Source organism: Psychrobacter pacificensis, from assembly GCF_018336615.1.
In the GTDB taxonomy this organism is placed as follows: domain Bacteria; phylum Pseudomonadota; class Gammaproteobacteria; order Pseudomonadales; family Moraxellaceae; genus Psychrobacter; species Psychrobacter pacificensis.
This window is the reverse complement of the sequence record NZ_CP048752.1, coordinates 807401-922743: the sequence shown is the minus strand read 5'-3', so window position 1 is coordinate 922743 and position 115343 is coordinate 807401. Positions and strand designations below refer to the sequence as shown.

At 42.6% G+C, this 115343-nt stretch carries 95 protein-coding genes, 2 tRNA genes and 7 pseudogenes (1 of these 104 cut by a window edge); 60 read left to right on the top strand and 44 right to left on the bottom strand.

From position 1 onward, the window contains the following. Positions 1-468: 468 nt before the first annotated feature. Positions 469-831: a hypothetical protein gene (locus tag GYK50_RS04010; RefSeq protein WP_212564311.1), complete on the bottom strand. Its 363-nt coding sequence runs from the start codon at positions 829-831 to the stop codon at positions 469-471. Positions 832-1231: 400 nt separating this feature from the next. On the opposite strand from GYK50_RS04010, the gene GYK50_RS04005 reads away from it, so the two are divergent. After that, a complete protein-coding gene (locus tag GYK50_RS04005) occupies positions 1232-1480 on the top strand; it encodes an HAD hydrolase family protein (RefSeq protein WP_212564310.1) in 249 nt (82 codons plus the stop codon). A gap of 142 nt (positions 1481-1622) precedes the next feature. Here the strand turns inward: GYK50_RS04005 and GYK50_RS04000 are convergent, their stop codons facing one another. From GYK50_RS04000 to GYK50_RS03985, 4 genes are read right to left on the bottom strand one after another with little or no spacing between them, the layout of a single operon-like run. Continuing rightward, complete coding sequence (locus GYK50_RS04000; RefSeq protein WP_212564309.1) at positions 1623-4466, bottom strand: TrlF family AAA-like ATPase; 2844 nt, start codon at positions 4464-4466, stop codon at positions 1623-1625. Positions 4467-4469: 3 nt separating this feature from the next. Further along, on the bottom strand, positions 4470-7169 hold the full coding sequence (locus GYK50_RS03995) for a DEAD/DEAH box helicase (RefSeq protein WP_212564308.1): 2700 nt from the start codon (positions 7167-7169) through the stop codon (positions 4470-4472). Positions 7170-7172: 3 nt separating this feature from the next. Beyond that, entirely contained in the window at positions 7173-8807 is a 1635-nt protein-coding gene (locus GYK50_RS03990; RefSeq protein WP_212564307.1) for a site-specific DNA-methyltransferase, read from the bottom strand. Positions 8808-8860: 53 nt separating this feature from the next. Then, positions 8861-9832, bottom strand: a complete 972-nt coding sequence (locus tag GYK50_RS03985; RefSeq protein ID WP_212564306.1) for an Arc family DNA-binding protein — start codon at positions 9830-9832, stop codon at positions 8861-8863. Between the two features lie 533 nt (positions 9833-10365). Between GYK50_RS03985 and istA the strand changes: the two genes are divergently transcribed. The 8 genes from istA (at position 10366) to GYK50_RS03945 (ending at position 18405) form a co-directional block, all read left to right on the top strand. Then, positions 10366-11931, top strand: a complete 1566-nt coding sequence (istA, locus tag GYK50_RS03980; protein WP_212564305.1) for an IS21 family transposase — start codon at positions 10366-10368, stop codon at positions 11929-11931. Further along, positions 11924-12661 (top strand): IS21-like element helper ATPase IstB, encoded by a 738-nt coding sequence (istB, locus tag GYK50_RS03975; protein WP_212564304.1) that lies wholly within the window; start codon positions 11924-11926, stop codon positions 12659-12661. The genes istA and istB overlap by 8 nt, the downstream gene beginning before the upstream one ends. An 86-nt stretch (positions 12662-12747) precedes the next feature. Then, positions 12748-13440 carry a trehalose-phosphatase gene (gene otsB / locus GYK50_RS03970; RefSeq protein ID WP_212564498.1) on the top strand — a complete coding sequence of 231 codons (693 nt, stop codon included), beginning with the start codon at positions 12748-12750 and terminating at the stop codon, positions 13438-13440. A 21-nt stretch (positions 13441-13461) separates the two neighbouring features. Then, positions 13462-15024 carry an alpha,alpha-trehalose-phosphate synthase (UDP-forming) gene (locus tag GYK50_RS03965; RefSeq protein ID WP_212564303.1) on the top strand — a complete coding sequence of 521 codons (1563 nt, stop codon included), beginning with the start codon at positions 13462-13464 and terminating at the stop codon, positions 15022-15024. A gap of 19 nt (positions 15025-15043) precedes the next feature. Next, positions 15044-16129 carry an acyl-CoA dehydrogenase family protein gene (locus GYK50_RS03960; protein ID WP_201587513.1) on the top strand — a complete coding sequence of 362 codons (1086 nt, stop codon included), beginning with the start codon at positions 15044-15046 and terminating at the stop codon, positions 16127-16129. Continuing rightward, on the top strand, positions 16117-16977 hold the full coding sequence (locus tag GYK50_RS03955; RefSeq protein WP_093068633.1) for a PIG-L deacetylase family protein: 861 nt from the start codon (positions 16117-16119) through the stop codon (positions 16975-16977). The genes GYK50_RS03960 and GYK50_RS03955 overlap by 13 nt, the downstream gene beginning before the upstream one ends. Then, the gene (locus GYK50_RS03950; RefSeq protein WP_093068631.1) at positions 16961-17686 is read left to right on the top strand and encodes a class I SAM-dependent DNA methyltransferase; all 726 of its coding nucleotides are present in this window, start codon (positions 16961-16963) and stop codon (positions 17684-17686) included. Before GYK50_RS03955 ends, GYK50_RS03950 begins: the two co-directional genes overlap by 17 nt. A 44-nt stretch (positions 17687-17730) precedes the next feature. Then, a complete protein-coding gene (locus GYK50_RS03945) occupies positions 17731-18405 on the top strand; it encodes a glycosyltransferase family 2 protein (protein ID WP_093068628.1) in 675 nt (224 codons plus the stop codon). A gap of 43 nt (positions 18406-18448) precedes the next feature. On the opposite strand, the gene GYK50_RS03940 is transcribed toward GYK50_RS03945, so the two are convergent. Then, on the bottom strand, positions 18449-18889 hold the full coding sequence (locus GYK50_RS03940) for a hypothetical protein (RefSeq protein ID WP_143007407.1): 441 nt from the start codon (positions 18887-18889) through the stop codon (positions 18449-18451). Between the two features lie 318 nt (positions 18890-19207). Further along, a complete protein-coding gene (locus GYK50_RS03935; protein ID WP_227674147.1) occupies positions 19208-19843 on the bottom strand; it encodes a TetR family transcriptional regulator C-terminal domain-containing protein in 636 nt (211 codons plus the stop codon). 469 nt (positions 19844-20312) lie between these two features. Between GYK50_RS03935 and rutA the strand changes: the two genes are divergently transcribed. From rutA to GYK50_RS03890, 9 genes and pseudogenes are all read left to right on the top strand, one after another. After that, complete coding sequence (gene rutA / locus GYK50_RS03930) at positions 20313-21416, top strand: pyrimidine utilization protein A (RefSeq protein WP_093068623.1); 1104 nt, start codon at positions 20313-20315, stop codon at positions 21414-21416. A gap of 14 nt (positions 21417-21430) precedes the next feature. Then, complete coding sequence (gene rutB, locus GYK50_RS03925) at positions 21431-22150, top strand: pyrimidine utilization protein B (protein ID WP_093068621.1); 720 nt, start codon at positions 21431-21433, stop codon at positions 22148-22150. Positions 22151-22221: 71 nt separating this feature from the next. Further along, positions 22222-22605 carry a pyrimidine utilization protein C gene (gene rutC / locus GYK50_RS03920; protein WP_093068619.1) on the top strand — a complete coding sequence of 128 codons (384 nt, stop codon included), beginning with the start codon at positions 22222-22224 and terminating at the stop codon, positions 22603-22605. Positions 22606-22736: 131 nt separating this feature from the next. Then, entirely contained in the window at positions 22737-23318 is a 582-nt protein-coding gene (gene rutF, locus GYK50_RS03915; protein ID WP_093068616.1) for an NADH-dependent FMN reductase RutF, read from the top strand. Between the two features lie 33 nt (positions 23319-23351). Beyond that, entirely contained in the window at positions 23352-24710 is a 1359-nt protein-coding gene (locus GYK50_RS03910; RefSeq protein WP_093068614.1) for a solute carrier family 23 protein, read from the top strand. 40 nt (positions 24711-24750) lie between these two features. Further along, complete coding sequence (locus tag GYK50_RS03905; RefSeq protein WP_093068611.1) at positions 24751-26250, top strand: CoA-acylating methylmalonate-semialdehyde dehydrogenase; 1500 nt, start codon at positions 24751-24753, stop codon at positions 26248-26250. Between the two features lie 109 nt (positions 26251-26359). Then, positions 26360-27007, top strand: a pseudogene (gene ribB / locus GYK50_RS03900) (3,4-dihydroxy-2-butanone-4-phosphate synthase); the annotation flags it as partial. Positions 27008-27124: 117 nt separating this feature from the next. After that, positions 27125-27901 (top strand): pyrimidine utilization protein D, encoded by a 777-nt coding sequence (gene rutD, locus GYK50_RS03895; RefSeq protein WP_093068606.1) that lies wholly within the window; start codon positions 27125-27127, stop codon positions 27899-27901. Between the two features lie 18 nt (positions 27902-27919). Then, on the top strand, positions 27920-28516 hold the full coding sequence (locus tag GYK50_RS03890; protein ID WP_093068603.1) for a malonic semialdehyde reductase: 597 nt from the start codon (positions 27920-27922) through the stop codon (positions 28514-28516). Positions 28517-28633: 117 nt separating this feature from the next. Here the strand turns inward: GYK50_RS03890 and GYK50_RS03885 are convergent, their stop codons facing one another. The 6 genes from GYK50_RS03885 to GYK50_RS03860 form a co-directional block, all read right to left on the bottom strand. Next, a complete protein-coding gene (locus GYK50_RS03885) occupies positions 28634-28816 on the bottom strand; it encodes a DUF4172 domain-containing protein (RefSeq protein ID WP_223333121.1) in 183 nt (60 codons plus the stop codon). 559 nt (positions 28817-29375) lie between these two features. Further along, the gene (gene cobA, locus GYK50_RS03880) at positions 29376-30308 is read right to left on the bottom strand and encodes a uroporphyrinogen-III C-methyltransferase (protein ID WP_186474053.1); all 933 of its coding nucleotides are present in this window, start codon (positions 30306-30308) and stop codon (positions 29376-29378) included. Between the two features lie 137 nt (positions 30309-30445). Then, positions 30446-33625 (bottom strand): nitrate reductase, encoded by a 3180-nt coding sequence (locus tag GYK50_RS03875; protein ID WP_186474051.1) that lies wholly within the window; start codon positions 33623-33625, stop codon positions 30446-30448. Continuing rightward, positions 33622-35067: an NAD(P)/FAD-dependent oxidoreductase gene (locus tag GYK50_RS03870; protein ID WP_212564302.1), complete on the bottom strand. Its 1446-nt coding sequence runs from the start codon at positions 35065-35067 to the stop codon at positions 33622-33624. The genes GYK50_RS03875 and GYK50_RS03870 overlap by 4 nt, the downstream gene beginning before the upstream one ends. A gap of 76 nt (positions 35068-35143) precedes the next feature. After that, entirely contained in the window at positions 35144-37258 is a 2115-nt protein-coding gene (locus tag GYK50_RS03865) for a bifunctional protein-serine/threonine kinase/phosphatase (protein WP_223333122.1), read from the bottom strand. 3 nt (positions 37259-37261) lie between these two features. After that, positions 37262-38764 (bottom strand): NarK family nitrate/nitrite MFS transporter, encoded by a 1503-nt coding sequence (locus GYK50_RS03860; RefSeq protein WP_212564301.1) that lies wholly within the window; start codon positions 38762-38764, stop codon positions 37262-37264. Between the two features lie 610 nt (positions 38765-39374). Between GYK50_RS03860 and nirB the strand changes: the two genes are divergently transcribed. Beyond that, complete coding sequence (gene nirB / locus GYK50_RS03855; protein ID WP_286708430.1) at positions 39375-41960, top strand: nitrite reductase large subunit NirB; 2586 nt, start codon at positions 39375-39377, stop codon at positions 41958-41960. Positions 41961-42050: 90 nt separating this feature from the next. Further along, the gene (gene nirD / locus GYK50_RS03850) at positions 42051-42401 is read left to right on the top strand and encodes a nitrite reductase small subunit NirD (protein WP_186474045.1); all 351 of its coding nucleotides are present in this window, start codon (positions 42051-42053) and stop codon (positions 42399-42401) included. Between the two features lie 522 nt (positions 42402-42923). On the opposite strand, the gene GYK50_RS12840 is transcribed toward nirD, so the two are convergent. From GYK50_RS12840 to GYK50_RS03835, 4 genes and pseudogenes are all read right to left on the bottom strand, one after another. Further along, positions 42924-43316: a Fic family protein gene (locus GYK50_RS12840; RefSeq protein ID WP_286708432.1), complete on the bottom strand. Its 393-nt coding sequence runs from the start codon at positions 43314-43316 to the stop codon at positions 42924-42926. A gap of 82 nt (positions 43317-43398) precedes the next feature. After that, a complete protein-coding gene (locus tag GYK50_RS12835) occupies positions 43399-44028 on the bottom strand; it encodes a DUF4172 domain-containing protein (RefSeq protein WP_267448023.1) in 630 nt (209 codons plus the stop codon). A 487-nt stretch (positions 44029-44515) separates the two neighbouring features. Further along, positions 44516-44830, bottom strand: coding sequence for a putative quinol monooxygenase (locus GYK50_RS03840; RefSeq protein ID WP_058024906.1), 315 nt, complete (start codon positions 44828-44830; stop codon positions 44516-44518). Positions 44831-44972: 142 nt separating this feature from the next. Beyond that, positions 44973-45094, bottom strand: a pseudogene (locus GYK50_RS03835) (metal-sensing transcriptional repressor); the annotation flags it as partial. Positions 45095-45454: 360 nt separating this feature from the next. Between GYK50_RS03835 and GYK50_RS03830 the strand changes: the two are divergent. The 4 genes from GYK50_RS03830 to GYK50_RS03815 all read left to right on the top strand — a co-directional run bounded on the left by GYK50_RS03830 (position 45455) and on the right by GYK50_RS03815 (position 50640). Continuing rightward, positions 45455-46620 (top strand): IS3 family transposase gene (locus GYK50_RS03830; protein WP_093068646.1). Its coding sequence is split into 2 segments (ribosomal slippage): positions 45455-45713 and positions 45713-46620, totalling 1167 coding nucleotides; the frame shifts between segments, so codons are not numbered across the junction. A 30-nt stretch (positions 46621-46650) separates the two neighbouring features. Then, a complete protein-coding gene (locus GYK50_RS03825; protein WP_212564300.1) occupies positions 46651-48435 on the top strand; it encodes a monovalent cation:proton antiporter-2 (CPA2) family protein in 1785 nt (594 codons plus the stop codon). Positions 48436-48638: 203 nt separating this feature from the next. Next, entirely contained in the window at positions 48639-49634 is a 996-nt protein-coding gene (locus tag GYK50_RS03820; RefSeq protein ID WP_212564299.1) for a zinc-dependent alcohol dehydrogenase family protein, read from the top strand. Further along, positions 49624-50640 carry a zinc-dependent alcohol dehydrogenase family protein gene (locus tag GYK50_RS03815; protein ID WP_212564298.1) on the top strand — a complete coding sequence of 339 codons (1017 nt, stop codon included), beginning with the start codon at positions 49624-49626 and terminating at the stop codon, positions 50638-50640. Before GYK50_RS03820 ends, GYK50_RS03815 begins: the two co-directional genes overlap by 11 nt. Before the next feature lie 97 nt (positions 50641-50737). Here GYK50_RS03815 and GYK50_RS03810 read toward each other — a convergent pair whose 3' ends face one another. Then, complete coding sequence (locus tag GYK50_RS03810; RefSeq protein WP_212564297.1) at positions 50738-51637, bottom strand: LysR family transcriptional regulator; 900 nt, start codon at positions 51635-51637, stop codon at positions 50738-50740. Between the two features lie 133 nt (positions 51638-51770). Between GYK50_RS03810 and GYK50_RS03805 the strand changes: the two genes are divergently transcribed. The 8 genes and pseudogenes from GYK50_RS03805 (at position 51771) to rluF (ending at position 57405) form a co-directional block, all read left to right on the top strand. Continuing rightward, positions 51771-52511: an SDR family oxidoreductase gene (locus GYK50_RS03805; RefSeq protein WP_212564296.1), complete on the top strand. Its 741-nt coding sequence runs from the start codon at positions 51771-51773 to the stop codon at positions 52509-52511. 73 nt (positions 52512-52584) lie between these two features. Further along, positions 52585-53583 (top strand): zinc-binding alcohol dehydrogenase family protein, encoded by a 999-nt coding sequence (locus GYK50_RS03800; RefSeq protein WP_212564295.1) that lies wholly within the window; start codon positions 52585-52587, stop codon positions 53581-53583. 192 nt (positions 53584-53775) lie between these two features. Further along, positions 53776-54060, top strand: a complete 285-nt coding sequence (locus GYK50_RS03795; protein ID WP_075107531.1) for a putative quinol monooxygenase — start codon at positions 53776-53778, stop codon at positions 54058-54060. A 110-nt stretch (positions 54061-54170) separates the two neighbouring features. Further along, positions 54171-54498 (top strand): annotated as a pseudogene (locus tag GYK50_RS12830) (transposase); the annotation flags it as partial. Positions 54499-54569: 71 nt separating this feature from the next. Next, positions 54570-54710, top strand: a pseudogene (locus tag GYK50_RS12825) (transposase); the annotation flags it as partial. Between the two features lie 288 nt (positions 54711-54998). After that, positions 54999-55853 carry a patatin-like phospholipase family protein gene (locus GYK50_RS03785; protein WP_212564294.1) on the top strand — a complete coding sequence of 285 codons (855 nt, stop codon included), beginning with the start codon at positions 54999-55001 and terminating at the stop codon, positions 55851-55853. A 175-nt stretch (positions 55854-56028) separates the two neighbouring features. Then, positions 56029-56307, top strand: a complete 279-nt coding sequence (locus GYK50_RS03780; RefSeq protein ID WP_093068572.1) for a peptidylprolyl isomerase — start codon at positions 56029-56031, stop codon at positions 56305-56307. A 111-nt stretch (positions 56308-56418) separates the two neighbouring features. Then, a complete protein-coding gene (gene rluF / locus GYK50_RS03775; RefSeq protein WP_071002034.1) occupies positions 56419-57405 on the top strand; it encodes a 23S rRNA pseudouridine(2604) synthase RluF in 987 nt (328 codons plus the stop codon). Positions 57406-57541: 136 nt separating this feature from the next. On the opposite strand, the gene GYK50_RS03770 is transcribed toward rluF, so the two are convergent. Next, positions 57542-58945, bottom strand: coding sequence for an aspartate ammonia-lyase (locus tag GYK50_RS03770; protein WP_420070483.1), 1404 nt, complete (start codon positions 58943-58945; stop codon positions 57542-57544). 403 nt (positions 58946-59348) lie between these two features. Then, on the bottom strand, positions 59349-60212 hold the full coding sequence (locus GYK50_RS03765) for a LysR substrate-binding domain-containing protein (protein ID WP_186474027.1): 864 nt from the start codon (positions 60210-60212) through the stop codon (positions 59349-59351). Between the two features lie 688 nt (positions 60213-60900). Here GYK50_RS03765 and GYK50_RS03760 point away from each other — a divergent pair. Together GYK50_RS03760 and GYK50_RS03755 are read left to right on the top strand one after the other, a co-directional pair. Next, a pseudogene (locus GYK50_RS03760) lies at positions 60901-61122 on the top strand (GntP family permease); the annotation flags it as partial. Positions 61123-61398: 276 nt separating this feature from the next. Beyond that, a complete protein-coding gene (locus GYK50_RS03755; protein ID WP_071002038.1) occupies positions 61399-62094 on the top strand; it encodes a hypothetical protein in 696 nt (231 codons plus the stop codon). A 153-nt stretch (positions 62095-62247) separates the two neighbouring features. On the opposite strand, the pseudogene GYK50_RS03750 reads toward GYK50_RS03755, so the two are convergent. After that, positions 62248-62463 (bottom strand): annotated as a pseudogene (locus tag GYK50_RS03750) (GntR family transcriptional regulator); the annotation flags it as partial. 5 nt (positions 62464-62468) lie between these two features. Here GYK50_RS03750 and GYK50_RS03745 point away from each other — a divergent pair. Then, complete coding sequence (locus GYK50_RS03745; RefSeq protein ID WP_237182789.1) at positions 62469-62819, top strand: TSUP family transporter; 351 nt, start codon at positions 62469-62471, stop codon at positions 62817-62819. Between the two features lie 123 nt (positions 62820-62942). Here GYK50_RS03745 and GYK50_RS03740 read toward each other — a convergent pair whose 3' ends face one another. The 3 genes from GYK50_RS03740 to GYK50_RS03730 form a co-directional block, all read right to left on the bottom strand. Continuing rightward, entirely contained in the window at positions 62943-63875 is a 933-nt protein-coding gene (locus GYK50_RS03740) for a response regulator (RefSeq protein ID WP_071002039.1), read from the bottom strand. 33 nt (positions 63876-63908) lie between these two features. Next, positions 63909-66266, bottom strand: a complete 2358-nt coding sequence (locus tag GYK50_RS03735; protein WP_071002040.1) for a sensor histidine kinase — start codon at positions 66264-66266, stop codon at positions 63909-63911. Positions 66267-66682: 416 nt separating this feature from the next. Then, positions 66683-67474 (bottom strand): class II aldolase/adducin family protein, encoded by a 792-nt coding sequence (locus tag GYK50_RS03730; RefSeq protein ID WP_071002041.1) that lies wholly within the window; start codon positions 67472-67474, stop codon positions 66683-66685. Between the two features lie 85 nt (positions 67475-67559). Here GYK50_RS03730 and GYK50_RS03725 point away from each other — a divergent pair, with 85 nt between their 5' ends. The 9 genes and pseudogenes from GYK50_RS03725 to GYK50_RS03690 all read left to right on the top strand — a co-directional run. Further along, positions 67560-68249, top strand: a complete 690-nt coding sequence (locus GYK50_RS03725; RefSeq protein WP_212564292.1) for a Crp/Fnr family transcriptional regulator — start codon at positions 67560-67562, stop codon at positions 68247-68249. Between the two features lie 160 nt (positions 68250-68409). Further along, positions 68410-70113, top strand: a complete 1704-nt coding sequence (locus GYK50_RS03720) for a phosphoethanolamine transferase (protein ID WP_420070470.1) — start codon at positions 68410-68412, stop codon at positions 70111-70113. A 56-nt stretch (positions 70114-70169) separates the two neighbouring features. Beyond that, positions 70170-70871, top strand: a complete 702-nt coding sequence (locus GYK50_RS03715) for a response regulator transcription factor (RefSeq protein WP_212564290.1) — start codon at positions 70170-70172, stop codon at positions 70869-70871. Positions 70872-70948: 77 nt separating this feature from the next. Further along, complete coding sequence (locus tag GYK50_RS03710; protein WP_212564289.1) at positions 70949-72295, top strand: sensor histidine kinase; 1347 nt, start codon at positions 70949-70951, stop codon at positions 72293-72295. 239 nt (positions 72296-72534) lie between these two features. Then, entirely contained in the window at positions 72535-73005 is a 471-nt protein-coding gene (locus GYK50_RS03705) for a diacylglycerol kinase (RefSeq protein ID WP_083328856.1), read from the top strand. Between the two features lie 92 nt (positions 73006-73097). Further along, positions 73098-73892, top strand: coding sequence for a PAP2 family lipid A phosphatase (locus tag GYK50_RS03700; RefSeq protein ID WP_071002045.1), 795 nt, complete (start codon positions 73098-73100; stop codon positions 73890-73892). Positions 73893-73996: 104 nt separating this feature from the next. Then, positions 73997-74188, top strand: a complete 192-nt coding sequence (locus GYK50_RS12820; RefSeq protein ID WP_227517183.1) for a hypothetical protein — start codon at positions 73997-73999, stop codon at positions 74186-74188. Next, positions 74157-74504 carry a c-type cytochrome gene (locus GYK50_RS12815; RefSeq protein ID WP_227517184.1) on the top strand — a complete coding sequence of 116 codons (348 nt, stop codon included), beginning with the start codon at positions 74157-74159 and terminating at the stop codon, positions 74502-74504. Before GYK50_RS12820 ends, GYK50_RS12815 begins: the two co-directional genes overlap by 32 nt. A gap of 58 nt (positions 74505-74562) precedes the next feature. Continuing rightward, a pseudogene (locus tag GYK50_RS03690) lies at positions 74563-74874 on the top strand (c-type cytochrome); the annotation flags it as partial. Between the two features lie 102 nt (positions 74875-74976). On the opposite strand, the gene GYK50_RS03685 reads toward GYK50_RS03690, so the two are convergent. The 11 genes from GYK50_RS03685 to GYK50_RS03635 all read right to left on the bottom strand — a co-directional run bounded on the left by GYK50_RS03685 (position 74977) and on the right by GYK50_RS03635 (position 87530). Then, positions 74977-75390 (bottom strand): PaaI family thioesterase, encoded by a 414-nt coding sequence (locus GYK50_RS03685; RefSeq protein ID WP_058023760.1) that lies wholly within the window; start codon positions 75388-75390, stop codon positions 74977-74979. A gap of 62 nt (positions 75391-75452) precedes the next feature. Further along, on the bottom strand, positions 75453-75995 hold the full coding sequence (locus GYK50_RS03680; RefSeq protein ID WP_071002047.1) for a DUF3124 domain-containing protein: 543 nt from the start codon (positions 75993-75995) through the stop codon (positions 75453-75455). 43 nt (positions 75996-76038) lie between these two features. Next, the gene (locus tag GYK50_RS03675) at positions 76039-76740 is read right to left on the bottom strand and encodes a potassium channel family protein (RefSeq protein WP_058023762.1); all 702 of its coding nucleotides are present in this window, start codon (positions 76738-76740) and stop codon (positions 76039-76041) included. 78 nt (positions 76741-76818) lie between these two features. Continuing rightward, entirely contained in the window at positions 76819-78579 is a 1761-nt protein-coding gene (locus GYK50_RS03670; RefSeq protein ID WP_071002048.1) for a TrkH family potassium uptake protein, read from the bottom strand. A gap of 217 nt (positions 78580-78796) precedes the next feature. Further along, the gene (locus GYK50_RS03665; RefSeq protein WP_071002049.1) at positions 78797-79735 is read right to left on the bottom strand and encodes a DMT family transporter; all 939 of its coding nucleotides are present in this window, start codon (positions 79733-79735) and stop codon (positions 78797-78799) included. A gap of 387 nt (positions 79736-80122) precedes the next feature. After that, entirely contained in the window at positions 80123-80611 is a 489-nt protein-coding gene (locus tag GYK50_RS03660; protein ID WP_058023766.1) for a M48 family metallopeptidase, read from the bottom strand. Between the two features lie 242 nt (positions 80612-80853). After that, positions 80854-82899, bottom strand: a complete 2046-nt coding sequence (gene betT / locus GYK50_RS03655) for a choline BCCT transporter BetT (protein ID WP_071002050.1) — start codon at positions 82897-82899, stop codon at positions 80854-80856. Positions 82900-83176: 277 nt separating this feature from the next. Continuing rightward, positions 83177-84877 carry a choline dehydrogenase gene (betA, locus tag GYK50_RS03650; RefSeq protein ID WP_212564288.1) on the bottom strand — a complete coding sequence of 567 codons (1701 nt, stop codon included), beginning with the start codon at positions 84875-84877 and terminating at the stop codon, positions 83177-83179. Between the two features lie 104 nt (positions 84878-84981). Further along, the gene (betB, locus tag GYK50_RS03645) at positions 84982-86484 is read right to left on the bottom strand and encodes a betaine-aldehyde dehydrogenase (protein ID WP_212564287.1); all 1503 of its coding nucleotides are present in this window, start codon (positions 86482-86484) and stop codon (positions 84982-84984) included. Positions 86485-86590: 106 nt separating this feature from the next. Continuing rightward, entirely contained in the window at positions 86591-87184 is a 594-nt protein-coding gene (locus GYK50_RS03640; RefSeq protein ID WP_058023770.1) for a TetR/AcrR family transcriptional regulator, read from the bottom strand. A 1-nt stretch (position 87185) separates the two neighbouring features. Then, positions 87186-87530, bottom strand: a complete 345-nt coding sequence (locus GYK50_RS03635; RefSeq protein WP_071002053.1) for a DMT family transporter — start codon at positions 87528-87530, stop codon at positions 87186-87188. Positions 87531-88022: 492 nt separating this feature from the next. On the opposite strand from GYK50_RS03635, the gene GYK50_RS03630 reads away from it, so the two are divergent. The 3 genes from GYK50_RS03630 (at position 88023) to GYK50_RS03620 (ending at position 89705) form a co-directional block, all read left to right on the top strand. Beyond that, positions 88023-88098 (top strand) — tRNA-Asn (locus tag GYK50_RS03630). Positions 88099-88288: 190 nt separating this feature from the next. Next, positions 88289-88621 (top strand): CopG family transcriptional regulator, encoded by a 333-nt coding sequence (locus GYK50_RS03625; protein ID WP_212564286.1) that lies wholly within the window; start codon positions 88289-88291, stop codon positions 88619-88621. Positions 88622-88973: 352 nt separating this feature from the next. Continuing rightward, positions 88974-89705 carry a hypothetical protein gene (locus GYK50_RS03620; protein WP_227517185.1) on the top strand — a complete coding sequence of 244 codons (732 nt, stop codon included), beginning with the start codon at positions 88974-88976 and terminating at the stop codon, positions 89703-89705. Between the two features lie 114 nt (positions 89706-89819). On the opposite strand, the gene GYK50_RS03615 is transcribed toward GYK50_RS03620, so the two are convergent. The 3 genes from GYK50_RS03615 to GYK50_RS03605 all read right to left on the bottom strand — a co-directional run bounded on the left by GYK50_RS03615 (position 89820) and on the right by GYK50_RS03605 (position 93233). Then, a tRNA-Ser gene (locus GYK50_RS03615) sits at positions 89820-89910 on the bottom strand. A gap of 92 nt (positions 89911-90002) precedes the next feature. Continuing rightward, positions 90003-91151, bottom strand: a complete 1149-nt coding sequence (locus tag GYK50_RS03610; RefSeq protein ID WP_340050197.1) for a type I glyceraldehyde-3-phosphate dehydrogenase — start codon at positions 91149-91151, stop codon at positions 90003-90005. A 144-nt stretch (positions 91152-91295) separates the two neighbouring features. Beyond that, a complete protein-coding gene (locus GYK50_RS03605) occupies positions 91296-93233 on the bottom strand; it encodes an AAA family ATPase (RefSeq protein WP_212564285.1) in 1938 nt (645 codons plus the stop codon). 341 nt (positions 93234-93574) lie between these two features. On the opposite strand from GYK50_RS03605, the gene exaC reads away from it, so the two are divergent. The 8 genes from exaC to GYK50_RS03565 all read left to right on the top strand — a co-directional run bounded on the left by exaC (position 93575) and on the right by GYK50_RS03565 (position 103517). Next, entirely contained in the window at positions 93575-95101 is a 1527-nt protein-coding gene (gene exaC / locus GYK50_RS03600; RefSeq protein ID WP_212564284.1) for an acetaldehyde dehydrogenase ExaC, read from the top strand. A 237-nt stretch (positions 95102-95338) separates the two neighbouring features. Beyond that, on the top strand, positions 95339-96367 hold the full coding sequence (gene adhP, locus GYK50_RS03595; protein ID WP_186473932.1) for an alcohol dehydrogenase AdhP: 1029 nt from the start codon (positions 95339-95341) through the stop codon (positions 96365-96367). 200 nt (positions 96368-96567) lie between these two features. After that, positions 96568-96894: a DUF779 domain-containing protein gene (locus GYK50_RS03590; protein ID WP_058023776.1), complete on the top strand. Its 327-nt coding sequence runs from the start codon at positions 96568-96570 to the stop codon at positions 96892-96894. A gap of 624 nt (positions 96895-97518) precedes the next feature. Then, a complete protein-coding gene (locus GYK50_RS03585) occupies positions 97519-99159 on the top strand; it encodes an ABC transporter substrate-binding protein (RefSeq protein ID WP_212564283.1) in 1641 nt (546 codons plus the stop codon). Positions 99160-99401: 242 nt separating this feature from the next. Further along, positions 99402-100418 carry an ABC transporter permease gene (locus GYK50_RS03580; protein WP_058023778.1) on the top strand — a complete coding sequence of 339 codons (1017 nt, stop codon included), beginning with the start codon at positions 99402-99404 and terminating at the stop codon, positions 100416-100418. A gap of 141 nt (positions 100419-100559) precedes the next feature. Further along, positions 100560-101474, top strand: coding sequence for an ABC transporter permease (locus GYK50_RS03575; protein WP_058023779.1), 915 nt, complete (start codon positions 100560-100562; stop codon positions 101472-101474). Position 101475: 1 nt separating this feature from the next. Beyond that, positions 101476-102549 (top strand): ABC transporter ATP-binding protein, encoded by a 1074-nt coding sequence (locus tag GYK50_RS03570; RefSeq protein ID WP_212564282.1) that lies wholly within the window; start codon positions 101476-101478, stop codon positions 102547-102549. Then, a complete protein-coding gene (locus tag GYK50_RS03565) occupies positions 102546-103517 on the top strand; it encodes a peptide ABC transporter ATP-binding protein (protein WP_058023780.1) in 972 nt (323 codons plus the stop codon). The genes GYK50_RS03570 and GYK50_RS03565 overlap by 4 nt, the downstream gene beginning before the upstream one ends. Positions 103518-103529: 12 nt before the next feature. Here the strand turns inward: GYK50_RS03565 and GYK50_RS03560 are convergent, their stop codons facing one another. Continuing rightward, positions 103530-104087 carry a topoisomerase DNA-binding C4 zinc finger domain-containing protein gene (locus GYK50_RS03560; RefSeq protein WP_212564281.1) on the bottom strand — a complete coding sequence of 186 codons (558 nt, stop codon included), beginning with the start codon at positions 104085-104087 and terminating at the stop codon, positions 103530-103532. A gap of 183 nt (positions 104088-104270) precedes the next feature. Between GYK50_RS03560 and GYK50_RS03555 the strand changes: the two genes are divergently transcribed. Both GYK50_RS03555 and GYK50_RS03550 read left to right on the top strand, forming a co-directional pair. Beyond that, entirely contained in the window at positions 104271-104843 is a 573-nt protein-coding gene (locus GYK50_RS03555) for a ComF family protein (RefSeq protein ID WP_212564280.1), read from the top strand. Beyond that, complete coding sequence (locus GYK50_RS03550) at positions 104840-105583, top strand: hypothetical protein (RefSeq protein WP_212564279.1); 744 nt, start codon at positions 104840-104842, stop codon at positions 105581-105583. The genes GYK50_RS03555 and GYK50_RS03550 overlap by 4 nt, the downstream gene beginning before the upstream one ends. Positions 105584-105676: 93 nt before the next feature. On the opposite strand, the gene tkt is transcribed toward GYK50_RS03550, so the two are convergent. Both tkt and serS read right to left on the bottom strand, forming a co-directional pair. Continuing rightward, entirely contained in the window at positions 105677-107674 is a 1998-nt protein-coding gene (gene tkt / locus GYK50_RS03545; RefSeq protein WP_212564278.1) for a transketolase, read from the bottom strand. A 295-nt stretch (positions 107675-107969) separates the two neighbouring features. Further along, positions 107970-109256 carry a serine--tRNA ligase gene (gene serS / locus GYK50_RS03540; RefSeq protein WP_071002109.1) on the bottom strand — a complete coding sequence of 429 codons (1287 nt, stop codon included), beginning with the start codon at positions 109254-109256 and terminating at the stop codon, positions 107970-107972. Positions 109257-109742: 486 nt separating this feature from the next. Here serS and GYK50_RS03535 point away from each other — a divergent pair, with 486 nt between their 5' ends. Both GYK50_RS03535 and GYK50_RS03530 read left to right on the top strand, forming a co-directional pair. Beyond that, positions 109743-110402, top strand: a complete 660-nt coding sequence (locus GYK50_RS03535; protein WP_071002110.1) for a YcxB family protein — start codon at positions 109743-109745, stop codon at positions 110400-110402. A gap of 256 nt (positions 110403-110658) precedes the next feature. Then, entirely contained in the window at positions 110659-111144 is a 486-nt protein-coding gene (locus GYK50_RS03530; protein WP_071002111.1) for a Dps family protein, read from the top strand. Between the two features lie 119 nt (positions 111145-111263). On the opposite strand, the gene GYK50_RS03525 is transcribed toward GYK50_RS03530, so the two are convergent. The 3 genes from GYK50_RS03525 to GYK50_RS03515 form a co-directional block, all read right to left on the bottom strand. After that, complete coding sequence (locus GYK50_RS03525; protein ID WP_212564277.1) at positions 111264-111965, bottom strand: DUF2057 family protein; 702 nt, start codon at positions 111963-111965, stop codon at positions 111264-111266. Between the two features lie 72 nt (positions 111966-112037). Continuing rightward, a complete protein-coding gene (gene hda / locus GYK50_RS03520) occupies positions 112038-112841 on the bottom strand; it encodes a DnaA regulatory inactivator Hda (RefSeq protein WP_186473918.1) in 804 nt (267 codons plus the stop codon). Positions 112842-113157: 316 nt separating this feature from the next. Beyond that, entirely contained in the window at positions 113158-114264 is a 1107-nt protein-coding gene (locus GYK50_RS03515) for an AI-2E family transporter (protein WP_093071322.1), read from the bottom strand. A gap of 323 nt (positions 114265-114587) precedes the next feature. Here GYK50_RS03515 and purM point away from each other — a divergent pair, with 323 nt between their 5' ends. Continuing rightward, positions 114588-115343: the 5' portion of a phosphoribosylformylglycinamidine cyclo-ligase gene (purM, locus tag GYK50_RS03510; protein WP_186473916.1), read on the top strand. It continues 294 nt past the right edge of the window; the window shows 756 of its 1050 coding nt (coding positions 1-756); its start codon is at positions 114588-114590; the stop codon falls past the right edge of the window.

Below are 115343 nucleotides of genomic sequence, written 5' to 3'. Positions count from 1 at the left end.
CCAAAAACCTATTAACAGACTACTTAAAACAGACTGATATAATGGAACCATCTATAACAGACTTTTGAACTATGAGACTAGTCGCTATGCTTTTTTCTATCAATAGCCTATAGCTATAGTTGAGTTTGATAGTTTCTTTTAGCACATTGTAAAAGATTGAGCTTACCCTGATATATTACGCTTTTTATCGGATAGACTTTTTAATACTCATCAGAATTTTTTGATATCTCTATAAAAAGTTAATGAGTAAGTCATGCTCTTCAATTATCAAAGCTATTTGAACCTAACTCTCAATAAAAAGACAGCTTTACTATAATAAGAAAATTACTTTTCTCGTTATAGTAAAGCCGTCGATATTTCTAAGTATTCAGCACACAACTTATTAGTTTTTGTGAGCTTAAGAGAAGTTGTTATCCCTATTTTAAGTTTAATCCAAATATAGGTCGATTCTACTCTGACATCTACGATTTATTGAGCACTTTCTACTGGGTCTTGATTGAAACTCGTATTGTCTTCGTCTACCATTGTTGTATCACTAGTGACTGAGCCATCCATCATTTCATCGGTAGTGGTACTATCCATCATTGTGTCGGTAGTGGCTGTACCAGCTGGATCCATAGGACTGTTTGTATCGGCCATGTCCATATTCGTGGTTGTTTCACCCATAGTAGAGTCCGTCCCTACTTCAGCAGCAGTAGCTTCAGTCGTGTCCATCGTACTATCTGGCGTCTCTTCCACTTCATTACTACAAGCACTAAGTCCTACAACGCTGACCAGTAATGCCATCCATAGTTTACTTTGAAGTGAATGGCTAGAGATTGTTGTCTTCATTTTAATATCCTTAATAAAGTTAAGATAAACCATTAATTATGGTATTGAATATTTCTACTTAACTATTACTTTAAATGAATTCCAATATTAATACATATGCCGACTAAGATGTTTTTGTTAAATTTTAATAGCTTTTTTAAGTAATATAGTTATATCAGGCTATTAAAATAAAATTTATTACAGTATTTTAAATAAGCCTTAACTTAAAAATAAAACTGTGTAATAAATTTAATTAATTACAAAAGTCTAGTAATTTTACTATAAAAGCTGACAATGTTTGGCTTTTTTTATGACTATATTATTAAAAAACTTACTGATTATCAATTTTTATCTATAAGCGTTTGGAATCTATAAGCTAAAAAACATATAAGGAAGTATTACTTCAGGAACTATTTCTAGTATGGAAAGTCACCCTATATATATGCAACCGAATTTACTAGTAGATTATCTAAAACATCAGAAAAATTGCTATTTATTTTTAGATATAGACGGTACGCTTTCAGATTTTACACTAAACCCTAAAGATAGCATCGTACCATATTCAACTTTAAGTATATTACGGGAACTACAAAAACATGGCATTGTAGTCGCTATTGTAACGGGTCGCAGTCTTGTTGAAGCTAGAAGTTTACTGGCTGGATATTCCTAATCAAATGATCACCAAGTATTAAGTCATTAGTAGCACTCATTCTCATAGTAAATGGACAGATAATCAATTCCTTTAAATGAAGAATAGATTAAATTGATATTCACAACTAACCTATTAGATTCAAGTTAATAAATTGAATATTCTAAAAACTATACTTTTCACGTCTTCTTCTAAAAGCTTCTTCAGACCCTTCCATAATATCTAAGATTGCTGAAGTTACTTTAGAATTGTCTAAGCCACCACACGCTTTCATAACACCTCTACCATTTTCAACATCAAATGCATAAACCAATTCAGCATCTCCGTTAACTGGAAGATTGGCATTATGTGTTGCTATGATTAGTTGTCGCTTATGTTTAGTATCCCTAAGAAGAGGGATTAATTCATTATAGACAAAATTGGAATCTAACTCATCTTCAGGTTGGTCGATAACTAATGGGTTTCCTGCTTCAGATAACAATAATGCCAACACTGCTGTGTTTCTTTGTCCATCTGATAGGTCATTTTTAGAAATACTACCAGCTCGACTACCATCTTTCCTAAAAAGCTCAATATCCACACTATCGGATACTCGCTTACAACGTAAGTTTAACCATTGTTCTGACTTATCTATAATGTACTGATATAGCTCTTTTTTAATATCAGGTTTAAACTCTACATTCGCTTCATTGACCTCATGATCTAACAAGCTGTTCAACATTTCCCAAGGTGAAGAAGCATGCTCCTTTCCAGAAGTTACATAGTCATTATAAATTTTTTGACCTATATCCTCCCAATTACCCCCTAAACGTGTGCGTTTATCTGAGGGTGAAAAATCGTTCCAGTGTTGCCTAAAGCTAACATAATTTTCTTGCTCAGCAACGGTAATCTTAATTATAGATTTCTGTACTGTTGGAAAACTTTTTCTCGTTGCAAGATTATCACGAAGAATAAATTGCTGATGCCACAAGTTATGCAACTCACTAATAAGACCTTCTGAATCTTCAGTCTCGGATTTAACTGTCTCAATTTGATGATTTTTGCGATTTAGTTCGTCCTGTTTGGCGGCACCTTCTATTTGCAGATTACTTAAATTATTTAAATCCTGAATAGACATTCCTCGTCCCAGACAAGCTTTCTCGAACGCCTCATTTGCACTTTCTAATTGATAAAGAACCTGTTTTGACTGCTCATTTCTAACATAGTTGTTCAGTCTTGAGCTAAAGTTTTCGATATCTCTGCTTATATTTTCCTTTAGTTCTTGAATCGCTAAAATTACTTCATTATCAAAACTTTTGATCCAATTGTAATTTGGTGTCTCAGGATTAGAAAAACATGGCTGGTAATTTGCAAGTAAATTTATTTGCTCATTGAAAACTTCTTTATAAGACCTAATAGTCTGTTTTACGCTATCAATATGATTTTTCTCAAAACTAAGAGCTTCATGTTTTTTTGCTTCTTCTTGCATTACTTCGCTTGCTAAACGCTTACGATTAATTTCATTAATATCATGTTCAAGCTTTCTACAAGCCACTAATAATTCATCAATCCTTTGTTGATCCGCAAAAGCCTGTTTTATTTTTAGTACGGTATCCCGCTCTTGCTGTTGTAAAGAGGATAATTCGTCTTTGATAAAGCTATCAATAAGTGATAGCAAGCCTGTGGCTTGTCTATTACTATCAATAACAACTACTGATTCTGAAAGGTCATTAAGCTGTTGCTGACTGTAAAAGCTAATGGGCAAATCATCGAAGTATTTTTCCTCATCAATCACATCTCGATTGGTTAATGTAGACTCTCCTTTATCTTTCTTCCACACTATAGTATCTATAGATTTCTGGTCACTTTGCCACTGGACTTCAATTTCTGCATCTTGAGGACTAAGTGTATCCTTAACACGTTTAGTTTTTTCTAGATTTATCTGCTCTTCTAAATCACTATCTTTTTTAAAAGCAATCCTCAGATACTCTATAAGTGTAGATTTTCCACTACCTCTACCACCGATAATGCAGTTGAAATACGGTGAAAAGTGTATTTCCTGATCTCTTAAAAAGCTTACATTTTTGATTGAAATGGATTTGATTACATTTTTTTCGGATTGTATATGGGGGTGCACATCATTGTTGACATCTTCAGGTAACTTGATACGAGATGAATGATCTAGAAAAGCTTGTCTCAATGACTCAATTGAAGGACTGGACATTTTTATCGAAGTATAACGGTATCCTAAACTATTTGGATTAGGATTACCGTTTTGATCAGTCTTAAGAGACTTAGCATCAGATGACATTATAAATGCAGGTTGTTTAACCTGTCTTTTCCAATTTCGATCAGCACCATTAAGAATATTATTAATTTTATTAGAGGGAGGGTTCTGTGTTATTTCTACACAATAAAGAGATTCATTTTTAAAATCATCTTTATGACCTTTGTCGATAATTCCATTATCAGTATCTGCATGAGCACCTATTACTATACCGCCACACTCATTCTGTACGGTTTCAATCAATAGTTTTAGTGAAACGTCTTGATCATTTCGCCTAAGTCTAACTGGTTCACCTGACTTAAACCTCTCATCTTCAGCTAATCCGAGCTTCGTTAAAACCTTATTACATTTTTCAAGATCTGATTGCTTTTTAGCAGGCTCAAACAGACAAAGCACATGATAACCAATGTCAACTTCAAATCCCGGCAAAATAGTTATCGGATTTCTACTAAACTCTTTAGCAACTGATTTATTTTGTTGTAAGAGATGAAGAGAAAACCACTCTCTCGGATTCTTCTTAGAACTAAAGTTGTGGTCAGTTAACCCAATAACATCCAACTCTAGCTCATGACATCGCCTCAGAAACTTTCTTGCTTTTTCCTGAATATCATTTTCATCTTCTTTGTTTATCCTTGGATTACCTAACTGTAAATCACTATCTAACCAGTGCTTTGCATCTTCAGGTGTTTGAACCTGAAGATCACACTTTAACCATCTCATTCCTTGATAATTATTATTCATAGTCTATCCAATAGCTTGATTTATCTGTTCTTCTAAACTTCGACCTACTTTATCTTGTGCTTTCGCCATCAAGAAAATGCGCTTACCGTCACTGTCTTTAGCCCATTGTTTACCCACATCGTTTTTAATACGAGCATCATCGGCTGTATCTATATGTCCGCCTTTATACTCAAGCACGAATATAGATCCGTCAGTAAGTTCAGCGATGAAATCAGGATAGAAGTAATCCTTATGAGTTGGCAGCCAAAAAGAAGACTGGGGCTTTTTCGGAATATTTCTAACCCAATGCTTTACTTTTGGGTGAAAGTCTAACAATTGCGCACATTTAAACTCCTCAGTAATAGTACCTGAATCAGTTTTCTCTCTTAAGTCATCTATTTGAGCATAAAAATGCTTATTGAATTTATAGCTACCACGATAAGGCTTTCTGACAGGATAGATCCCAGCTTTAAACTCAAAAGTATTCTCTAGAGTGAGTTCATCACTCACAATTAAATTATCGAACAAATCACCTTGGAAAGCTTTAGTTCGAGCCAAGCTAAATAGTCTGTTCAATTCGCTATTAATGGCTTGAACTAATTGGAACTGTGCTCTATGAAGGCTAGTTAAGCTAAATTTACGTTCATTAATTAAATGAGATAAAAGCCTCACTAAGTAAGCTCTCAGCTGAACTTGTGTTAAGCCAGTTCGTCTCGTTTTTCTATCCAACCAATTTATTAAATCATCTTCTGAAATTGGTGTTGGCATATCCTCAAAATGAAGCTGTTGGGTATCAACATGAGTATAATTAAGTGCTTTTTCTTTTATGTTGACATCAATCTCAAAACTGGATGCAGTCTCACGGATACTGAATTGTTCTAAACTGACTGGAAAGTCTAAGAGATTCCATTCCACGCTGTCTTCAATTGCTTCTTTATCTGCTAATTGCCAGTCACCATCAAAGATTAATCCTAATTGAGGTATGGGGGCAAAAGTAGCATTCCAATTTTCGGGCGCATTAGCGGCTTGCCTTTGAGATCTAGCTTCTTCAAAAGAGGTTTGAGTACGTTCTTGTTGTTTAGGTGTTGCTTGATTTAGAACAGCATCTTGAATACGATCAAACTCTTCATCACTAGTACCACTTAGGATTACTAATGATGACCCTTGACTAGTTTCATATCTCTTTATAGATGATTGTAGGTCAGTAGGAATCTTATCTACTTCGAAATTGAAAGGTAAAGGTACAGCAACCTCTGGTTCTTTGGGTTTGGTAGAACTACTATCACCATTATTTAAGTTTAAATCACCTTGAGTTGGGGGTGTTATTGCAGCATCTGCCTCCCATTTATTAAAGCCCATATTTTCGACCATACGGTCTTTTAGGTTTGATGTGGCGATAGATATGCTATCTGAAATTACATGAGCATATGCCTTATTTAAATCACTCTGAGAGCGCTTTTTGGCATAGGGCATTCTTAGCACTCTACCTAAAAGCTGTTCAACATCCGTTGCAGAATTAATGTTTTGTAAACTTGCCAATATATAAGCAAACGAACAGTCCCAACCCTCTTTTAATGCTTCGACCGTTATGACAATACGGATGGGGCATGTTTCACTAAACAAGTTGATGTCATCTAACTCTTTAGTTGAGCCTGTAGAAATCGCTATCCAGTTTTCATCAATGCTGCCATCTGACAATAAATATTCTTTAACGGCATCCACATTCGCTTCGCCGTTCTTATCTTGAGCTTGAATCAACAAAATAGGACGAATATAGTCCTGTTCTTTTTGAGCCAATAGCTCTAAATTTTGACGATGAATCAAAGCATCTCGGATACAAGCTTGCCACGCCTGATTAGGATGTTCAGTTAATACGATAGGTAACTTAATCATATTCTCTGCTTTGAGTTCAGCAGCTGAAACTGAATATAAAACATTATTGTCTTTAGGCGTAGCGGTGAACTCAACTAAACATTTTGGGTTAAGACGTTTGAGTGTGGGGAAGAAGCTCTTACCGCCTCGATTTTTATGTGCCTCGTCCACTATAACGATAGGTCTATAAATATTAAACAGGTTTACTAATGAGTGTTTAACTCTGCCAATATCTTTATCCGTTAGGAAAGGCTGATGCTTCAAAGTGTCCTCAGTGACCGTATCAAGCGTTTCTATTTGTTTGGATGTTAGGTTTCTAAAGAACTCACTTAAGTTTTCATCAAAAGCATAAGCATTACGCTGAAAGGTTTTTTCCTTATCAATATTAAAAGCTTGAATGGTCGTGACGACGATTACGCAAGAGCCCTCAATATCATGCTTGTTAAGAGTCTGTAGTGTTTCAATATCACATATTTTTAAACGATCGCCATAATAGCCTTGTAGTGCTTTACGGTAGGGATGATTAAGATTAGATAGTGCTGCCAATGTTTGGCTTCTAATCATGTCAGTCGGAACTAACCATAAAACAATAGGAGTATCTGTATTAGCGTAATGCTCAGCAGCAATAGGTATGCTATGCGCTGCCATTAAAGTTTTCCCACCTCCTGTAGGTACACGCAAACAAACACTTGGAATGCCATCAAGGCGATCATTATATGGAATTGATTCCAAGCTATATTCTGAAATACATTCTTCAAAAGCAGTTTTAGCACCAGCGGTGGCAGATGAGATGAAGAATTCTTTTAGTGCTTCAAGCGATTGCTTTTGGTAGTTTTTTAATCTTAATGTCATTTTTTAGTCCTTACTCGCTTGAGTCCCATAAAGTGCATAGGGAATTTGTTTGAATTCAATATTCAGAGCTTCTAGTCTGGGTTCACCGATTCTTGAGGCTTCACCAATAATGACTCGTTTACCTTCATGTTGATGTAAGTCGTTTATTAAGCTTAATACTTTATGCGTTAGTATATTGCCACTATTTGGTCTTCTATCACCTAATATGCCGTTATAAAGCAAGTAATAAGCGATATTATTGTAAGTTCCTATATATGGTGAATCGGCTTTAGAAGTTTGCAAGGAAGAACCTGTCTCTAGCCACCAGACATAACTGGCTAAATCTGAAAATTTGACATCTGTGTTAAGGAAACCTTGTTCATCAAATACTGGTGAACCTAAGGTGTAGAAACTAAATCCTCCTCCACCCTTCCAATTCACACTATCTGAAATACCTGTGGTATCCCCTTGAATTACTGCATTTAACCGTGGTAAAACAAGCGTTTTTGCATGCTCACCAATCTCTACACCAATATACTTACGTTTCATCTTATGGGCAGTTGCAGCGGTACTCCCTGATCCTAAAAAAGAATCTAGAATATAATCATTTTCATTAGAAAATACTTCAAGAATAGTTTTGATATAATCTTCAGGCTTTTTACCTCCTCTAAATGCTGCTCCTCCTTCGTTCCTGCAATTACCAAAACGGTCAGCAAAGTCATAAAAATTAGGTATAGGAACATACTTATGCGTTTGTTCCAATTTATCTAATGGCACGCCTTGATAGTATTTTCCCTTAGTAGCTCCAGATCTTTTAGGTCCAGTAAAGTACCTATAGTCATAAATATCATCACCAATATTAGGTACTTTATATAAAGCACCAAGGCCATCCTCAGACACTCTTTCCGTCAAATAATCTCTGAAAAAGCGACCTGATGAGTTCCCATCTAAAATAGTTCCACTTGCCCAAATTTCCTTTAAACCCTCGTTAAATCCTTTATCGTGTTTTAATATTTTATAGTCACCTTTTTTAAATACTTCTACCTGCTTCCCCCCCATTGAAACCACTTTTGATGGTTCTGATTTAGTTTCGATGGAATAACAAAATTTATCATTATTAGAACTTAACTGAGGCCTATTAGGTTTAGCTAGATGTGACTTCCTATAAACCAGGAGATACTCTATTTGCTTATGATATGCCATATCTTCTTTCAAGGTCTTATCAGCATATCTAACTTGTAAGTAAATTGTATTTTGGTAGTTCTGTCTGCCAAATATCTCATCAAGCATTACCTTTAAATATGACCCTTCTTTATCATCAATGTGAACACAAAGGAACCCATCCTGAGATAGTAATTCATGTAACAGCACGAGTCTGGGATATAATAAAGACAACCACTGAGAATGCTCTAATTTATCATCGTAGTGCTCAAAAGCGTTCTGTGTATTATAAGGCGGGTCAATAAATATACATTTCACTTGGCCACCATATAAGGGAAGTAACGCCTTTAAAGCTTGTAAATTATCACCTTGGATAATAAGGTTGTCCTTTGATTGCTCACTATCACCATAAGACTCTTCAAATTTAAGTAAGTGGTATGGTACTTGATCAGCTGTCTCTTCAGCTTGATTACGGTTCACCCAGTCTAGTAATGGCATAATATTCCTAACTCGTATATTTATATTTAAATGGTTTATTAGTAAGTAGCTTCTTAAATCGAATTTGAGATATTAGAGCTTATATCTGATAATTTGGGAGAGTAATCGTCATGTTCAATAAAGGTAGCGTTTGACCGACACATATCTATCCACCCCTCCCAGTAGCTATTCTCTTCTTTCATATACATTGATTTGTCCCAAATATCCTCAATCCAAGTACTACGCCTGAAGTTCTGAATAACTTTAATAGGGTTTTCTTTTTCCCATAGTAATCTGTCATAATCGGCTTCAGACACAATAGTACCGTAAGTTTTCAGTAGATGCTTTCTACATAAATATTTTAAAGTTAAAGACATCAATGCTCTATCTTCTGCACCACCAAAACCAACTGTATTACTAACGTGGACACGAGTATCTAATACTTGACCATGCCAACTATTAAAGTGTTTAACTATAATCAGCTCTCCATTCTTTGATTGGTTTCTAACAAACCAAATGGCTTGAGCCTCAGAACCATCGGTACAACCTGATAAGAGCTGTTCAGCATTACGTTCAATATCACGGCTAAACTCAAAGTCAATCTTTTCAAATGGCTTACCTTCATTGTGAATCAGCCACTTTTCTTGAGCACCAAAATATTTAGCTATCTTTGTCAGTACTTCAAAATCAGGTTCTTTACGTCCTTCAAACCAATCTTCCGTTAAGCCTACTGTCTTATAACCTAACGCCTCAGCTACCCTAGAAATGCTGGGTGAATCCGTACCTGTGACAGCTCTAGCTTCTTCTAATAGGAAGTTCAATTTTTGAGATATTTCTTCTAAACGGTTTTTACGCAAATGAGAATCAAAAAACTCTCTTAGCTCTACAATAGCTTCTTTATAGCTTCCATTCTGGCTATTAAACGATTTTTCTAAACGATACTGAGCTTCAGCATTGATAGATCTGCCGCTAGCTTGAGACGCTACTGCTATTCGTTCTTTTAGTTCAGTCGGAATCCGAAGGTTAAATTGAACATTTTTGGTCATGTAGTAAGTTCCTGAGAGCTAGCATAATGATAGGTCAAATTTTAACACAAAAATATAGTAATAAAGCCTTGTAAGGTTGTTAGCACAATGCTACCATTATTTGTAACAGAAGCTCTAAGAGGTATAAGTCATGAATGACTCAGTCCAAATGAACGTACGAATATCCAAAGAACTAAAAAGCTTTGCAGTTAAAGACGCAAAATTAAAATTTCAATCATTATCTAAATATATAGAGAAACTCATCTATCAGGAGCAACAAAAAAATAATGAGCTTTTAAAGAGAAGGAGGTGTGACATGAACTGAGTATAGATTGGAATATAAAGGAAGGATTGCACAGCAATTTAGCTCGAACTAAACTGCTGTACAGAGTGTCTTGGGAAGACTCCTCTATTATGTGTCACATTTATAGTGCTGTCAAATGTGGTCATATCGCAATCCTCTACTTAAATGTAATCAAAGGCGATAGTTATTCTCTTAACGTGAGTAACTATAAGTAGTGTTTTACTTTTACGAAAAAAAAGAGGATGTAATAATGAAATTATGTATGCGAAAAATTCGTCAAATTTTAAACTGTATCAGCAAAAAAATGAGTAATCGTAAAATTGCTAGAACAGTTACAGTGTCGCCAACAACAGTCGGCAAGATCAAACGATTGGTTGAAGATTCCTCATTTGATATCAGTCAGCTTAATGAACTTGATGATATTGAGCTTAAAGAAAGATTGGGTATTAATAAAGAGTTTATTCCTCAGAATAAGAAACCCCAACCTGATTGGGTATACGTCTATACAGAACTCCAAAAACGTGATATCACGCTCGAGTTGCTATGGCAGGAGTATTGTGAAGCTCACAAAGAAGAATCACTATCTTATTCTCGTTTTTGTGCGCTTTTTAAAGAATATACTAACTCTTTAGCTATTTCTAAACGTATGATTCATAAAGCAGGAGAGTCAATTCAGGTCGACTTTGGCGGACGCACCGTTGAAATATATCAAGACAATAAAGAAGTATTAAAAGCGCAAATTTTTGTTGCTGTGCTACCCGCATCGGGCTATATTTTTGCTTACGCAGTTCCTTCTCAGCAAATAAGACACTGGCTTGAATGTCATGTTGAAATGTTTAAATTTTACAGAGGTGTACCTAATCAAATTATTACAGATAATCTTAAATCTGCTGTCATTAAAAATACAAAAAATGATCTGGTCTTAAATGCCTCCTATAAAGAGTTATGTGAGTATTATGACTGCATTATTATGCCAGCACGACCTAAAAAACCTCAAGATAAAGGGCTTGTAGAATCATGTGTGAAAGTCGTTCAAAATAAAATATTAGCTAAATTCAGGAATCGAAAGTTTTTTTCTATTCGAGAGTTAAATGAGGCTATACGACCAGAGTTAAAGGAGTTGAACGACAGCATAACTGATTCTTATCCAAATAGTCGTTATGCGGACTATATTGAAATAGACTATCCAGCACTTCGCCCCTTACCCGAACGCGATTTCGAAATATGTAACTGGCGATACGATGTAACAGTCAATAAATTTTATGTGATAAAAATAGATGACTGTGAGTATAGTGTACCTTATACCTATATTGGTCAAAAAGTCGATGTGCGTCATACAGATAATTTAGTCGAAGTTTATTTTGAACGTAAGTGTATTGCAATACATACTAAGAACAAGGCTAGTAACTATAGCATCAAACAGGAACATATGCCGCCTGAACACAGAATGCTAGGTGAGCTGGATTCAGACGGACTATTAAGATGGGCAAAGGGAGTCGACGAAAGCGTAGCGATAGTATTTGAGGAGAACTTATCAAATAGAAGCGGTCGTGCAAACGCTATTAGAAGACTGCAAGCATTCAAGAGGTGGTTAATAGAAAATAGCGACAATTTTGATATAACTTCTGGATTTGAATACGCAGTCTGTCTCAATATTTATTCAATCGAGCGCATTAAATCCATTTTAAAACGTAGGACGTATCAACGGATGGATACACATAAAGCCTCTAAGTTTGTAAACAATCATTCTAATATTCGAGGTTCAGAATATTTTAAATCTTCTTTTGAAAACGCTCAGGAGTCATCTCATGCTTAGGAACATAACTCGTGATCAGTTATTGCAATTGAATTTGAAGGCGTTTGCCCAGTCTCTTGAAGATAGCCCATCTGCATATATTGATAATGACTTGAGCTTTCAGGAGCAGCTTAGCGTTTTTCTTGATATTGAAATTAATGAAAGAAAAAATAAGAAAATTGAACGGTTACTTAAATCTGCTAAGTTAAGATATTCGAATGCTGTGATTGAAAGTATTGACTACAAAGCCAGTCGTAAACTTAAAAAATCTGATATTAGTCACTTATTTAGATGTGAATGGATTGAACAACATCAGAATGTCATAGTAACAGGTGCTACAGGGTGTGGTAAAACTTGGTTAGGTTGCGCTTTAGCTAATCAAGCTTGTCGGCTCGGGATAAGTACACTATATATCCATGCAAATCAATTGTTTGAAGACATCTCATTATCGATACTTGATGGTTCATTGGCTAAGTACCGCCAAAAACTCATTAAGACTCGGCTTCTTATGATTGACGATATAGGAATAGGTGGTATTGATGCTAGTGTATCGCCTACGCTGCTGGAAATTATAGATCGACAATCCATGAATGGTGCCCTAATTCTAACTAGTCAATTTCCAACTGAGAGATGGTATGATTTTTTTGAGGATAAAACTGTTGCAGATGCAATACTTGATAGAGTTGTCCACAATTCTCATAAAATTGAGTTGTTCGGAGAATCTATGAGAAAGTTACAATCCTTAAAATAAATTTTTAATATTATAGTATCTTTATTAGGTGTCCATTTGATGCAAGAATCAGGTGGACACTTTGTTTATGAAAGTGTCCATCTTTTATAGGAATAGGTGTTCACGATAGGCAGTATTTTCCACTGGCACCTATAGAGTTACCGATTGCAGCAACTCACGGTCTAGAAATAGCATTAAATAGTAGTTTTAGTAAATTCGAAGACGAAGATCTGAATGAGGTAAATACGCTTTTTATTGATACCTTAGAACTAGATAAAATAAAGCAAGATATCCTCCGCTCTTGTGCCCTCTATGACGACTTCTTCGTAGAAAGTAAACCTTATTCCGTCGCTTTACACTTCAGAAAGAATCCCGTTTTGGCTGATGAGGCTTATCGCCTGATGAAGGAAGTATTAAAACCCTATCCTGATTGGGTGTTAAAACCTGGAAAATATGTTTGGGAAGCGGTACCAAAAGGTGTAAATAAAGGGACTGCCATTCTATACCTACTAGGCAAAATAATGAACAAAGCTAGCAATGATACTTGTGCAATTTTTATTGGTGATGATATTACTGATGAAGCCGGTTTCAGAGCCATACAAGATTCAAAAAAGATAGTAGAAGGCTTAGAACAACCACCAAAAGGGCTAGGCATTAAAGTAGGAAGGGAGTCGACCTGTGCTCATTATTATGTCAACGATATTAAGGAAGTAACAAACTTACTCCGTAACCTTCTAAGTTTTTGCCAAACACGTGATAGCTCACTATCTGGAGTAATAAAAGTCAATTCTCACTATTAAGGAAAAGTTGAGGTCAATTTTATGAGTCGTTTAATTGCCTTATCAAATCGGGTTAAGGTGCTCGACAACAAACCGATGGCTGGCGGACTGGCAGTAGCTCTACAAAACGTATTGATAGGGAACTCAGTGGTTTGGATGGGTTGGAACGGTAAAGTCGTAGAGAGCCGTAATAATGCTAGTGGTTCTACTGACTTATTTACTAGCCAGCCAGCCAGTTTGACGAGTGAAGGCACTTGTATTACTTATATGACCACAGCTCTTACCACTGAGCAATATAATCAATTTTACTGTGGTTTCGCTAACAATGTCTTATGGCCACTATTGCACGAACGAATCGACTTAATCAGTCAAAAATCCCAAGATTACGCAGGCTATCAAGACGTAAATCGGCTTTTTGCCAAACAATTAAAGAAAATCATTGAGCCTGACGATGTGATTTGGGTACATGATTATCACTTTTTAAGCGTGGCATATCATTGTAGACAGCTAGGTATCGCCAATCGTATCGGATTTTTCTTACATATTCCATTTGCTTCATTACGTTTTTGGCAATCGCTTTCACAAAGTTCTGAGGTCATTCATCACTTGGCCCATTATGATTTGTTGGGTACGCAGACTCAGCAAAACAGGACTCATTGCTTGAATGTCTTGCAGTATTACTTAAAAGACTATTTTATACACGACCAGCTTGTAGCAAGCGCACCGATAAATGTGTTAGACATGAAGCGAAATTTTGCTCAGCCCTATACCTATACTAGAGCAAAAATGACGCTCGATTTAGCGCTAAAACCTCAGCACGCTTTAATGGTTGATGCTTATCCAATAGGCGTCAATGTGACACAAATTCAGCAGCAGGTTAAACACTTATCTTCCGCTATCCCCTTGCACTCCACCCCACTTTATAAAAGTAAAAACCTTACTTTTCAACAGATTATTGCAGTTGATAGGATTGATTATTCAAAAGGGCTGTTAAAACGCTTTGCAGCATATCGTGATTTTTTAGCGCAAAATCCATCGTATCAAAATCACCTGCAGTTATTACAAGTCGCCTGCCCTAGTCGTTTAGATTTGCCGACGTATCAAAGTCTTTACGATGATGTCAAAAAAGAGGTCTATGACATCAATCAGCAATATCTGTCTGAGAATAGCAATTGGCAAGCCATTAACTATAGCGAAACCGCATTGAGCCATGAGAAATTGATGACGATGTTTTGGCAAAGTAACGTCGGTTGGGTGAACTCGCTTAAAGACGGTATGAACCTGGTGGCCAAAGAGTATATCGCTGCCCAAAATCCTGATAATCCTGGTGTTTTATTACTGTCCCGTTATGCTGGAGCCGCTGAACAAATGCAGGCTGCCGTCATCATAGATTCCCATCAGCCGCAAAGCATGATAGAGGGCTTAAAAACGGCCCTCAAGATGCCGTTGGAAGAGCGTCAGTCTCGTTATCGGTCATTATTGCAAGGACTACAGAAAGACAATTTGCAGATTTGGCAGCAGAGTTTTTTGGATGATTTATACAATGAAAGCAGCAGTCAAATAAGTAGCATGGAGCCCGCCAATGTTCAAATGTCTGACTCATAAGTATAACTAGGAGACTCTGATGCGATCGACAAATATAAAAAACGATTTATTAAAAGATATTAAAGTCGCTGTCGATAAAATAATAGCTACTGACACCCAAGCAATGAGTACGCTTAATCTTACCGCTGCATTACGCCATAAAATTTTAGATATATTAGTGTCTTATAGCAAAGATATCCCTCATCCCGCAAGCGGTATGGCTGAGCATAGCGGGCTTTCAAATACTTTAATACGCTGGCAAGTTTTGGCGTATGTTGCAAGTATTGATCTAACGATTGTCAAATGGTTTGAATCGCATTTAGACGCTTTAAGTATTTTGAATGAAATTGGGTATGGCAAGGTAGCCAAAGGTTTATGGGCCGTTTGGGCAGCAGAAGGCCATCCCGACCCTCTACGTTATGAGCAAGGAAAGGCCATTGGTCACAAAGCATGGTGTTCAGGAGCTGGCATGGTAGATTACGCCCTTGTTAATTATCGCAATAGCAATAATCAATCACAACTAATGATTATAGACATGCATCAGGCAGGTATTGAAATTAACAATAGTGAATGGCAGGCAGTAGGAATGCAAGCCACAGATACAGCTACTGTGAAATTTTGTGGCGTATCAGCGAGTTTGGTTGGAAAAGAGAATGCCTATCTAGATCGTGCGGGGTTTTGGCACGGGGCTGCAGGGGTTGCTGCGTGTTGGTATGGCGCATCAGCTTGCCTAGCAAGCTATTTGACCACTGCTTATCAGCAAAAACCGAATGACTACAAGGCCATGTATTTAGGTGAAATTGGTACTGCATTGGCAATTACTCAACAATATCTCTATTACGCCGCCGATCTGATAGACACAGAACCGTCACTTTGCCATGAGCTTGCTATACGTCAATTGAGAGCCCAAATTGAAAAAGTCGCTCGCCATACAGTAGAGATAGTGGGTCAAGCATTGGGAGCCGCACCATTTTGCCGTAATGCTCATTTTGCAAGACTATCAGCAGATCTTCCCGTGTTTATTCGACAAAGTCATGGTGCTTTCGACTTACAAAAAATTGGTGAGTTGACCAACCTTTTACACAGCAATTCAACTCATGGACAGGCAAACGTATGGCAGCTATAGAATTAGATAAGAACATACAGCTTATCTTTAAAGATAATAACGTTAAGTCTACTACCCTGCTTCGATATCCTCATCCAATCGTAGGAGACCGTATTATTGAAGGATCTGGTACTAGTCCAGACACATGGCAAAACTGGATGGGATTACGAAAACTGCCTCAATTAAATATTCAGACAAGCTTTAACTCCCATCAACGCGTCTGTATCTTTGCACCGCATCCTGATGATGAGATATTAGGCTGTGGTGGATTATTGCAGCAACTAGCAGATAACGGCAATCCCATAGTTCTCATCCACGTAACTAATGGTACCCAAAGTCATCCCGACTCGAAGATTTATTCTCCAGAACAGCTTAACACCCTCCGTCCAAAAGAAAGTGTTGAAGCTCTAAAAACGTTGGATGTGAGCCATCAGGTTACGACACTTGCTTTAGATTTAACAGATGGGGATGTATTCGCGCAACAAGCTCTCTTTCGTCAGAAATTAGTGACTATCCTCCAGCCTAACGATATTTTAGTCACCACCTTCGCACGAGACGGGCATCCTGACCACGAAGCCACAGGGCGCGTGGTCACCTCATTTGCCAAACAAAATCGCCTGCCCTGCTATCAAGTACTGATATGGGCATGGCATTGGGCAACGCCTGATGACAGTCGTATCCCTTGGCAATATGCCGTGAGAATGGATTTAACGCCTGAACATTTACAGAAAAAAATCGATGCTATCCATTGCTTCAAAAGCCAAACTACTGAAGATGTAAGTACAGGCAACTCGCCCATTCTAACTAAGCAAACGATTACTCGAATCAGCCAACCTTGGGAAGTTTATATATATGAACCATACCTCTAAAGAAAGCTTGGCTAATTCTAGTCAGTACAGCGCCTATTCGGATTCATATTTTGACGAATTATATAATGACAATACCGACCCATGGCAATATCAAACTCGTTGGTATGAAGAGCGAAAACGTAATACTTGCTTGGCGCTACTACCCCAACCACACTATGAACGTGCGATTGAATTGGGCTGCGGTAATGGCGTACTAAGTGAGTTATTGGCTCATCGTTGTCAGGATTTAATCAGTATCGATGGCAACCATCAAGCAGTGAAACTTGCTAAAGAGCGTTTAGCAGCACTACCTCATGCTAGAGTCATACAAGGTATTGTTCCCGATAAACTATTTTCTTTAAAAGAGTTATTGGAACAGAGGAAACCTCTATCAGAAAATACTTCGATCAATCAACCACCCTTTGATTTAATCGTTATTAGTGAGATTTTATACTATTTGTCATCCAGTGATATTGATGTGGTCATCAACTGGGCACTACACAATCTTGCCCTAAATGGTACTCTGCTGTGCTGCCACTGGCGCTATGCTATTGATGGTTTTGCAATGACAGGTGAAAGCGTACATCAGCGTTTACATCAGGTATTTACTAACAACAACAAAAATCAGCACTCATTTAACCACCAGAGCCAAATGATAGATAGCGATTTTTTACTAGATATTTGGCAACGTTCTTCCACGTCAGTTGCTATGCAAGAAAACTTAATATAGAAAACCAAAAATAATCTTAAATTATATCGGGATTGGTAGATATTATGAAAATTAGTATTGTGATTCCTGCTCATGATGAAGCAGAGACTATCGCCCAGTGCCTGGCGTCTATACAGATTGCAATCGAGCAGTTACCTTCAACTTTCACTGCTTCTGTACTGGTAGTACTAGATAGCTGTACTGATGACACATTGAAAATTGTCCAAGCGACAGGGTTTGATTACTTATGCTGTTATTATCAGTGCGTGGGACAAGTGAGAGATCTTGGCATTCGTCATGCAATTGCTCATGGGGCAACATGGCTTGCCTGTACCGATGCTGACTCAACAGTGCCTATGGATTGGTTAGTGCAGCAAATGGAACATCTTGACCAGCAGAGGGCCGATATGATTTGCGGCGTGGTGTCTATCAATAACTGGGGGCATTTGTCATCACAAACACAACAAGCTTATATTACGCATTATCAAGACAAGATGGGGCACCGACATATTCATGGGGCAAATCTGAGTTTCAGCAGTGACGCTTATTTAGCCACTGGTGGCTTTGCGCCTTTGACTTGTCATGAAGATGTGGACCTGGTCAATAGATTTAGAGCACGGCGCTATACGATTACTTGGAGCAATCGCGTCCGTGTATTGACCAGTAGTCGATTGCAAGCTCGAGCAAAAGAGGGTTTTGGTGCATTTTTAGCAAACCTTGAAAAAGTCAGCTGGTCATAGTCATATTAAACCTATTATGATTCAGAGCTACTAAAAACTGAAATTAAAAAATATCTCTTTCGGTTTCACTAGGTTTATCTACCCTCTCTATAACAGGTAACACCTTATAAGTACTACTGTTGCTTCTCTTTTCTATTGTCTTTCCCTTGTCATTATTCTCGACATGAATGAGATCAGAGGCAAATGCATACTCATTCGATATTTCTGTATTGTCACTATCGCTAAGCAAGATACTCTCCGTAGACTTGTCAAAGTTTAAGAGCAAAATATTATTTTTTTGAATATCATTTGTATGAAACATATCAAATAAAAAATATAAAAAAAATGGAATAAGAAAGAGTGCTATTAATAATCTTTTAGTCAGTGACTTAGAAGGTTGGTATTTCCATGAAAATAATGGCGCTAACAACATTAAGATGCAAACACCTAAAAGTAAAAAAACACACAAGTTTTTTATGTTTGAATCGAGTGCGCTTATCAACATAATAGACCAGTCCCAAATTTTTTAAAGTGAGGATCTAAAGTTCTGAATAGTAATCAAAAGCTACGATGCGTTATGTATCGTAGCTTTTTTCGTATCTCAAAATAAGACATCGCTACCTACGATAGCAAGCAGAAGATCCTGGGCTTTAATGCTGATCTTGATCTAAAAGACGCAGGCTCTAGCCTCTCCGTCAATGGTGGCAAAACCACACTCATAGGCGGAGCAATTACCAAGATTGACTATACGTTACAAACGGGATTCAATAACTATGTCAGCAAAGGCGGTATAGAAATGCAAGATATCGACACCAATATCAAATTATATAATCAAACTATCTACAAGAAGTTGAATGCTAGTGTTTAACGCATCATTAGCGAATTTCTTATTTCTTAAACTATGATTACAAATAGCTTCAGTTTGCGTAGAAAAGTCAGAGTAGTGCTGAGTGACTGCCCAAATATGGAAAATTAAATGGATCGCAGAAACGGACTTAATCTTATTGTCCGCAATCCACCCGTCAATCACTGCCACCTTTTCTCGCACCAAATATCTTAAAGGCCCCTTCAGCACCCCCATTAAGTGAGGCGCTCCTTGCATAATCTCTAATGCATATAGTCTCGATGCTGCAGGTGATTTCTTTGAAATCTTATATTTTTCTTCGATATAAGTTTTGAGCGCATTTCTTGGATCTTGGTTGACGTTAATATTGCTCAAAGGGGACAACCATTCACTCAGCACCGCTTCCAAAGCAGCAATATACAGAACCTCTTTACTGTCGAAGTAATAAAATATATTTGATTTAGAAATATCAGCCTCTTCCGCAATCCTCTCCATTCGTGCCCCATTTAGTCCTTCTTGTGAAAAGACGATCAATGCAGCTTTGATGATATGTGCTTTTTTCTTTAGTACTTTTGAACTCGTTTCTGCCTCTTCTCTTAGCACGCTGTCTTTCACTGTCATGTCCTTCATTATAAAGTCGTGTAAACCTAATTTTAGATGATCATTGATTCAATTTAAAAATGGTCAAGATAATTAATTACAAGCGCCATTTATTGACCAATATTGATCGCTCAGCAGCGATCAACACCTTATTGTCTATGGATTACTAATCGTAGCGACAATCCTCACCAGCGTCCTTTTTACCACTGATTTCACTCACTCTGTTCAGATTACCATCAAAATTCCTTACTCAAGTGTTTCTGCACTATTTTATAACAAACCGCACCGTTTTATAACAGTCCGCACTATTTTTATACATTTTTTTAAACCATATGGTCTAAAAAATTTAGGGTAAAAAAAATATAAGTTATTGATAAATATAAATAAAATTACATGGCATGAGTTTTGCTTTAATAAAAACATAAAAGAATTTTCATCTCTTTTATATTTTTCTTCTTTTTTCTCGAAATCTATAGGTGACCTCATGGAAATAGGAATTTTTTGTCCGATTGGTAACAATGGCTGGTTAATCTCAAAAAACGCGCCGCAGTACAAGCCAACATTTGAGCTTAATAAGCAAATTGTGCAACGTGCCGAGCATTACGGTTTTGATTTTGCGCTCTCAATGATTAAGCTGCGCGGTTTCGGCGGTGAGACTGAGTTCTGGGATTATAACCTTGAGAGCTTTACTTTAATGGCAGGACTCGCAGCAGTCACGTCCAAAATAAAAATATATGCCACGTCAGCAACGTTAGTGATGCCGCCCGCAATCGTAGCCAGAATGGCATCGACGCTTGATAGTATCTCGAACGGACGCTTTGGATTGAATGTCGTGACTGGCTGGCAAGAAGCAGAATACGGACAGATGGGCATGTGGCCAGGCGACGATTATTTTGGTAAGCGCTATGAGTATTTATCTGAATATGTCCAAATCCTAAGAGACCTTTGGGCGACAGGCCAATCTGATTTGAAGGGTGAGTTCTTTCAGATGAATGATTGTCAGGTGAAGCCTATTCCACAAGCGGATATGAAGATTATTTGTGCGGGTCAATCAGATACAGGTTTGGCGTTCTCTGCAAAATACGCTGACTATAACTTTGTCTTTGGTAAAGGGCTAAACACGCCAACTGCCTACGCTGGTATTAATGACCGCTTAAAAGTACATACAGATCAGACAGGCCGCAATGTTCCCACTTATGTCCTCTTTATGGTCATTGCAGATGAGACTGATGAAAAAGCGCAGGAAAAATGGCAATCATACAATGATGGTGCGGACTTTGAAGCCATTGATTGGTTGCAGTCGCAAGGTGGTAAGGACAAAACCTCAGGCAAAGATACCAATATTCGTCATATGGCCTCAAGCGTTTCACCAGTCAATATCAATATGGGTACGCTGGTCGGTTCCTTTGAAAATGTTGCCAGCATGTTAGACGAAATCGCTGAAGTACAAGGTACGGATGGCGTCTTATTGACCTTTGATGATTTCGTGCAAGGCGTAGAAGATTTTGGCAGCAAAATTCAACCTTTGATGAAAAGCCGTATCAATGTTGATACCCCAGTGGCCAGCCAAGCCATGAGCGAAGCCTAATAAAAGGAGCAGATATGAATTCGGTTAATACTATTTGTGCAGACTTTACCAAACAATCCTCTCCCGTTTTAGAGTCGTTGCCTGAACCTATCAAATTAGATCCATCGCAAACCGCATTGATCGTCGTGGATATGCAAAACGCGTATGCCAGTCAAGGTGGTTATCTGGATTTGGCTGGGTTTGATGTGACGTCAACCAAACCTGTTATTGATAAAATCAAGCAAGCCGTAGATATTGCACATCAATCTGGCATACAAGTCATCTATTTCAGAAATGGCTGGGACAACAAATATGTAGAGGCTGGTGGTAGCGGATCGCCTAATTATCACAAATCAAATGCCCTAAAAACCATGCGTAAAAACCCTGAACTTGAGGGAACTTTATTAGCAAAAGGGGGCTGGGATTATGAGTTGGTCGACGAGCTTACCCCTGCGCCGCAAGACATCGTTATAGACAAACCTCGATATAGCGGCTTTGCGAATACCAACTTCGATAGCGTATTGCGGTCACGAGGCATACGCAATCTACTGTTCACTGGTATCGCGACCAACGTCTGTGTTGAAACGACGCTTCGAGATGGGTTCTTCCTTGAGTATTTTGGAGTTTTGTTAGATGACGCGTGTTATCAAGCAGGACCAGTAGAAGCTCATGAGGCCACACTCTATAACGTAAAAACCTTTTTTGGTTGGGTGTCTGATGTTGCCAGCATGCAGCAGTGTTTTTTAGATACTTAATCTTTTCGATATCTGGCTTTTTAGGAGCCTAAACCAAGCGCTTCGTACTTAAATCAAATAGGAATGTAGATATGTCTAAACAAGTGATTATACCTGAAGGTACCAGCAAGCCATTGGCACCCTATGTCCCAGCAACTAAGGCCGATAACATCGTTTATGTATCAGGCACTTTGCCCTTTGATGAAAACAACAATGTCGTACATGTGGGTGATGCCGCCGCGCAAACTCGCCATGTATTAACAACGATTCAAAACGTTATTCAAACCGCTGGTGGCGATATGGATGATGTGACGTTTAATTCAATATTTGTCAAAGATTGGGCAGATTATGACGCGGTCAATCAAGTCTATGCAGAGTTTTTCCCCAATGAAAAACCAGCAAGATTTTGTATCCAATGTGGATTGGTAAAACCAGACGCTTTAGTTGAAATCGCGTCCATAGCACACGTTGGATAAGACAGCCTATTTAAAAACTGCAGTTAGTGAATTTAAAGTTACCTGACATTGAACCCCCTAGCATTGGACTGTAGTAAGGCGTTTTAGTTGACTACACATGTGGCGGAATATTGTTTAAAAGGAAATGACAGATGAATACAGTAATTAAAGAAAGCCAAGCAACGCAATCCTCATTAATGAAACATAAGTCTAAAGAATCATTCACTTCTACGGCAGGAAACTTGACCGACATACAGCAGTCTTTTAGAGATGCGATGAGTAAGTTAGCTGCTGCCGTGAACATTATTACCACTGAAGGTCCAGCAGGGCGGGCAGGGTTTACCGCCTCAGCGGTGTGCAGTGTCACTGACGAACCGCCAACCCTATTAGTGTGTTTAAACCGAAGCGCGTCTGTATACAAATTTTTCAAAGAAAATATGGTGCTATGCGTCAACACACTTGGTCTTGAACACCAAGATTTAAGCGGTGTGTTCGGCGGCAAAAAGGCATTAGAAGAAAGGTTTGAGCAAGGCAGCTGGTCTACGCTGTCAACAGGATCGCCTGTATTAGAGGATGCCAGTATCTCTTTTGATTGCAAGATTAAGCTTATTAGCTCGGTAGGAACTCACGATATTCTCATTTGTGAGGTATTGGATATCAAACACAAGCCTGATTGTGAAAGTCTCATCTATTTCAATCGAGGCTACCATCAATTGAGTAAGTGCACGAACTAAGTATCATCCCTCTACTTTTTAAGGATATTTAAAATGGATAAATGGTTTGTTAAATGGCGTCCCTACACTGGAAACCTAGAAACGACACCGGTAGGTATCAATGAGTATTTGCCGATGGGTAAGAGTGTGGTATTAGGCGCACAGCACTCATTCGCCATGTTCGGTGCGACAATCTTAGCTCCCTTGCTGATGGGCTTTGATCCTAGCTTAACGATGCTTATTACTGGTATAGGTACGATACTTTTCTTTCTTATCACGGGCGGTCACGTACCCAGTTATTTGGGCTCAAGCTTTGCATTTATCGGAGCGGTCGCAGCAGTAACAGGCTATAGCGGCACGGGTATCAATCCAAATATTGGTATTGCGCTGGGAGGTACCGTCGTCTGCGGGATTTTATACGCATTGATGGGTCTGCTAGTGATGAAAACAGGGACAGAGTGGATTGAGAATTTGATGCCACCTGTAGTTACTGGATCCATTGTGATGATTATCGGGTTGAACTTAGCGCCGGTCACCATACAAAGCGTCATCGGCAATAGCTTTGACTCGTGGATGGCATTAGTTACCGTATTATGTATTTGTTCAGTCGCCGTATTTACTAAAGGTATGGTCAGACGCTTGTTACTGTTAATAGGACTGGTCGCTGCATATTTGATTTATTTCCTATTAACGAATGTCTTAGGCATGGGCAAGCCTATTGATTTTAGCCCAATTGCAAATGCCGCGTGGTTCGGTATTCCAACCCTTTATTCTCCTGTCTTTGAGACCAGTGCCATATTAGTCATTGCCCCTGTTTTTATCATCTTGATCGCTGAGAACCTTGGACATTTTAAAGCAGTAGAAGCCATGACTGGCAAAAGCATCTCACCTTATATGGGTAGAGCATTCTTCGCTGACGGCCTTTGTACCACGCTTTCAGCCTCGGTAGGCGGTACTGGTATGACGACCTATGCAGAAAACATCGGCGTGATGGCCGCGACCAAAATTTACTCTACAGTCGTCTTTGTCATAGCAGGTGTCTTTGCAATCTTATTGGGCTTATCTCCTAAGTTTGGCACCTTGGTCAGCACCATCCCAGTACCTCTTTTGACCGGTGCCTCAATCGTTGTCTTCGGGTTAATCACGATCGCTGGTGCGCGTATCTGGATGAATGCAAAAATTGATTTCAGTAAGAATGGCAATATGTTAGTAGCCGCTGTTCCAGTAATCCTAGGTACTGGCAACTATTCACTAAACATTGCAGGCTTTGATTTAGGCGGTATTGGTACTGCTACTTTTTTAGCCATTCTTATGAACCTCGTTTTCAATTTTAAAAACAAACAAAAAGAGATGAGCGTGACCACTGAGAGAGAAATCGCTACATCAGAGCCGCTCTTAAAACTTAGTCCATAAATTTAAATCCCTACTTGATATTACCTTAAGGAACCGTGTCATGAATACAGAACCACGCAGCGTACAGCAATTAATCAATGGCGAATTTACCGAATCAAATACCACAGAGTGGATTGATATTACTAATCCAGCCACACAAGAAGTGATCGCCAAGGTACCACAATCAACACCTGAGGAAATCGAGCAAGCGATCAAAACGGCAACTGAGGCCTTTCAGAGTTGGCGTGTCACACCCATCAGCAAACGGGCCCGTGTTTTTCTAAAGTATCAACAACTGATACGTGAAAATATGGATGAGTTGGCAGCGCTACTGACTGAAGAACAAGGTAAGACACTGGCAGATGCTAGAGGTGATGTATTTAGAGGTCTTGAGGTCGTAGAGCACGCATCAGGTATCGGTAACTTGCAACAAGGTGGCTACATTGAAAACGTCGCCAGTAGTGTTGATATGTACACCGTTCAGCAGCCAATAGGTGTCTGTGCAGGTATTACTCCCTTTAACTTTCCTGCCATGATACCGCTATGGATGTTTCCAATGGCCATCGCCACAGGCAACACGTTCATCTTAAAGCCATCTGAACAAAATCCAATCGTTACCATGAGATTGGTCGAGTTGGCGCTTGAGGCAGGTATACCAAAAGGGGTGTTAAATGTGGTTCATGGTGGTAAAGATACAGTGGATGCGCTGTGCGATCACCCTGATATAAAAGCGATATCTTTTGTAGGTTCAACAGCAGTGGGTAAGCACGTATATGATCGAGCCGGTCAGGCTGGCAAACGTGTGCAATGTATGATGGGTGCAAAAAACCATGCCGTTATTATGCCTGACGCTAATAAAGAGCAGAGTTTAAACCAGTTAGCAGGCGCAGCATTTGGTGCAGCAGGGCAGCGATGCATGGCACTGTCTGTCGTGGTATTGGTTGGAGAGTCTAAACAGTGGGTCGATGAGATTGTAGAAAAATCAGCACAGCTGGTAGTGTCTGCTGGAAAGGATGATAAAGACTTAGGTCCGCTAATATCTAAGCAAGCCAAAGCCCGTGTCGAGCGCTTAATTCAAGCAGGGATAGACGAAGGGGCAACTATCAAACTAGATGGTCGTGGTTGTCAGGTAGAAGGTTATGAAGAAGGTAACTTTGTTGGACCAACTATTTTGGACAATGTAACCACTGATATGAGCTGCTATACCGAAGAGATTTTTGGCCCTGTATTATGCATTATGTATGCCGACACGCTTGAGGAAGCCATTAAGATTATCAATACCAATCCAAATGGTAATGGCACTGCAATTTTCACCCAGTCTGGCGCCCATGCACACAAGTTCCAACAAGATATCGATGTCGGACAAGTAGGTATCAACCTACCGATTCCAGTACCGCTACCGATGTTTTCGTTTACAGGGTCTAGAGCGAGTAAGCTCGGTGACTTAGGTCCTTATGGTAAGCAAGCGGTACAGTTTTATACGCAGACGAAAACGGTGATATCACGCTGGTTTGATGAGGATGCTAGTGAAGGCGTAAATACCACTATTTCTATGAAGTAGCTATGCAGCCGTATCAAAAGTAGGAGGTTATGTAGAGCATGTGATTAATTGACAATAGGCTCTACATAACAACATACAAAAGCAAATACAAGTACAAATGGTGGATTTTATGAATATCAATACAATACCAGAAATCATTGAAGATATTAAAGCTGGCAAGATGGTCATAATCATGGATGATGAGGATCGGGAAAATGAAGGTGACCTGATTATGGCAGCCACTTTAGCCAAGCCTGATGATATCAATTTTATGATTACACATGCCAAAGGCTTGGTTTGTTTGACCTTGACCTCCGAGCGTTGCAAAAAATTAAAACTACCTCTCATGTGCAAAGACAACCAAGCACCTTATAGTACAAATTTCACTGTTTCCATTGATGCGGCAAAAGGCGTAAGTACCGGAATATCAACGGCAGACAGAGCTCATACTATTAGAACTGCGGTGTCTCAAGACGTTACTTTTGATGATGTCGTAACCCCAGGTCATATTTTTCCATTAGTGGCTAAAGAAGGCGGTGTTTTAGAACGCGCCGGTCACACTGAGGCAGGTTGCGATTTAACGAGACTGGCTGGCTTGGAGCCTGCTGCGGTTATTGTAGAAATCATCAACCAAGATGGTGAAATGGCTCGGAGAAATGATCTGATGAAATTCTCCGATACTCACAACCTAAAGGTCGGCACCATAGACGCGTTAATTAAATATATTAAGTCTCAAGAAACTGTCGAAAATTTCGAAGAAACCGTAGCATATGACTATGATGAAAGCGATGAGCGTACTGTTGAATTGATTTAGTAGATTTAATTTAACTTGATTTTATAAGCTACTAGATATTTTTACCGCAATTTGAATTTTACTAAAATTGGATGAAACCCTATGTTAGTTGAAAAATATCCTTGTAAGAACGACACGTCAGAAACGGTCGTATTTAGTTCAGGTTTAGGCGGGCATGCTGATTTTTGGTCACCTCAAATTGAGAGTTTTACCGAGCATTACAATGTGATTTGCTATGAACAAGAGGGGGTATCACCTGATAGTGATCTCTTACCCGATGACTATTCTATGCAAGATTTAGCGGATCAATTAATTGAAATCTTAAAACAAGAAGGGCTTTCTAACTGTCATTTCGTCGGTCACGCACTTGGCGGATTTATCGGTATGGAAATCGCTTATAAAGCGCCAGAGTTGTTAAATAAACTGGTCATCTTAAATGGTTGGGAAAGCCTAGATCCTCACACTATTAAATGTTTTCGTATGCGAACCAGTTTACTACAAGATACAGGTGTAGAGGCATTTGTACGTGCTCAAGCGATATTTTTATACCCGCCTATATGGATCTCAGACAACATAGAGGCACTCACGCAAAAAGAAGATAAAGCTATTGCTAATTTTACTCCCATTGAAAACGTCTCAACGAGATTAAAAGCCTTGCAGTCTTATCAGCCCCTGATAAACGCTAAACATATCAAAAATAAAACGTTAGTTTTAAGCAATCTTGATGATGTGTTGGTGCCCTGGCAACGCGGTCTGGCTTTGGCCAATAATATGCAAAATGCACAGTTTGAGTTAATGGTGACGGGTGGCCATGCCAGCACAATCACAGAGACCTGCCCAACCAATAGCAAAATTCTTCAATTCTTATCCAAAATTTAATATCAATAAGGAAATGTTATGACTAACTCCCTATCGTTATCTTCAGCAGATCTCGATCAGCTGTTTGGTAAAGCCAGATCCTTTAATGCTTGGCAAAAAAAAGACGTACCAGATGCACTACTTGAAGAGATCTATCACCTGGTCAAAATGGCGCCTACCTCGGCTAACTGTTCACCTGCACGGTTTGTATTTCTGAAGTCTGATGATGCTAAAGCGCGCTTAGAACCAGCACTATCTTCAGGTAATATCGAAAAAACAATGACAGCACCTATCACCGTTATTGTCGCTTATGATAATGAGTTTTATGAAGAGCTTCCTAAATTATTTCCACATACGGATGCCCGATCATGGTTTAACTCTAGTCCTGAACTGATAAAAGAAACGGCGTTTAGAAACAGTTCTATGCAAGCGGCTTATCTAATCTTGGCTTGTAGAGCCTTGGGTTTAGACACCGGCCCTATGTCTGGATTTAATAATGAACTGGTAGATAAAATTTTTCTTAAAGACAGTAATTGGACTTCAAACCTGCTCATCAATATAGGTTATGGTCAAGAGGACCAGTTATACAGCCGTCTGCCAAGATTAGACTTTGATGAGGCTTGTCAGATCTTATAAGGACAAGTATTCATCTACTGTGTCATTTTATTTTAGGAGTAATGGACTGAATTAAGGCTATGTGGAGGGGTGGTTGTTTTTGGCTCCTTCACTTAATAACCAAGTAAATGATAAGAATTATTGACCCCTGCCGTCAAATAATTGCGCCTCAACATTCAGATCGAACCCTAGTGTTAGTAGCTTTCCTAATAAACGGCCTTGTAATATCCGCACACGACTGACGAGTGGCAATAGCTTCTTGTCCGACCATTGCCATTCAGTCCAATTTGAGTGCTCATGAATATAAGTAGTATGCTTCATACGTTCCCCAGAGATATGCAGAGATTAGAACAGTAACCTCCTTATGTTATGCAGAGAATAAGCAGTAGGAACAATACGTAGAAATTCAAAAACGACAATAGCTGACGTAATAAGAATAGATTCTCAACGAACAAACATAGTTTTTTTGTTCTGAGAAGGGCTTGAGTAGAGGTAAAAACACTATAAAAATACAGTGCCCAAATACGAGTTAAATTTTATTGCATTATAATTTACATTGTGATTATTCAATTGAATAATATTTACAGGCTAACAATATCAACGTGTGTAAGATATTGTCAGGATATGCACTTTGGTCGACCTACCTTGACATGGTAGAGGTTAATAGACTACTTAAAATAGACTGGTATAATGGAACCACTTATACCAGTCTGCTGAACTAACTCTTAATGTATCCAGAGTCATCGTACCTTGCATCATACTCTTTTTATTACATCGTCTACTTTTTACATGCGTTTTAGTATTTTGTAGTAGTCATTACCCTGTTTAAGTGTTTGCGCTGACATACTATAAAAGTGCTAAGCACTAGTATGCTTCTATCCTACGTGACAACCTCCAAATTACTGACTAAATCATGACTGCTAACAACGTTTTGAACGTCAATAAAGGTACTTTTGCCTAACGCACCAAGGTTGTAGTTTGCAAACTCATGATATAAATTAACCACATCACCCATAATCAATAGCGCAGGTGTTGGTAATTTTGCCTCAGCTTGCTGCTCGGCAATACTGCCAAGTGTACCGATAAGAAGCTGCTGCGTTGGCAAACTGGCATGACTAATCACAGCAAAAGGTGTATTACTGTCGCGCCCTGCGGCAATTAGCCCTTGAGTCATCTCATCTAGTCGATTCAACCCCATATAAAAGACAACCGTTTGCGTACTGTCTAAGAGTTCATCGTAGTCATTATTAGGTGCGCCCAACTTTTTGCAAGCGGTCACAAATTTGACGGCTTGCGCATGATCACGGTGTGTCAAGGGAATACCTGCTCTACTTGCGGCCGCACTAGCAGCAGTGATACCAGGAATAGATTCAAAATGAATACCATGACGCACCACTTCTTGCAGCTCCTCTCCGCCGCGTCCAAATATAAAGGGGTCGCCACCTTTGAGCCTAACGACCGTTTTGCCTGCTAGCGCGTGTTTGACCAGTAGCTCATTGATACCTTCTTGTGGTAGTGCGTGATTGGCACGGCGCTTACCGACAAATATCTTCTCTGCCGTCAGCGCACACATATCTAAGATATCCTCTGAAACTAAACTATCATAGAGCACGACCTCTGCTTTTTGCATTACTCGTAATGCTTTTAACGTGAGTAGCTCAGGATCGCCAGAACCTGCACCAACCAAATGTACCGTGCCCGTTTTCACATTTTTTTCTATAACTGATGGCTCATCGCTCACTCTAATATAACAATTTATATTGGGTAAATTTTGTGAAGTTAATGCGGCAATAAAGGTAGATGAATCAGTCATGGTAATAACTCCTAATAACACTGTTAATAACGCGCAACTCTGCACCTAACAATGGCATACCTAAGAAAAGAAGAGCATATAAAATACGCTGCAAGCCCTATGCCATATTAACGATCAAACTTTGCAACAAGCACTACTTAAGACGCATACCTATCGATCAAGGCATTAATTTGACTCACACATGAACCGCAGTTAGTCCCTGCTCGACATGCCTTTCCAACCGCGTGGGCACTCATACACTGCTGCTTGGTAATTGTTTCGATAATAATATTCTCTCCAACAGCCATACATGAACATACTAATGCACCTGGATCAACATACCCTGTCGCTGGACGACCTGCCAGCAACCACTTATAGCGTTGATTCTCTGGTATCGCATCAGTACTGGCAAAGCAATTGTTAAGCCAATGCATACTGGGTAGCTGCGCCACTTGCGGCGCAAAACAAATGCTGAGCAGTAGCTGATCGCTTGGTATGTCAGACTTTGACGTACTAATCGATGCCCGATCTATCACTTTAGTATTTGCCTCTACCTGCGTCGAGACGAAGCGAAGCTGCTTTGCTTGCTTGCTGCAAGTAAAGGCACTATTGATCGATTTATCGGTGAGAGATGCTTGATAGGTATTGATAAAGTTTTGCCAGTACTTAGGGTCAAGCAGTTTACTGATGACTTTGTCTACAGGACTGGCTAAAGTAATCAAGACGCTATTGGTTTGACGACTTAAACTCCATGTCAATGCGGGTAATGAGTTTGATCTTTCAGAAATTGTATTTGTATCAGAAGAAGGTATCAGCACTCCTTGATCCTCAGGCTCTTTCTCAAAATCCAATAAAGTTTCACGCAGATGCACTATCATGGTGTCTTGTAGATCAGGATGCACCAAAATCTTGCCATAAGTTTTCATCGGTACAGGCATCACGCTGATTGCAGAATTTTTTAATTCAGGCTGTCCTGAATGTGGATCAACGACTGTTGGGATCAGCGTACCTACGCGAGCAAAACGAGCAAAGGCGTTGCTCCAATGCATCGGCATAAAGGCATCGCCTGCACTCATACTGTCGCTGATGGCAACTTGGGCGAGCACCTGACTGTCTGTAGTGGTGCTCGCGACCGTACGCGGCGGCTGGCTATTTATTGATAAGTTTTTCTCATAGCAGGGACGTAGCTGTACATAATCGCCTTGGTCAACACCGAGCTGCTTGGCATCATTTGGATGTACGGTGAGTGTTGGTACAGACTCGTGTTGGTTGAGCTGCGGTGCAAGTCCTGTGCGCGTCATCGTATGCCATTGATCGCGAAGCCTACCTGTAATCAGCCGTAGGTCTAATGCTCCTGAGCTATTCTGATGAAACGTATGACTGCCGTTATTTTTTTTACTATGAGCGCTTTTCAAGCTCAATCGTTGCGTATGCCTATTGGGTATACTGGCGTGACTGGGAGGCGTAATGGCAATAAATTTCGTTTTGCTAGGTGTAATACGTGCGCCGCCCCACTGAAACGGTGTCATGACATCATATGCGTCATGACTGAAAGAGAATACGTTTTTATTTTGCTGCTTAAGATGGTTTGGGCTTTCCTCTATCGATGCTATCGCCCCTACTACCATTGGCGAAAGATCTTTTGCTAAATTAAGATGGCGCGGTTGATTGTTTTCTGATACATCTTGGCTGGTATCATTTCTATAAGCTGTCAGAGCGATATGCTCATTAAATATATCCCTAGGATGCTGATAATCAAACCCTGTCAAACCCATGCGTTTAGCGACTTGCGATAGTATCCACCAGTCAGGCTTTGCTTGTCCGAGTGCAGGCATTAACGCCCGCTGGCGCGAGATGCGGCGCTCCGAATTGGTCACTGTGCCTGATTTCTCCCCCCAACCCTGTGCAGGCAAAACAATATCTGCACACTTAACCGTATCGCTGTCGACGGAGCAGTCAGATACAATCACCAAATCACAGGTAGCCAATGCGCGGCGAAACTTATCAGCCTCAGGCAAGCTGACGACAGGGTTGGTCGCCATAATCCAGATGGCTTTGATACGGCCATCTAGTATGGCATCAGCAGCATCGCAAGCTTTTACCCCAACTTCTGCGGCAAGCGGTTGCGGCGCTTGCCAAAAATCAGCCACCAAATGACGATGCTGCTCGTTGTCTAGGTCTAGATGCGCGGCAAGCAGGTTAGCTAATGCACCGACTTCGCGCCCACCCATCGCATTTGGCTGACCGGTGAGTGAAAACGGACTTGCACCTACTCGGCCCACTCGCCCAGTATACAAGTGAGTATTGATAATGGCATTGACCTTGTCGGTACCACTTGCAGATTGGTTGACACCCATGCTAAATGCCGTGACGGTTTTATCATTTGCAGCGACCAGCGCATAAAACTCCTGTACCAGATCCGCACTGATACCACATGCCGTCGCCACTTTATCAATCGTCCATGTTTTTGCGGCCTCTAAGGCGGGCTTAACATCATGACACTGCTTAAGATAGTCTTTATCACCACAGCCTTCTTGCTCAAGATAATGCAGCAGTCCGTTATATAAGTGCGTATCCGTGCCAACAGCAACGGGCACGTGCAAATCGGCAAATTCACAAGAATCAGTACGACGCGGATCAATCACGATCAGCTTTTTATTAGGATCACGCTTTTTGGCGGCTAAAAACCGTCCGAATAAGATAGGATGACACCACGCCATATTGGAGCCCACCAGCACCAATAAATCACAAGACTCTAAATCTTCATAATTACTAGGCACTAAGTCTGCACCAAAAGCACGCTTATGCCCTGCAACCGCTGAGGACATACAAAGACGCGAATTGGAATCGATATTATTATTACCAATAAAGCCTTTAATGAACTTATTGGCAACGTAGTAATCCTCAGTAAGCAGCTGCCCTGACACATAAAACATTACGCTGTCACGCCCGTGTATCGCGATAGTGTTATTCAAACGACTGGCAATATCATCCAATACTGCCTCCCACGCGGCAGGCTGCGTATCTGTCGGTTGTCCTTTTGCTATTGTTCGCTGTTTGTCTTGATAATAAGGCTGAGTCAACCTGCGTTCAGTGCCCAATGTTTGTGCCAATGCACTGCCTTTTGAGCAGAGTTTGCCGAAGTTTGCTGGATGATCAGGATCACCTGTCACGCTGACTACACCTGCCTCATCGATGTTTGCTAGTACGCCGCAGCCTACGCCGCAGTAAGGACAAGTGGTACGAATAGGACTGATCAAATCCTCAGTGTAAGTTGTAATGCGAGAGGACGGTACGACACTGAGGGCTTGATCGTCATTTAAGATGGTGCTGCTCATGAGGCCTCTCCTATTAGGTGTGCGTCACTTGGCACGGCAGATTCGGGCTCAGCTGCTTCTATTTTCCCTACATCGCAATAGGCTTCGCCAAAGATAAGGTCTTCTTTTATCGAGGATATGTCACTGCCATCAGTGATCAGCTGACTATAAAACCCGCTTTCACTCACATCACCGTATAGTACCGTGCCAATCAGTTTGCTTTCTTTAATGTAGAGACAAAGATAATGATCGAGGCTCGTTTGCTGATAAACCACGCGCTCTATCTGTGCCATTTCACTATCATCAAAAGCAATCTGACCTGCTGAAAAAGCGGCGATGCCAGATACTTTTAATTTTAAAGATAAAGGCTTGCTGATAAAGGGACGCCAGTGGTTTTTGTATTCGGTTATTCGTGAGTCACTACTAAGTCTCCTACTACTTGAGATGTGTGGCGCTTTTAGGACAGAAACCAAAGTATCCACCTGTTGGTTGACAGGGGCTACCATACCGAACAGCTCACCATCCAGTTCTATACACTCACCAATCGCATAGACATGAGGACAGCTTGTATGCATAAAGTTATCTACGAGGATACCTCGGTTAACCTCAAGACCGCTTTGCTGGGCCAGTGTCGTATTGGGGATGACACCAACGGCCATGACAATAAAGTCTGCTGGCAGTGTGCGGCCATCCTTTAACAACAGACCATTAACCTCGTGTTGATCATTGACCGTAATACATTCTGTGTTGGCTAACACCTCCAGCTTGACACTTCGACTGAAGAGCTCTGCTTGTAGCAGATGAGCGGCGGGCATATCAAGCTGTCGGTTGAGAACATGACTATCGACATGAACCACTGTCATATCTGCCCCTTGAGACGCCAAAGCACAAGCGGCTTCCAGACCCAGCACCCCGCCACCAATGACAAGACCCTTTTTTGCTTGGCGCGCGTACTCCGTCAATACCTGCACATCAGCAATCTCTCGAAATACATGAACCCCCTTAGCATCATGATTGGCAAAAGGGATGACGCGAGCTTGTGAGCCAGTAGCAAGCACCAGCTCGGTATAATCCAGGGTTTGTCCATCACTCAATTTGACACGCTGCTTATTGGTTTCGATTGCATCTACCGACGTGCCAGCTAATACCGTGATACCCAATTGCTCATACTCTGCTAGCTCGTATAAATATGTCTCTTCAAAAACCGACTCTCCTGAGAGTACGGGTGACAGCATGATACGGTTGTAGCCCACTTGCGGTTCTTTGCTAATCAGCGTGATGGGTAAATGAGCTGCGCCTTTTTCTTGGCTGCTTTGCTGCTGGGCACGTGCCAGCTCAATGGCAAAACGACTGCCTGCCATCCCAGCGCCTATAATAACGATGCCCGCAGTAGTCTGACGTCTAGAAGAAGAAGCATTGGTAGAGAAAGCAGTATGGTTTGGTTCTGGTGAATCAAGTGACATAGGAAAATCATTCCTTAGCCGCAACACGCAGCGTTGAGTAAAATGGCTTGTCGTACTATTTACGTTTAACAAGGTTTTATGAAAAATAAATCAGCAACGATATGATAATGACAAATTGAATAAAGCAAATGCTGTGCCAAACCAATAAGGGATGACGTATGATCAGCGGTTCAGGGTCTCTGGTATTGTTACTATTATCGGGATTAAAGTCTTGTAAGAACTCGCCAATCGCTTGATACCTTGCCTGCGTACTAGAGTGTAGTGCACGCATCAACGCTTGCTGGCTGGTAGCGGGCACTCGGTTTTGACGCAGGCGCTCGGCAGGTACGATCAGTGAGGCGGATGGGTTCATCAACTCTTGCGAGCTAAATGGTAGCTCACCTGTAAGTAACTCATAACCAATCACGGCAATGGAAAACAAATCAGAATGCACGCCTTTTGGGGCATCGGTGTAATATTCTGGTGCAGCGTAGTGCAAATCGCCATTAGGAGGACGCGTACTGTCTTTTAGTATGGAGGAGCTAGCAGAGCCAAAGTCGATTAACTTGACCGCACCTGATTGAGTTAATAATATATTTTCAGGCTTGATATCTTGATGCAGTAGATAATTCCGATGCATCACACGGACTGCCATGCCGATCTTAGTGAGTAAATCGTAAGTTTGCCAAATATCACAAGGGGCTTGACGATCCATAAAAACTCGTAGGCTCTCCCCTTCGATATATTCCGTTAAATGATATAAATAAGTACTACTGGCAGGCACTGGGTAGTAGCGCAAAAGCCCCGACGCATTAGACGCATTGAAAGTAGTATTCAGTTTTTTAGAGACATCACTGGTTAAAAGAGCGTCATGGGAGGATACGCTATTGGGGTTCACTTGATTGTAAGCGGGTTCACCAATACGTTTGTGCTTGGACAGGCTCAAACCGATTTTACGTTCCTTTAAAAACTCACGTAGATAATGCCCATCAGCAATGACATTGAGACTTGGCGATTTCAAAACAAATGCATGCTGATCGTTATCCTCTACTAAATACACCTCACTGCGAGCCGTACGCGCGATGATTTTTTTGACCACAAAACTATCAATCTGTGCCCCTACTGCCAAGCCCGTTGGTAAGCGATAGTGATTGATATCCTGAGCGTGACTACTGTCGCTATCCACACCCTGATCAAGCGCAATGCCGTTATCTGTTTCTCGGTGCGTTTTACTCTTTATGATTTCATCGTTCATACCGAGCATGATTACACTGAGATTATCGTGGCTACCCTCGCTAAAGGCGTGCTCACATAAACGCTGGCTCATCTGAAGATGGTCGATGATTTGATTGGGACATGCCACTGATTGGTGCATGGCCTGTACCGCAGCACACAGCTCAAACTGTAGCTCTGCTGGCGTAATTGACTCATAAACCCCATCGGTCATGAGCGCCAAACACTCGTTTTGGTGCAAAGTGAACACAGATTGTTGCAGCTCCACTCGTGTGTCAGCACCGATAGCAGCAGACAGGGCTCCTTTATCCCGTCCGTGGTGGATATGATGGTCTTTGGTCAATAGCACCATACTGTCGATACCGATACGATAGATACGAGAATCGCCCGTATGAAACAGATGAATACGGTCGCCTATGCATAGCAATCCTGATAAAGTCGATAATAAAGCTGGCAGGCGCTCATACGCTTGCGGGAAATAAAGCGCATCATTGGCTTGGTGCACCGCCTCCTTAATCACGATGGCAACTTGATCGTCATCAAAGCGGTGTAGTAGATTTGGCGATTGCTCTTGCGCTTTGCTTGCAGAGTTTCTTTGCGATTCGCTTGATGCCTCATTTGCTTGCACCCTATCTGTCTGTACCATCTCTGCAAGTTTTGAGGTGATATAGTGTGTCACTGTGTTTATCACTGACTGACTGGCTTGTTTGGGAAACTGGCAAGCACTGACCCCATCAGCCATTAGCACCAATAAAGGCGCTGTAAAAGAGGGATGATCGCCACTATGCGCTGACGATGATGAAAAGGATGATAACGATGGGAACCCATAAGGCAAGCAGGTCGTTATGAGTAGGCTATCTTGGTTCTCAGCTTTGCGTCCTGCCATCGTAAAAAAATCAGGCAGCCACAATGCAACGTCCGCATCATGGCTGCTTACTTGATTTGTTTGTTTAGGCGCTTGTTTGACGCTCTCATGCATAATTTAGCTCACTTGTATTTGAGCAAAGCTGCCATCTGGCATCTCTTCAATGATGACGCCTTCAGGCTCTTTTAATAAAAACAGCGCCAAGAAGCCAACCACAGCCGTTGCAGCAATCACAAAGAAAAACACCTGATACGATACCAGACTCAGTACGGTCAAATAGATCACTGACCCGACGTTACCGTAGGCGCCTGTCATCCCTGCAAACTGCCCGGTCATACTACGTTTAATCAAAGGAATCACAGCAAACACCGCACCCTCACCCGCCTGTACAAAGAAAGAGCAGAACATAGTAATCAACAGCGCAAGCGCGATCGGCCATGAAGAGTCAACGATACCCATCAACAGATAACCAACAGCCAAACCTGCGGTGAGAATCAAAAGAGTGATTTTACGACCGAATTTATCACTCAACCAGCCACCGCCAGGACGCGACATCAGATTCATAAAGGCGTAGCTTGATGCCAAGACACCTGCCATGACAATCGATAAGTTAAAAGTCTCTTGATAAAAAAGCGGCAACATAGATACCACGGCCAACTCTGAGCCAAAAGTCGCAAAGTATAAAATATTCAAAATACCGACTTGCTTAAAGTCATATCGGTGAGCTTTTGGCACAGGTGTGGTAAATACTTCCTTATTAAAACGATAACTACTGATAAATTCATAAACATATAACACCACCAACGCAATATAGACAATGTTGACACTTGCCTGACTCAGCAAACTCACACCAGCTGGTGATAATTTCCACGCCAATAAGCCCAATGCCAAATACATAGGCAGTTTAAATACCATCATGAGCCAGAAGTCACCTGATGAAGTCACCATCATGGCACCCGATTTTTTAGGTTTGAAATATGTGGCGCCCTTAGGGGTATCACGTACCATCTTATAAAAAATCACACTATAGAGCAGCATAACCATCCCTGAGGTAGCCGTTGCATAACGCCAACCTTCCTCACCGCCAAAGACGGCAGCGGCCGCAATAGCGACTGTCGGTAGTAGCAGTGCCGCGGCGGCAGAGCCGAAATTTCCCCAGCCCCCATAGATACCTTCAGCTGTACCCAGCTCATTGGCAGGGAACCAGTCACTCATGAGACGAATGCCAACCACAAACCCTGCACCAACAAAACCCAATAAAAAGCGTGATAGGGCTAGCGTATTGTAGTCTTGTGCAAAAGCGAAGGTGAAACAGGGAATTGCCCCAATGGCTAAAATTGCAGTGTAAACAAGCCGAGGACCAAAGCGATCGGTCAACATGCCAATGATGACCCGAGCTGGGATAGTCAAGGCAACATTTAATATCAATAAAGTTTTTACCTGGTCTTTGGTGAGGTTCAAACTCTCTCCAATCGCAGATAAGAATGGTGCATGGTTAAACCACACAAAAAAGGTGAAAAAAAACGCCATCCACCCAAGATGGAGAATTTTGTTTTTACCGCTAAAAGAAAAGATATTCAGGTTGTTTTTATTTGGCACATCAGGTTTCGATAAAGGCATAGACGATTTCCTCAAATGGCTAACATTAAAGTTATAAAAACACGTTATGAGTCAGAAACTTATCAGTTGCGACCATTAAGAGAGTGCAATGGATGTGCCAGCTGCAAATATAAAATTGACATAGATATAAAACATCATCTTTTTTAATAGGGCTACGCTTTGTACCAGATGGCTCTAAAGGCATCCCAATTAAATAATATTGCTTAGATAAAACTAAGTTACCTCTCGATTAAGTAAAGTAAGCGATGCACCTTTAAAGTGACAATCAAAACCAATTTGGTGCATTTTCGCAACTATTTTGGTGCATAGAATATAAATGATAGTTGCTAAAAAGATTATGTTAAGCAACTACTTATAACAGAAAATAGTATCGCCAAAAGTACTGGCATGACCTTATAAACTGGTAAGGCTACATATTTTTTAACTATATAAGGGTTCGATAATTGAATGTCATTAATTGTGTTTGGCACGATTATTGAGGGCTTAATAGTTATAGGCATCTAAGTATTAACGACTATCTATCATTGAACCATCTAAAAATTAACTTGCGACTTTTGGATGGGACATTAGATGAAAGTATTTAAGCAAACCCATTACTGAGGATAGGCATATGAGTAGCACTATAGTAAGTACGATGAATAAAGCTAAATTAGTGGTGATTGGTAACGGTATGGTGGGACATCACTTTATCGAGCGAGCCATAGAGCAAGGCTTACACGATCAGTTTGAGATTCACGTATTTGCTGAAGAGGATCGCCCAGCTTATGACCGGGTGTATCTATCGAGCTATTTTGAACATAAAGATGTGAGTAAACTAAACTTAGTGGACTTGAGCAGGTATGAGGATGCGCAGATTCAGTTGCATCTCAATCAGCGAATCACAAACATCGATGCCGCCAATCAATGTATCAGCACGGAAGACGGTACCCAGATAGACTATGCTGAATTGGTATTAGCAACAGGCTCCTATCCGTTTGTGCCGCCAATTCCAGGGCGCGAGCATCCGCACTGTCATGTCTATCGTACGATTAAAGATTTGGATGATATTCTCAGTACTGCTGAGAAGCCAAAAGTCAAAAAAGGTGTTGTGGTCGGGGGTGGCCTGCTTGGCCTTGAGGCAGCCAAGGCCCTAGTCACACTAGGATTAGAGACTTACGTAGTCGAGTTTGCGCCTCAGCTGATGGGTGTACAGCTCGATGCTGCTGGCGGTGATATTTTAAAGCGTAAAATTGAAGGCCTTGGCGTCAAAGTACTAACAGGTAAAAATACTAAGGCCATTATCGACAATACCCTATCGGATGAAGCATCGTGTCATTTAACCATGCAGTTCGCTGATGATACCTCATTAGATACCGACATGATCGTCTTTAGTGCGGGTATTCGTCCGCAAGATGGCATTATCAAAAGCAACCCTGAATGCGGTATTGAAATCGGCACCCGTGGCGGTATTCTGATTGATGAAGCCTGCCGTACCAATGCCCCGAATGTATATGCCATTGGAGAGTGCGCCGTATGGGACAACACCGTTTTTGGCTTGGTCGCGCCAGGTTATAGCATGGCCAGTATTTGCGCCGCTCAAATTGCAGGCGATCACGCTCAGACCTTTACAGGCGCTGACATGAGCACCAAGCTCAAATTGATGGGTGTAGATGTGGGCAGTATCGGCGATGCGCACGGTGCAACAGAAAACAGTTTGAGCTATTTATACCAAAACCCTGCTGAGGGTATCTATAAAAAACTGGTAACCACAGCGGATAATAAGCGGCTACTGGGCGCTGTATTGGTAGGTGACACTGAGGATTACAACAATCTCTTGCAGCTATTTCTAAACGATATTGACCTGCCTACCCATCCTGAAAGCCTGATCCTACCCAACGTAGAAAAACCCACCATGGGTATCGAGAACCTGCCCGATAGCGCCACGATTTGCTCTTGTTACAACGTCACCAAAGGTGCTATTTGTGCCGCCGTTGAAGACGGTGCCTATACCATGGCAGAGGTAAAATCATGTACCAGTGCCGGTACAGGCTGTGGTGGCTGTGCGCCCATGGTGAAAGACACATTAGGTTATCAACTAACCGCGCTTGGTTTTGAAGTCAATAATGATCTGTGTGAGCATTTTGCTTACTCGCGTCAGGAGTTGTATAGTTTGATTCGAGTACAAGGCATTAAGACATTTGATGCGCTATTAGATGAGCACGGTAGTGGTCATGGCTGCGAGATTTGCAAACCAACTGTCGCCTCTATTTTGGCGTCTTGCTGGAATGATTATGTACTCAAACCCGAACTCACGCCACTGCAAGACAGCAACGATTACTATCTAGGCAATATTCAAAAAGATGGCACTTATTCGGTCGTGCCGCGCGTGCCTGGCGGTGAAATCACTGCGGATAAACTCATCATACTCGGACAAGTCGCCAAAGAGTTCAATCTGTATACCAAAATCACTGGCGGTCAGCGCGTCGACTTATTTGGCGCACGTTTAGACCAACTGCCCGATATCTGGACCCAACTGGTAGATGCTGGGTTTGAGACAGGGCATGCTTATGGTAAATCTCTGCGTACAGTGAAATCTTGTGTGGGCAACAACTGGTGTCGCTACGGTGTCGATGACAGTGTGGGTTTAGCACTTAGACTAGAAGACCGCTACAAAGGAGTACGCTCACCACACAAAATAAAAATGGGCGTATCTGGATGTACCCGTGAGTGCGCTGAAGCGCAAAGCAAAGATTTTGGAATTATTGCCACTGAAAAAGGCTGGAATCTCTTTGTCTGCGGTAATGGTGGCATGACCCCGCGTCATGGCGAGCTATTCGCAACGGATCTTGATACGGATACAGTTGTCAAATATATCGACCGTATTATCATGTTTTATATCAAGACCGCAGATAAGCTTCAACGTACCTCTAAATGGCGCGAGAGCCTTGACGGTGGACTTGAGTATCTACAGGCCGTTATTATTGAGGACAGTTTAGGTATCGCTGAGGAGCTAGAGTCACAGATGCAACTCCTCATCGACAACTATGTTTGTGAATGGAAAGCCACCATTACTGATAGTGAAAAGCTCAAACGTTTCCGTCATTTTGTTAATAGTGAACAAGGCGATGACAATGTGGTATTCGTCACTGAGCGAGAGCAGATTCGCCCTGCAACCGATATGGAAAAGACGCAAATAAAAGTGACCGAATTGGCGTAATCTTAACGTGTCGGCGTCTATTAATATTAGACGCTAAATAATATTTTTTGTTATTGGTCTCATTTATATTTTACTATTAAGGATCTTCTGATGGCTCAGCTCACTGTGTGCAAAATCAATGATATTATTCCCGAAACAGGTGTCTGTGCGCTCGTAAACGGAAAACAAGTGGCTATTTTTTGTACCAAGCAGACACAGTTATTTGCGCTTGATAATTATGATCCGTTCAGTCAAGCCAACGTCTTGTCTAGAGGTCTGATTGGCGGCACGACTATTACCAACGAGGATGGCTCTGCTGAAAATGTGCTATATGTCGCCTCACCTATTTATAAGCAGCGCTTTAATCTTGTCACAGGTCAATGCTTAGATGATGAAAACATTATACTCGACACGTATAAAGTCGAGCTTGAGGGGAGCGATGTCATCGTAAAATATAACTAGGTATTTGTGTGTCTAGCACATACTACCTTCTAGACTATTTAAGCAGCCTTCGGCTTTAAGAGTCGAAGGCCGTTTTATTCTTCATCAAACCTTTTGTCATTCCCTAATAAATTAATAAAACTGATATCTGCTAGGAAGTTATCGATATTAAACAAGACTAGAAAAGCTATTTGTGACCATTTATAAATAAACACTAAAATGATAATGCACATTTATCACATAGGAGTAAGATATCTTGCTTTATTTTCTACAACCAATAACTGCACAGTAGATGTATAACAAAGTCTAAGCGCTTTTATCATCTTGAGCAATCAGCTTGAGCTCTATGTTGGTCCCCTGTACATACAAAGAAGATCTTGTAGATGCAACCCTCTCATAAAGTTAAGACTTCCTTATCGTATCGAATATTTTAGACCTTCATAATGGAACCACTCATATTATGTCACTGAATGGGTTGTCTCTATTACCGCTTATTTGTATACTTTATTGCTGCCATAGCAGACTTGAACAATATAGTTTTTATCATAAAACCAATTCATAACTCGTACTGCGCCCTGATGCTACGGATTTTTGCATCATATCCTTCTCTATTAAATCATTAATATCTCTTAGTGCCGTGTCTATAGAACACTTAGTCATGGTCGCCCATTTTTTAGTGGTAAGTTTGCCATAAAAATCAGTCAGCAAAATATTTAACATCTTCACTTGCCTATCATTTAAAGCATGCTGTCGATGCGTCTGCCAAAAGCCTGCCTTATTGATAATTTTATCCGTGGTTTCTTGAGCTATAATGAGGGATTGCTCTAGCGTTTGCAAAAACCACACCAGCCAATCCGTGATATCTTTATCACCTTTTTGCGTACGTTCTAGTATTTTGTAATAGTCGTTGCGCTGTTTAAGAATTTGCGCTGACATACTATAAAAGCGTTGGGCACTGTTATCGCTTTTTGCCAGCATTCGTTCTGTGAGTGCTCGTGTTAGTCGTCCGTTTCCATCATCAAATGGATGCAGAGTCACAAACCATAAATTGAGCAACACCTGCTTTTATGACCAAATCTATATCGTCTTGCTTATTTGACGAAGTATTAAACCATAATAGAAACTTGTCTAGCTCATCTGGCAACCTATCTGCACTGGGGGCAGCAAAATGAACCTGCTCACGACCATACCCACCAGACACTACTTGCATTGGTCCTTTACTATCATCACGGATACTGCCTGCTTGAATACGATAAAGCCCACTATATCCATTTGGAAATAATGCTCGATGCCATCCGAGTAGATCATCTAATAATAACAGTTGTTGATAACGATAGGTGGCACTTAGCATCATCTCTACCATTGCATCGATCTCACGAGTAGTGGTTGGCATACTGGCATTATCCAGCCCTAAGTGCCGCGCAACTGAAGAACGAACCTGCTCATCATTTAGCGTCTCACCTTCTATCTCAGAAGTTTTGATAATCTCTAAGGTCACCGCATCTAATTGTGCCTCAACATTCAGATCGAACCCTAGTGTTAGTAGCTTTCCTAATAAACGGCCTTGTAATATCCGCACACGACTGACGAGTGGCAATAGCTTCTTTCTTGTCCGACCATTGCCATTCAGTCCAATTTGAGTGCTCATGAATATAAGTAGTATGCTTCATACGTTCCCCAGAGATATGCAGAGATTAGAACAGTAATCTCCTTATGTTATGCAGAGAATAAGCAGTAGAAACAATACGTAGAAATTCAAAAACGACAATAGCAGACGTAATAAGAATAGATTCTCAACGAACAAACATAGTTTTTTTGTTCTGAGAATGGCTTGAGTAGAGGTAAAAACACTATGAAAATACAGTGCCCAAATACGAGTTAAATTTTATATAATAGTAATTTACTTCCTATTTTTTTACTAGTTTAATAGACTTCTTGCATAAGTCATCGTCAGCCCTTGTAACTCTGTCAGTGGAAGTCAATGAACTGGTACTTTTGCAACAGATCTAATAACTATAGGTCAGTAAAATCAGTGTATGTAAGATAACGTCACTTCTTACATTTTCGTCGATCTACCTTGACATGGTAGAGGGTACTGCCTTTCATTCAAAATTTCAGGCAGCACCCTCATACATTTAAGCGTCGGTATGACCTGGTAGTTTACTAGCCAAAACATCTACTTTTTCAATAGACGGTGGCTCTGAAAATAGCTCATCGGCCTGATCCATCAAAGCAGCTGCAACCTTGCCAGATAAATGTGCTTGGCGACCCGCCTCATCAGGAAATGCATCAAAAATACCAAATGTTGTAGGTCCAAGACGTAGGCCAAACCACGCAACTGTCGCAGGTTCTTCCATTACAATAGGTAAACCGCCTTTAAGGAAAGCTTCCACTTCGTCTTCTTTACCCGGTTTAGCTTCAAGACGGACATATAAAGCTGTTTTAAGCATGACTAAAACTCCATAATTATTAGAATGAAAACTGATTCTGACATTCCTAATATATGCATGTCAGAAAGTTTTGTTGTATAAAAGTTAAAAAAAATTCCCCTAGCTGAGCCAAAATCTGGGTTTTTATTTCGACATAATGCTATTGTTGCAGAATTGCACCACATTCCACATTGTCTTCTAACGCTTTCTCAATCGCTTGCGGCTGACCTTTGATCTTTCTGACGCGTAGAAGAATCTTTTTTTGTCTTCAACCTCATTAGGCATCAGACCTCCTTATTTGCTAGCACTATTACTACAGTACCCATAGTATAAAAAAGCAATATTTTTTATAAACCTTAAAAATTTAGGTAGTGTTTCAAATGCAGTGATAAAATTATCCCATTGATTACTTGAAATTCGGGTAGAGTAAATACTTAACTGTTTCAACTAGCTACAAACCTGTTACACTTATGTTTTGAATCTACTTTCTATACTTGAAGTGTTAACAGACTCTATACAAAATCCGAGAAATATATGAGTGCAGAAGCCACATCTATCAACCTTTTATCCCCTGTCATACTGAGCTATGCTGAAGAAACCGTACAACTAAACTTGGTAAACTAAGCGTATTAACTGGAGTTTACCATGACCAAGAAAGTAAGAACCTACAGTGACGAATTTAAAGCAGAAGCCGTTAAGAAGATAGCAGACAATAACGGTAATGTTTCAGCCACAGCCAAGCAACTTGGCATAGCGATGCAAACGTTATCGAACTGGCAGAACAAAGCCAATCAAGGCAAGCTTATTGGCACAGAGCAATATGATCCTGATCTTATGAGTGCTCTTCAAGAAATAAAGCAGCTCAAGCGGCAGCTTAAAGTAGCTGAAGAGGAGCGCGAAATTCTAAAAAAGGCGACGGCGTACTTTGCAAAGCACAGCTAGTCAGGTACGCCTTTATCAAAGATAACCAGCACTTCTTTAGCATCACCACTATGTGCCGCGTGCTAAGTGTTAAGCATTCAAGTTACTACGACTGGCTGGGTCGTAATCTCAGCGACCAACAGATACATCGCAATCAGTGTGAACTACTGGTTAAAGTCGCTCATACTCAGACCAAGCAGTGCTATGGCGTAGATCGACTGCATGCCCACCTAAGAGCGCAAGGGTACGATATCAGCCAATATATGGTTAGGAGCATCAAAGAAGAATACGGCATTAAATGCCGTCTTCACAAGCGCTTTAAAGTCACCACTGACTCCGATCATAACAAGCTGGTTTATCCAAACGTGCTGGATCAGAAGTTTGATGCAAACCGTCCTAATGAAGTATGGGTAAGCGATATTACTTATATCTGGACTGCTGAGGGCTGGCTGTACTTGGCAGGCGTTAAAGATTTATACACCAAAGAGCTTGTTGGTTATGCGATCAACAAACGCATGACTGCTGATTTAGTATGCCGTGCACTCAATATGGCAATTAAAAATAAACGACCCAGCAAAGGGCTAATCGTTCACTCTGACAGAGGCAGCCAGTATTGCAGCCATGCCTACCACAAGATCGTTAAGCAGCATCAGTTTACAGGTTCAATGAGCGCTAAAGGTAATTGCTTCGACAATGCTCCAATAGAAAGCTTCTGGGGCGTCTTAAAGAATGAGCTGGTATATCACCAGGATTATAAGACTAGATTTACAGCTATCAACGATATCATTAGATACATCGAGCTGTACTACAACCAAACAAGGATTCAAAAGGGCTTGGGCTATAAATCGCCAAGACAGGTGTGGTTTGATTATTATCGTCAGGCTGCGTAACTAAAATCTCCCAAGTTTAACTGTACGGAATTGACAGCAGGGATCATACTGCTCACAGCGGCAGTGATTTCAGTCCCCTTAATCAAGCGCCTAGGATTAAGCTCGGTATTGGGATATTTAATTGCAGGATTGATTATTGGTCCATTTGGACTAGCGTTTTTCTACGATTCTGCGTCTATTCTGCATGTTGCTGAGCTTGGTATTGTGATGTATCTGTTTGTGATTGGACTAGAAATGCGTCCATCGTATTTATGGAGTTTAAGAAAAGAAATTTTTGGATTAGGCACATTACAGATTAGTGCCTGTTCATTGGGGTTAATGGCGGTAGGCTTGGCCTATGGCTATTCTTGGCAGGTGAGTTTTGTATGTGCTGCAGGCTTTGTACTCACCTCGACTGCAATTGTGATGCAACTTTTGGGAGATCGTGGAGACATTGCTCAACCACGAGGACAAAAAATTGTCTCGATCCTGCTGTTTGAAGATTTGTTGATTGTCCCTTTATTGGCAATTGTCGCTTTTATCGCACCGAATCAAGTTGTTGAAAGTACTTCTGCGCGTTTGCAGAGCATTGGGATTGGGTTAATATCAATTGCAGGTTTAATCGCTGCAGGCTATTGGTTGCTCAACCCTTTATTTCGTTTATTAGCCGCAGCCAAAGCCCGCGAAGTCATGACTGCAGCAGCACTCTTAGTGGTACTCGGCGCAGCATTACTGATGCAAGTTAGTGGCTTATCGATGGCAATGGGGGCATTCCTTGCAGGGGTATTACTCTCCGAATCCACTTTTCGCCATGAGATTGAAGCAGATATTGAACCGTTTCGTGGCATATTGCTCGGATTATTTTTTCTGGGCGTCGGCATGTCATTAGACCTTAACGTCATAAAAAATAACTGGGCGTTAATTTTAAGTGCTGTACTTGTGCTGATGTTTGTCAAAGCATCCATCATTTATCTGACTGCAAGCCTGGCCAAAAGTTCACACTCTGAAGCACTCGATCGCGCATTACTAATGGCTCAAGGGGGGGAGTTTGCTTTTGTACTCTTTGCTGCCGCCTTGAGTGCTCAAATCATTAGTGCTGAGGAAAGCTCAAATCTGACTGCGATTGTAATCTTGTCGATGATTTTGACCCCGATTGTTGGCATTCTGTTTGAACGTTTTATCCAAACTACAGAACAAACTTCTTTAGAGAATATCCGTGTTGCTGAAGGACTTTCTGGAAAAGTCCTGATGATTGGTTTCGGTCGTTTTGGACAAGTCTCCAGTCAATTGCTGCTTGCTCGAGGCATTGATGTGTCCATCATTGATAATGATATCGATATGATTCAAAACGCTGAAAGATTTGGATTTAAAATTTATTATGGCGATGGTTCTCGTTTAGATATTTTACATGCCTCTGGAGCAGATACGGCTGAAGCCATTGTTGTTTGCGTAGACCACAAAGAAACGACGAATAAAATTGTAGAGTTGGTGCAAAATGAATTTCCTATGGCCAAGTTACTGGTTCGCTCTTATGACCGTGAGCATGCGCTGCATTTAGTAAAACAAAATGTGGATTACATGATACGCGAAACCTTCGAGTCGGCAATGCTATTTGGCGGTGCAATTTTAGAAGAACTGGGTGTTGACCAGAGTGATGTTGAAGACATTAGCCAAGAAATCCGAGAACTAGACAAAGAACGTTTTGGAACTGAAACTGCAGCAGATGATGTCTATGCTGGTATCGGCTTGCAATATACAGGACCGCGTCCGACTGCACCTTTAATTAAACCAAAGCACACAGGGCAAATGCTGAATGAAGATGGCACTCAGCAATAATTTCACGTATTAAACCCAAATAAAAAAGAGGTCTGTGTAGATCTCTTTTTTGGTAAGCATCTGCTGAACCCTACTTCTTTAGTGAGCGGATAATATTTATTATTCATTATTTAGGAATTATTAAATCCTATAAATATCATTTATTGGATTAATTTACTTTGGTATTGTGCATATCATCCCCCAGTTAAGAATAAGGAACAACTATGAGTAAGATGATGAATGCGCTTATCCTAGAAAATTTTGGTGATCATGAATTTAAACGTGTAGAGCTCCCTATACCTCAGCCAGAGGCTGGGCAAGTTCTAGTACGTATTCATGCGAGTGGTGTAAACCCTATTGATTATAAAATTCGTCTTGGTGAAGCACCATATGCTGTGCCAGAGCTTCCTGCCGTGTTGGGAACGGATATGGCTGGGGTTGTAACTGCTGTGGGTGAAGGTGTCACTCACTTCAACGTCGGAGATGAAGTTTACGGTCTGATTGGTGGCGTTCGTGGTCTTCAAGGATCTTTAGCAGAATATGTTGCAGTAGATGCTGATCTGATCGCATTAAAGCCACGCAATATCTCTATGCGCGAGGCAGCAGTACTACCATTGACGTTCCTCACCGCTTGGGAAGGTTTGGTGGATAATGCGAAGGTCCAACCAGGGCAAACTGTACTGGTTCAAGGTGGTGCTGGTGGCGTTGGTTATATGGCGGTTCAGCTTGCAAAAGCACTTGATGCAAATGTTTGGGCGACTGGTCGTACAGCTGATCAATCACTGATTTCAGAACTCGGTGCAACACCTCTCGATTACACAACAGCATCTTCCGATGACATTATTGCTGCAAGTCCTGAGGGTCAAGGTTTTAACATTGTTTATGACACTGTGGGTGGTCCAGTACTCGAAGCGTCACTTTCCATGACGACTCACTATGGCCACATCACCAGCTGTGCTGCATTTGGCAATCATAACTTAGCGAATTCATCTCTACGGTGTGCCACAGTGTCTGGCGTATTCGTCCTAATGCCGACGTTAACAGGGAATCGCCGTTCTCATCATGGTGATATCCTTAAGACCGCGACTCGTCTCGTTGAGGAAGGTAAACTGCGTGCTATTGTTGATCCTCGTCATTTTACTCTAGACCAAGCGATTGAGGCTCATGATGCTGTTCAAAATCGCTCTGCCAATATTAAGGTAGTTATCGATGTCATTTAACGCACTTCAGGCCAAGACTTGGCGCTTCAATTGTATTGGAGATACAGATGTTCTGACATTAGAAACACTTCCTGTTGCTTTACCAGCCGCAGGAGAAGTTCTAATACAGATGAAAACGATCGGACTCAACCGGGCTGATGTAATGTTTCGGCGTGGTACTTATATTCAAAAGGCAGTATTCCCTTCTCGTCTGGGATATGAGGGAGCAGGCATAGTTCTTGCGATAGGTGAAGGTGTACGCCAATTTTCTCCAGGAGATGCAGTATCGATTCTTCCGACTGATAATCTAGCCAAATATGGGACATATGCGGACAAGCTTCTGATTCCAGAAAATTTTTTAGTTCACAAACCCGATAGTTTAAGCTGGGAAGAAGCTTCTTCAATCTGGATGCAGTATTTGACGGCTTGGGGTGGTGTCATCCATGCTGGTGGATTATCGAAAGGAAAAACGATCTTGATCACAGCAGCTTCAAGTAGCGTAGGACTAGCTGCGATACAGATAGCTGAAGCAGCGGGTGCTAAGGTCATTGCAAGTACACAGACGATAGAGAAAAAGCAACGTTTACTGGATCTTGGTGTTAAAGATGTTATAGCCAGTGAAGATGAACCCGATTTGTATGAGGCGCTTGTTTTACGTTTAGGTGGAGAACATCTTGATGTCGCCTTCGATGCTGTAGGAGGGCCACATATTGAACAGATTGCAAAAGCGATGTCTGTGGGAGGAACTATGGTTATGCATGGTGCACTTAGCCCGGAGAACACACCATTTCCCCTTAAAATTGCATTACGCAAGAGCTTAACCATGCGAGGTTTTTTGTTCCTTGAGGTTCTCCATGACTCTGTTCTAAGGGAGCAAGCCAGACGATTTATTCTGAGCAGTATAGGTGCAGGATATCTTCGTCCAGTGATCGACCGTTGCTTTAACTTTGAGGACATGCATGACGCTCAGCGCTATCTTGAATCAAATCAGCAAATAGGAAAAATTGTAGTTACTCTAGATACATGATGGTCTTATCTGATGTCTACTTTCTAGAAAAAAGGTTAGGCGTGTCCCTAATTCAAGCGTTATGACTAAATGGGGACACACCCTAGTTCCATCTGATTCAAGTTTCTATACGGCCCAGCACTTCCACTAAGTAATCAAACAATGCTCGGATTCGCAAAGGTGTCGGGCCCCGCTGTGGACGATATAAATACAGGCGCCAAACAGGAGAGGTTTCCTCATGAAGTATATGAATGAGCTTACCACTCCTAAGCCACGGCAAAACTAGAAATCCAGGCATGTGTCCGAATCCAACTCCAGCGAGAATCGCTTGAAATTCAGCTTCTAGATCATCTGTAATAAAACGGGGCTTTGATGGCGTAAAGCTTCGACTTTCGGTGAATGTCCATGGCCAGTAACGCCCTGTTTTATGATCGATTAGTGCTGTTAGAGGGTATTTATCAAGGTCAATAATTTTTTTGGGCATTCCAACCTTATCAATTAACTCTGGCGTACCCACAGAATAAAATTTCACTTTAGCCAATTCCCTTGCCACATATCGATTGTCCGGCAAAAATCCAAATCTGATCCCGATATCTATCCGCTCATCGATCACATCCGAGTGTGAATCTGTTAGCACACAATCCACGACAATATCTGGATAACGTGTGGCAAATTCTGCTAGTGCAGGTACTACCAATTTACGCCCTAACACAGACGACACAGTAAGACGGACAGTCCCACTCATTTCATCTCGTTTTTCCTTGGTGTCTTTTACGAGCAAAGCATCGATCGATTCCACCGCAAGACATGCTTGCTTTGCCAGACGCTCACCATCAGCGGTAATTTTAATTTGTCGAGTACTCCTGTAAAACAGAATCTCTCCGCGCTGTTCTTCTAGCTCTTTTATTGCCCGTGTCACTACCTGTGGGGAAATACCCAGCTGAGTTGCTGCCTCTTTAAAATTTCGAGACTCTGCTGCGACACAAAAGATACGCATCATTTCCAATTTGTTCTGCATGTCAATCCTGTGTTATGGTAATTATTCCGTAAATAGGAATTCTGAAAGATAATATTATTCATTTATTATACCTAACAAGGCTGTAATACTTAACCCTCAAATATAATTGACAGATAGGTTAAAGGTTACTTGTATGAATAATATAGAAAATAAAGTTATTGTTATCACTGGTGCAAGTAGTGGTTTAGGTGAAGCTACTGCTCGCTTACTTGCTAAAAAAGGTGCAAAGGTTGTCATTGGTGCTAGACGTACTGAAAAATTAGAGGCTATTGTTCAAGACATTCGTGCTGAAGGTGGTCAAGCTGAATTTATTGGTGCGGATGTAACCAAACCAAATGAAGTGCAAGCACTTATTGAAAAGGCATTAAGCGCATTTGGTCAAATCGATGTATTGGTAAACAATGCTGGATTGATGTCTATTGCACCATTAAGTGAGCTAAAAGTTGATGAATGGGATCGTATGATCGACATTAATATTAAAGGTGTTCTTTATGGAATAGCAGCTGCCCTACCTGTTTTCCAAAAACAAAACTTTGGACACTTTATTAATCTCTCATCTGTTGCAGGGGTAAAAGTATTTAGTCCAGGAGGTACTGTTTATAGCGGTACTAAGTTTGCTGTAAGAGCCATCTCTGAAGGCCTTCGTCATGAAGTTGGAGAAACAATTCGAACGACTACTATTGAGCCTGGTGCAATTGAGTCAGAACTAAAATTCGGTTCTTCTCATAAAGAAAGTTCAGAGTTTGTTACTGATTTCTACAAACAAGCCATACCATCTGACTCAGTCGCTCGAGCAATTGCTTATGCAATTGAACAGCCTGCGGATGTAGATATTAATGAAATTGTTTTGCGCCCAACGAGCCAAGAGTTTTAATGATTGAATAACATAAAATGGGAGCACTTCGCTCCCATTTTTACTCTATTTTTTTAAAGTTGAGGACAAATCTATGAAAGCCGTATCGTATGTTATCAAAAACCATGATGATTTTAAAAATTCATTGGTAGATATTGAAAAAGCGAAGCCTACACTTAAGGAACGTGATGTACTGGTAAAAGTTCAGGCAAACTCTGTGAATCCAGTTGATACCAAAGTGAGAAAAAATTCGTCTGAAGCAGACGATCGTATTTTAGGTTGGGATGCCGTTGGGGAAATTATTGAAATTGGCTCAAAAGTTACCTCGTTTAAAGTAGGAGACTCTGTTTGGTATGCTGGCGATTTAACCCGAGATGGTAGTAATGCTGAGTATCAAGCAGTCGATGAACGAATTATCAGTCTTAAACCAACTACAGTATCTAATGCAGAAGCAGCAGCATTGCCATTAACTGCAATAACGGCATGGGAAATGCTGTTTGATCGGCTTCAAATTTCAGAAACAGAAGTTGGCAGTATTTTAATTATTGGTGGTGCAGGTGGTGTAGGATCAATCGCTATCCAACTTTTAAAAGCAAAAACAAATCTGACCGTTATAGCAACAGCGTCACGTGAAGAAACGAAATCTTGGGTGGAATCACTTGGTGCCGACCATGTCATTGATCATAGCAAAGATTTAAATGCACAAATCGAGACACTAGGCATTGCAAAACCAAAATACGTATTCTCTACCAATCATACAGAGACCTATATCGAGCAAATAGTTTCTCTGATTGCACCACAAGGCAAGCTTGGATTGATCGATGATCCACAAACCTTTGATATTATGCCGTTTAAGACTAAATCTATTTCTATTCATTGGGAGTTGATGTTCACCCGTTCAATGTATGAAACCGATGATATTGAAAAGCAAGGTGAATTGCTGCAACAAGTTGCCCAATTGGTTGACCAGCAAAAAATTAGAAGTACCCTCAACCAAAATCTAGGCAGCATTAACGCTGCAAACTTGGAGACGGCACATAAGCTGCTTGAATCAGGCAAGTCAAAAGGCAAAATTGTACTAGAAAACTTCTAGGGCGTGTCCCTAATTCAAACGTTTATGACTAAATGGGCTAAAAATGGCTAAATCTTTGGGAAATGGTGTCAAATAGCTGGCCAATATCTTGATATTATCTGCGCTATTTTCCTTGTTTGCCTGCGATTTATCTCATTTTTATCACCATTTTTAAAATAGGGACAAGCCCTAAAACAAATTCAAGGTGAAATAATGACTATTTCAATAATTGCGAACTTTAAGGCAAAATCAGATCAAAAAGAGACGTTAGAAGCGCTTTTAAAAAGTGTAATAGAGCCTACGCTTCAAGAAGAAGGATGCTTGAAATATGAGCTTTATATTAGCGAAAATGACTCGAGTAGATATTTCTTCTTAGAAGAATGGCGTAGCAGGGAGGATTTAGATATCCATATGGCCACTGATTATATTCAAAGTTTATTTGGTAATATCCAATCGCTCATTGAATCAAGTGATATTGTAGAAATCAAAAAAATATAGCTGTATTCGGACATTATGATGAAGTATTCTTCAAAATAACATAGAGACTTAGAAGAGAGCTTCCCAAACTTTGTGTAACTGCTTATATTCCACTAACCGGAGAATAAGCAATGACGACTCAATCTGACCTTAAAAAACTGGCCGAGCAAACTGCTGGTAGTATGAACAGCTTCGATGATATCAAATACTTCCAGAAGCAGCTCATGCAATCTTTTATCGACACTGCCTTAGAGGCTGAGATAAGATCATCTCGGCTACCTCAAACATGAGAAAGCCGATAAACCTAATAAGCGTAACGGGCACACTAAAAAGACCGTCCACAGTGACACAGGCGATCTTGAGATATCTACCCCAAGAGACCGTGATGGTGACTTTGAGCCTGTGCTGGTCAGTAAGCATCAAACCCGTATCTCAGGTCTCGATGATAAAATCATATCGTCACTACAGGCATAGTCTTCCGTCTTGCGCTTCGAGCAAGTGTGCCCCACACACTTACTTATCCTCGCTCATACGCCAAGGGTCAAACCACCACCGAGATTGTAGAGAGCATTAAAGAGCTCTACGATGTCGACATCTCAAGCAGCTTGGTTGCAAGAGTCACCGATAACATATTAGAGGACATCACCGCTTGGCAGAACCGGCCGCTGAGCAGGCATCTTCGAGGTGGTCGATGCCGAGTCAACACTGGACGTCTGCTTTGAATCGTTTTATGATTATGTTCGATGAGCGCGTTAGTAAGCATTTAATCTAAATGGCAGTGACACAGAATTCAGGATACTCTCTTCTGCTGTCGAGCTTATAATGTCTATATCCAAGAAATAGGTTTAGAACGGCTTAAAAATATAATTCCCTAGTATCGACTATATTTATAAACACTTTTTATCCCCTCATTTTGTGTACTTGTAGGTATACTTTGCGAGCGTCATTCGAGGTTTTCAATGCTTAAACAACATCGACAAGCACTGGTGGTTGAAGGCGGCGGCATGCGTGGCGCATTTAGCAGTGGTGTCTTAGACGCCTTTTTACAACAACAATTCAATCCTTTTGATCTGTGTGTGGGCGTCTCTTCAGGTTCAACTAACGTTGCTAACTATTTGGCCGCACAACAAGGCCGCACCCTGCATATTTACTTGGATCATTCTCTTCGATCTGAATTTATTCATTATGGCCGTTTCCTTAGGGGCGGTGACTTACTGGATCTAAAGTGGATGTGGGATGTGGTGGAGCAAGAATATCCACTGGATCAGGCACAATTATTTGCCAACCATGCTGAGTTTTACATGGTGTTAACACATGCTATTTCAGGACAGGCAACCTACATCAAAGCGGCTAAAGACAATATTTTGGATGGATTAAGGGCATCAAGCTCTATCCCAGTGCTGACCCGCCAAGCGGTCGAGATATTTGGTGAGCCTTATTTTGATGGTGGTGTGGCAGATGCTTTGCCCGTACAGTGGGCGGCTGGGCAAGAGAATATTGATAAGCTCATGGTCATACGTACTCGCCCGCAAAACTACGTTAAAGCAAGCAGTAAAGGCGATCAGCTATTGGCTAAATATTATACTAAGCAACGATATGGTTTTGCCCAAAGCTTGTTGACGCGAACCCAACGCTACAACGACTCGGTACAATTTTTACAGACGCCATCATCACAGAAAATTTTAGAGATTTGTCCACCAGACTTAAAAAACATGGCGAGTCGATTGTCCAAAAATAAAGCCAAAATCCGTTATAGCTATGATGTGGGACTAGAAATTGGACACAAGGCGATTGAAGATTGGCATCAGCTTTAACCTTTTTATCTTGTAAAGAAGAGATATTAAATAGAAAACACGGGCTTCAAATATAAGAAATTGGCTTAAATAATCTTAGATAACCTTTGAATCACAAAGGTTAGTAACTAAGCTAAAATAAGATAAGTAATGATATAATGACCCGATAATTGATACTCTATGAAAGGTTTATACGATGGCTCGTACCGCTAGCGCATTGCACATTTTAGTCAAACAAAAAGAGTTGGCAGAAGATATTATGGCCAAGCTCAAAAAAGGCGCAGCATTTGATGTGCTGGCCAAACGATACTCAACCTGTCCATCAGGCAAAAAAGGCGGTCATTTAGGTGAGTTCAAAAAAGGCCAAATGGTAGGACCTTTTGATAAAATCTGCTTCAACGGTGAGCTTTTCACCCCTCATTTGGTAAAAACCAAATTTGGTTGGCATGTGGTCAAAGTGCTTTACAGAACGTAAGCGTTAGACTGTAAAAACGCAAGTCGCCGCTTTAATGACAAGACGACTGAACCATTCAATTTAGGCTTTTTTCTTAGCAAAAAAGCTTTTTATCAGGTAAAACGGTGCTTTATGTATAACAATTCCTCGACTCGTCTCAATAAATACATCAGCGAAAGTGGGATTTGTTCCAGACGCGATGCTGACCGCTTTGTTGAACAAGGTAATGTATACATCAATGGCAAGCGTGCATCGGTTGGTGATCAAGTGGCTGCTGGAGACGTAGTAAAAGTCAACGGACAGCTGATTGAGCCACGCGAGCCTGATGATTTTATTTTTATTGCCTTAAATAAGCCAGTGGGCATTGTCAGCACCACGGAAAGCTCTGAAAAAAACAACATTGTCGATTTTGTGAGACACTCGGTACGTATTTTCCCGATTGGGCGTTTGGACAAAGACTCTCAAGGATTGATCTTTTTGACCAATAATGGCGATCTGGTCAATAAGGTATTGCGTGCTGGCAATAACCACGAAAAAGAGTATCTCGTGACGGTAAATAAGCCAATCACGGATAGCTTTATTGAGGGTATGGCGAGTGGAGTGCCAATGCTGGGCAAGATGACAAAAAAATGTCCCGTTACTAAGGTAGCACCCAACGTCTTTAACATCACACTCATTCAAGGTTTGAACCGTCAAATCCGCCGTATGTGTGAGCATTTTGGTTATGAGGTCGTCAAGCTTGAGCGTACGCGGATTATGAATGTAAGCCTTAAGGGGCTTCCTGTCGGCGACTGGCGAGACCTGACACCAACAGAGCTGTCTGTCCTGCTTAAAGCTGTCGAAAAATCCTCGTCGCAAGACAATCATTCGGGCAAAAAATCGCGCAATGCACCACGAAAAAAACCGCGTACTGACGCTCAATCAAAGTCAAAACCCTCTGCAAAATCAGCAGGTACTGCAAAGGGGCGCAATAAGTACGCCAAGGATGATGCTAGAAAACCAGCAGGTTCTAAAGGTAGAGATGGGCGTCCGTCCAGTCGTGGCAAGAATGCTGCAGGCAATGGTAAACCTACTACAAACGGCAGACGTCCCTCAAAAGGTCGAGGGTCTAAGCGATAATAATTGTCTAATTTCATCACATCGCTGTCATAGTGATCAAAACGATGAAGATACGACACTTTAAAAGAATTAGGGCGATATCCGTTGATAGATATCGCTCTTTTTTGCTTTGTTCAATCCAGTTTATGTGCACAATCTATATACTACTGACCATCGTATCAGGTGATAAAATCGCTGCAAGTTCCTCATCACTGAGCAGCTTTTCTTGTTTGACCAGCTCCGCCACGCCTGACCCACTCAGCAACGCATTTCCTGCGATACGACTGGCGTTTTCATAACCGATATGTGGTACCAGTGCTGTCACGATACCGATACTGTTTTCGACATGCTGCGCACAGCGAGCTTTATTGGCGGTTATGCCTTGAATACAGCGCTCATCGAGCATACGAATCGACTTCTCTAGCAGGCGCGCATTGTTTAGTAGGTTATAAACAATCAGCGGCTCCATTGCATTGAGTTGCAGTTGCCCTGCTTCTGCCGCCATGGTAATCGTCATATCTTTACCCATTACTTGAAAGGCAGCTTGGGTCATGGCTTCAGGAATCACAGGGTTGACTTTACCCGGCATAATAGACGAGCCAGGTTGCATCGCTGGTAAATTAATCTCGCCCAAGCCCGTACGCGGTCCACTCGACAGTAGACGTAAATCGTTGCTCAATTTAGACAGTTTAATAGCTAGGCGTTTGAGCGCACTCGAAAACGTAATAAACGCGCCCATATCGGCACTAGCGGCGATCAAATCTTCAGAGAGCGTCACTGGCAGACCACTGATCGTCGCAAGCTCACTAATCGCTAAGCGGGCATAACCTTTGGGCGCATTGATGCCCGTACCAATCGCTGTACCGCCCAAGTTCAACTCACATAACTGTAAACAAGCATCTTCGATTCGCGCCGTTTCACTGCCTAGATCACTGGCGAAAGCGTTAAACTCTTGCCCCAACGTCATCGGTACTGCGTCTTGCAATTGAGTACGACCCATTTTTAGAATACCGCTAAATTCTTTGCCTTTGATAGCTAAGCTGTTTTGTAGCTTGATAATGGCCTCTTGCAGTGGTTTTGCCGCAAATACCATCGCCAAACGTGCCGCGCTTGGATAGACATCATTGGTCGACTGAGAGCGATTGACGTCATTGTTGGGATGGAGATGACTATACTGACCATACTCAAACCCCATCTTTTTTAAGCCAATATTGGCAATCACTTCATTGGCATTCATGTTGGTTGACGTGCCCGCCCCGCCTTGGATGAGATCCACAATAAACTGCTCATGATGCTCGCCTTGTATCAGATCGCTACACGCATCAGTAATGGCGCTAAGCTTCTCTTGACTGAGTAGACCGTGTTGATAATTGGCTTTGGCAGCAGCCGCTTTCACCATTGCCAGTGCTTTGATCAAATCAGGAAAATGGCTGATTGACACGCCGGTAATGTCAAAATTTTGCGCGGCGCGTTGCGTTTGAATACCATATAAGACAGTGGCTGGTACGGCTTGCTCACCCAATAAATCTTTTTCGATGCGAGTATGGGTTTTATTATCGATAAGGTTATCTATATTTTTCATATTTTTATCACTTCTTAGACATAAGAGAGATTTAAGAAGTAGGCCGACAAAAATGACTCTGTTAAGTGTTTTGTCTTGACGCTACTCAATATGAGCGCCATCGTAACCGAGAATTTAGCACAAGAAAAACGCAAATATTTCGCTCTCAGCCCCAAAAATTTTGCTGCTTAATAAAAAATATGACAGATTAGGTTGTTCTATAAAAAAGAATGAGCACTTTTAAGTTAGGTTTTTGGAAAATATTTATGTGATAGGAAGGATTTTATGAGAAATTTTTTATAAGAAAGCTTATTGGTTGAAAACGTGGATTAATCGCTAATTATACGTGCCGAAAGTAAAAACCTAGCTTCAGTGACAAAGGTTTATAAGACTCTTGACTCACTTACAGCCCCAACACCTGCTTTAGAGCATTGATTTGTGGCTGTTGACGATCGGTATAACGATATGCCAGTACAACCTCGCGCACCAAACTGTTATTCCCTAAATGGTGAATTTGAACGGGCGGCGTACTTCTAATCCATAGCCCAGCATACGGAATCAAAGCCACCCCCAGCCCCGACTCCACCATCCGAACGATCGCATCCAGATCATTAATCTCCATGATCGTATTTACCTTGATGTCCTGTTGTTTAAAGAACTTGTTTATCTTTGCGCCTGCTGAGGACTGTAAGGTGTAATGGATAAAAGGATGCTGCTCAAGCGTTTGTCTGAGGCTATGAAAGGGCCATTTTTTAGGGCTAATGAGCACGTAGGGTTCGGTCATAATGGACTGCGTCACAATATCTTTTGGCAAGGCAAATGCTGGCTGTATGGTAATTGCCGCATCTATCTCCCCAACTTCTAGTTTCTCAAATAACTCTACGGCACGCCCGGGGACAATTTCTGTCTGCATTAAGGGGGCAAGTAACGTAATCGCCTTTAGTGCCTCTGGCAAGATACCCACTTGCACGGAATTGATCGAGCCAATCCTAAGCTGCCCGTAATAGCTGGCAATATCGGTATCTGAGGACAACTGCATTGTTGAATAAAGCGCCAAAATCTCTTTGGCGATCGGTAATACGCGCGTGCCTTGCGGATTGAGCGTAATGGCACGAGCAGAGCGGGTAAATAAAGATAACCCTAGATTGTCTTCCAAGGTTTTTATTTGGGCGCTGACCGCAGACTGGGTCAAGTTGATGTGCCGAGCAGCGGCAGCAAAACTGTCTAGCTCGCAAACGGCCACAAAGGTTTTAAGCTCTCTTATCATTGATATCACCACACTTATATATTACGTCTTATGCTTGAATACACGCGTTACGTCTATTAAGCTCATTCATTTCAAAGACGATGGCTTTCTGTCCAAAATAGCTCATTAAGCCTTCGCCGTGACTCTCAAGGCCTACTAATTGACCTCTGTTTACTTTTCTTTTATATTTTAAGACGATACATAATGTATCATTTTATTTGAGTTAAATAAGCCTTTATCTCTACGTGATTACCCTATCACTATACTTTTCTCATCACTTTTTTTCATCGTTGGACGGGTGATATTGAGTTCATGCTAAGGATAGCTATTATGAACAACCGTCTATCAGATTTTTCGTGGAGCAGGAGTTACCATCCAAAAACCACTATGAAAAGCATGGACTGTTAAGGGCCTAATTCTATCACCCAAATAAAGATTACAAAAACAGCCCATCGTTTTCATCGATGGATCAATACCTTTTTATAAAATGTCTTTTTATAAGAAGAATAATGAGCCGCAACCATTATAGTTCACCGCCTATTTTCCATGGAAGGAAATCAAAATCATGAGCATTTTTGCTATAGTCAATCAATATTAAAAGTGGTACAAGGCAGACGAGTGCAAGTACTACAGTAGTAGGCTAAACGAGTTTAACGCTGTAACACTTTAATAGTGGTTCGACTATATTTTGTTGTCTTTGTCCCTCTTAATGTATTTTGCCTATCGAGGCGTCAGCGTCTTAGTTTTGGCACCCCTACTCGCTATCTTGGCAGTGGTATTAAGTGGACAGAGCAGCTAAACGATGGGGATCTATACTGAAGTCTTTATGCAAGGTCTTGGCGGCTTTGCGGTCAAATACTTCCCCCTATTTATCTTGGGGGCTATTTTTGGCAAATTGATGGAAGATTCTGGTTACGCCTATAGCATCGCCCGCAATTCTTAACGCACTAGAAAATTACTGGTTGTTATAGTGATGTAATAATAGAAGGTCTAGGATGGTTAGCAGATGTCATTGCTAAAAAATTCGATTATAGTAGATATTCCTTATAATAACTGCTACTTACAGTAGACTTCTTGCATAAGTCATCGTCAGCCCTTGTAACTCCGTCAGTGGAAGTCAATGAACTGGTACTTTTGCAAGAGATCTAGTAGCTACTATCTAGTAGCTACTAATAGTATTCATCCAAATAGACTGAGGGATTAAATCATGAAAACATTAGGATTATGTATTGCCGCAGGACTGGGCTTAAGCGCTTGTGCGAGCGGTGGAACGATGGGTAACACCAACCCAAACAACATAGTGACCGAGTACCCTGTTGAGACCGCCATGCTCAATATCTATACCAAACAACGTAGTGAAAATTTGGTTGCCACTATCGGCAATCAAACGGCCTCAGCAGATATTCAAGTCACGCCTAAAGGCAACATGGTTTTCAATAATAAAAAGGTACAAGGTACTGAGATCAACACGATCAATAAAGTGAACAATCAAATCACTAACCATTCAGTCGCTATCAATTACTTCACCTTGAACCCTTTGGTATTTCACGGTTTTACAGACAGCACAGGCAAATACTCAGTCTCAAATCAAACGACCACTATCCCCAAAATGGCGACGGTGGGCGACTCAAACAAATTGATTACTGAAAATGTCTATACGGACAGTCGTATGCGCCAAAAAATCGGCACCTATAACCAAAACTGGTCCCTAACGCGAGACAGCAATCAGACCGCATGGTTCTGTATCGAAACCTCAGACAACATGCTTGCTGGTGGCACCTCTGAAGGCAGCTCAAAAGAATGCTACAAAATCAATGCTAAAGGCGACATACTTGCGAGCAAAGTCACTATCGTACCGCCAGCTGGTAATGGCGGACAGACGATTACGTTTAACAGCCAGTAAGCAGTTCTATGTATCAACCATTTCTTTCATTGGTCGTTCATAGAGTCAGGTGATAAAAAGTATGAAAAAAGGAGCTGAATTATCAGCTCCTTTTTTATAGCTTATTGAGCATAACTTAACCACTGCCCTCGCTAATGGTGAAATGGCCAATGGTTAAATAATATTGACCTCATAACTAAATTTTTCTGCCAATCCATAAGATTCTCTATATTCGATAGGGTCCCCTTCTAGGTTTTTAGCAACGCGGCATACTTTTACCAAGTTTTCTTGTTCGGTATTGTCCAGATAAGGGTCTATATGATTGGAGATAAAAAACAGCATTTCTACGGCAGATGAGACAAACTGACCGCACTTTTTGTAATAAAAAGGATCCTGTGGGCTTTTTCATTGCCTTTATGAGCACGTTGGTGGGTGGCCTAGGTCCCATTCTTAACCCTTTTTATATGAACGCAGGTCTAGAAAAAGAGAATCTTATTGCGACCAAAACGGCGAATTCTTTTTTTGTCGGTATTGTGCAAGTCGTCAGCTACGCCTTTTTTGGCATACTCACAGTCAAGATCTGTGTGTATGGTCTGGTATTAGGACTGGGTGCCGTTATTGGCAACGTCATTGGCAAACACTTTTTGGCTGGCATCAGTATTAGTCAGTTTAGAATAATGCTGCTGATACTAATGGTGATGAGTGGTCTAATAATGATTATAAGAAACATAAACGTACTGTTTTAATAAGCCTATCACTCGATACCGTAATTATGTCACGCAAATTCTTATAAATACGGCTATTTATTCTTTATTAAAGATAATGCTCAATCATATGCTGACTTGATATAGCATCTTAATCAGAATACTTTACATCATCATGCGCCAGCCTCTAAACTTGGCAAAGAAACCCTTCAATCTTTCAGAAAAATTAAAAGTCTCAGCTTCTGGTACTTCTTCAACATGATGACGCGTTGCTAATATCGGCTGCTGTACCAGTCTTTCGTGATGCTCAAACGCGCGGTCCAGACTGATACTCATAATAGAGAAGTTGGTAGGACGTGGCAGACAGCGATATACCTGCCCTTTATTGATGAGATCAATCACCATGTGAGCGTCTTTAAATTCAGTCAACATCAGCACCATCAGATCGGGCTGGATATTTTTTAGAGCGTAGACAATAGGAGTAATATTTTCTTCGTTGAGCGTCGCATCCGTGATGGTGACACCAAACTTCTTTTTTTGTAGTAACTTCGCAGCCTGCTCGAGGTTGCTTGCCCAGCTCACTGTATAAGTACTTTTAAACTGATTTTTTATTTCTTGATAAATACTCTCATCATCATCTAATACCAGTATATTCCTTTTGCTACTAGCATTCATAAAACTCTGAGATTCATCACCTTGCTTCATATTTTGGGTAATATCTTGCGTTTGCTGAGCAATCTCTGTGGCTTTATTTACGATCTTTTTGAGCTCATCATTTTGCCAAGGCTTGGTGATATAACGGTAAATCTCTCCGTCATTGACCGAGTCAATCACCGCATTGAGATCCGCATAGCCTGTTAGCAAGATACGAATGGTATTGGGTGACGCTTCTTTAATATCACGCAAGACTTCCGTCCCTTGCTTATCAGGCATACGTTGGTCACTGATGACCACTTGTACATCGTGCTCGCTGACATATTTCATAAGCTCAGTGGCATCGGTGGTGGTAAATACATCGTGCGACTGGCGAAAATGCATTTTTAGACTGCGTAAAATGCGCGGCTCATCATCGATAAAGGCAATTTTTGGTTTTTGCATGAGGCTCTCTTTAGGTGAGTGGTGAGAAGTATTTCAACCTTCAAATAAGGCTTTGGAGGGTTTATTTTCATAAGTTTTTGACTGTATTGGCAGCATAATGGTAAAAGTTGTGCCCTCGCCGACGATTGAGCTCGCTGCAATACTGCCGCCATGCTGCTCAATAATTTGCGTGCTGATCGCCAGCCCTAAACCCGTTCCATCGCCTGCTTTTTTGGTGGTAAAAAACGGCTCAAAGATACGCTCTAAAGCCTGCTCGTTGATACCGATACCATTATCTGTGACCTGCACCACTACCTGCGACTGCGTCTCATCGACAGCTGATGTGATATGCAACTCGCCTTTTTGATCAGGCGCTATGGCTTGAGCGGCATTATTGAATAAATTTAATAGCACTTGATTGATTTGCGAGGGGTTACATTGAGTCAGCGGCAGTGTCGCTAGGTTGGTCGTAATATCTAGGGTTTTGAGGTTATTGCGCGCCATGACCAGCGAGGTGGTGATACAGTCATTGATATCGACGTCTTTTACTTTTGATTCATCAATTCTAGAAAAGTCGCGCAAACTTACCACCAACTCAGCTATCTGATCGACCCCGTACAAGCTGTCTTTGATCAAATCGGCCAAGTCCTCACTGACTTCATCTTCTTTGATCTCTTCACAGCATTGTAGAGTTTGAGCCGTCAATTGTGCTACTTGCGCTTGGTCAGCACTAGAGTCTTTTAGCGCCTGCAATAGCTGGTCAGTCTGGCTGATCAGCTCATCGAAACGCGTCAAGTTATCACCGACCAGTTCGATATTACTGCGTACATAGCCCAGTGGTGTGTTGACCTCGTGCGCCACGCCTGCCACCATTTGACCCAAGGTTGCCATTTTTTCGGAGCGCACTAATTGTACTTGTGAGGCTTTTAGCTCATCCATCGCTTGCTGTAGATCTTGGGTACGGGCAGCAACTTGTTTTTCTAGATGGACGTTGATCTCGGCAAGCGCGCCTTCGTTTTCGACGACACGATCAATCAGTTGGTTGGTCTGCTCACTGATGATCTGAATTTCGCTCACGCTTGAGCTGGGCAGCTTATGTGCGAGCAGTTTCTGATATTGTTTTTGTTCAATCAAAGCGCCCATCTCAGCCACCAAAAGCGACATACGTTGTAATGGACGAGTAAAATACTGACGGAACACCCATGCCGTTAATAATAAAATAGGGATAAAGCCCAGTAGCATGGCTTGAATCAGCTGGTTCGATAGCGCATTGGCAACACTGAGCAGATCACTATTGGGTTTGACGATCACCATTTTCCAGTAAGTAAATGGCATGCGAAAGACGAAGGCTGTGGCTGGCTGCTGCAAGACAAAATCATTGGGTACGTCGATGGTATCGACCAGATGGCTGTCGACTAAATTGAAAGTTTGATCGATATTTAATAACAGCAACGCCGAGAGTAGCTCAGACTCTTGCTCACTTATTTTGCCCAGATTGGTCGTACTCAAAATACTACGCGCCGCCAAGGTAAAACGGCTTTCATCTTTGGCAGTAGCATCATCAATGAGCGTATCGTTAATGCGACCCAAACTGTCCGCGATAGGCGCAAAACTCGGATTGATAGCCGCCAACTGACTGGCGTTCATCATCTCACCTTGTGGATTGTTGGCGGTGGTTTGAGTGACGAGCGACTGATCAGGAAAAGTTAGGAATCGATTGTCCAAGTCAACCAAAAAGACATAGCCGCCTATTTTTTCTTGCCACCTCTTCATGGCGGCATCAAGATTGTCCAATAATAAGTTAAAACTCACCACGCCATCAAACGCTTGATTAGTACTGTTGTACAATGCTTTAGCACAAGTCATCATCGGCTGATTGCTGGTGGGATCGATGTATGCCCGACTCCAGACGCAGTGATCATGATTGGCGTACAACGCTGGAATATACCACCAGTCTCGATAATAAGCATTGGGCGTTTGACTTACTTGGTCATAGCGCGTCACTGACTGCATGCTGCCTGTCTCATCGCGCGCCCATACAAACGACTGACGCTCTTGACCTTGGGCATACATATTTGGGTCAAACCATACCCCGCCACCCACGATTCTTTGATCCATTTGTTGCATGAGATTGCCAAAGGTTTCTTGGTAAAGTGCATCCTCTTTAGGTAGACCGCCCGCCATCGTACTGCTTGCTTTTGCCAGCCCATCGACATGGTTGATACTCACCATGATACTGTTGATGACTTCGTTACCTGTTTCAACCACAGTCTCTGATGTCATCTCCATAATGCGCGGCTTGCCTTGGGTTTCAATGACCAAGTACACCATGAGGATAATCAGCAAAAAAGCCAACGCTAAAATAATCAGCATACGGGTAGAGATACTACCAAGCCTGCCAGCAACGCTCATACACACACCTTTTATCTACGCATCAACTGCTATCAATGAATCTCTTAATGGATATCAATCTCTGTGACACACAGCAACTATTTATAATGGGCATAAGAATACGGCTCATTTATGAACATATGATGACAAAAAAATACAAGTTGATAGAGGCGGATTAATTTAAAAACCGGTGATAGCACACAAAGGGAATGAGGAGTCAAAATAAGACCCTGACAGATAGAATGCTTATAGGGAGGTAAAAACAGGAAACAAAAAAGCAGCGCATCAAACGATGTGCTGCTTTTTTTTGGTGCGACGGTTGTTGATGGCGTATAGATTGCAAACACTAGATAATAAACTTTACCTGAGCGTCTTTTATATACTCATACTGACCACGCTCTTGATGGTAATACTCACCTAACGCTGCCCATATGTAATCACTCCTCAAACGATGGGTCAGTACGGCGTAGCTTTCTTAATAAGGCAGGCCATGCGATATCACCATTCGCTCCTCTGGTCACCTGCTTCGATGCCGCTTGAATACCAGCCAATATTTGTGCTGGTATCGGCGTCAATGCGCTGCCACCGCTTTGCGCCTTGATTTGAATCTCGCAGGCGTTTTGTAAAATATACATATTCAAAAACGCATCAGCGACGGTGTCGGCACAAGTGAGCAGACCGTGATTGCGCAAGATCATAAAGTTAGCCTTGCCTAAATCAGCGACCAAGCGGACTTTTTCTTCTGGGTTAAGTGCAACGCCCTCGTAATCGTGATATGCCAAGTTAGATAACGGAAATAATGACTGCTGCGAGATGGGTAGTAGGCCTTGCTCTTGCGCCGAGACCGCTACGCCATCGCTAGTATGCAGATGAATCACGCAGTGCGCATCATCACGGGCTTCGTGTACGGCACTATGAATAATAAACCCGGCTGGATTGACATTGAACGCTGATGGCGAGACCTTTTCGCCCGCTTTGTTGACTTTGACTAGGCTGGAAGCGGTGATCTCTTCAAATAGCATGCCATAAGGATTGATTAAAAACTCATCTTCTGTCCCTGGTACGCGGGCTGAGATATGGGTAAATACCAGATCATCCCAGCCATAGGACGCAATCAAGCGATAACAAGCAGCAAGATTTACTCGCATCTGCCACTCTTGTTCGCTCATATTATGGTGTACACTCGATGTTGAATCAGTTTGTGTGGTCGTTTTTATCGCTGTTTGCATTGTATAGTCCTTTACAGTTGTGAATAGTCCGAATAATTACTCTACACCATTCTTCAAACCCAAATCTGTCAAAAACATGACACTTATGAATATCAATCATCATTTAAATAACGACCCTTGGTTTGCTGACTTGCCAACCGACGTGCAAGCGCTACTAGCGTATAACGCTGTGCTAAAGGTATACCAAAAAAGCCAAATGATTCATGCTATTGGTGACAATGATGATGCGGCGCTGCACTTTGTCGTATCGGGTACGATTAGAGTCTGCAATGTGAGCACTAGCGGCAATGCCATGACCCTCGCTCACCTATCTAGTGGCGAGTGGTTTGGTGAGATCTCTATCATAGATGATAATCCTCGCACCCACGATGCATGGACGATTAATAAGGTTACGTTGATTTCTATCCCCAGAAAGGTGGTAATTCAAACGGCGCAACAGTATCCAATTTTATACAAGCACCTCGCGCTCATCACTTGTGCGCGTATTCGTAGAGCCTTTGACTGGATTGATGACGCTACCTCGTTGAGTACATCGGCAAGACTGGCGAGTATGCTTGTAGGGCTGATTGGTAATTATGGCAAGCAGATGGATGGCGATATAAAGATAGATTTGCGCTTATTACAAGAAGAGCTTGGCTTTATGCTCGGTACCACCCGACAAACCATCAATAAAATCATTCAGTCTTGGCAAAAACAGGAATTCATAGATATGCACTATGGTTTTATTACTATAAAGAATCAGTCTGAGTTAAAAGCAATCATGAATCCTGAATAATTTGAATATCTATAAAATCTGTCCGTAAAATTTTATATAAACCACTCAACACCTCGCAAACTAGCATCAGCATCAAAGCTGCCACCTTAACATCTTCTTAACAGCACACTTGTTATGGTAAGGAATGACGTTTCCTACCATTCTGTTGAGAAGTATTTATATGTCCATATCTCAAACCGCCAAAATCGATGCGCCTAAAACCAATAAAAAAAACAGCTATCTGAGTAAGCTCTACGATCATGAGGTAAATCTCAATTATCTTATTATCATTGTTGCCTTATATTTGGTGGTGACTGCCAATATTGGCTTTTTTGAGCAGGTGCTAGATGTCTATCCATTTAGCAAAAACGTCGGCTTTATACTGTCTATTACTGGCTTGTTGTTTGGACTGATGTGGCTGGTATTACAACTGCTTTGCTATCGTCCGATTGCCAAACCAGTATTGATTGCGCTACTGATCACTGCTGCCATCTGCGGTTATTTTACCGATGCTTACGGGACGATATTTGACACCAACATGCTGATCAATAGTCTGGAGACCGATCAAGCAGAGGCGATGGGATTGTTTGCCCCTAGTATGGTCATTCGGGTGCTGCTACTGAGCGTGTTGCCAGCAGTTATCATTAGCAAAATTCGTCTAAAGCGCTTTACTTGGCAACGCAGTATTCTACAAAAGACAGCTACCTTGATATTGTCTATCGCAGTTATCGCGGCGTGTCTTTTACCCTTTGGTGACCAGTACGCCAGCTTCTTTCGTCAGCATAAAGAGGTGCGCTCTTATGCCAACCCAATCACGCCTATTTACTCTACGATCAAACTTGTCGAAAACTATGTCAATGAGCTGCGCCGTCCTGATACTTTCACCCTACATGCGACAGATGCAAAGCGCGTCGCTCCTACCAGTAGCACTACAAACAGCAGCACTGCAAAACCCAAGCTCATGGTGTTCGTCGTTGGTGAAACGGCTCGCGCTGATCACTTTGGTTTAAATGGCTATACACGCAATACCACGCCACTACTCGCAAAACAGTCCAACCTTTATAGTTTTAAAGATGCCGTCTCTTGTGGCACTTCGACTGCCTACTCAGTGCCCTGCATGTTCAGTTATGCAAATCGAGAAAAATATGATATCGATACCGCCAAGTACAATGAAAACGTACTCGATACGCTCAGCAAGCAAGGGGTTAATGTCGTGTGGCGAGACAACAACTCTAGCTCTAAAGGTGTGGCTGATCGTGTCACTTTTGAGGACTACAAAACGGCTGATACCAATCCGAACTGCGATGTTGAATGCCGAGATATTGGTATGCTTGATGGTTTTGATAAACTGGTTAAGTCAGGCAGCTCACCGAAAGAGACGCCTAAAGACATGCTTATTTTGTTACACCAAATGGGCAACCATGGCCCCGCTTATTACCAGCGCTACCCTAAAGAATTTGAAACGTACAAACCTGTCTGTATGACCAATGAGCTGTCAAAATGTGATACCCAGTCTGTGATCAATGGCTATGACAATGCGATTCTGTACACCGACTACTTTTTGAATAACGTGATCGATACCCTAAAAACTTACGAACAAGATTATGATGTAGTCATGGTGTATATGAGCGATCATGGCGAGAGTCTGGGAGAAAACAATATTTATTTGCATGGTCTGCCCTATAAGTTTGCCCCGGATACTCAAAAGCACGTGCCCGCAGTCATTTGGTCACCAAACAGTAATAACATCGATGCAGACAGCCTCTATAATATGAGCAGTCAGCCCGTGTCACATGATTTTATTACGCCGACGGTGCTGAGCTTTTTTGGCATCACGACTGATGAAGTCAAAGGCGCGCCAACCTTTTTTAAAGTAAATAACTAAATCTGTTTTTATATTGCTCCATCTTTTAGGTAGCCACTATTTTTTAGGTCAACACCATGTATAAGATACTCGTTATTGAAGACAACCCCGATATCGTGGCCAATATTTATGCGTTTTTTGAGCCAAAAGGCTTTGAGCTGGACAACGCACATAATGGCTACAGTGGGCTCACACTCGCCGCAAGCAATCATTATGATGTGATATTGCTCGATGTGATGCTACCAGGTATGGATGGCACCAAGCTGTGTAAAAAACTCAGAGAAGAATTGCATGACAAAACGCCTGTCCTCATGCTCACTGCTCGCGATACGATTTTGGATAAAGTGGCAGGCTTTGATAGCGGTGCTGATGATTATTTGGTCAAGCCATTTTCATTGATTGAGCTAGAGTGCCGTATCAAAGCACTCATACGTCGTCACGAGGACGATAATTTTGTACACAGTATCGCTGTGGGCGCGCTATCGCTAAATAATAGTGAGCATACTATTATGCGCGAAGGAAAGTCGATTAAGCTCACCCCAACTGGATTTAAGATATTACATATCCTGATGAGTGCCGCACCGCGAGTCGTCAGCAAAACTGAACTTGAAGAAAAGGTTTGGGGTCTGGATATACCCAGCAGTGATGCGCTACGCACTCATATTCATAGCGTGCGGGCGCAGGTCGACAAGCCTTTTGACAAAACCATGATAGTAACAGTGCCTGGTGTGGGTTACCAAATTATCGATCCCAATAAATCAGAACACGCGGTAGTATAACTGAGAGAGTAGCACCTCATACTGTCTATCATCGCTCACTATATCAATTACCTCCTTTGATTAAGCATCTCCATATTATGTTCAATATAGACTCGATAGCCAATAAGTTTCGATTATCCTACTTTATATTCGCGCTGTTATTATGCGGGGCTTTTGTCAGTATTTTTCTATACGCGGAGAGCAGAATAGAACAGGAGTTGGTTAAGGGTCGGCTGTTGCAGCAGCTTGATATCAGCCAAGAAAAGTACGGCGATCGCTCTATTTATACTGCCGACCCAGGCATCAAGATCTATCGCTACGATAGTGCCCCTACCAACCTGCAAACAACAGCAACGGCAACGGTGCAAGAGAAGTCTGTCACTATAGACGGTGAGTCTGGCAAAACCCACGGTAACCTTCATTTTTTCGCCTATCAACAAGGCAATCAGACTTACATTTTGACGTACTTGGAAGGGGTTGAGATGGTGATGAGCCACTACCCTGTACTAGAAATCTTCGAAAACTTAGAAGATATCTTTGCAGACACACTAAGAGTGGCGGTCATTTTGAGTTTGCTTATTGCCGCCATATTCTCTCATTTATCCTCTAAACAAATCATCAAGCCTTTACTCGATTTAAAAAAAGCCGTCGAAACGGATCATAGCAACCTAACGGAACTCACGCACTTGCCCTCTGAGGTGGGCGTATTGGCGCGAGCTATCGATGAAAAAAACCATAAACTTGAGCAGTATCTAAAGCGCGAGCAACTGTTTACTGGTGATGTCAGCCATGAGCTGCGCACGCCCTTAACCATCATCATGGGTGCCTTCGAAGTGCTAGCTTCGCAATTACCAGCAGACAGTCATCTAAACGAGTTTACCAATCGGATTGGCACTACCGCCCGTGAGACCTCTGAGATTATCACCGCCCTGCTCTTACTTTCGCGCGCCCCTGAAAAGCTAGATGCACCGCAAACTTCTATCAATAGCATTGCCTTAGCCGAGGTGCAGCGATTGACCTATTTGCTGCGCTATAAAACGGTCACGTGTGAAATAGTCGCTGAGCAAGAATATAGCGCCTATGTGCGTCCTGAGCTATTAAAAATGGCACTGGGCAATTTGATAAAAAATGCGTTTCAGTATACCGATGATGGCGAAGTCACCATCACTATCGATGACGAAAAAATCATGGTAACTGATACTGGTCTTGGTATTCCTGAGGCGATGATGCCGCTGCTGTATGAGCGCTTTGAGCGCCTAACTCATGACTATCAAGACGAGGGTACAGGCATAGCCTTGTCACCAGAAAATGATATCAATCACAAGGTTGAAGGCTCAGGTTTGGGACTGAGTATCGTACAACGCATCATGTCTCATATGGGCTGGCAGCTGACTCATCAAGCCAATCCGTCTGGCGGCAGCACTTTTATTATTTATTATAAATAACCGTACTTTGCTTACTATCACCACAATTTCTATTTAACCATTGCCCACTGAACTGGCGGGCAATGCCATTTGTGCCATTTGTCCGAATCATTCTTTATTCTCATTCCTGCTTACGCTCTTAACGTTTTCTTAATCTCGCTCGTCTTATACTTAGGATATATCGACTTTGCTTGACTGTTTTTTTGGTCACGCAAAACCGAAAGCGCATCTTGATATTAATAGATCATTAAGAATTCTATATGAATAAAATTACTCCTATTAATCTTGAAGACGAGTCAGCCGAGCATTGCTCTATCAAGCAGGCAGCACATCACAGTGCGCTCACGCCTGATAGCTTTGCAGAAAGCGCAAAAGGCAAAACGGGCTTTTACCGAATTATAAAAGCTGCTGGCTATTCAATGGACGGATTTAAGGCAGCATACAAATTTGAGGCGGCTTTTCGACAAGTCGTGTGGCTCAATGTTGTCCTGCTTGCCGCTGTCATTATGATGCCTTTTACGCTTGGTATAAAAATGATGCTAGTGCTCGCGTCTTTTTTATCTTTAATTGTTGAGCTGATTAACACGGGTATCGAAGCTTGCGTCGACCACACATCAACCGCCAAGCATCCACTCGCAAAAATCGCAAAAGATGTTGGCTCGGCGGCGCAGTTCGTGTCGTTATGTCTATTAACAATTTTATGGCTCATGGCGTTGTCTGTCTTTTTATAAAGACATCTATCACAGGCACTGATCAATAATCAAGCTAGAAGCTATCCTATTTATTATACGTTCTTACTTACTATACATTGCCAGAGGTATCCATGACTTTAGAAAACCACTCAATGGCTTGGGACTGGCTAAAATTACTGTGTTTGACCATCCTCGCTACGTTGGTGTTTGAACATAGTCAGTTAGACATACGCATCAGTGAGCTTTTTTATAGCCATGGACACTGGCTACTAGAAAAAGGTGCGCAGCCTTATGCGTTTATCTTTTATGATTTGCCCAAAGCCCTACTGATCCTACTGGCGGTCTACCTCATAGCAGTGTTAATTATAAAATATAGACAGCCTTTGCCGGATCTTGCCTCACAGCATCGCTGTAAATTCGATAAATTTCTGTTTCCTTTACCAATTCGGGAGATCGGCTATCTACTGCTGGTATTAGCGATTGTACCGGCTACCATTACCACATTAAAAGGCGTCACCCATGTGAGCTGCCCGAATGACTTGGCAATTTTTGGCGGTGAGTTGCCTTATCTAAATCTGTGGCAAAACATGGTTGCCGCAACGCCTGCCAGATGCTTCCCAGCGGCTCACGCCAGCGCAGGATTCTCCTTATATGGATTGGCTTTTTTGCCAACACTCAAAAAGCACCGTTATCAAATACTAAAAATAGTTACGCTCTTAGGCTGGAGCATGGGGCTGTATAAGATGCTATTTGGCGATCATTTTTTTAGTCATACTTTGGTCTCGATGCTGCTATCACTGACGATAGCGTGTGCGCTTGCGACGCTATTCTTTAAAGATTCGATAAAGGCAAAGGCCAAAAGCGCCAGTAAAAAACATGCCGACACAGCCACTAGCTTGCTTGGTACTGAAACCTCAAGCACTTAGAATGATAGTTATCACGTTGCGTTATTTTGCTAGACACGACTAGCGAACTGCAGGCATATTAGGATGAGGGATTAAAGATGATTTATCAGCACTATAAGGACGTTATGAAACCACTTTGTGCCGTTATGCCAGCGCTGTTGTTTTGCTTAACCACGACAATCGGTTTCGGCGTACTCTCTACCGCTGCGATAGCAGATACAGTCAGCCTGCCAATAGACACTTTGCCTAACAGAATAACCCTACCAAATGTTAGCCCAGCCAATAGTGCGCTTGCCAACCGCGGCGCTTACCGCTGACTGTATGGCCTGCTACCGTGAAGACTATAGTGGCGGCGTGCCGATTGATACGCCGATTGGCAATATCTACTCAACCAATATCACACCATCGACGCGCTATGGTATTGGCAACTATACTGAGGCCGATTTAAAAAAAGCCTTACACAAAGGTCGGGCGCCAAATCATCAGATTTATCCTGCGATGCCTTACCCGTCCTATCATGGCCTAACAGATGACGATGTCAGTGCCTTGTTTGCTTATTTTCAGACCATCCCTATCGTAGACAAACCCCCTGAAAAAAACCACACACCTGCCTTTCCCGTTGAATATCCGTAGCTTAATGCTGGCATGGAATGTCATCAATGTGCCTTCTACCGAAAACCGCGCAGGACTCAAAAAACTCTATGACGACTCTTGTGCAGGTTGCCATATGCAAAAAGGTGACAGTGCATACGGCGCTGGCTACTATCCACCGCTGGCCAACAACAGTAAAATGCAATCGAAATACTATATCATTAGGGTGTTAATAAATGGTCTGCGCGGGATGCCATCGTTCCATAGCATGATGAATGATGCGCAAATAGCAGCCGTTACACAGTACGTACATAGCGATTTGAACAATTTCACTGACACGGTCACTACTGCTAATGTTGCGCAATTACAATTACGCCATGACTTTCCACCAGGGTCAGACCCGAGTGAATAGATGAGACTCGCTATCTTATAAAGCACATTGACCGATAAAATAAGAGCAACCTCTTAACATAGCTGCTCTTTTGATGAGGTATCCAAGCGCTTACGTAGCATTTTAGATACGCTTTGGCGGTACAGAATAGGTGCCGACGACATGAGCCACGACATCGTCTGAGCCTTCTGAATATAGAGATACCTCGCCCACTATTAAGGCTCGCCCTACTTTGAGTAAGGTGCATTCAGCGATAATACGTGCATCTGCTGATGGTTTACGCAAAAAATTGATAGTCAGACTCGTCGTCACTGTCAATGGCACGATACCGATTTTCCCGAGTATCGCAACATAGATGGCGACGTCAGCGACGGCCATCATGACAGGTCCTGACACTGTGCCACCAGGACGTAGCTCATCGATGCCAATCTCGTGTGATAAAGTCGCACCATTTTCACTGACTGCTTCGACGATACATTTGGTTTGTGGAAACTCTAACGCCATAAAGGCGCTGATTTCTTCTTTGGTTGCAGACATAACGCTTCCTTGAATTAAATTAAACTTTCCTTGTTATTTATTACTTCACTGAATACATTCCTTTAATGTATTACTGGCGTACCTTCTGTACTAAAGGCAAATCCTTTATTACTAAAATTCCCAATCATGACCGCTTCGATAACTGGTCTGACGGTTTCATCGACACCTTCGACCTCGATAATGAAGTTAGCACCCGACCCGCCTTTATCTTCTTCTTTTTCGACGATGTAGTTTAGCGTGGCCATCGCTGATAGCTCAATGGGTTTGCTTAGATACGACTTTACCAGTGCCCCATCCGTATCATAATAATCAATTTTATTAATATACAGTGATTTTTTCAGCGTGGTATTGCGCACACTCAGCGTCGCTGACAATAGTACTTTGCGATTGTCTCTATCAGTATAGATATCAGAATAAATCGGTACATAAAAGGTTTCTTTATAACTGAACTGACTGCGATCTACATCGGATGTCACCTCTAACGCTTCAATCGGATCTTGTTGGTGCTCGGACAGAAGAACATTCGGATCTTGCGCAGACGGATCACAGCCTGACAGCAACACGATAACAGCGACCAATAGAACGGATATACTGCGCTTATTCATAAACTTCCCCTGTCCCTTTTCATGTCACTGCGATTGCAAGCTGTTATTTGATTTTCACACCCACGCTACGTAAGAAATGGTTGATGTGTTTGTTTGCGCCATAAATGACCAATACATCACGGTCTTGCAATATTTGTTCAGGCGTGGCCAGACCTTGCACGCTAGGTTTGGTCTGGGTACGACCAAAGCTGTCTTCATAATACTCATAGCGCAAGGTACTAAGCAATCGGATATTGAATTTTTGCTCCAACCGCAACTCCTCAACCGTCTTGCCGATCAACACATTTGGAATCTTGATTTCTACCATACTAAAGTTATCGCTTAACTCAAACGAATCAACAAAATGGCTTAGTGACAGTCGTTTGGCCCAGCGATTGGCTGCTTCTTTTTCAGGGTAAATAATGTCATCGACACCAATGGCCTGCAAAACTTTTTTATGCAGTGGATTGATGCTACGGCTGATCAAACGTTTTGCTTTTAGGGTTTTAAACAGCGCCGTTGCCATCACGTTGGCGCCTTGATCCTCCCCAATAGCAACAATGACGGTATCGGTATCGACAATCGGTAATCCGCTCACGGTATACTCATCCGTGGCATCCATACAGAGCGTATGAGAGATGACCTCCTTATAGGCTTCTACTCGTTGCATGCTGCTGTCAATGGCAATCACTTCGTGACCTTGGCGGGTCAATGCTGCTCCCAGTGACGCACCAAAATTCCCCAACCCTACGATGATATATTTCATAACCTTAATGACCTTTTTTAGTATCTTTTACTCTAAGTTTCCCTGTTTTTGCACATAAAACCGTCTATTTATCACAAGTTAGTTAATCGTGATTTCCTCAGTCGGATAGCGATAATTGCGTTGGCGCATGTTTTTGAGTAGCGCAATAAATATCGTCAGCATACTGACCCGTCCAACAAACATGATGACCGACACCACCACTTTACTAAAATCCGATAAGTCTGCTGTCAGGTTTAAACTTAGCCCCACCGTGCTATAAGCTGAGAAACATTCAAATACCACTTTGATCAAATCAAGCTCTGGCTGATCATAACTAATCAGCGTCACACCCGTACCGATGACCAATAATGACAACCACATAATAGAGAACGCGCGGCGGACTGAAATCTCCGCAATCTGACGCTTGAAGACTTCTATCTTTGTTTGCCCACGGGCTAGACTCAGTGTATTTAATAGCGCAATCGCAAAGGTACTGGTCTTGATACCACCACCCGTTGAGTTGGGCGACGCCCCAATCCACATCAAAAATATCGTTAGCATGACCGTTGGAAAAGTCAGCTCACCCATATCAATGACATTGAACCCTGCGGTTCGCGGCGTGGCAGCCGTAAAAAACCCTGTGATAAGCTTGTCAAAGAAACCGGTATGGTCAGCGAGTACATTGTTGTATTCAAATACCATCACCCCAACCAGACCAGTCAACAATAACGCCCCAGTCGTAATCAAGGTAATACGGCTGTTGATATTCAGCAACCAAGGCTGATAAATATGGTGCCGGTCATTGCGATATATCAGTCGCTCAGCGCGATGACGCAAATACCGCAGCACATTGACCACAATGGTGAAGCCCATACCGCCAAAGATAAAGGTCATCGCAATGATAAGCTGCAATGGATAATTAAAACGTAGCGAATCGTCATACATGCCAGCACTAAAGGTAGAAAACCCAGCATTACAAAAAGCGGATATCGCATGAAAGACCGAAAAAAACAATTGCTCAGACCAGTTCATATCAGGCATATCATAAATGCTGATATAAATGAGTGCCGCCGCCACCGCCTCAACGGCGAATGTCACATATAAAATAGACTTAAGTGTCGACACCACATCACCCATGCCGCGCATATAAGACATCTCGCTAATACTCGCTTGCGTCTCGTAGCTGACGCCGCCCTTAAAGAAGTAACTAAAATAGGTCACGAACGTCAAAATACCTAGGCCGCCGATTTGTATCAGTCCCATAATAATGACTTGGCCAAACGTCGTAAAATAGGTTGCCGTATCCACGACAATAAGCCCAGTCACACAAACGGCACTAGTCGCGGTAAAGAGCGCATCAATAAAGGACAGCGGCTGCGTTGTCGCATTGGGCATCATTAGGAGCAAAGCACCAACCAGCACAACGGCTAAGAAACTTAAAATAAAAAACTGTGCAGGATGCAAAAAGGTGCGATTGAGATTGAAATTATGATCAGAGAGTTCACGGATAAAGGTGACAAACACGGCGATTTTTATCGCGACAAAACCATCAACGGCGGCGTCCAAGCCAGAACGCACCAAATCAGTGAAATGCGCGGTAAGTAAAATGACAATCGCGATACTGGTAAAAGCATCAAAAATAGCAACTTTATTGAGCGTTCGCGGTTTGTTTGTGTAGAGATAACGGCCAACCGTCACCACAAAGCTGAGCAAAATAACGACCAAGTAAAAAATATGAAACACTTGTTGCAGCCAAATGGGCAACGTAAAGCCACTATCCAATAAGACAATAGCTACCGCGATGACACTAATCAGAATCGTAACATTATTCAATAATCGATAACGTGCGGCTGCATTCATAGCTTGAACCCATGACAACAATAACCACGATACTTATACTCCTTTTTTGCCCTATTCACAAAAACTGATTTGAGAGAATCGTAACCAATTATTGAATCAATATAGATCCTAAGAGTCATTCAGATGAGATATCAAATACTTGCAAGATCATACAATACTGACTGACGTACTGACTCCTTTTTCCCACTTGCTAAGCCCCCACTTGCTAAGCTGTCTCTCATTCTTCTTTTGTTATTATTATCGCCATTTTTACGCCGCCCCATGTCACCAGCACCACGCCGATAGCTATCAAAGATGCCCCCAAAAACAACCCCTCAGGTGGACGCTCTCCCTGCAAAAATATCGCAATCGGTACACCAACGACAGCCCCAACCGCCCCTAGCAAACTGAGCAATACAGGCCCACCTGTTTTTTGCAAAAGAAATAATAAGAAAAACTGACCAGCAAACACCCACGCTTGTACGACTATCAATCCTAGCAGCAGCCAAGCATCCAAAGATATCGCGACAGAAAAATCAGAGAACGCACTAAACAAACCTAACAACAGCGCCGCCGCAACTAGCATGCCGGGTGCAATCGCACTAGATGAAGCATTGTCAGGCCAGCGTAATGTCCGATAGATATTACCAATGGCGAGTAGCACTGGCCCGCACAGCGCGATTAAAATCCAGAAGACACTAGATTCTGGTGCAGAAAGCTTATGAATAGCCAACACCCCTGCGCCAAGAAGCGCCGCCACTACGCCAAGCGCACGAATGAGATAAAAACGCTCCATACGTAGCAGCAGTGCGCCAAGATACGTTAGCAGTGGGGGTAAGGAAATAATGAGGGCAACAAACCCTGCCCCAACATGAGGAATGGCCGAAAAGAGCAGTAAATTGGCAGCCGCCACGCTAACAAAGGCGGCAACAAAATAATACTCGATACTACGGGCACTAATAGGCGGTATCTCTTGTTTGATAAGAGCAACGATTAGTAAAATAATGGCCGCGCCAGTGATCGACCAAAACAAAAACGCGAGTGGTGTTAGACCGATATTGACAGCATATTTTGCCAAGTTGGTCGAGATACCAGTAAGCGCACCCCCTGCTAATAGGCAAGCAACAGGCACTATCCACGTGTTTTTGTGAGTATTTTTATTGAGTAAGTCATTCATCCATTATCCTATTGGACAAGGTCGATCATTCAGTCACCAGTTTCGCAAGCAGCTCATCTATCTCAACCTTAAATTCTTTGTCTTCGATTTTGTTGGCTGCAACTTTGGCATTTTGTAGATGTTGGCGCTTAGAGTGACTAAACTTATTATTTTTAACATCGAATCGCCTAAAAAATAGTCGCTGTCAGTGCCATGGTCGAATATTCAACACGCCCTAGTATTGATCATTTTTTTCTCTATTTTTCGTGAGATAACAAAAAAATTGTGTCTCAATTTATGATTTGGCAGTTAAATTTTTAGTAGAGGCAAGCTTAGCACGGTTAGCGATAACGTTGAGCGTTTTCAGACGGTGGCAAAGAGATGTTTTGACTTTATATTGCTGTCCAATCATTGCTCTTGCCAGTGCAACCATAAACGCATATCTAATTCGAGCTGATGATACTCAGGTTCCATATGACAACACAGTTGATAAAACGCCTTGTTATGATCATGTTCTTTAAAATGCGCCAGCTCATGTACCACAATCATCCGTAAAAACTCTGGCGGTGCGTCTTTGAATAGACTGGCAACCGTGATACTGTTATGGGATTTAAGCTTGCTGCCTTGCACGCGAGACTGGGTAGTATGGATACCTAGCGCATGCTTTAGTACCTTTAACTTACTGCTATAGCTGACGCTTGATAGCGGGCCAATCTTGCGCATGTATTGGTTTTTTATCTCATTGACATAGTGATAAAGCGCCTTATCACTTTGCACTTGGTGCTGGGTGGGATATTTTTTATCCAAATACTCACCCATCCGACCGTCGCTTATCATTTGCGCCGCTTGCGTTTGAATCTGCTCTGAGTAATGCGCTATGTATTTTAATCTGCTCACAACGATATCCTTTGTCTATGTGTTAAAAGCTGTCCGCTTGTTTGATGGATTTTACCTTATATTGGCTATATGTTATCTCAGGCTTGTTCTACTTCCCATTTACCTTATTTGCCACAAAAAACCCCATAAGCGGTAGTCAACTTATGGGGTCATTGCTTATAACACTTTCTTATAAAGACGGTCACTTATCGGCTATCGTACATATAGATTGATAGCGCGATATAGCACGATAATCTAGACCATTAACGCTCTAAATGTAGATACTGCAAATGGCGCTCATACTGATGCAGAATATCGACCAGCACTTGCTCTTTGGTGTAGCCCACCAAGTCGTACTCCTGCGAGCCATCGCTTAAAAACACCTCAGCACGGTAGTAAAACTCAGCATGCTTGGTTGAGGTGTTTAAGGTAAAGTTTGGACGTTCAGCTTTGATCAAGTTAACTTCATAAACAAAGTCATCTTCATCACCATGACCGACGCGCAGTTTTAGACCGTCGACCTGAGCACTGTCTTGGCCCATGCCTGCATCGATATCTTCACCGATACTGGCAAGATTATGCGCATCTAAAGAGGTTTTGAGACCACCTGCTTTGAACTCTTTTTCGACCTCAGTCATCGCTGGCATCACCACCGTTTTTAAGAACTTTTCGACTTGCGCGTGACCTGGGAAGCTCACAATACGCTGCAAACGTGCTCTCCAGCTCTTACCGCTGTCGAGCACATTGGCAGTACCAATCGTGCTGGCTTTGCGCTTATTGCCCTCTTCTTTCAGTGACTTCCACATGGACATCATGTAGAGCACCAGAATCAAAGAGAACGGCAAACCTGCAATCACAGAGACCGATTGTAATGAGGCAAAACCGCCCGCAAACAATAATCCTAGTGTGATAAGACCTGTTGCCACCGCCCAAAACAAACGCAACCAAACCGGTGCATCCGTGTCATTAGTCATGCCTTTTGAGCTCAGATTGGCAAGTACCAACGCGCCTGAGTCCGCAGAGGTGACAAAGAACACCAGACCAATGATCACACCTGCAAATGAAAGCACTTCGCTATAGGGGAAATATTCAAATAGCGCAAACATGCCCATGGCGGCATCATTGACGGCAGTTTCACCAAGCGCCGTTGCGCCATTGGCAACCAGATCTATCGCAGTGTTACCAAAGATAGAGAACCATGCAAAAATAAAGCCCAATGGAATGAACATCACGCCAAAGACAAATTCACGTAGCGTACGGCCACGGCTGATACGCGCGATAAACAGACCAACAAACGGTGCCCAAGCCACCCACCATGCCCAGAAAAATATCGTCCAACCTGATTTCCAGTCGGCACCGGCAGTACCGTCATAGGCATAAACATCAAAGGTTTTATAGATAATGGTTTGGAAATATTGACCAATATTTTGCGTAAAGGTGTTTAATAAATAGACGGTATTACCCATCACGAGGATGGCAAGCAATAGCAATATTGACGACAACATATTGAATTCAGACAGACGACGTACGCCTTTTTCAACACCTGTCATCGCAGAGACAGCGGCAGCGACGACCACACCGACAATGATCAGCGCCTGAACCATCTTGCTAGATTCAATACCAAAGACATGGGTCAAGCCAGCATTGGCTTGTAGCACCCCAATACCTAGGCTCGTCGCAATACCCATCAACGTACAGACAACACCGAAAGTATCAATCCCATCACCTAGCCAGCCTTTGATCAAGCGTTCACCAAATATTGGCGTGAGCGGTGAGCGTAGCGCAAGTGGCATGTTTTTGCGGTAAGCAAAGTAAGCCAGTGCCATACCAATCAGCGCATAAATACCCCAGCCATGCAGACCCCAATGCAAAAAAGTCTGAGCAAGCGCTTGACGCATGGCCTCGGCGCTCGCAGGCTCTAGGCCAGTATGCGGCGTTAAATAATGCATCAATGGCTCTGATGCCCCAAAAAATAGCAGATCAATACCAATACCCGCTGAAAACAGCATGGCCGCCCACGCTAAAAACGGAAACTGCGCTTTTTCGTGGTCTTGACCCAGCTTAATATCGCCATATTTAGAAAAACCAACGAACAAAGCAAAAATACTATAAGCAGCAACCACCAACATATAGTACCAGCCAAACTTGTCTGATACCCACGCCATACTTGCACCAAGTAAGGTCTCACTATAATCTGGAAAAGCAATGGTCCAGATGATCAATAAAATAGAAATAATAGCCGAACCTAAAAACACAGTTTTGTTTAGGCTCAACGGTTTCGTCACCTCTTTTGATGGCGAACTGTACATAAAAGACCTCAAATAAGTAAATTAAACAGTGTCCGATATTGCTTTGTCCGGCATAGTATTATGACTTTTGACCACATAACGTATACTTAACCGCATGACGCACAAAGCAGTACCAATGAATAAAAGCGAATAAAATGATAAATAGCACCCATATATGACATACATTGCGCTCATATATTGACGCTGATAAAAAAGGCCTTTACGTTGAAAGGCCATTATTTTGGAGTTATCTGATATCGTTCTTTATTTAGCAGCATATTTTATGCTGACTTGTCATTTACACCGTTGAGAGATAATCGCGCATTGGCTCAGCGCGTAGCGGCGCTCCATTGGCCACATAATAATCTGCCGTAGAGCGCGGCAATTGTACGCCTTTCATTTTATCAACGATTTTTTCGGCCAGCATGATGGTGGTGGCGTTGAGATTACCACTAATGATATTTGGCATGATAGATGCATCGACGACTCGCAAGCCATCAATACCATGTACCAGCCCTTGACCATTGACGACCGAATCATTATCTTCGCCCATCGCACAGGTACATGAGGGATGGTAAGCCGTCTCGCCATGCTCGCGCACATAGTCATCTAGCTGCTGATCGGTCACCAAGTCTTCGGTGGGTGAGATGGCAGCACCGCGATAAGGGTCCAGCGCAGGTTGATGCATAATCTCACGAGTGATACGCATCGCCGCGCGGAACTCCTGCCAATCTTGCTCATGTGACATATAGTTAAATAAAATACTTGGATGCGCACTGGGGTCTTTTGAGGTCAGCTTGACGCGACCACGACTTGGCGAACGCAATGAACCGACGTGGGCTTGAAAACTGTGCGAATCACTGGCACTACGGCCATCGTAACGCACGGCAAGCGGTAAGAAATGATACTGGATATTTGGGTGAGTGAATGTCTCATCCGTACGGATAAAACCGCCACCTTCAAACTGGTTGGAGGCGCCAAGGCCTGTGCCATTGAACAACCACTCAGCTCCAATAGCAGGTTTATTCCACCACTTATTGGCAGGCGCAATCGAGACTGGCAGCTTACATTCGTACTGCATATACAGCTCTAAATGATCCTGCAAGTTATTGCCCACACCCGGTAAATCTAGTATTTCTGTCACGCCAGCGTCTTTTAGCCACTGACCAGGGCCAATACCTGAGCGCTGCAATAATTGCGGCGAAGCGATAGCACCTGATGAGACGATCACTTCACGAGCGGCATAGAATTTTTTGGTTTGACCCTCGTGCTCGACCTTGACCCCGACGGCACGCTTGCCATCAAATAAGATCACATCGGTGAGTGCCCCTGTCAAAATCGTGATATTGTCACGCGGCTTGGCACGATCTAGATAGCCTCGAGCCGTAGATGCGCGGCGACCATTAGGCGTCACAAAACGATCCATCGGACCAAAACCTTCTTGCTGATAGCCGTTCAAATCTTCGGTACGCGGATAGCCTGCTTGTACCCCAGCTTCAATCATGGCTTGAAACAGCGGATTCACCCCTGGTTTTGAGGTGGTCATCTCGACAGGACCACCGACGCCATGATAGTCGTTTTCGCCAACATCGCGGTTTTCTGACTTTTTAAAGTACGGCAAGCAGTCGAGATACGTCCAGTCTTCTAAGCCTTTTATCTTTGCCCAGTCGTCAAAATCGAGCGCATTGCCACGTATATAGCACATACCGTTGATAAGCGATGAACCGCCCAGCCCTTTACCGCGACCACAGTCCATGACACGGTTGTTCATATATGGCTCAGGATCTGTCTTGTAGCCCCAGTTATAGGTCGTTCCTTGCAGCGGCATTGCAAGCGCCGCTGGCATTTGGGTACGAAAATCCAATCGATAGTCTGGACGACCAGCTTCTAGTAGCAATACTTTTATATTGGCGTCTTCGGTCAGACGCGTGGCCAGCACATTACCTGCTGACCCTGCACCAACAATAATATAATCGTACTCAGGGGTGGTTGATGTCATAACATGCTCCATAATATGGAAAAATATAAATCACTTGGTAGCAGCAAGGTCAAATGCACAGCGTTATCAGGCCCAAACTGCGCTCACTTTCTCAATACCACTCGTTAAAAGACCGATTCAAACGCACCCAACTCTACTTGGATAGATTTGGTCTGAGTATAATGCTCAAGCGCCTCGATACCATTTTCACGGCCAACGCCTGAGTGCTTGTAGCCACCCACTGGCATCTGTGCCGCTGACTCACCCCACGTGTTCAACCAGCAAATACCCGCTTCGATCTGAGCAATGACGCGATGCGCACGCTTTAAATCAGTCGTCACCACTCCAGCTGCTAAGCCATAATCGGTGTCATTGGCGCGGCGGATGACTTCTTCTTCGCTCTCATAAGTCAATATTGACATGACTGGACCAAAGATTTCCTCACGGACGATGGTCATATCATCGCTACAATCTGTAAATACGGTCGGCTCAACAAAAGCACCATTAGCCAATGCGTCTGTTGTGACGCGTGCGCCGCCCGTTAGCAGACGCGCGCCACTCTCTTTCCCTTGCTCGATATAGCCAAGTACGCGCTCCATATGCGGGAAGCTGACCAATGGACCCATGTTGATGTTCTCGTCCATTGGATCACCCAGTTTGATACGATTAACACGCGTTAAGATGGCTTGCTCAAACTTGGCTTGTAGCGCTTTTGGGACAAATACTCTCGTGCCGTTGGTACATACCTGACCGGTACTATAAAAATTCGCCATCATAGCGATATCAGCCGCGGTATCAATATCAGCATCATCAAATATGATCAATGGTGACTTACCGCCAAGCTCTAAGGTCACATCTTTTAGCGATGAGCTTGCCGCGCTCGACATGACCTTTTTACCCGTCGGCACACCACCAGTGAATGATACCTTGGCGATATCTGGATGATTGGTCAGTGCTTGACCCACTTCGTAGTTGCCTTGCACGACATTGAACACACCATCTGGTAGTCCCGCTTCTGTCAGGATTTCTGCCAGTTTTAAGGCAGTCAACGGCGTGACTTCTGATGGTTTAAAGATCATCGCATTACCAGCAGCCAATGCAGGCGCGGCTTTCCACATCGCAATCTGAATCGGATAGTTCCATGCGCCAATACCTGCGACCACACCCAGCGGCTCGCGGCGAGTATAGACAAAGCTCGTGTCACGCAGTGGAATCTGACGACCTTCAATCATGGGCGCAAGTCCTGCATAGTACTCAACCACATCAGCACCCGTGACGATATCGACATACTTAGTCTCAGACAGCGCTTTGCCGGTGTCTTTGGTCTCAAGTAATGCGAGCACATCGTTGCGCGCGCGTAATATCTCAACAGCTTTTGAGAGAATACGACCACGCTCAACGGTGGTCATCGCCGCCCAGATTTTTTGACCTTTATGAGCCGCTTTGACCGCATCATCAATCTGCTCATTGGTGGTTTGCTGAATGGTTGCCAGCACTTCACCTGTCGCTGGATTGATATCTTCAAAAGTGGCGAGCGTGTCATCGACCGCTAAGTAGCGACCATTAATATAGGCAGTTTGCACTTGTTCTAAATCGATAATGTCTGTCAAATTGTTGATATTTGTCATAAATACTCCTTGAGAGGATTGATAAAAGCGGCAATAAAACGCCCTTTTACCAAATCATATCGTCATTGTTAAAATTCTAAAGTTGGATGGTTAGCAATCCGGATATTTATTGACCCGAACGATTGTCAAAGTCAGGTTGCGTCATTTTTATCAATCGATCATGTAGCGATTTTTTATCTGATATGTTGATACCTGAAAAGTCGGAGAGCCAAATTCCATCAGCGACCAGACGAGCCATACATAGGGTTTCAGTATCGTCAGTGGCGGCATGTTTTTCTAACTGCGTGTTGGCCCATTTGGCCCACAGCTCACGTAGCTCACTATCACCTAGCATCAATACATATAAGGTGGCTTGGTTGTCGTATTCTTCTTGCGCTTTTTCGCCCAGACTGATGGTGGCATCGATATAAGCACGGGTAAAAGCGCCATGACTCACAGGATCTTTTGCCATAGCGGCCTCGACTTCTGCCTCAAATTTCGCCATGGCATCATCGAACACTTCAAGCACAAGGGCATTTTTTGTTGCAAAATGATGCATCACACCGCCCTTTGTCACGCCTGCCGCATCAGCGACTGCCTGAAACGTCACTTTAGATAGCCCTTGCTCAAGCGTGATCCGTGCTGCTTGATCGAGCAGAGCACGGCGAACCACTTCTGGCTGTTTTTTACGCTTATAAGGATTTTCTATTTCTACACTCATATCAATGCACCACAGAATTAGACAATAAATTCATTACAACGACACCGCCAACGATCATGGCAATGCCAACCACTGCTGCCGTATCAAGGGTCTGCTTAAATAGCACCAAACCTGCAAGCGATGTGAGCACAATGCCCAACCCGCCCCATAACGCATAAGCAATGCCTAGCGGTATCACCTTGAGTGTCTGTGCCAATAAATAAAATGAGAGTGCATACAGCGCCCCCATCATCAGCGTCGGCCCTAAACGGGTAAACTGCTCTGATTTCACCAAAAATGTCGTCCCTACCACCTCACATATAATGGCAATGGTTAGGCAACCGTAGGCAATCGTCGTAGAACTCATCTTTTGCGCACCGCCTTTATTTAAGCAACTGCTAATAAAACATAGCAAAGAAACCACATGGTCGGTATTTTATAGAGTTCTGTTACCAATGTGAAGGGCTGTCCTGCAACTTTATTGTGTCAAAGCATGTCGTAATGGCTTTTATTTCAAGATAGAACTGTTTTTATTACCTGCTGTGTCTTACGATCTAAATACTCGCGTGCGCTTTTTGCGCATTCTTCTACGTAACGTCTTTTATTTTTATAAGTGTACGTATCATTGTGAGCAAATCGGCCTATTTACGCCCCTATTGAACGAGCAGAGGCGCTGAAACGTCCTATCTGATAAGGGATAAACGCCTATTTATAATAATTGCGATAATATTTATAATTTATCTCAGAATAAGGTTGACAGCCTTTAACGACTTGGCTAAAATGTGCCCCACATAACGCGAACAAGCCAAGTAATGACTGTTTTATAAAGCTTGAAACACTTGCAGTTATGACAGCTTATTCTCCAATAGCTCAGTTGGTAGAGCAACGGACTGTTAATCCGTGTGTCCCTGGTTCGAGCCCAGGTTGGAGAGCCATATACTAAAAACCTTCATCACTATTTGATGAAGGTTTTTTTATTGTTGCCGTTTTCATATTGACTGATCATAATATTCGCATGGCAGCGGTGTTCTTTTTGGCATTTTTGTTGTATGGTAAGATTAGTTTTGATTGGGTTCGTTTTTGTCTGAGTGTTTTACCCCTACTCACTAAAAATAATGGTTTATTATGATACCTGCACGTGTAAAAAATAAGTTCTCTGATCATCCGCAAAAAATCATGCGCCCGATCAGTATTCGGTTGTCTGAAGAAATGATTGCCCTATTAGAAACAACCTCCTCAGAATTGGGTTTTAAGCGCATTCAAGGGCTTATCCGTCTTTATATTCGTCAAGGACTCGATCGTGACCATCAAGATTATACGCTCGCTCATGACGAAGTATTTATTGAGACGTTACGTAAGCGCGGTGTGAGCCAGCGCATCATCGATGAGGCAATCGTTGTGACCTATAACAACAATATCTCTCACTCTTTATCTGAATTGCAAGACAGCGATCAATAATATCCTTCATCAGTCGTATTAATCATAACGATCTGGCTGAGATTGACTGAGACTCTAAAACGTTGTCACTATTTTTATCAAAAAGACCAAGTCTGCTCACGCAAGCTTGGTCTTTTTTGTGGCTATGATAAAAGTGAGATTGCAATTTGTAGATTAACCTTGCTCTCTGAACTCTTTTTTGCCTCATACCGATACGCATTTACTCTTTGACCTTATCGTACGTTTGCGACTGTGGTTAGCGATAACTAAACAAAACCTGCTCCCAAACACGGTATATTAAGAAAATAGTCGCAATGATTGGGGTGCATCCTCAATTTCAATATGAGGATGAAAATGTATAAGGAGAGGTACGATGATGGGGTTACAGCAGCATTTTTATAAAACGTTGTGTCTGACTATGGCAGTCGCCATGCTAGCGATAGCACCGGGTTGCTCGTCGCCGCAAACGGATCCAGACCAAAAAACCATACCGACTGACTCTGATCAATGGCAAAAAAAACTGGGACAGACTTTTGAGCAATTACCTGCCGACGATCAGCAGCTACTTAGTCGATATATGCTACGCATGAAGCTTAGCGATGCGTATGAATCGGGCGCCATGCCGCGTACCACTATCAAGCAGGCCCTCATACAACAGCGTGAGTACGAGCGGCTGCATCCTAATAATCCAACAGGCAAGAAAAGTCCTATTGTGACAGGTCAAACAGCAAATGCGACGGCACAGACGTATCCTGTCGCTCTCCTACCGATTAAGACCAGTGATAGCGATAGCTTAAACCAAGTCAAAATGCAGTTTATGCTATCCAACCATGGAGACGTTGCAATACAAAGTTTTAAAGGCACACTAACGATGAAAGACGCCAACCTGAAACAAGGCAAAGACTTCAATGTTCCTCTCATACAATTTGATCCAGCCATCGAGCCAGAACAATCTGGCAAGATCATTATCGAGAGTAGTATTGAAGACATCAATGTCATGCGTGCCATTAAAAACACGAAGGATATGACGATCGAGATTAAAGAAGGCACACTTATATTGGCAGATGATCAAAGCATTGAGTTTGGCAATTCATTAGCTAAATAGTGGGACTGCGCATCATTTGATCTTTTATGAGGTTTATAGAGCCTGTCGTCCAGTATTTATAAAATATACCATAAAAAAAGCCCCAATCAGTAATGATTGGGGCTTTTTAGCATTTGGCGGAGACGGAGAGATTCGAACTCTCGAAGGGCTATGAACCCTTGCCGGTTTTCAAGACCGGTGCATTCAACCGCTCTGCCACGTCTCCATTGGTGCATCATTATATAGATATACTTTTATAATGCAAGCCCCTAATCTAAAAAAATTCAATTAATTTGCAAATACCTTTGAACCACTGGTTTATCGCTTGCTTGAGGCCAGATGCAGGCACATATCGAGCAGCCTGTTGGCATAACCCCATTCATTATCGTACCACGCAAAAACCTTGTACTGCTCGCCTACTTGCATGAGCTGCTGACCATCTATGATAAGCGACTCAGTTTGATGAATAAAATCACTAGAGACCAACGGCTCATCCGTATAAGCCATGATGTCACATAAATGCGTCTGACTGGCAGATTGAAGGGCGTCACGGATAATATCAACGCTGACCTCTGGCGTATCAAATACAAAGGTCACATCAATCGCTGCCACATCGATGGTGGGCACCCGTATTGAATGTCCATTTATTTTGCCCGCCATCGCTGGCAATACCCGCTCCGTCGCAGCAATACTACTCGAGGTCGTTGGGATAATATTGTAGCCAGAAGCACGCGCCCGTCTGGGATCTCGATGCGCTTGATCGAGCACCGTCTGATCGGCGGTAACCGCATGAATCTCTGTCATCATAGCGGACTTGACGCCGAACGCTTTATCCAATGTGTCAATCAGCGGCACCAGTGCCTGCGTGGTACAAGAAACGCTGGAGATAATCGGTAAATCCAGCATGAGCGCATCTGTATTGACCCCCATAACGATACAAGCATCCACATCATCGAATGGCGCAGCACCGATGATCACCTGCTGTGCGCCTGCATGGATGTGCAGCATCGCTTGCTCATACGAGCGAAAGTGACCGGTGCACTCTAGTACCACATCGACCCCTAGCGACTGCCAAGGTAGGTTTTGTGGATTGGGTTCTGAAAGCATATTGATACAATAAGTCAAAGTGTTTTTGGTGAGACAGAGCTGAGTTTTATGCTCGTTATCGGCCCCGCTCTCGATAATATCAGCACTGACCCCCAAGCGGCTTAAGCGACCGTGCGTGCTATCAAATTTTAATAAATGCAACAAAATATCTGCTGGTGCCAAATCATTAATTGCGACGACATGGATTGCACGTCCTAATACTTCAAAGCGCTCTAGCAAGGCGCGCAGTACATTGCGCCCGATACGACCAAAACCATTAATAGCCACTCTCAATGGCTGTGAGTGCTCACCAGTGGTACGATAGGTCTCCGCTATCGGGTCAGAGGTCAATTGATAAGTGGCGCTAGAAAAATCAGGCATAAAAGATATCGCTATAAAGGGATATAAAGAATGGGCGTTGTCGCTTTAGACGTGCTCTAACAGTTGGTTCAATATTTTTTGTTCAAAAAACCGACAGTGTCGTAAAATCTATCTTGTCATAACAAACTATCTTGTCATAACAAACTATGGCGTGATAAAAATCAATGCCAAACGAATGGTGTTGTAGTCAATGCTTTGCTTGAGATGATCGAATATCGGACGCAGTTTGATACTGCCATCATCATTGAAGTCGTTTGGGTTATTGGCAACTTTGATGGCGACATAAGCGTTGCCAACCGCTGTCATGACCTCATCCTCTGGACGTAGATGATCGCAGGCAAGGCTTGGATCTTGTGATTTTAGCTCGCCGATGTGGCGCATGATGGTGGACTGTGATAGTTGACGCGCTTGTGAGATTTCCGCAATAGTCAAGCTCTCTTCTAATAGCACTCTGGTTGCAAGCAAAGTGCTCTCTGATTTGTCAGAGACTTGATTGCCTAATTTCTGTTTTTTATCGATTTGCGCTTGTTGCTGTTCGCGGCGCTTTTTTTGCAGCGCGGCATAGGCGTCAATCACGGATTGACTGAGCGTACCACCTGACTTTAAAACAAACTTCTCATGCGCCTGCTGCATACTTTCTTCATCCAGCATCGCATAGTTGGCATCAGCCTCTTCAGACAGGACCAAAAACCGCTTGTCTGCGCCGCGTGCCAGTGGATCAAGTTGCAAGCTCATGTCATTCATACCCAGTAGCTGCAATCCTGCCAGCGATTTGAGACGTGATAAGGCCACATAACCTTGTCCCAACTCAAAGGTACGCGATAAATCAATCTCAGCGGCATCGAGGGTCATACCTTGCGACTTGTGAATGGTGATCGCCCATGCCAGACACAGCGGTACTTGTAAGTAACTTGCCAGCACCTCACCCGTCTCATCTTCGATGATCCACTCCTCAGGCTCAGCGATGACTTCTCGTCCTGAATTAAGCCGCACGACAGGCATTTTCTGGGTCGTTGGTTTCTTGGACTTTGGCTTTTCTTTGTCTTTTTTAGCAGCGGACTTCTTAGCTTTTGCCGTTTTTTCGCCAGCAGCTTCCTCATCAATGTCATCGCTGCTATCGTCTTCGATTAACGCGTCACTACTTTCCTTATCCTCTATTTTGACCGCAGAAAAACCAATCAGCTCACCCATCGTCCCGTTGGACACCCCAAGCTCGGCATTGTTTTTGATAAACATGACCTTGGCGCCCACCTTGAGAACCAACTCGTCTTGAGTACGTACGGTCTTTTTTAAGGTTTCAACCAGCTTACTATCGCCCGTGGTTGTGGCTTCAAAACGCATCATCTCACCGTCTAACAGTGCCAGCTCCTTGTCATTAATCTTATTGACATTGAGATTGTGCGTGTACAGGCGAGTACGCTTGATATCGACGCTTTGATCGTAAGTATTCTCTAAAGCGGCAATCGCCTCAAAGGTCACTTCCTGACGACGGATTTGGTTGAGAATATCATCTAAGTCTAAACCGCCATTTGCCGCTTCGCTAACCTGTCGATGCTGCTCTGACAGATAGCAAATATGAAATTTGGCATCGAGCCACGCCTCAGACATAAAGGCGAACTTTTCACGATTGGTCTCGCCTTTACTACCTATTGGCGGTAACTGAAAAAAATCTCCTGCGACCACGACTTGGATGCCACCAAAGGCTTTGTCGTTTTTGCGGACATGCTTGAGTACTTGGCTGACCAAGTTGAGCTGCTTGGCATGTAGCATCGATATCTCATCGATGACCAGTACTGCCGTGTCTTTCAATCTGTCTGCCAAAAACTGCTTACGAGATAAATTGGTCAAATCGCGATCAGACAGCTCATCTTTGATACCAATACCCGACCAACTATGAATCGTTGTGCCATTCATATGCGTGGCGGCAATACCAGTACTGGCTGTGACTGCAACCGGTACACGGCGAGCGCGTAGATAATCGATGTATTGATTGAGGGTATACGTCTTACCTGAACCTGCTGAGCCAGTCAAAAAGACGTTTTGACCTGTTTTTAGAATATCAAGAGCAGAAGATTGACGCATAGACCCAAACCAACCAATATTATGAAAAGAAATAGTATAAAAAAGAAAGCCGCTCTGGTTAATTAATTGACCACAGCAAGCCAAAGTAGATGCTCACAATTATAACAGCTGCATCCGCTTTGCGAACCACTTTAACCGCCCTATATCGTATAACCGAAAGTTTTGTGATACAAATTATATCATTATAAAAAGTCATTATCGTTCTGCACAAAAGCTCAGTACGATAGAATAATAAATTGGTTAGGAATACCAAGGGTTTATTTTTCAATGGCTATCTCTAAAATGGCTATCTCTAAATAGTCATATTTTAAATAACCAACATACACAACAAGGAGTGGTTAATGTTATACGCTTATCCCAACACTGAAAACAGTCCGGTCCAATTCCGCGAAAAATACGATAACTTTATTAATGGTGAGTGGACTGCTCCTATCGATGGAGAGTATTTTGATAACACAAGCCCCATCGATGGTAAAACTATTTGCCAAGTCGCCCGCTCAAAAGAAGCCGATATTGAAAAAGCCCTAGATGCGGCGCATGCTGCCAAAGATGCTTGGGGCAAGACCAGTGTTACTGAACGTGCCAACTTGTTACTCAAAATTGCTGACAGCATGGAAGCCAATCTAGAAGCGATTGCGATTGCCGAATGTTACGAAAACGGCAAACCTGTTCGTGAGACACTCGCAGCCGACATCCCTCTAGCCATTGATCACTTCCGTTATTTTGCCAGCGCCATTCGCGCACAAGAAGGCGGTATCAGTCAGATTGACGAAGACACTGTGGCTTATCATTTTCATGAGCCACTTGGTGTCGTCGGTCAAATCATTCCTTGGAACTTTCCTATCCTAATGGCCGTATGGAAGCTAGCACCTGCCCTTGCTGCTGGTAACTGTGTCGTTCTAAAGCCAGCCGAACAAACGCCAGTTTCTATTCTGTTCATGTTAGAGACCATCGGCATCGCTGATATCTTGCCAAAAGGCGTGCTAAACATCGTCAACGGCTTTGGGGTCGAAGCAGGTAAACCACTTGCGTCAAACCCTCGTATCAATAAAGTTGCCTTTACAGGTGAGACTACCACTGGCCGCCTCATTATGCAGTACGCGAGCGAAAACATCATTCCAGTGACGTTAGAGCTTGGTGGCAAAAGCCCTAACATCTTCTTTGCCGATGTTATGGATGAGGACGATGACTTCTTGGACAAAGCGGTCGAAGGTCTAGTGATGTTTGCACTGAACCAAGGTGAAATCTGCACCTGTCCATCGCGGGCACTCGTTCATGAGAGCATCTATGATGAGTTCATCAAACGCTGTATCGCCCGCGTTGAAGCCATCAAGATGGGTAACCCATTAGATACCGACACCATGATTGGCGCGCAAGCCAGCTCAGATCAATTAGAGAAAATCCTATCTTATCTTGATATCGGTAAAAAAGAAGGCGCAAAAGTGCTCGTCGGCGGAGAGCAAGCTAAGCACGATGGCGACTTGACAGACGGTTACTACGTCAAACCAACTATCTTTGAAGGCACCAACGATATGCGCGTGTTCCAAGAAGAGATCTTTGGACCTGTCCTTGCCGTGACTACTTTTAAAGACGATGACGAAGCCATGCAGATTGCCAATGACACCTTGTATGGTTTAGGCGCGGGCGTTTGGACGCGTAGTGTACACAAAGCTTACCGCTTCGGACGTGGTATTCAAGCTGGACGCGTATGGACCAACTGCTATCATATTTATCCATCACATTCAGCGTTCGGTGGTTACAAACAATCTGGTATCGGACGTGAAAACCATTTAATGATGCTCGACCACTATCAGCAAACCAAAAACATGCTGGTGTCGTACAGCCCTAAAAAAATGGGCTTCTTCTAAACCATCATTTCTAATCATGGAGCGGGTTATCACAAGTGTTACATAGCCCGCTCGCTACAAAGATCTAAATAAAAAAACTGAAACGAATTTTTATATCCTCTAATGCGCTTAGGCGCACAGCAGGAAAAATTTGTAGCAGTCTTGCGTTCAAAATACGGTGTTTGCATATTTTGAATGCAATATCGCAACAACTTTGTATATCGACATCTATCAATCACCCATAAAAGAGAACTTATCATGACTAACAAAATGAAAGCCGCTGTATTACATGAGTTCGGTCAAGACTTAAAAATCGAAGAAGTCGACATCCCAACCGTAGGTGCCGGTCAGATTTTAGTAAAAATGGAGGCCTCAGGCGTCTGTCACACGGACCTTCATGCCGTTGAAGGAGATTGGCCAGTCAAACCAAGTCCACCATTTATCCCTGGACACGAAGGCGTCGGTATCATCACCTCTGTCGGCGACAACGTCCATCACGTCAAAGAAGGCGACCGAGTCGGTGTGCCCTGGCTCTACTCTGCTTGCGGACACTGTACGCATTGTTTAGGTGGCTGGGAGACGTTGTGCCTAAAGCAAGAAAATTCAGGTTATTCGGTGAATGGTAGCTTTGCAGAGTATGTCCTGGCGGACGCCGACTATGTAGGCATTATCCCAGAAAGCGTCGACTCTGTAGAGATTGCCCCTGTCTTATGCGCAGGTGTCACTGTCTATAAAGGCCTAAAAATGACGGATACCAAGCCTGGTGATTGGGTAGTGATTTCAGGTATCGGCGGACTTGGGCACATGGCCGTTCAGTACGCCATTGCCATGGGCCTTAATGTCGCGGCGGTCGATATCGACGATGAGAAGCTTGAATTCGCCAAAAAGCTGGGCGCCAAAGTCATCGTCAACGCTAAAGACACCGATCCTGGCGAGTATCTCCAAGAGCAGATCGGCGGTGCTCATGGCGTGTTAGTCACTGCAGTATCATCAAAAGCTTTTGATCAAGCCTTAACCATGTTACGTCGCGGTGGTACTTTAGTATGTAACGGGCTCCCCACTGGCGACTTCCCGGTGTCAATCTTTGATACTGTACTCAATGGTATCACTATACGCGGCTCTATCGTTGGCACACGTCTTGACTTACAAGAGTCGCTAGATATAGCAGCGGCTGGCAAAGTCAAAGCGACCGTCAAAGCTGAGCCGTTAGAGAACATCAATGATATTTTTGAGCGGATGCGTAATGGCAAAATCGAAGGTCGTATCGTCATCGACTATAATCAATAACGGATAGTAAAATGACAGTGTTATAAGCTTATTGCATAGTTATTCCAACTGTCAATTATCAGCCGAAGGTCGTATCTTTTTAGTCATATGCCAGTTGTGATGTGTCTGAAGATGATGCGACCTTTTTGATTTGACTGTGGCATACTGATACTAGAGAGCAATTATATAAACCATGGATGGGCCATAAGAAGGAGTACGATATGAAACTGGCAGCAACAGAGTCGTGTAAGGCGTTGATTGAGCTACTAAAGTCCAAGCATGGAAAGCTGATGTTTCATCAGTCAGGTGGCTGCTGTGATGGTAGCTCGCCGATGTGCTATCCATTAGGAGAGTTTAAGGTAGGCGGTCAGGATGTGCTGGTTGGTGAGCTTGTTGGCTGTCCATTTTATATGGGACGCGCACAATACAATCTATGGCAGCATACCGATTTGACCATTGATGTCGTCAATGGTCGCGGTGCGAGTTTTTCGTTAGAAATCCCTGAAGGCAAACGCTTTATCGTACGCTCAGAAATCTGCACGATATAAGGACGTTTGACGCAAAACTAGGTAGCATTAATCTTAAATAATGTACCCCATATGACAGTCTTAGCTTGTCCTATGATATTGGGGAAAAACTGGCTGATTTAATAAAAACAAACCATAGCAGCACCTAATAACCACAGCATCTAATAGCTACCGCACCAAATAGTCAGCAGCTGCTCAATAATCCACTGATTTTTACAAATCATTGTCATTTATACGTTTGTCTATCATCACAATAATAAAAATATTTGTATCCGAAAAGTAACTAATTTATTAATATACATGTACGTTAATAACTTTTTATTATGAATTTTACTGTCGAAATTCGTAAAAGTTACCTTTTTTGGTTGTATTAGCTCTCTAAAATAATAGAAATCGTCTTTTCTATTAAATTATTTCAAAGATTTCTTGCATTATCGGTATTTATGAGAGTATATTCAAACGACTTATTTATAACGATATGTTCTACATTATATAAATTAAATCTTTCTCAACTTTATATATGTATCTTTTTGTAAAGAATGTATCTTCAGAATAAATATACCAAAAGCAGTTGAAAGTTTGCTAATTCCTCAGACAGGCATAGCAATTTATAAGCAACTACCTATCATTACATGGGACGTAATAATGCAAAAATCATTCTTTAAACTGACGCTGTTGACCACGCTTATCTTGGGTATGAGTGCTTGTAGTGGCGACAATAAAACCACTGACGAGTCTGCTGCCAGCTCAGATGCAAAAGCCGCTAAAACCCTACTTTATTGTTCAGAAGGCAGCCCAGCTGGTTTCGATCCCGCACAGTACACCGCCGGCACCGATTTTGATGCGAGTGCTTATCCTATCTATAACGGTTTGGTACAGTTTAAAAGAGATGGGACTGAAATTCAGCCAGGACTCGCTGAAAGCTGGGATATTAGCGAAGATGGTAAGACCTATACCTTTAATCTACGTAAAGGCGTCAAGTTCGGTAAAACCGATTATTTCACACCAAGTCGCGATTTCAACGCAGACGATCTGATTTTTACATTAAAACGTCTCACCAACCCAGACTTTGAATTTAACAAAGCTTACCCTGCAGAATTCCCCTATTCAGTTGGCATGGGATTACCTGATATCATCTCAAATATCGAAAAGGTCGACGACTATACTGTCAAAGTCACGCTTAACGAAGTCAATGCCCCATTTTTACAAAACCTAGCGATGCCATTTGCTTATATCAACTCTGCTGAATATGCAGATCAGTTGATGGCCTCTGGTAATGAGCCTGATATCAATAACAAACCTGTTGGTACTGGGCCTTTCGTCTTTACGTCCTATCAAAAAGACGCGCAAATCCGTTATACCAAAAACCCAGACTATTGGGACAAAGATAACATCTACATCGACAACCTTGTGTTTGTTATTACTAAAGATTCAGCCGTTCGTGCGCAAAAAGTTCAAGCGGGTGAATGTCATGTATCGGCATATCCAAAACCTGCCGAAATTGAATCGGTCAAAAAATCTGGTAAAGCCACCGTTCTTGATCAACCAGGTTTTAACGTCGGTTATGTCGGCTATAACGTTGAAAAGCCGAAGCTAAGTGATCTTAAAGTACGTCAAGCACTGGATATGGCGATCAATAAAGACGCAATCATCAATGCTGTCTATCAAAGCGAAGGTCTCAAGGCAACCAACCCAATGCCGCCTACGCAGTGGGGTTATGACGACTCTTTAAAAGATGCACCTTATGATGTTGAAAAAGCAAAAGCGCTGATTAAAGAAGCTGGCGCGGACAATATGAACATCAACTTATGGTACATGCCTGTTCAACGTCCATATAACCCTAATGCCAAACTCATGGCTGAAATGCTCCAAGCAGATTGGGCGAAGATTGGCGTCAATGCCAAACTGGTTACTTATGAGTGGGGCGAATACCTAAAACGCGCGGCAAAAGGCGAGCCTGATGTGATCTTGGCAGGTTGGACGGGGGATAATGGTGATCCAGATAACTGGTTGGGCTCATTACTGTCTTGTGACGCGGTCGGTGGTAATAACTACTCACGTTGGTGTAATAAAGACTTTGATAATTTAGTCATGAAAGGACGTCAGGTCACCAATCAAGATGAACGTATGGATGACTATGTACAAGCTCAGCAGATCTTCAAAGAGCAGCTTCCTTGGACGACTATGGCGCATTCGGTAGTCACCGTATTCACTGCACCAAACGTTGTGGATTTCAAAATCAGTCCACTTGGTGCTGTACGCTTCGATGGCGTGAACGTTGAATAACCTTAGCTAATTACGTCCGGTACGACATGCACTATTATTTGATTTGTATTCGGCTGGCTCAGAATCTCTGTTCCAGCCGTATTTATATGGGTTGATTGCTTTTTGACTCACATACTTTTCATTTGAGCAACTTTCACTTGAGTACTTTTGATTTAAGTGCTTGGTCATTTAAGGGCATGGTCACGGACGACCTCATTCATTGCTACTACTCCACTCATTGAATCACAACTATTGAGCAGCCCATGCTACTTTATATTCTGCGCCGTATCGCCATTCTTATTCCTGTCTATCTTGGCCTCACGCTATCGACTTTTACTCTGATCCGTCTCGTACCAGGCGATGCAGTCGAGATCATGATGGGTGAGCGTATGGTGGATCCAGAGCTACATGCTCGCGCCCTAGAAAGACTGGGATTAGACAAACCCCTTATCGTTCAATACTGGGATTACTTGACGGGTATATTGACGGGTGACTTTGGTCAATCCTTTCGTACTCGCTCTCCTGTGTTACAAGACTTTTTTGCGCACTTCGTTCCAACGTTAGAGTTGGCGCTATGTGCGATTGTCATTGCTAGTGTGATTGGTGTGAGCTTGGGTATCTTTGCCGCGCTACGCCGTGGTACTTGGATTGACTATACTCTGATGTCAGGGGCGCTGGCAGGATACTCGATGCCGATCTACTTACTAGGCCCTATTCTGACAGGTATATTCGCTCACTATCTTGGCCTTTTACCCGTTGCTGGTGTGATCTCTGTCGCACAGTTCTTGGATGTCCATCCCTTGTACGGCTCATGGTTGCTTGGCTCTCTCACATCAGGGGAACCGGGAGCTTTTTGGAATGTGGTCAAACACTTTATCTTGCCATCGATTGCCTTATCGACCATTCCACTCGCGATGATCGCGCGGATGACACGCTCTGCGATGTTGGAAGTGTTGGATGAAGACTATGTGCGTACGGCTCGCGCCAAGGGCTTATCGCCACGCCGCGTGATCATGGTACACGTGATGCGTAACGCGCTAATCACTGTCGTCACTGTGGTTGGCTTACAAATGGCAACCTTGCTTGCAGGCGCGATTATTACCGAGACTATCTTTAGCTGGCCGGGTGTTGGTAATTGGCTTCTCGATGGCTTTTTCACTCGTGATTACCCCATTGTGCAAAACGGCATTTTGTTGGTCGCCACTGCCTTGATTTTGGTCAGTTTATTTATTGATATTTTGTATGGTCTGATCAATCCGCGTATTCGACATACCTCTTAATGTTGCAATGTCACATTGATAAATACTCATATGATAAATAGTGATGATTGGCGCTGAAGTGATGTTTTAGCAATGCTTAGTACTTTTTTAGGAACAAAATTCTAAAAAATGTCACTGCGCTAGCCACTATAGGAACTGCTCATGAAGCCTTCTGTTCTCCCCTCTGATGTCAATCTGATGGCTGCCACACCGCCATCGTCTTGGCAGCTATTTTTATCGACCTTTTGCCGAAACAAGGGCGCGGTGTTGGGTTTTATTATTCTCATGCTAATGGTTATTGTTGCCATACTCGCGCCCGCAATTGCCCCCCATGACCCTTACGAGTTGTTTACGGGTCAAGAGCAGCTGCCGCCAGCCTTTTTAAGTGGTGGTGATGCGATGTTTTGGCTAGGCACGGATGATGCTGGACGAGATACCTTGTCTCGGGTGATGTATGGCGCGCGTTACTCTCTGTTTATCGGTCTGAGCGCGACGACCCTTGCGATGTTGGTCGGCATCTCTTTAGGACTTAGTGCTGCCTTTTGGCCCAAAGTTTGGGGCAAAGCGGTCATGCTGGTCAATGATATTTTGATGTCATACCCAAGCTTACTACTAGCGATCATCATTGCCGCTATCTTAGGGCCCTCTATGACCAATACGATTATTACGATTGCACTGGTCTGTACGCCGCCTTTTATTCGTCTGACTCGCGCCACCGCGATGGTGGAGTTGCAACGTGAGTACTTTATCGCTTCGCAGGTGATGGGTGCTGGTGTGCTGCGTTTATTATTTATCACGATTCTACCCAACTGCATGGCACCGCTCATCGTACAAGCAACGATGATTTTTTCCTCTGCTATTTTAGAAGCGGGTGCGATTGGTTTCTTAGGCTTTGGGGTACAGCCACCTGATGCTGAATGGGGCGCGATGCTCGGTACGGCTCGTCAATACATTCAAAGTAACGTTTGGCTCGCTATTTGGCCAGGTGTCGCTATCTTCTTGGCTGCATTGTCGATTAACTTGACGGGTGATGGCCTGCGTGACGCGCTCGATCCCAAATTAAAGCAGGTGACCTAAGATGACTGATACTTTAATTAAAACGCCTACCGCTCATACTTCTATGAATGGTGCATCAACAACAGACGCGCCGCTGTTATTGGACATCGAAAATCTGTCGGTCACTTTTGGTCAAGGAAAGCGTGCCTTTCGTGCTGTCGATGATGTGTCTTTAAAAATCACACAAGGTGAAGTCATCGCTGTCGTTGGTGAATCCGGCTCAGGTAAGTCAGTCACGATGATGGCGCTAATGGGGCTACTGCCGCCGTCTGCCACCGTCCGCGCAAAGCGTGTGATGTTTGATAATAAAGATATGATCAGTATGCCTGCCAAAGAAAAACGCGGCATCATTGGCAAAGACATCTCCATGATCTTTCAAAACGCGATGTCTTGCCTCAATCCAAGCTTTACCGTTGAGATGCAGTTAGGTGAAGTACTGCGCAAGCATTTAGGCTTGCGCGGTTCGGCAGTACAGGCACGCATATTAGAGCTGTTAGAGTTGGTCGAAATGCCTGACGCCAAAAACCGACTCAAAGTGTATCCACATCAACTCTCAGGCGGTATGAGCCAGCGCGTTATGATTGCGATGGCGCTTGCGTGTGAACCAAAACTGCTCATCGCAGACGAGCCAACGACCGCACTTGATGTCACCGTACAAGCGCAGATTATGGACTTGCTGGGTCGTCTACAACGTGAAAAACAGATGGCAATGGTACTGATCACCCATGATTTGGGCCTTGTTGCACAAAACTCGCGTGATGTCGCGGTCATGTATGCTGGACAAGTGGTTGAAACCAGTACCGTGCCAGAGGTTTTTCAACATCCTGCACATCCTTACACAGAGGCGCTTTTACAAGCCATTCCTGAGCTGGCTATCGGACAAGATCGATTGAACAGCTTGCCTGGGGTCGTACCAAGCCAATATGATCGCCCAAGCGGTTGCTTATTATCTCCTCGCTGCCCATACAAAGAGCCTGCTTGTGACGTGCCGCCGCCTATTTTGGACACACCAAATGGCAAAGTGCGCTGCATTTATGCCAATCCTACTGCTCGCACCCCCATCTCTCACGCTGCTATTTTGGAGTCACAAATATGAGTAATAAAGTGGTTTTAAAAGCAGACAATCTACATAAGCACTATCCGGTATCACAAGGATTGGGCAAACCAAAAGCGCACGTCAAAGCGCTGAACGGTATCTCTTTTGAGCTTGAGGCTGGCAAGACATTGGCAGTCGTTGGTGAATCAGGCTGCGGCAAATCTACCCTTGCCCGCCAGCTGACACTCATCGAGCAGCCGACGCAGGGCGAGCTTTTTATCAACGACGAAGCCACCACTGGCTATAGTAGAAAGGCGCTCAAAGACTTACGTACCGAAATTCAAATGGTCTTCCAAAACCCTTATGGTAGCTTGAATCCGCGGCATACTATCGCCTATCAATTGACAGAGCCGTTGGATATTCATACCAATCTGTCGAAAGAAGAAAAGCGTGACAAAATCAACGAGATGATGAGAAACGTGGGTCTACGTCCTGAACATGCTGGGCGTTTCCCACATATGTTTTCGGGTGGTCAGCGCCAGCGGATTGCCCTCGCCCGCGCCATGATGCTCAATCCTAAAATCGTCGTCGCTGATGAGCCTACCTCTGCACTTGATGTGTCGATTCAAGCGCAAGTCTTAAATCTGTTTATGGATTTGCAAGATGAGTATCGTACCGCTTACGTCTTTATCTCACACAACTTGTCAGTCGTACGCCATGTCGCTGATGATGTGATGGTGATGTACTTAGGTCAAGCCGTCGAGCACGGGCCCAAAGAAGCCATTTATAATGCGCCAAAACATCCTTATACCATCGCATTACTGGCGGCTGCACCCACAGTAAATGGCCAAAAGAAAGATTTGACGCTACAAGGTGAGCTACCAAGCCCACTTAATCCGCCAAGCGGGTGCGCTCTACATAAACGCTGTCCATATGCGACCTCGCAGTGCAGCGAAATAGAGCCTCAACTGCGCGAATGGGATGGTCGATTGGTGGCTTGTCTGCGTTTGGAAGAAATATATGGGTAAAAGGACTAACCGCTAAGTAATACTCACTACGCCGCGGCATTTAGGAAACTGCGCGCACCCATAAAAGGACTGTCCTTGGCGTGCGCCATTTTTTGCCACGCGTGCGATCATCGCGCCGTTGCATCTTGGGCAGGTTGGCGCTTGATCGATATTAGCGTCATGGTCTGTCGCTTTAAGTATCTCAGGTTCTTCCACCTGTGGCTCAGATTCTACAATCTCAAACGGCGTAAGAAAAACCTTATCAGCCATATCATGCGGTTTGATTATTTGCTGAGTATTTAGACTATCAATTGGTAATGCGGTAGATTCAATCTCAGTTTGACCAGACCATCGATGCACTTCTCTACTCTTTAGGATAGTTCTATCAACGGTTTCTTTTATTATAGACTTAGGTGTGGGGTTATCAATATTCTTACTTGGGTTGCTATGCTTGTCTTTTAGATAGGCTTTATGCTGCCGATTGGCACGCCATGAATTGCTAAATTTATTGCTCTCGATCTGCTCGACGATAGATGTGACCTCATCTTCAGTAAGTATCTTATCTTGTTTTTTCTTTACATACGACACCATACCACTGGTCAATACATGTTCGGGTAGCTCATCGTGGGTTTTTAACTCGCACTCACTGATGGTATAAGATATTTATAAGGTGAATTAGATAAAAAACTGATTTTTAGTTGAGTTATATTTACTATACGCCTATTATGAATATTAAATATTTAGTGAACATATACTTTGTAATAAGGGTAAGAGATGACACAAAATTTAGCTGGACGATGGAAAGGTGGTTGGGCTTTAGATTTACATACACTATCAAGTACACTCAATCCTGATGGAAGTTATAATAGTATTAGGTCTGACATTGGGGAGGCTTTATTTTTACTCAAATATCGTAACGATAGTAGCCAAATAGATTTTTTAGTTAATGAGCTTGTAGAGTTTTTAAAGACTAGAATGGTTTTGAAGTATCTAGATGTTATTATACCTGTACCTGCTTCACTGCAAAGAAATTCACAACCTGTTTATGATATTTGTGATAAAGTTGGCAAGCTTCTTGATATCAATACTGATTTTACCTTCATAAAAAAGATCAAAGAAACTCAGCAACTTAAGTCTATTAAAGACGTTGAAGAAAGAAAGAAAATAATAAATAAGGCTTTTCAAGTGACCGATTTTAATAAATATAAAAATAAAAAAGTACTAATTATCGACGATTTATACAGGTCTGGAACAACCTTAATAGAACTAACAAACATTCTATACGATGAAGCTCAAGTTCAAAATGTTTATGTAGTTACACTAACTAAAACTAGGAGTAATAGATGAGCAAAGTATTTATCTCAGGATCTATTTCTACGAAGACTTTACCTAATGGTGTCTTGGAAAGTTTGAAAAAAATTCAAAATAATAATATGACTATTTTGGTGGGTGATGCTGACGGCATCGATAAAGTAATTCAAGATCATTTTAAAAAAAATAATTATGACAATGTCCATGTGTATTCAATTTATAGCTCACCTAGATATTTAAGTTCAAAAACTTTTCAAAAAAAATTCGTAAATGTTGCTCTTGAAATCACAAAAGAAAGAGAGAGGCAGACTTATAAAGATGAAGCAATGTCTGTAGATAGCGACTATAGTCTAGTAGTTTGGGATGGTAAAAGTAAAGGTAGTCATAAAAATATAATTCGTGCTTTGAGTCTTGATAAAAAAGTTAAAGTATACTTATCTAATGAAGATCGATTTATAGAGCCTAAAAGAATAAATAAAAATGAAATAGACTTTATATTTTATGAGAACAATGGCTATTCAGCTAAAGAAGTTGTAGATTATTTAAACAATGAAGGCAAAGAATATTTCAAAAACACTAGAGCATTGAATAAATTCTTGATAGATAAGAAGATTATTGAAAAGCAAGATGAAATTTATGTACCTTTGAAAAACCAAGATTTGTTTATTATTGAAAAATATCGAGGCAAGATTTCTGGAATAAAATTTAAAAACTCATTCATTGACTGGTTAGAATCAACTATTGATAGTAAAGCGAAACAAGTAGACTTGTTTTAAAAATCATTAATTTAAAGGTATATTGCATATCGAAAAAAAAGCCACCAGATTTCTCTGATGGCTTTTTCTTAAACACTAACTAAGTCAGGTTTATTACACCAAACTATTCACCGCTTCAATCACAGCGCCAGTCGTAATACCAAACTCTTTATACAAGTCGCTGGCTGGTGCTGACTCGCCATAAGTGGTCATACCGATGACTTTGCCATCGAGACCGACAAACTTATACCAGTAATCTATATGCGCGGCTTCGACTGCGACGCGAGCACGGATATTGGCGGGCAATACCGCTTCGCGATAGCTGGCCTCTTGCTCAACAAAGACTTCAGCACATGGCATAGACACCACACGGACGCCAACACCATTTTCGCTAAGCGTCTTGTGCGCTTCCATCGCTAGGCCAACTTCTGAACCAGTGGCGATAATGATGGCTTGTAGCTCGCCTTGCTCTTTTGCCAGTACATAACCACCTTTGGTGATGTTCGCGACTTGCTCGCTATCACGTGCTTGATGTGGCAAGCTTTGACGGCTAAAGATCAATGCGGATGGGTTGTTTTCTGATTTGATTGCTTCTACCCAAGCACTAGCAGATTCGGTAGCATCACAAGGACGCCATGTACGTAGGTTTGGCGTGGTACGTAGGCTCGTCAATTGCTCAACTGGCTGATGCGTTGGGCCGTCTTCACCCAGACCGATAGAGTCATGCGTATAGACATGGATGACGCGCTGCTTCATCAGTGCGCCCATGCGTACCGCGTTACGTGCGTATTCCATAAACATCAGGAACGTCGCTACGTAAGGGATAAAGCCGCCATGCAATGCAATACCATTGGCAATCGCGGTCATACCGAACTCGCGCACACCATAATAGATATAGTTGCCGTCAGCGTCTTTCTCGATGCCTTTAGCGCCTTTGAATAACGTGAGGTTTGAGCCCGCTAAATCTGCTGAGCCGCCTAGTAGTTCTGGCAGTAATGGCTGCAAGCTGTTGATCGCGTTTTGGCTGGCTTTACGACTAGCAACATCACCGCCCGCTTCTTGCGTTTGCTGAATGTAGGCTCTCGCTTGGCTAGCAAAGTCAGCAGGCAACTCACCATTTAGACGACGTGATAGTTCTACTGCAAGCTCTGGATAGGCTTTTTTGTACGCTTCAAATTCAGCATCCCAGTTCTTTTGCTGCACATCGCCTTTGGCTTTGGCATCCCACGCTTCATAGATTTCGTCATCTAATTCAAATGGGGCATGCTTCCAAGACAGCGCATCACGCGTCAAGGCGATTTCGTCATCACCAAGTGGCGCGCCATGACTTGCCGCAAGGCCTTGTTTGTTTGGGCTACCAGCACCGATAGTCGTTTTGCAAATAATTAGGCTTGGCTTAGCAGTTTCTGCAATTGCTTGCTCAGTTGCCTGCGTGATCGCATCAGTATCATGACCATCGACTTTGATCACTTGCCAGCCGTACGACTCAAAGCGCGCTTCGGTATCATCAGTGAACCAACCTTCAACATTACCATCGATTGAGATGCCATTGTCATCATAGAAGAATACCAATTTGCCAAGACCTAATGTGCCAGCGAGCGAGCACACTTCATGACTGATGCCTTCCATCAAGCAGCCATCGCCTAAGAACGCATAGGTATGATGATCAACGATATTATGACCGTCGCGGTTGAACTGCGCTGCGAGTGTCTTCTCTGCAATCGCAAAACCAACAGCATTGGCAATACCTTGGCCTAGAGGACCAGTCGTCGTCTCAACACCAGGGGTATAGCCATACTCAGGGTGACCTGGGGTTTTTGAATGCAGCTGACGGAAACCTTTGAGGTCATCAACGCTGACATCATAACCTGATAAATGTAGCAATGAATAAATAAGCATCGAGCCATGACCGTTTGACAGTACAAAGCGGTCACGGTTGTGCCAATTAGGATCAGCTGGATTGTGCTTCAAAAATTTGCGCCACAAAACTTCGGCAATATCAGCCATACCCATTGGCGCACCCGGATGTCCAGAGTTGGCTTTTTGAACCGCGTCAAACGACAGTACACGGATGGCATTGGCTAGTTTACGTTCGCTAATTGGAGCTGGCATAGAGTGTCCTAATATTCGAATGAGTCGTATAAAGATAAGAGGAGAGTTTACTCAGAGGATGATCCATCAAAAACGCGGCGTGCGTCCTCAGTGGATAGGCTATAAAATAAAAATGCAATATTAACATATTTGCTATGAGCCTAGCCAAAAATGCGGTGACAATACCGTTTCTATTTAGCAATGACTCACATCAGTTTTGTTAAACGATAGACAGTCATAGATTTTAATTTAAGCTATCAGTAACAAGCTACAAGTGACCTAAGTGACAAGCAGCTCATTACTTATAGTCCATTTATTAAACTGAAATAGTCTCAGCACCGCCCATAAATGGACGCAATACTTCTGGAATCGTAATGCTACCATCAGCGTTTTGATGATTTTCCATCACTGCTAGTAGCGTACGACCAACCGCCAATCCTGAACCGTTCAAAGTATGAGCTAAGCTAGTTTGCTTGCCATCTTTGACGCGCGTACCCATACGGCGCGCTTGGAAATCGCCACAGTTAGAGCAGCTAGAGATTTCGCGGTAGGTATCTTGGCTTGGTAGCCATACTTCGATGTCATAGGTTTTTTGTGCGGCAAAACCCATATCGCCCGTACATAGCTGTACCGTGCGGTATGGCAACTCAAGCTGCTGCAAGATATATTCGGCCTGCCCTGTCATTGCCTCTAGCAAGTCATCAGACTGATCGCTGGTGCCAACATTGACCATTTCGACTTTTTCAAACTGATGCTGGCGGATCAGACCACGGGTATCACGGCCATGCGAGCCCGCTTCACTACGGAAGCATGGCGTATGGGCGGTGAATTTTAGCGGTAGCTCTTTGATATCCAAACGCTCTCCGCGTACCAAGTTGGTCATTGGCACTTCTGCTGTTGGAATCAGATAAAAATCCATCTCATCGTTATTCGTGTGATTGCTTAGCTTAAACAAATCCTCTTCAAACTTAGGCAACTGACCCGTCCCTTTTAGACTATCGCTATTGACAATATAAGGCACATAGGTCTCAAGATAGCCGTATTTTATGGTATGGGTGTTGAGCATAAACTGGATCAGTGCACGATGCAGCTGCGCCAATTGGCCTTTTAGCACGTTAAAACGGCTGCCTGTCAGTTTGGTTGCGGCCTCAAAGTCGAGCATACCAAGCGTCTCACCGATATGCGTGTGATCTTGAATTTCAAAATCAAACGTACGCGGCGTGCCCCACTTACGCACTTCTACGTTATCGTCTTCTGACGTACCCACTGGTACATCTGCCGCTGGAATATTTGGAATCTGCAGCGCTGCTTGAGTCAGCCGCTCTTGCAGAGTACGTAGCTCGTCTTCAGCAGCTTTAATCTCACCGCTAACGCTTTGCATTTCAGCCAATAGCTCACTGGCATCTTCGCCTGATTTTTTTAGAGCACCGACTTGCTTAGCCCCAGCGTTACGACGCGATTGCAATTCTTCTGTTTTGACTTGTAGAGACTTACGCTCGGATTCAATCGACTGCCAAAACTCCATATCAAGCGTATAGCCACGAGTGGCCAGTCGTTGCTGTAAATCGCTTAAATCGCCGCGTAAGAGTTTTGGATCAATCATAATCGTTGCCTGTAACACTAAAAGTGAATAAGAAGTTTAAACATTATTAGTATGATTATTGGTCAGCTTATACTTATTGCAAAGCTTCATAACTCAATAACTACCTTGCCATGCTGCCATATTTTTTATCAAACTATATGGGTGCCGCTATCATACCAAGACCCAGCAGATTTGACCATGCTTTGAGCTTTTTTGAGCGCTTTTAGCGTGATTTTGGGCTACTACTTTCATTATTCATAGCCAGTCATACTTACCCGAAATGCATATCCTATATGTTCAACTTACTTTAATAAGGATCATCTACCTTTATTAAAGCCATTAATATCGCCGCTATCAGTGAACAGATCCGCTTATATGTTTCATTTAAGAGTACTTTTCGGTAAGATAAGCGCATACCTTTATTTACCTACAGCCAAGTAGTACATCATGACTTGGCTTTGGCGATGTAAACCCAAAACTTTTAACATAAGCATCTGAGAAACCTTTATGGCCCTGTATCCTTACACGCTCCAACCTGTCGCCTTAAACCTAACTGAAGCTGAATTCCTTCAAGCCCAATATGAACTGTTTGCCAGTGCCAGCCCCTCTTTTGGTCTGTCAAGCTTTAAGACCAAAGAATGGATCATTATGGCTGTGGTTGTGGTACTCGCTATTGCAGGACTGATCTTTGTAACAGGCTACTCAACCATCATTTTTTGGTTGATGCTCGTTGGTGTGGTGATTTATCTATTGGCGCGTACTTTAGGCTTTAGATGGTATGTAAAAAGAGAGTTTGAAAAACAAATTGCTGATCAAGAGATGCCAGATGAAATGCGTCAAATGAAGCTTGGTGTACAAAAACATGGTCTGGTCATGGCAATGCCAAGCAACCAGCCTGAGATGATGAAAAACTCGCAAATGCGCGGTATGCAAATGCGTGCAGGTGCGACCCAGCAAGCGGTTATTCCGTGGACTGCTATCAAGAGCTGGGACGAGACTAACGACTATATCTTTATGATGTTTGAGATGAAAGGCCAGCAAGGTAGCCAAATTCTTCCGAAACGTTTGCAAGCGCAAAAATTCCCTATCGATACGGTACGTCAACATCTACAAGAAGTGGTTCCGGTCAAAGGCTTAAATCCTGAAAACTTGCAGCCGCCAGCATAAAGGTTATCAGCTCTCTCTATCGTTTAGAAAAGCGATAGAGAGACTCAATTATAGTTTTATAAAAACAATCGTAAAAGTGAATTTATTATATTTAACTTACTAATGATAGTTTGCTATTATTATAAGCATCAAAGGAAGAGCTAGAGCTTATGTAGATATTAATAAAAGTTAAGATATTTTTATTTTTATGCTAATTAACTACTACTCGTCTTTCTTCAATTTTATATAACAACACTCACACTATAAGGACAATATTATGAGTAATACTAATAACGCTACTAACCAGATCGGTTTAGAAAAAGCTGACATGAGCGAAGTCATCGCTCAATTAAACAATCTGCTATCAACGTACCATGTGTTTTACTTAAATGTACGTGGCTATCATTGGAATGTAAAAGGTGAGCATTTCTTTACTTTGCATCCAAAGTTTGAAGAATTATACACATCGCTACAGTTACAGATTGATGAGATCGCTGAGCGTATCTTGACTCTCGGTGGTACACCACTTCACGCTTATAGCGATTTTGCACAGCACACGAGCATCAGCGAAGACAAAAACGTCAAAGATGGTACATCTTGCGTTAAAGGCGTAGTAACTGGTTTACAAGCCTTAATTGCCGAGCAGCGTCAAGTATCGTCATTAGCAGCAGAAAGCGACGATCAAGGTACCGCTGATCTGGTTGATGAATACGTACAAGAGCAAGAAAAGCTGGTATGGATGTACAATGCCTTCTTGGGTTAATACTTTACTAAGCTGATCACACTTAGCTTAAATAAATCCAAATAACAGTAAAACTTAGAACCATAAAAAAGCACCCAGCTGGGTGCTTTTTTATGCTCAGCGATCTGTAACAGATTGATTTACTGTTGAATCCATTGACGCATCTTTTCACGCTCAGCAGGTGTTGCTTGTAGCCAAATCTGCATAAATGAATCTAAGGTATTGGTAGAGGTATTCACACTCGTGGTTTGCTTGATATTGGTCGTACCAACATTAGTATTGTTTGGCATTGCTGCTGGTTGATCTAATGCTGCTATCGCACGTTGGTTTTGTAATTCTGCATCGCCCGCCCCACCAAACACACCACCTAGCGCCTTACCGAGCCCTGAAAGCAGTCCACCTTGATTACCAGCCATACCCTGTTGACTTGCGATAACTGTATTGTTCTGCTGAATAACGAGTGTTGGCTGCTTAGCATAATCTTTAGCGGCTTCGTAATCTTCTGGCTGGTTCGGCATCGTCAAACGATACGTTTGGTTATCTGCCAATTCCGCCGTCACGCTGACGTTACCTGAACGAAGGTAATCATGCTCATCACGCTGCAAGTTATATAAGCGGTCATACTTAGCAGTGATAGCGTGTTGACCTGGCTCAAGGGTAAACTTTTTAGTTAGTGGTTGAAATAGACTTTGCTGAACTTCTTGTCCATTGATGGCAGTCACTTTGATATGGTCATCAACCAATAGCGTCACAGCGGCTTGTGACATCACAGAGACTGAGGTCGCACCCACAAACAACAGTCCAATCGTCAATTTTTTTAGCAAAGAAGCATTCGATTTCATAAATTATTCCATTAGTAGTAAGAACATGTGGGACAAAAATTTGTATCTTGACGGCTATTGATATTTTAACGGTTAAAAATCAAGTGGCATCGTATGTTGGTCTTGATCCGTCGTCACATTGTCTACTTGCGTCTCTTGAGCTATATCAGCCAGCTCTGCTGCAAGCGTTTGCTCATCAATGGTACGCAGCGCGTCACTGATCACCGCTTTTGATATATTACTGCGGCCAAGGTTAGAAAACATTGGCTGTATATAATTGAGCACTTCCATCATGGCACCGATACGATGTGGCCCTTCAGTCAATAAATGATTAATAATTCGATCATCAAACTGCCAGCCGCGCCGACGCAAAATGGACTGAAGCAGTGCTTGACGGTCTGCTAAGTCATGACCAGTAGGCACTTTAAAGGCTGGTGCTTGTGCTAGGCGCGTTAATAAATCTCTCAATTGAAACGGTAAGTCGCCAGCCGGCTTATTGGCTGCAAATAAAAGCTGGCGCTGACCTTCGCGGCTACGGTTGATCAGATGAAACAGCGCTTCTTGCCACTGACTACTTTGCTCAAGCACTTCTAAATCATCGATAGCAATCAGATCAAAGTTTTCTAAAGAAGATAATACATGGACGTCGGTATGGATCAATTCATTGAGTGACAAGCAAATAGCTGATTTTTCCATTTCAATAAATGACTCACAAATAGCGGAGAGCAAGTGAGACTTACCCGTCGCAGGGCTACCAAACAGGTATAACTGACCGATCAGGCCGACATGTAATTGCCGCACTGCATCAATAATAGACATCCAACCGGGACCGGCAAAGTCGCTGAGACTTGCATCATGCTTAATGTCCAGATTGAGACTTAGCTGTGCTTCTGCCATGAATCATCAACTCGTGTTGCGTAGTGCAATATAAAAGTGCAGTAGAAAAAGGAATAAATTGCTATTCAGTACTATCCATACTACCTGATAAAAATATGTGCAGTGGATATATAGCTTTTTTATGATGGATGAATTGCCCTAATTAGGCTAATCTTGATAAAAAATATAGCAACGGCTGATACGATCAACACTGCGACTATATATAACATATTTGCAAAATGACTGACAAGTCTTTTACCTACTAAGCCTGATCAACCATTTGCTTTTTTCTTCCCATTTGTACGCTATCCGCTCACTATATTCAATAATAAAATATTTACTTCTTCTCAAACAGTAGCAATTGCTTACGACCTTTATAAAAATCTGTCGTGCGATAATACGCATATAGGTGGCGGAACAATACATTCAAGACAGCAGAGACTGGTAGCGCAATTAACATACCCACAAAACCCAATAGACTGGCGCCTGCTAATACCGCAAAGATAACCCATAATGGTGATAAACCAATTTTATCACCTAATAGTAGCGGCTGCAGAATATAACCTTCTGCAGCTTGCCCGACCAAAAACGCCCCAACGACCAATAACAAATAGGTCCAATCCAACCCAAACTGAAACAAGCAAGCGATGATAGCGGCCACAAATCCAATGCCAAAACCCAAGTAAGGTACAAAGCTTGCAATACCCGCTACCATACCGATGATAAGTCCAAGCTCTAGACCAATAAGCTGCAGCTGTATTGCATAAATAGCACCCAGTAGCACCATCACCAGCAGCTGGCCTTTAATAAACGCCATTAAAGCTTGATCGCACTCTTTGGCGATGCCAATGACTTGTTTGCAGTATGCTCCTGGTATCGCCATCTTCCACGTCTGTAAACGCTGATCCCAATTGAACAAAAAATAAAACGTTAAAATTGGCACCAACACGATCAGTCCTGCACTGTTAATAAAGTTCATACTTGAAGTCAGTACTTGGCTCATCATGGTACTGGCATCAGCAAACTTATAATTCGTTTGCATATACTCAACCAGCGTCTCAGAAAAATCCTTCGACTCTAAGACAGGCAATTGAAAACGAGTATTACTGTTGAACCACTCTCGTACCACTTGATTATACCAGCTAGATATCTTAGGTAGATACTCCCAAGCGGCTTGCAGCTGATGCCACAATGTCGGTACCAACCACCAGAGCAACAGCGCCATCCCTACAGTAATGGTAGAGTACACAATAATAATTGCGATCCAACGTTTGAGATGTTTTGACAATCGCTTTACCAAAGGATTGAACAAGTAAGCCAGCATAAAAGCAAATATAAACGGCACAATGACTGGTATCATCAGGTAGAGAAGGAATAGCGCCACAACCAAAACGACAACGATAAATAAACGTCTGAAAAAAGGGTCGATTGGTTGGTTTATCATGATAAGTAATCCTATACGTGGGCTGATTTGAGATAGTGACAAAAATTGCGGTACTTGAGCCGTCAGGAGTCGTAAATTTAGTGTTTTATTATCGCAGAGTACAACAAAAAATCAGTCATTTTTTGTTTCTTAATCGCTTATTTGCCACTTAATGCAAAACTTAGCCAAATATCGGTAAGTTGCTTTGCGAGTGCGGTCAGTTTTTGGGTATAATGCGCGCACTATCTTTAAACTTTGCCTTTAAACTTTATCTCGCTGATTGTAGCGTGATTGACTCCCTTACTTTTTAATTCCAATTATCTATCCCCAACTGTGAGATGACTATGAGTGACAAGCCTTCTTTAAGCTACAAAGACGCCGGCGTTGATATCGATGCAGGTGATGCGTTAGTCCAACGTATCAAGTCCGTGGCAAAAGCCACTACCCGTCCTGAAGTAGTTGGCGGGCTTGGTGGTTTTGGCGCCCTCTGCCGTATCCCTACTGGCTACACTTCACCACTACTCGTCTCAGGTACCGACGGTGTCGGGACTAAACTTAAGCTGGCACTACAGCTTGATCGTCACGATACGATTGGTATTGATCTAGTCGCTATGTGCGTAAACGATCTACTCGTATGCGGGGCTCAGCCGTTATTCTTCTTGGACTATTACGCAACCGGCAAGCTTGATGTTGATGTAGCTGCGACTGTGGTCACTGGTATCGGCGATGGTTGTAAACTTGCCAACTGCGCGCTTATCGGCGGTGAAACTGCTGAAATGCCAGGTATGTATCAAGACGACGATTATGACCTCGCTGGATTCTGCGTGGGCGTGGTTGAAGAAAGCGAGGTCGTGACTGGCGACAATGTTGCAGAAGGCGATGTTCTGATTGCACTGGCTTCGAGTGGCGCGCACTCAAACGGCTACTCGCTCGTGCGTAAAGTCATCGAAGTTAGCGGTGTTGACGTGGCTACTAGCGATGAGCAACTAGATGGTCAACCTATTCAAGATGCCTTGATGGCCCCTACTCGTATCTATGTCAAAGCAATCAAGGCATTGCAGGATACCCTTGGCAGCTCAGCGCTTCATGCCATGTCACAC

Coding starts and splice junctions, on each gene's coding strand:
- GYK50_RS04010 (WP_212564311.1), bottom strand. CDS start 831: ATGAAGACAACAATCTCTAGCCATTCACTTCAAAGTAAACTATGGATG.
- GYK50_RS04005 (WP_212564310.1), top strand. CDS start 1,232: ATGGAAAGTCACCCTATATATATGCAACCGAATTTACTAGTAGATTAT.
- GYK50_RS04000 (WP_212564309.1), bottom strand. CDS start 4,466: ATGAATAATAATTATCAAGGAATGAGATGGTTAAAGTGTGATCTTCAG.
- GYK50_RS03995 (WP_212564308.1), bottom strand. CDS start 7,169: ATGACATTAAGATTAAAAAACTACCAAAAGCAATCGCTTGAAGCACTA.
- GYK50_RS03990 (WP_212564307.1), bottom strand. CDS start 8,807: ATGCCATTACTAGACTGGGTGAACCGTAATCAAGCTGAAGAGACAGCT.
- GYK50_RS03985 (WP_212564306.1), bottom strand. CDS start 9,832: ATGACCAAAAATGTTCAATTTAACCTTCGGATTCCGACTGAACTAAAA.
- istA (WP_212564305.1), top strand. CDS start 10,366: ATGAAATTATGTATGCGAAAAATTCGTCAAATTTTAAACTGTATCAGC.
- istB (WP_212564304.1), top strand. CDS start 11,924: ATGCTTAGGAACATAACTCGTGATCAGTTATTGCAATTGAATTTGAAG.
- GYK50_RS03965 (WP_212564303.1), top strand. CDS start 13,462: ATGAGTCGTTTAATTGCCTTATCAAATCGGGTTAAGGTGCTCGACAAC.
- GYK50_RS03960 (WP_201587513.1), top strand. CDS start 15,044: ATGCGATCGACAAATATAAAAAACGATTTATTAAAAGATATTAAAGTC.
- GYK50_RS03955 (WP_093068633.1), top strand. CDS start 16,117: ATGGCAGCTATAGAATTAGATAAGAACATACAGCTTATCTTTAAAGAT.
- GYK50_RS03950 (WP_093068631.1), top strand. CDS start 16,961: ATGAACCATACCTCTAAAGAAAGCTTGGCTAATTCTAGTCAGTACAGC.
- GYK50_RS03945 (WP_093068628.1), top strand. CDS start 17,731: ATGAAAATTAGTATTGTGATTCCTGCTCATGATGAAGCAGAGACTATC.
- GYK50_RS03940 (WP_143007407.1), bottom strand. CDS start 18,889: ATGTTGATAAGCGCACTCGATTCAAACATAAAAAACTTGTGTGTTTTT.
- rutA (WP_093068623.1), top strand. CDS start 20,313: ATGGAAATAGGAATTTTTTGTCCGATTGGTAACAATGGCTGGTTAATC.
- rutB (WP_093068621.1), top strand. CDS start 21,431: ATGAATTCGGTTAATACTATTTGTGCAGACTTTACCAAACAATCCTCT.
- rutC (WP_093068619.1), top strand. CDS start 22,222: ATGTCTAAACAAGTGATTATACCTGAAGGTACCAGCAAGCCATTGGCA.
- rutF (WP_093068616.1), top strand. CDS start 22,737: ATGAATACAGTAATTAAAGAAAGCCAAGCAACGCAATCCTCATTAATG.
- GYK50_RS03910 (WP_093068614.1), top strand. CDS start 23,352: ATGGATAAATGGTTTGTTAAATGGCGTCCCTACACTGGAAACCTAGAA.
- GYK50_RS03905 (WP_093068611.1), top strand. CDS start 24,751: ATGAATACAGAACCACGCAGCGTACAGCAATTAATCAATGGCGAATTT.
- rutD (WP_093068606.1), top strand. CDS start 27,125: ATGTTAGTTGAAAAATATCCTTGTAAGAACGACACGTCAGAAACGGTC.
- GYK50_RS03890 (WP_093068603.1), top strand. CDS start 27,920: ATGACTAACTCCCTATCGTTATCTTCAGCAGATCTCGATCAGCTGTTT.
- GYK50_RS03885 (WP_223333121.1), bottom strand. CDS start 28,816: ATGAAGCATACTACTTATATTCATGAGCACTCAAATTGGACTGAATGG.
- cobA (WP_186474053.1), bottom strand. CDS start 30,308: ATGACTGATTCATCTACCTTTATTGCCGCATTAACTTCACAAAATTTA.
- GYK50_RS03875 (WP_186474051.1), bottom strand. CDS start 33,625: ATGAGCAGCACCATCTTAAATGACGATCAAGCCCTCAGTGTCGTACCG.
- GYK50_RS03870 (WP_212564302.1), bottom strand. CDS start 35,067: ATGTCACTTGATTCACCAGAACCAAACCATACTGCTTTCTCTACCAAT.
- GYK50_RS03865 (WP_223333122.1), bottom strand. CDS start 37,258: ATGCATGAGAGCGTCAAACAAGCGCCTAAACAAACAAATCAAGTAAGC.
- GYK50_RS03860 (WP_212564301.1), bottom strand. CDS start 38,764: ATGCCTTTATCGAAACCTGATGTGCCAAATAAAAACAACCTGAATATC.
- nirB (WP_286708430.1), top strand. CDS start 39,375: ATGAGTAGCACTATAGTAAGTACGATGAATAAAGCTAAATTAGTGGTG.
- nirD (WP_186474045.1), top strand. CDS start 42,051: ATGGCTCAGCTCACTGTGTGCAAAATCAATGATATTATTCCCGAAACA.
- GYK50_RS12840 (WP_286708432.1), bottom strand. CDS start 43,316: ATGTCAGCGCAAATTCTTAAACAGCGCAACGACTATTACAAAATACTA.
- GYK50_RS12835 (WP_267448023.1), bottom strand. CDS start 44,028: ATGAGCACTCAAATTGGACTGAATGGCAATGGTCGGACAAGAAAGAAG.
- GYK50_RS03840 (WP_058024906.1), bottom strand. CDS start 44,830: ATGCTTAAAACAGCTTTATATGTCCGTCTTGAAGCTAAACCGGGTAAA.
- GYK50_RS03820 (WP_212564299.1), top strand. CDS start 48,639: ATGAGTAAGATGATGAATGCGCTTATCCTAGAAAATTTTGGTGATCAT.
- GYK50_RS03815 (WP_212564298.1), top strand. CDS start 49,624: ATGTCATTTAACGCACTTCAGGCCAAGACTTGGCGCTTCAATTGTATT.
- GYK50_RS03810 (WP_212564297.1), bottom strand. CDS start 51,637: ATGCAGAACAAATTGGAAATGATGCGTATCTTTTGTGTCGCAGCAGAG.
- GYK50_RS03805 (WP_212564296.1), top strand. CDS start 51,771: ATGAATAATATAGAAAATAAAGTTATTGTTATCACTGGTGCAAGTAGT.
- GYK50_RS03800 (WP_212564295.1), top strand. CDS start 52,585: ATGAAAGCCGTATCGTATGTTATCAAAAACCATGATGATTTTAAAAAT.
- GYK50_RS03795 (WP_075107531.1), top strand. CDS start 53,776: ATGACTATTTCAATAATTGCGAACTTTAAGGCAAAATCAGATCAAAAA.
- GYK50_RS03785 (WP_212564294.1), top strand. CDS start 54,999: ATGCTTAAACAACATCGACAAGCACTGGTGGTTGAAGGCGGCGGCATG.
- GYK50_RS03780 (WP_093068572.1), top strand. CDS start 56,029: ATGGCTCGTACCGCTAGCGCATTGCACATTTTAGTCAAACAAAAAGAG.
- rluF (WP_071002034.1), top strand. CDS start 56,419: ATGTATAACAATTCCTCGACTCGTCTCAATAAATACATCAGCGAAAGT.
- GYK50_RS03765 (WP_186474027.1), bottom strand. CDS start 60,212: ATGATAAGAGAGCTTAAAACCTTTGTGGCCGTTTGCGAGCTAGACAGT.
- GYK50_RS03755 (WP_071002038.1), top strand. CDS start 61,399: ATGAAAACATTAGGATTATGTATTGCCGCAGGACTGGGCTTAAGCGCT.
- GYK50_RS03740 (WP_071002039.1), bottom strand. CDS start 63,875: ATGCAAAAACCAAAAATTGCCTTTATCGATGATGAGCCGCGCATTTTA.
- GYK50_RS03735 (WP_071002040.1), bottom strand. CDS start 66,266: ATGAGCGTTGCTGGCAGGCTTGGTAGTATCTCTACCCGTATGCTGATT.
- GYK50_RS03730 (WP_071002041.1), bottom strand. CDS start 67,474: ATGCAAACAGCGATAAAAACGACCACACAAACTGATTCAACATCGAGT.
- GYK50_RS03725 (WP_212564292.1), top strand. CDS start 67,560: ATGAATATCAATCATCATTTAAATAACGACCCTTGGTTTGCTGACTTG.
- GYK50_RS03720 (WP_420070470.1), top strand. CDS start 68,410: ATGTCCATATCTCAAACCGCCAAAATCGATGCGCCTAAAACCAATAAA.
- GYK50_RS03715 (WP_212564290.1), top strand. CDS start 70,170: ATGTATAAGATACTCGTTATTGAAGACAACCCCGATATCGTGGCCAAT.
- GYK50_RS03710 (WP_212564289.1), top strand. CDS start 70,949: ATGTTCAATATAGACTCGATAGCCAATAAGTTTCGATTATCCTACTTT.
- GYK50_RS03705 (WP_083328856.1), top strand. CDS start 72,535: ATGAATAAAATTACTCCTATTAATCTTGAAGACGAGTCAGCCGAGCAT.
- GYK50_RS03700 (WP_071002045.1), top strand. CDS start 73,098: ATGACTTTAGAAAACCACTCAATGGCTTGGGACTGGCTAAAATTACTG.
- GYK50_RS12820 (WP_227517183.1), top strand. CDS start 73,997: ATGAAACCACTTTGTGCCGTTATGCCAGCGCTGTTGTTTTGCTTAACC.
- GYK50_RS03685 (WP_058023760.1), bottom strand. CDS start 75,390: ATGTCTGCAACCAAAGAAGAAATCAGCGCCTTTATGGCGTTAGAGTTT.
- GYK50_RS03680 (WP_071002047.1), bottom strand. CDS start 75,995: ATGAATAAGCGCAGTATATCCGTTCTATTGGTCGCTGTTATCGTGTTG.
- GYK50_RS03675 (WP_058023762.1), bottom strand. CDS start 76,740: ATGAAATATATCATCGTAGGGTTGGGGAATTTTGGTGCGTCACTGGGA.
- GYK50_RS03670 (WP_071002048.1), bottom strand. CDS start 78,579: ATGAATGCAGCCGCACGTTATCGATTATTGAATAATGTTACGATTCTG.
- GYK50_RS03665 (WP_071002049.1), bottom strand. CDS start 79,735: ATGAATGACTTACTCAATAAAAATACTCACAAAAACACGTGGATAGTG.
- betT (WP_071002050.1), bottom strand. CDS start 82,899: ATGTACAGTTCGCCATCAAAAGAGGTGACGAAACCGTTGAGCCTAAAC.
- betA (WP_212564288.1), bottom strand. CDS start 84,877: ATGACATCAACCACCCCTGAGTACGATTATATTATTGTTGGTGCAGGG.
- betB (WP_212564287.1), bottom strand. CDS start 86,484: ATGACAAATATCAACAATTTGACAGACATTATCGATTTAGAACAAGTG.
- GYK50_RS03640 (WP_058023770.1), bottom strand. CDS start 87,184: ATGAGTGTAGAAATAGAAAATCCTTATAAGCGTAAAAAACAGCCAGAA.
- GYK50_RS03635 (WP_071002053.1), bottom strand. CDS start 87,530: ATGAGTTCTACGACGATTGCCTACGGTTGCCTAACCATTGCCATTATA.
- GYK50_RS03625 (WP_212564286.1), top strand. CDS start 88,289: ATGATACCTGCACGTGTAAAAAATAAGTTCTCTGATCATCCGCAAAAA.
- GYK50_RS03620 (WP_227517185.1), top strand. CDS start 88,974: ATGATGGGGTTACAGCAGCATTTTTATAAAACGTTGTGTCTGACTATG.
- GYK50_RS03610 (WP_340050197.1), bottom strand. CDS start 91,151: ATGCCTGATTTTTCTAGCGCCACTTATCAATTGACCTCTGACCCGATA.
- GYK50_RS03605 (WP_212564285.1), bottom strand. CDS start 93,233: ATGCGTCAATCTTCTGCTCTTGATATTCTAAAAACAGGTCAAAACGTC.
- exaC (WP_212564284.1), top strand. CDS start 93,575: ATGTTATACGCTTATCCCAACACTGAAAACAGTCCGGTCCAATTCCGC.
- adhP (WP_186473932.1), top strand. CDS start 95,339: ATGACTAACAAAATGAAAGCCGCTGTATTACATGAGTTCGGTCAAGAC.
- GYK50_RS03590 (WP_058023776.1), top strand. CDS start 96,568: ATGAAACTGGCAGCAACAGAGTCGTGTAAGGCGTTGATTGAGCTACTA.
- GYK50_RS03585 (WP_212564283.1), top strand. CDS start 97,519: ATGCAAAAATCATTCTTTAAACTGACGCTGTTGACCACGCTTATCTTG.
- GYK50_RS03580 (WP_058023778.1), top strand. CDS start 99,402: ATGCTACTTTATATTCTGCGCCGTATCGCCATTCTTATTCCTGTCTAT.
- GYK50_RS03575 (WP_058023779.1), top strand. CDS start 100,560: ATGAAGCCTTCTGTTCTCCCCTCTGATGTCAATCTGATGGCTGCCACA.
- GYK50_RS03570 (WP_212564282.1), top strand. CDS start 101,476: ATGACTGATACTTTAATTAAAACGCCTACCGCTCATACTTCTATGAAT.
- GYK50_RS03565 (WP_058023780.1), top strand. CDS start 102,546: ATGAGTAATAAAGTGGTTTTAAAAGCAGACAATCTACATAAGCACTAT.
- GYK50_RS03560 (WP_212564281.1), bottom strand. CDS start 104,087: ATGGTGTCGTATGTAAAGAAAAAACAAGATAAGATACTTACTGAAGAT.
- GYK50_RS03555 (WP_212564280.1), top strand. CDS start 104,271: ATGACACAAAATTTAGCTGGACGATGGAAAGGTGGTTGGGCTTTAGAT.
- GYK50_RS03550 (WP_212564279.1), top strand. CDS start 104,840: ATGAGCAAAGTATTTATCTCAGGATCTATTTCTACGAAGACTTTACCT.
- tkt (WP_212564278.1), bottom strand. CDS start 107,674: ATGCCAGCTCCAATTAGCGAACGTAAACTAGCCAATGCCATCCGTGTA.
- serS (WP_071002109.1), bottom strand. CDS start 109,256: ATGATTGATCCAAAACTCTTACGCGGCGATTTAAGCGATTTACAGCAA.
- GYK50_RS03535 (WP_071002110.1), top strand. CDS start 109,743: ATGGCCCTGTATCCTTACACGCTCCAACCTGTCGCCTTAAACCTAACT.
- GYK50_RS03530 (WP_071002111.1), top strand. CDS start 110,659: ATGAGTAATACTAATAACGCTACTAACCAGATCGGTTTAGAAAAAGCT.
- GYK50_RS03525 (WP_212564277.1), bottom strand. CDS start 111,965: ATGAAATCGAATGCTTCTTTGCTAAAAAAATTGACGATTGGACTGTTG.
- hda (WP_186473918.1), bottom strand. CDS start 112,841: ATGGCAGAAGCACAGCTAAGTCTCAATCTGGACATTAAGCATGATGCA.
- GYK50_RS03515 (WP_093071322.1), bottom strand. CDS start 114,264: ATGATAAACCAACCAATCGACCCTTTTTTCAGACGTTTATTTATCGTT.